We start from the raw sequence: 82825 nt of genomic DNA on the forward strand, positions 1-82825 counted from the left end.
ACCAGCACGTCGACGGTGCCCCACGCCTCGAAGCGCTCCCAGACGCCGGGCACTTCCTGGGGGCCGTGCACGTGCTGCCGCATACGGGCCAGCATGCCCGCCACGGGACCCGGCGGGAACGGCCGTGGCCGAACGGCCGCGTGGCGGTGCTCATTCCGCGATGTCCGTTCCGTGACCACTCCGCACGCAGAACGATCCGATATGCGAACGGTCGTGACCGGATTCATCCCTTGACGGTGAGTCAGACTCGCGTTGAACATTCAGCACGCACATCGCACCAGTAGCTCCAACGCCCCGCGCCGACAACGGCCCGGGGCGTCTCGCACGTTCCGTCCCATCCCCGTACGGAATCCCCGGAGCCCCCACATGAACCTCTCCAGACGCACCGCCGCAGCCGCCGCGGCTCTGACCCTCGCCGCCCTCCTCGCAACCACCGCCCCAGCCGCCACCGCGACGCCCACCGCAGCGCCCACCGCCGCCCCCGACATACCCGTCGCCAACGTCAAGGCGCACCTCACCCAGCTCCAGTCCATAGCCGGCGCCAACGGGGGCAACCGCGCCCACGGCCGCCCCGGCTACAAGGCGTCGGCCGACTACGTGAAGGCCAAGCTGGACGCGGCCGGATTCACCACCACCCTCCAGCAGTTCACGTACAACGGCAGCACCGGCTACAACCTGATCGCCGACTGGCCCGGCGGCGACACCAGCCAGGTCCTCATGGCCGGCGCGCACCTCGACTCGGTCTCCTCCGGTGCCGGCATCAACGACAACGGCTCCGGCTCCGCCGCCGTCCTGGAGACCGCGCTCGCCGTCTCCCGTGCCCAGCTCAAGCCCGCCAAGCACCTCCGCTTCGCGTGGTGGGGCGCCGAGGAGCTCGGCCTGGTCGGCTCCAAGTACTACGTCAACAACCTGCCGACGACCGAGCGTTCCAAGGTCAAGGGCTACCTCAACTTCGACATGATCGGCTCGCCGAACCCCGGCTACTTCGTCTACGACGACGACCCGACCATCGAGAAGACCTTCAAGGACTACTTCGCCGGCCTCGGCGTCCCGACCGAGATCGAGACCGAGGGCGACGGCCGCTCCGACCACGCCTCGTTCAAGAACGCCGGCATCCCGGTCGGCGGCCTGTTCACCGGCGCGAGCCGTACGAAGACCAGCGCCCAGGCGCAGAAGTGGGGCGGTACGGCCGGCCAGGCCTTCGACCGCTGCTACCACTCCTCGTGCGACACCACGTCCAACATCAACGACACCGCGCTCGACCGGAACAGTGACGCGGTCGCGCACGCCATCTGGGCGCTGTCCGCCGGTACGACGGAGCCGCCGACGGGCGACACGTACGAGAACACCGCCGACGTCGCCATCCCCGACAACGGCGCCGCCGTGACGTCGACGGTCACCGTCTCCGGCCGTACCGGCAACGCCCCGGCCGCGCTGAAGGTGGGCGTCGACATCGTCCACACGTGGCGCGGCGACCTGGTCGTCGACCTGCTCGCGCCGGACGGCACGGCGTACCGGCTCAAGAACTCCAGCGGCAACGACTCGGCCGACAACGTCCAGACCACCTACACGGTCGACGCGTCGGGCGAGGCGGCGAACGGCGCGTGGAAGCTGCGCGTCCAGGACGTGGCGGCCCAGGACACGGGCTACATCAACGCCTTCCGCCTCACGTTCTGAAGCAGATGGCGATGCCCTTCCCCGGAGGTCTCCTCCGGGGAAGGGCACCCCCGACCGCTACTTCTTGCCGTTGGCCGCGTCGACCAGGGTCTCGGGGGTCACCGCGCCCACGTAGACCTTGCCGTCGTCGGTCAGCAGGGCGTTGACCAGACGCGTCTTGAAGACGGTGCCGGAGCCGAACTTCCCGGTCACCTTGTCGCCGAGGGCGTCCAGGAACTGCTGCGCCTCCGGCGGGGCGTCGGACGGGAGGTCGGACGGTACGCCGCCGGCCGGACCGGTGAGCTGGGCGACCGACGTCCAGCCCTCGCCGATGACGTTCAGGCCCTCAAAACCCTGGGGGCCTTCCGGCGCGGCCGAACCGCCATGCTCAGGAGCCTCCGCCGGCTCCTCCGTCACCTTCACGCCCTTCGGCGGCGCGAAGTCGAACGTCGACGCGGCCGGCTTGGCGAAGTCCACCTTCGTGAACCCGGCGTCGATCACCGCCTTGCCGCCCCCGCTCGGCGTGAGCGTGAACTTCAGCGGTACGCCGTTGTCCGCGTCCACCGCGACCTTGATCGACCCGATCGTCGAGCCGCTCTGCTTCGGCTTGATCACCAGCTGGTACGCGTCGCGCCCGGCGATCCGCGCCGTACCCTCGACCGTCACCGACGTCGTGCCGTCGACGGCCTTCAGCGCCTGGTCCGCGAGGTCCTTCGGCGTGGCCGGAAGCTCGGGCTCCGGGGCGGTCCCGCTGCCCGCGCCGCCCTCGGTGGAGTGGACCGCCTCCTTCGACGCGCCGTCGTACGCCCATACGTCGTTCCCGTCGCGTATCAGGCTGTATTCGGCGGAGGCGTCGTCCACGATGGTCAGCCGCTGCTTGTCGGGGCCGTCCGCCGCCACCCGCAGGGTGTGTGTGCCGGACGCCAGCTCCATCAGCTTGCCGGCCTCGGCGCCTTCCGCGCCACCCAGCCCCGCCAGGGACGGCAGGCCGAGGTCGGTCGTCACCTTCACCGTGCCGGACAGGTGCTGTACGTCCGACGCGGCGATCTTCTCCACCAGTTGCTGTGCTGTGATCTCCGGCAGTTCGGGGTCCCCGGATGCCGCGAGCGCCGGGACGAGCCCGATCGTCGCCGCCGCCACCCCCGCCACCGCGACCGGGACCGCGTACCGTGCCGTCCTCCGGCGCCCGGCGCTGTCGTTCGGTGCCATGTGTGCCTACCTCCGTGGTCAGCGAGCCGTCTGCCTCAACGTCTGGCATCCATCTGACCAAGGCGGCACCCCCCGGGGCGTCAGCCCGCGGGCCCAACTTCCCTACTGCTACGGGATGACACGAACCCCGACACCCCTACCCCGGGACGCCTAACCCGCGCGGTGCACCACCAGGTCGCACAGCTCCTCCAGCGCGGCCTTCGCGTAGCAGTCCGGCAGCGGTGCCAGCGTCGCCCGCGCCTCCTCGGCGTACCGCACGGTGTCCCGCCGTGCCTGCTCCAGCGCCGGGTGGACGCGCAGCCGCCGCAGCGCGTCCGCGTGCCGCACGTCGTCCGTCAGGTCGCTGTCCAGCAGCTCGACCAGCGCCAGGTCCTCCGCGGCACCGCCCGAAGCCGCCCGCGCGCGCAGGTGCAGCACCGGCAGCGTGGGGATGCCCTCCCGCAGGTCGGTGCCCGGTGTCTTGCCCGACTCGTGGGAGTCGGAGGCGATGTCCAGGACGTCGTCGGCGAGCTGGAAGGCGACGCCGAGCCGCTCGCCGTACTGGGTGAGGATGTCCACCGTCCGCTCGTCGGCGCCCGACATCATCGCGCCGAAGCGCCCCGAGACGGCGATCAGCGAGCCGGTCTTGCCGGCGATGACGTCCAGGTAGTGCTCGACCGGGTCCCGCCCGTCGCGCGGGCCGGCCGTCTCCAGGATCTGCCCGGTGACCAGGCGTTCGAAGGCCTCCGCCTGGATGCGGACGGCCTCCGGGCCGAGGTCCGCCAGGATGTGCGAGGCGCGCGCGAAGAGAAAGTCACCCGTCAGGACCGCCACCGAGTTGCCCCAGCGGGCGTTGGCGCTGTCCACCCCCCGGCGTACGTCGGCCTCGTCCATGACGTCGTCGTGGTAGAGCGTCGCCAGGTGGGTCAGCTCGACGACGACGGCCGAGGGCACGACACCGGGCGCGTGGGGGTCGCCGAACTGGGCGGCGAGCATCACCAGCAGCGGACGGAAACGCTTGCCGCCGGCCCGTACCAGGTGCTGCGCCGCCTCCGTGATGAACGGCACGTCACTCTTGGTGGCATCGAGGAGCCCTGCCTCGACGGCCGCCAATCCGGCCTGGACATCGGCCTCAAGAGCCTGGTCCCGCACGCTCAGCCCGAACGGCCCGACTGCGGTCACGAGGGGGTCTCCTGTCTGCTGACGATCACACGGATTGTCGATGTGTCGCTGGATTCACTCAAGTCAGCGTATCCGGTCCCCTTTCGATCACCGTGGGCGCCTTCCACCCTCCCCCGGTATGTTCAAGAACAGCTTATATGGCCACGAATTACCTATTTACGACGAGACGGGCCCCGAGGTCCCCCATGAAGATCCGCACCTCCTTCCCGTACGAGACGGACCATGAAGACGTCCGCATCCCCCTCGCGGACGGCACGAAGCTCTACGCCCGCGTCTGGCGCCCCCTCACGGACATCCCCGTCCCGGCCCTCCTCGAATACTCACCCCACCGGCTGACCGACTGGACCGCGCCCCGCGACTGGCAGCGCCACCCCTGGTACGCGGGCCACGGCTACGCCTCGGTACGGGTGGACGTGCGCGGCCACGGCAACAGCGAGGGGCTGCCGGGCGACCCGTACGCGCAGGCCGAGCCCGCCGACGGCGCCGAGGTGATCGACTGGCTCGCCGGCCGGCCGTGGTGCGACGGCCGCGTCGGGATGTTCGGGCTCGGCCGGGACGGCTCCACCGCGCTCCGGATCGCCGCCCTCGCCCCCGAGCCGCTCAAGGCGGTCGTCGCCGTCTGCTCCACCGACGACCGGTACGACGGCGACGCCCACTACCTGGGCGGCTCGGTCCTCGCCACCGGTATGCACTCCCGGGCGGCCACCATGCTCGCCTTCGCCGCGCGCCCGCCGGATCCTCTGTACGTCGGTGACGCCTGGCGCGACATGTGGCTGACGCGCCTGGAGGGGGTGGAGCCGCTCGTCCACACCTGGCTCGCCCACCAGACCCGCGACGACTACTGGCGCCGGGGCGGCGTCCGGGAGGACTACGGCGCCATCCGGGCGGCCGTCCTCGCCGTGGGCGGTCGGCACGACCCGTACCGCGACACCGTCCTCCGGCTGGTCGAGCACCTGCCGGGCGACCGGGTCCGGGGCATCATCGGGCCCTGGTCGCACCAGTACCCGGACCGGGGGCTGCCCGGCCCGGCGATCGGCTTCCTCCAGGAGACGCTGCGCTGGTGGGACCACCACCTCAAGGGCGAGCCCACCGGCATCATGTCCGAGCCGCTGCTGCGCTCCTGGATCAGCGCGTCCCACCCGCCCGCCGCCGGCCACCCGGAGTTCCCCGGCCGCTGGGTCGGCGACGGGACCTGGCCCTCCGCGAACGTCACGCCGGTCACGTACGCCCTCCAGGGCCCGCCCGTCCTCGTCCGCTCCCCGCAGCACACGGGCCTGGACGCCGGCCGCCTGGTCCCGTCCGGCGACGACGCCGGCCTGCCGCCCGACCAGCGCGCCGAGGACGCCCACTCGGCGTGCTTCGACTTCCCCGTCCCGCCGGACGGCGCCCCCGTCGAGATCCTCGGCCGCCCCCGCGTCACCCTCGCGCTGCGCACCGACGCCCCCGCCGGCCAGGTCGTCGCCCGCCTCTGCGACGTCGCCCCGGACGGCGCGTCCACCCTGGTCACGCGCGGCGCGCTCACCCTCTCCGGCAAGGAGCACGTCTTCGAACTGAACGGCGCCGGCCACACCTTCCCGCCCGGCCACCGCGTCCGGCTCGCGGTCTCCTCCGCGTACTGGCCCTGGATCTGGCCCCGCCCGCACGCCGCCGGCTTCACGCTCGACCCCGACGGCAGCGCGCTCCTGCTCCCCATCCGGAGCCGCACCGCCGACACCGTCACCTTCGAGGACCCCGAGCAGTCCGAGCCCCTCGGCGTCACCGTCCCCACCACCCTCGACGACACCGACACCCGGCGCCCCGAGCGCCTGATCGTCCGCGATGTCGCCCAGGGCGAATGGCGCCTGGAAACGACCCCCCGCCCCGCCGGCACGCGCCACTACCCGGACGGCCTGGAACTCACCGAGGAGTCCCTGGAGACGTACACCGTCCAGGAGAGCGACCCCCTCTCCCCCCGCACCCGCTCGGTCTGGAAGATCCGCCTGCATCGCCCCGACCTGCCCTGGAACGTCACCATCGACACCCGCTCCGAGATCGCCTGCGACGCCACGCACTTCCTCACCTCCGACGAGGTGATCTGCACGGCAGGCTCCGAGGTCCTCTTCCACCGCACCTGGGAGAAGCGCATTGCCCGTACGGCAGGCTGATCTAACGTGTCCCCCACACACGTGGAAAGCGAGGCAAGCACCGATGCCCGAGCAGTCCGAGCAGAGCCCGCTCGACCTGACCGAAGGCGACCCCTTCGGCCCGCACAACCTTCCGTACGGCGTCTTCAGCACCGCCGACGAGCCCGGCCGCCGCCGGCTCGGTGTCCGCATCGGCGACCACGTCCTGGACGCGGGGGCGGCGGCGCACGCGCTGGGCTCCCCGTACGCGGCGCTGCTGGCACAGCCGAGCCTGAACCCGCTGCTCGCGGCCGGCCGCACCGCCTGGCGCGACGTCCGCCGGGCGCTCACCGCCTGGGTGACCGTTCCCGCCCACCGCCCGGACATAGAGCCGCTGCTGCACCCCCTGTCCGCCGTGACCCTCCACCTGCCGTACGAGGTGGCGGACTACGTCGACTTCTACGCGTCCGAGCACCACGCCACCAACGTCGGCCGGATCTTCCGCCCGGACGGCGAGCCGCTCACGCCGAACTGGAAGCACCTGCCGATCGGCTACCACGGCCGCTCCGGCACGGTCGTGGTCTCCGGCACCGACATCGTGCGCCCCTCGGGCCAGCGCAAGGCCCCCGCCGACCCGGCGCCCGTCTTCGGCCCGTCGGTGAAGCTCGACATCGAGGCCGAGGTCGGCTTCCTGGTCGGCACCCCCTCCGCCCTCGGCCAGCGAGTCCCCCTGACCGCCTTCCCCGACCACGTCTTCGGCCTGACCCTCCTCAACGACTGGTCGGCGCGCGACATCCAGGCGTGGGAGTACGTCCCGCTCGGCCCGTTCCTCGGCAAGTCCTTCGCGACCTCCGTGTCGGCCTGGGTGACGCCGCTGGAGGCCCTGGACGCCGCCCGCGTCTCGCCGCCGGACCGCGACTTCGCCCTCCTGCCGTACCTGGACGACAGCTCCGAGGAGGAGCCGGGCGGCTTCGACCTCCGTATCACCGTACGGATCAACGGGGAGATCGTCTCCGAGCCGCCGTTCTCGACCATGTACTGGACGGCGGCGCAGCAGCTGGCTCATATGACGGTCAACGGCGCCTCGCTGCGTACGGGCGACCTCTTCGGCTCCGGCACGGTCAGCGGCCCGGAGGTCCACCAGCGCGGCTCGCTGCTCGAACTCACCTGGAACGGCCAGGAGCCGCTCGAACTGTCCGACGGCAAGCGGACGTTCCTGGAGGACGGCGACGAGGTCACGCTCACGGCCTGGGCCCCGGGCCCGGACGGCACCAAGGTGGGCCTCGGTGAGGTGACGGGCCGGATCGTTCCCGCCCCCTGACCCGCGGACGGCGTACGGCGCGGACGGGGAACCGTTCCGGCGCCGTACGCCGTACGCCGTACGCCGCGCGCCGCCGCCGCCCCGCGAGCGTCAGCCGAACGGCCCGCCGGACGTGCGCCGCGGCGCACCCCACCCCAAGCTGACCAGTGGGCAGCGGGGGGAGCCCACCCGTACTCCCCCACCCCTGGAGCAGCCGCATGCACCCCCGCCCGCTCATATCCGCGCTCGCCCTCACGGCCCTCGCCTCCCTCGCCCTGGGCATCGCCCCGGCCGCCCCGGCGCCCGGCGCCGGCGACGACACGGTCCGGGCGGACCTGCTGAAGGCGTACCGCGCGACGGTGAAGTACCAGTCCGTGGAGCGTGCCGTCGCCGACGGCTACAAGCCCATGCGCGGCTGCATCTCCCGGCCGGAGGGCGGTATGGGCTACCACTACGTCAACAAGGCCCGTAACAACTCCACCGACCCGGCGAAGCCGTCCGCGCTGATGTACGAGGACACCGAGAACGGCAAGCGGCTGACCGGCATCGAGTTCTTCGTCGAGGACCGCGACCAGAAGGTCGCGACGGACGACGACCGCCCGACCATGTTCGGGCAGCCCTTCCTGGGTCCGTCGCCCGGCGTCGAACCGGGTGTACCGGTCCACTACGACTTGCATGTCTGGCTGTACAAGCACAACCCCAAAGGCATGTTCACGGAGTGGAACCCGACCGTGCGCTGCCCCGAGGGCGAGTAGCCGGCACACACGCGTGCGGCGGGGCGCCCCATGGCACCCCGCCGTACGCTCAGCCGGTTTCCGTCAGCGGACGAAGACCCCCGCCTGCCCCGCGAGATCGAGGAAGTACTGCGGCGCCACTCCCAGCATGAGGGTCACGGCGACGCCGACCCCGATCGTCGTCATCGTCAGCGGCGACGGTACGGCGACCGTCGGCCCCTCCGGCTTCGGTTCGCTGAAGAACATCAGCACGATGACCCGGATGTAGAAGAACGCGGCGATGGCGGACGAGATGACACCGACCACCACCAGCGCCCCGGCGCCGCCCTCCGCCGCCGCCTTGAAGACGGCGAACTTGCCCGAGAACCCGGAGGTCAGCGGGATGCCGGCGAAGGCCAGCAGGAACACCGCGAAGACGGCCGCGACGAGCGGTGAACGCCGCCCGAGCCCGGCCCATTTGGACAGGTGCGTCGCCTCACCGCCCGCGTCCCGCACCAGCGTGACGACCGCGAACGCCCCGATCGTCACGAACGAGTACGCGCCCAGGTAGAAGAGCACCGATGAGACGCCGTCGGGCGTCGCCGCGATGACACCGGCGAGGATGAACCCGGCGTGGGCGATCGACGAGTAGGCGAGCAGCCGCTTGACGTCGGTCTGGGTGATCGCGACGATCGCACCGCCCAGCATGGTGACGATGGCGACGGCCCACAGGACCGGCCTCCAGTCCCAGGTCAGCCCGGGCACCACCACGTACAGCAGCCGCAGCATCGCGCCGAACGCCGCGACCTTCGTGGCGGCCGCCATGAAGCCGGTGACCGGCGTCGGGGCGCCCTGGTAGACGTCCGGGGTCCACATGTGGAACGGCACCGCGCCGACCTTGAACAGCAGCCCCATCAGCACCATCGCGAAGCCGATGAGCAGCAGCACGTCGTTGCCCATGGTCTGGGCGAGCGCCGGGGTGACGCCGGTGACCGACCCGTCGACCACGTCGGCGATCCGCGCGTACGACACGGAGCCGGCGTACCCGTACAGCAGCGCGATGCCGAACAGCAGGAACGCCGACGAGAAGGCGCCCAGCAGGAAGTACTTGACCGCTGCTTCCTGCGACATCAGCCGCTTGCGGCGGGCGACGGCGCACAGCAGGTACAGCGGCAGTGAGAAGACCTCCAGCGCGATGAAGAGCGTCAGCAGGTCGTTGGCCGCCGGGAAGACGAGCATGCCGCCCACGGCGAACAGCACCAGCGGGAAGACCTCGGTCGTGGTGAACCCCGCCTTGGCGGCGGCCTTCTCGTGGTCGCTGCCGGGTACGGCGGCGGCTTCGGCGGCGAACGAGTCGACCCGGTGCCCGTGGTGGGCGGGGTCGAGCCGCCGCTCGGCGAAGGTGAAGACGGCGACGATCGAGGCCAGCAGGATGGTGCCCTGCAGGAACAGCGCGGGCCCGTCGACCGCGATGGCGCCCATCGCGGCGATGCCCGCCTTGGTGGTGGCATGGCCACCGGCCGCGAGGGCGACCACCGCCGCGAAGGCGGCGGCGAGTGCCACGACGGTCAGGAAGACCTGCGCGTAGTAGCGGGCGCGGCGCGGGACGAGGGCCTCCAGCAGGATGCCGACCACGGCGGCGCCCACCACGATCAGCGTGGGTGCCAGCTGGGCGTACTCGATGACCGGCGCCCCGATCTTGTCGACGGCGGCCGGCTCGGCGGCCGTCGTCCACAGGCTGTGGACAGCGGATGTACTCACTTGGCTGCCTCCACCTCGGGCCGGGGGTCCTTCTGCTGTACGTCGGACATGGTGTGCCGCACGGCCGGGTCGACGATCTCGGTCAGCGGCTTGGGGTAGACGCCCAGGAAGAGCAGCAGGGCGATCAGCGGGGCGACCACGGCCAGTTCACGCACCTTGAGGTCGGGCATCGCCCGCACCTCCTCCTTCACCGGCCCGGTCATGGTCCGCTGGTAGAGCACCAGCGTGTAGAGCGCGGCGAGCACGATGCCGAACGTGGCGATGATCCCGGCCACCGGATACCGCGCGAACGTGCCGACCAGGACCAGGAACTCGCTGACGAACGGCGCCAGGCCCGGCAGCGACAGCGTGGCCAGGCCGCCCACCAGGAACGTCCCCGCGAGCACCGGTGCGACTTTCTGCACACCGCCGTAATCGGCGATGAGCCGCGACCCGCGCCGCGAGATCAGGAACCCGGCCACCAGCATCAGCGCGGCCGTCGAGATCCCGTGGTTGACCATGTACAGGGTGGCCCCGGACTGGCCCTGGCTGGTCATCGCGAAGATGCCCATGATGATGAAGCCGAAGTGGGAGATCGACGCATACGCGACCAGCCGCTTGATGTCCCGCTGGCCGACCGCGAGCAGCGCCCCGTACACGATGCTGATCAGCGCCAGCACGATGATCGCGGGCGTGGCCCACTTCGACGCCTCCGGGAAGAGCTGGAGGCAGAAGCGCAGCATCGCGAACGTGCCGACCTTGTCGACGACCGCCGTGATGAGCACGGCGACCGGCGCGGTCGCCTCGCCCATCGCGTTGGGCAGCCAGGTGTGCAGCGGCCACAGCGGGGCCTTCACCGCGAAGGCGAAGAAGAACCCGAGGAACAGCAGCCGTTCCGTGTTGGTCGCCATCTCCAGCTCGCCGCTCGCCCGCGCCGCGGCGATCTCCGTCAAGGAGAAGTTCCCGGCGACGACATACAGCCCGATGACGGCGGCCAGCATGATGAGCCCGCCGACCAGGTTGTAGAGCAGGAACTTGACCGCGGCGTACGACCGCTGGGCCGCCGCGTTCTCGTCGGTGCCCGCGTGGGCCCGGTCCCCGAAGCCGCCGATGAGGAAGTACATCGGGATGAGCATGGCTTCGAAGAGGATGTAGAAGAGGAAGACGTCGGTGGCCTCGAAGGAGAGGATCACCATCGCCTCGACCATCAGGATCAGGGCGAAGAAGCCCTGCGTGGGCCGCCACCTCTTGGACTTGGTCTCCAGGGGGTCGGCGTCGTGCCAGCCGGCCAGGATGATGAACGGGATCAGCAGGGCGGTGAGCGCGATGAGCGCCACCCCGATGCCGTCCACGCCCAGCTCGTACCGCACCCCGAAGTCCTTGATCCAGGCGTGCGATTCGGTGAGCTGGTAGCGGTCGCCGCCGGGCTCGAAGCGGATGGCCACGAGGGCGGCCAGGACCAGCGTGCCCAGGGAGACCAGCAGCGCCAGCCACTTGGCGGCCGTGCGGCGCGCGGCCGGGACGGCGGCGGTGAGGATCGCGCCGACGGCCGGTACGGCAGCCGTCGCGGTCAGGAGGGGAAAGCCCGCGTTCACGACATCGGACATGGTGCTCACACTCCCCTCATCAGCAGGGTCGCGGCGATCAGCACCGCCGTACCTCCGAACATCGAGACCGCGTAGGAGCGGGCGAAGCCGTTCTGCAACAGGCGCAGCCGGCCGGACAGTCCACCGACGGAGGCGGCGGTGCCGTTGACCACCCCGTCGACCAGGGTGTGGTCCATGTAGACCAGCGAGCGGGTGAGGTGCTCTCCGCCGCGGACCAGGACGATGTGGTTGAAGTCGTCCTGGAGCAGGTCGCGCCGGGCGGCGCGGGTGAGCAGTGAGCCGCGCGGGGCGACGACCGGCACGGGCCGGCGGCCGTACTGCGCGTACGCGGTGCCGACGCCGATCAGCAGGACGACGACCGTGGACGCGGTGACCGCGCCCGCGCTGATCGGCGGGTGCCCGTGCTCGAACTCGGTGACGGGCTTCAGCCAGTTGACGAACGCGCTGTTCAGCGAGAAGAGCGCACCCGCGAAGACCGACCCGAAGGCAAGCAGGATCATCGGGATCGTCATGGACTTCGGGGACTCGTGCGGGTGCGGCATCTCGCCGGGGTGGACCTCGATGCCCGGCTCGACGCTGGGGGCGGTGTCCGGGTCGGGGGCGGGCTGCCAGCGCTTCTCGCCGAAGAACGTCATGATCATCACGCGGGTCATGTAGTACGCGGTGATGCCCGCGCCCAGCAGGGCGACCCCGCCGAGGATCCAGCCCTCGGTGCCGCCCTTGGCGAAGGCGGCCTCGATGATCTTGTCCTTGGACCAGAACCCGGAGAGCCCGGGGAAACCGATGATCGCCAGGTACCCGAGCCCGAAGGTCACGAAGGTCACCGGCATGTACTTCCGGAGCCCGCCGTACTTCCTCATGTCGACCTCGTCGTTCATGCCGTGCATGACCGACCCGGCGCCGAGGAACAGCCCGGCCTTGAAGAAGCCGTGCGTCACCAGGTGCATGATCGCGAAGGCGTACCCGATCGGGCCGAGCCCGGCCGCCAGGATCATGTAGCCGATCTGCGACATCGTCGAACCGGCCAGCGCCTTCTTGATGTCGTCCTTGGCACAACCGACGATCGCACCGAAGAGGAGCGTGACCGCGCCGACCACCACGACCGCCAGCTGCGCGTCCGGCGCGGCGTTGAAGATCGCGCCCGAGCGGGTGATCAGGTACACCCCGGCGGTCACCATCGTGGCGGCGTGGATCAGGGCCGAGACCGGGGTCGGGCCCTCCATCGCGTCACCGAGCCAGGACTGCAGCGGCACCTGCGCCGACTTGCCGCACGCGGCGAGCAGCAGCATCAGCCCGATGACCGTCAGCATCCCCTCGGACGTCTCGCCCGTCGCCGAGAGCACCGGCCCGAAGGTGAAGGTCCCGAAGGTGGTGAACATCAGCATGATGGCGATGGACAGGCCCATGTCGCCGACCCGGTTGACCAGGAAGGCCTTCTTCGCGGCGGTGGCCGCGCTGGGCTTGTGCTGCCAGAAACCGATCAGCAGGTAGGACGCCAGGCCGACGCCCTCCCAGCCGAAGTACAACAGCAGGTAGTTGTCGGCCAGGACCAGCAGCAGCATCGCCGCGAGGAACAGGTTCAGGTAGCCGAAGAAACGGCGCCTGCGCTCGTCGTGCGCCATGTACCCGATCGAGTACACATGGATGAGCGTGCCGACACCGGTGATGAGCAGGACGAACGTCATCGACAACTGGTCGAGCTGGAAGGCGATGTCCGCCCGGAAGCTCTCCACCGGCACCCAGCTGAACAGGTGCTGGTGCAGCGCCCGTTCCTCGGTGCCCTTGCCCAGCATGTCGAAGAAGAGCACCGCCCCGATGGCGAAGGAAGCGGCGGCGAGCAGGGTGCCGAGCCAGTGCCCGGCCCGGTCCAGCCGACGGCCGCCGCACAGCAGGACGGCCGCTCCCAGCAGAGGCGCCGCGACGAGCAGCGCGATCAGATTCTCCACGATTCAGCGACCCCTTACAGCTTCATCAGGCTGGCGTCGTCGACCGAGGCCGAGTGGCGGGAACGGAACAGCGACACGATGATCGCGAGCCCGACCACGACCTCCGCGGCGGCGACGACCATCGTGAAGAAGGCGATGATCTGGCCGTCGAGATTGCCGTGCATACGGGAGAAGGCGACGAGCGCGAGGTTGCAGGCGTTGAGCATCAGCTCGACGCACATGAACACCACGATCGCGTTCCGCCGGATCAGCACCCCGGCCGCACCGATCGTGAACAACAGGGCGGCCAGGTACAGGTAGTTGACCGGATTCACTGCGCGTTCTCCTCCTCACGGTCCGAGGCCTCGTGGCCGCGCCCCAGGCGCTCCTCCGCGCGCTGCTCCAGCGCCTTGAGGTCCTCCAGCGCCTGCCGCGACACATCGCGGATCTGGCCGCGCGCCCGCAGCGTCTTGCTGACGGTGAGCTCGGACGGCGTGCCGTCGGGCAGCAGGCCCGCGATGTCCACCGCGTTGTGCCGGGCGTAGACCCCGGGCGCGGGCAGCGGCGGCAGGTGCTTGCCCTCCCGTACGCGCTGCTCGGACAGTTCCCGCTGGGTACGGGCCGGCTCGGTGCGCTCGCGGTGCGTCAGCACCATCGCGCCGACGGCGGCGGTGATCAGCAGCGCGCCGGTGATCTCGAAGGCGAAGACGTACGTGGTGAACAGGAGCGCCGCGATGCCCTCCACATTGCCCCCGGCGTTCGCCGTGCCGAGGCCGTCGAAGGTGTCCAGCGAGGCCCTGCCCAGCCCGGCGACGAGGAGGATGCCGAAGCCGAGCCCGCAGGCGGCGGCCAGCCAGCGCTGCCCCTTGATGGTCTCCTTCAGCGAGTCGGCGGCGGTGACGCCGACGAGCATGACGACGAAGAGGAAGAGCATCATGATGGCGCCGGTGTAGACGATGATCTGCACGACACCCAGGAAGTACGCCCCGTTGGCGAGGTAGAACACCGCCAGGATGATCATCGTCGCGGCCAGGCTCAGCGCACTGTGCACCGCCTTCTTCATCAGGATCGTGCCCAGCGCGCCGACGACGGCGATGGTGCCGAGCACCCAGAACTGCACGGCCTCACCCGTGGACGTGGTGGAGGCGGCCAGCGTGGTGGCGAGTGCGCTCATGCCCCGATCACCTTCTTCGCGGCGGGCTCGCCCTCACCGAAGTCCGAGGCACCCTCCTGCGGCTTCTGGTCCTTGCTCACGTCCGCCTGCTGGACCGTGCCGGGCGCGGCCTCGGTGACCAGACCCCGGTAGTAGTCCTGCTCCGTCATGCCCGGGAAGATGGCGTGGGGCGTGTCGACCATGCCCTCGTCCAGGCCCGCGAGGAGCTGCTCCTTCGTATAGATCAGGTTCTCGCGGGAGCTGTCGGCCAGTTCGAACTCGTTCGTCATCGTCAGCGCCCGGGTCGGGCAGGCCTCGATGCACAGTCCGCACAGGATGCAGCGGGCGTAGTTGATCTGGTAGACGCGGCCGTACCGCTCACCCGGCGAGTAGCGCTCCTCTTCTGTGTTGTCCGCGCCCTCCACGTAGATGGCGTCGGCCGGGCAGGCCCAGGCGCACAGCTCGCAGCCGACGCACTTCTCCAGGCCGTCCGGGTGCCGGTTGAGCTGGTGCCGGCCATGGAAGCGCGGCGCCGTCGTCTTCTGCTGCTCCGGGTACTGCTCGGTCAGCCGCTTCTTGAACATGGCCTTGAAGGTCACGCCGAAGCCGGCCACCGGATTCTGGAAGTTGCTGTCAGACACCGTCGACCTCCTTTCCGTCACTGTCAGTATTGCTTCCACCACTGACAATCAACTCGCGCTCGGAGCGCGGCCGTCGCCGGGGCACCGGCGGCAGGGTCTGACCGGGCAGCGGCGGTACCGGGAACCCGCCGGCCATCGGGTCGAACTCGGCGGGCGGAGCGGCCGCCTCCGCCTCCTGCTTGGCCTTCTTGTCGCGGAAGATGTCGACGACGAAGGAGAGCAGCAGCACCGCGATGACCGCGCCCGCGACGTACAGCACGATCTCCTGGAAGTCGTAGTTCTCGTTCCGCAGCGCCCGCACGGTGGCGACCAGCATCAGCCAGACGACCGAGACGGGAATGAGGACCTTCCAGCCGAGCTTCATCAGCTGGTCGTAGCGGACGCGTGGCAGCGTGCCGCGCAGCCAGATGAAGAAGAACAGCAGCAGCTGGACCTTGACGACGAACCAGAGCATCGGCCACCAGCCGTGGTTCGCGCCCTCCCAGAAGGCGGAGATCGGGTACGGGGCCCGCCAGCCGCCGAGGAAGAGCGTCACCGACACCGCCGAGACGGTCACCATGTTCACGTACTCGGCGAGCATGAACATCGCGAACTTGATGGAGCTGTACTCGGTGTTGAATCCGCCGACCAGGTCGCCCTCGGACTCGGGCATGTCGAACGGGGCGCGGTTGGTCTCTCCGACCATCGTGACGATGTAGATGATGAAGGAGACCGGCAGCAGGATGATGTACCAGCGGTCCGCCTGTGCCTCGACGATCGCCGAGGTCGACATGGACCCGGAGTAGAGGAAGACGGACGCGAAGGCGGCGCCCATCGCGATCTCGTAACTGATCATCTGCGCGCACGACCGCAGGCCGCCGAGGAGCGGGTACGTCGACCCGGACGACCAGCCGGCCAGCACGATGCCGTAGATGCCGACGGAGGCGACCGCGAGGATGTAGAGCATCGCGATCGGCAGGTCCGTCAGCTGCATCGTGGTGCGCTGACCGAAGATCGACACCTCGTTGCCGGCCGGGCCGAAGGGGATCACCGCGATCGCCATGAACGCGGGGATGGCGGCGACGATCGGGGCGAGGATGTAGACGACCTTGTCGGCCCGCTTGACGACCACGTCCTCCTTCAGCATCAGTTTGATGCCGTCCGCGAGGGACTGGAGGAGGCCCCAGGGGCCGTGCCGGTTGGGGCCGATACGCAGCTGCATCCAGGCGACGACCTTGCGCTCCCACACGATGGAGAAGAGCACGGTGATCATCAGGAAGGCGAAGCAGAAGACCGCCTTGATCGCCACGAGCCACCAGGGGTCGCGGCCGAACATGGACAGGTCTTCCGCCGCCAGGGTGTACGGGATCATGCCTCCACCTCCGTGGGGGCCGCGGAGTTCGGGGTCGTCGGGGAAAGGCGGACCAGCCGGCCGGGGGCCGTGCCCATGGCCGACAGGACGCCGCCCGGGGTGGAGTTGAGCGGCAGCCAGACCACCCGGTCGGGCATGTCGGTCACCTTCAGCGGCAGTTCGACGGAGCCCGCCGGGCCGGTCACCGACAGCGGGTCGCCGTCCTTGACGCCCGTCTCCGCGGCCGTGGCCGCCGACAGGCGGGCCACCGAGGCGTGGCGGGTGCCCGCCAGGGCCTCGTCGCCCTCCTGGAGGAGGCCCAGGTCCAGCAGCATCCGGTGGCCGGCCAGCACCGCCTCGCCCTCGCCCGCGCGGGGCAGCGGTACGGCAGTCTCCACCGGGTCGCCCGCCCGTGTCCCGTCCCACGCGCCGAGCCGGTCCATCTCGCGGCGTACGGCCTTCACGTCCGGCAAGGCGAAAGGCACGTCCATGGCATCGGCCAGCATGTGCAGCACCCGCGCGTCCGCCGGGGCGAGCGTTCGCGTCATGTGCTCCGGCTTCAGCGCGGCCTCGAACATCCGCACCCTGCCCTCCCAGTTGAGGAAGGTGCCGGGCTTCTCGGCGACCGCGGCCACCGGCAGGACCACGTCCGCCCGGTCGGTGACCTCGCCGGGCCGCAGCTCCAGCGACACCACGAACGCCGCGTCCAGGGCTTCACGCGCGCGTGCCACATCCGGCAGGTCGGCGACCTCGACGCCCGCGACGAGCAGGGCGCCCAGCTCGCCGGTGGCCGCGGCCTCCACGATCTGGCCCGTGTCGCGCCCGTACCGGTGCGGCAGCTCCCGTACGCCCCAGGCGGCGGCGACCTCGTCACGCGCGCGTGGATCGGTCGCGGGCCGCCCGCCCGGCAGCAGCGAGGGGATCGCGCCCGCCCACACCGCGCCGCGCTCACCGGCCCGGCGCGGGATCCACACCAGCTCCGCCCCCGTCGCCGCCGCGGCGCGCACAGCCGCGGTCAGCGCGCCCGGCACTCCCGCCAGCCGCTCACCGACCACGATGACCGCGCCGGGCTCCCGCAGCGCCTGCGCGGCCACGGACCCGTCCGCGTCCAGCCCCGTCCCGGAGGCCAGCGCGTCCAGCCACTCGGCCTCCGTCCCGGGCGCGGCCGGCAGCAGCGTGCCGCCCGCCTTCTGAAGGCCCCGGGTGGCGAACGCGGTCAGCGCGTACGTCCGCTGGCCCCGCTTGCGCCACGCCTTGCGCAGCCGCAGGAAGACGCCCGGCGCCTCCTCCTCCGCCTCCAGCCCGACGAGCAGCACCGCCGGGGCCTTCTCCAGGGAGGTGTACGTGACCCCGGCACCGTCCAGGTCCCGTCCCCGCCCCGCCACCCGGGCGGCCAGGAAGTCGGCCTCCTCGCTGCTGTGCACCCGGGCCCGGAAGTCGATGTCGTTGGTGTCCAGGGCGACCCGGGCGAACTTGGCGTACGCGTACGCGTCCTCCACCGTCAGCCGCCCGCCGGTCAGGACGCCCGTGCGGCCCTTCACCAGCCCGCGTGCCGCCGCCTCCAGGGCCTCCGGCCAGGACGCCGGCTCCAGCTCGCCCGTCTCGGAGCTGCGCACCAGCGGTGTCGTGAGCCGGTCACGCTGCTGCGCGTACCGGAACGCGAACCGTCCCTTGTCGCACAGCCACTCCTCGTTGACCTCCGGGTCGTTCATCGCGAGCCGCCGCATCACCTTGCCGCGCCGGTGGTCGGTCCGTGTGGCGCAGCCGCCCGCGCAGTGCTCGCACACGCTCGGCGACGACACCAGGTCGAAGGGACGGGAGCGGAACCGGTACGCCGCCGACGTCAGCGCGCCGACCGGGCAGATCTGGATGGTGTTGCCGGAGAAGTACGACTCGAACGGGTCACCCTCCCCCGTACCGACCTGCTGGAGCGCGCCGCGTTCGAGCAGCTCGATCATCGGGTCGCCCGCGACCTGGTTGGAGAACCGGGTGCAGCGGGCGCACAGCACGCACCGCTCACGGTCGAGCAGCACCTGCGTGGAGATCGGCACCGGCTTGGCGAACGTCCGCTTCTTCCCCTCGAAGCGGGACTCGGCCTGGCCGTGCGACATGGCCTGGTTCTGGAGCGGGCACTCGCCGCCCTTGTCGCAGACCGGGCAGTCCAGCGGGTGGTTGATGAGCAGCAGCTCCATCACCCCCACTTGGGCCTTCTCGGCGACGGGCGAGGTGAGCTGCGACTTGACGACCATGCCGTCGGTGCAGGTGATGGTGCAGGACGCCATCGGTTTGCGCTGGCCCTCGACCTCGACGATGCACTGCCGGCAGGCGCCGGCCGGGTCGAGCAGCGGGTGGTCGCAGAACCGGGGGATCTCGATGCCGAGCTGTTCGGCGGCGCGGATGACCAGCGTCCCCTTGGGGACGGAGATCTCGATCCCGTCGATGGTCAGAGTGACCAGGTCCTCGGGTGGGACGGCCGCGCTGCCGCCCCCGGCGGGGCCGGATGCCATGACGGTCACGCCGTCACCTCCACGTGGTTGTCCGCCCAGGCGGTCGACTTGGCCGGGTCGAAGGGACAGCCCTTGCCCGTGATGTGCTGCTCGTACTCCCCGCGGAAGTACGTCAGCGACGAGAAGATCGGCGAGGCGGCGCCGTCACCGAGGGCGCAGAACGACTTGCCGTTGATGTTGTCGGCGATGTCGTTCAGCTTGTCGAGGTCGCTCAGCGTGCCCTTGCCGGCCTCGATGTCACGCAGCAACTGCACCAGCCAGTACGTTCCTTCACGGCAGGGCGTGCACTTGCCGCACGACTCGTGGGCGTAGAACTCGGTCCACCGGGTGACCGCCCGCACCACGCACGTCGTCTCGTCGAAGCACTGCAGCGCCTTGGTGCCGAGCATCGAGCCGGCCGCGCCGACGCCCTCGTAGTCGAGGGGGACGTCGAGGTGCTCGTCGGTGAACATCGGGGTCGACGAGCCGCCGGGCGTCCAGAACTTCAGCCGGTGGCCGGACCGCATGCCGCCGCTCATGTCGAGCAGTTGCCGCAGGGTGATGCCGAGCGGCGCCTCGTACTGGCCGGGCGAGGCGACATGGCCGCTGAGCGAGTAGAGCGTGAAGCCGGGGGACTTCTCACTGCCCATCGACCGGAACCAGTCCTTGCCCCGGTTCAGGATCGCGGGAACCGAGGCGATCGACTCGACGTTGTTCACCACAGTGGGGCACGCGTACAGACCGGCGACCGCGGGGAAGGGGGGACGCAGCCGGGGCTGGCCGCGGCGGCCTTCGAGCGAGTCGAGCAGCGCGGTCTCCTCACCGCAGATGTACGCGCCGGCGCCGGCGTGCACGGTGAGTTCGAGGTCGAGTCCGCTGCCGAGGATGTCCGTGCCGAGGTAGCCCGCCGCGTACGCCTCACGCACGGCCTCGTGCAGCCTGCGCAGTACGGGAACGACTTCGCCGCGCAGATAGATGAAGGCGTGGTTCGACCTGATCGCGTAGCACGCGATCACGATCCCCTCGATGAGGGAATGCGGGTTGGCGAAGAGGAGCGGGATGTCCTTGCAGGTCCCGGGCTCCGACTCGTCGGCGTTGACAACAAGATAGTGCGGCTTGCCGTCGCCCTGGGGGATGAACTGCCACTTCATCCCGGTGGGGAAGCCCGCGCCGCCTCGGCCGCGCAGACCGGAGTCCTTGACGTACGCGATGAGGTCGTCGGGCGTCATGGCGAGGGCCTTCTTCAGCCCCTCGTACCCCTCGTGCCGCTTGTAGGTCTCCAGCGTCCAGGAGTTCGGCTGGTCCCAGAACGCGGACAGGACCGGTGCGAGCAGCTTCTCCGGGCTGGTCATCTCGGGTGCCAACGTCATCACTCCCCCTCCTCGGTGACCGGGCCGGACGGGTGCTCGGGGTCCGAGGCCGACGTCGGCTGCGGCGCGTCGTGCGAGCTGAGATGCCCCGAGCCGGGTGTGGGCTCGTCCTGCGGAGCCTCACCGCGCGGGTGGACCACACGGGCGCCCGGCACGGCCTCGCCCTTGGCGAGCTTCAGGCCGATCAGGGAGGCGGGCCCTGCGCCGCCGGTCGCCTCGACCGCGCCGGGGCGCTCGTCGGGGAAGCCGGCCAGGATGCGGGCGGTCTCCTTGTACGTGCACAGGGGCGCGCCGCGGGTCGGCTCGACAGGGCGGCCCGCGCGCAGGTCGTCGACGAGGCGCTTGGCGGACTCGGGCGTCTGGTTGTCGAAGAACTCCCAGTTGACCATCACCACGGGCGCGAAGTCGCAGGCCGCGTTGCACTCGATGTGTTCGAGGGTGACCTTGCCGTCCGGCGTCGTCTCGTTGTTGCCGACACCGAGGTGCTCCTGGAGCTCCTCGAAGATCGCGTCGCCGCCCATGACCGCGCACAGGGTGTTGGTGCACACCCCGACCTGGTAGTCGCCGCTCGGCTTGCGCCGGTACATGGTGTAGAAGGTCGCGACGGCGGTGACCTCGGCGGTGGTGAGGCCCAGCATGTCGGCGCAGAACCGCATGCCGGTCCGGGTCACGTACCCCTCCTCCGACTGCACCAGGTGGAGCAGCGGCAGCAGCGCGGACCGGCTGTCGGGGTAGCGGGCGATGACCTCCCGGGCGTCGGCTTCGAGCCGGGCGCGCACATCGGCCGGGTAATCGGGGGCGGGGAGCTGCGGCATCCCCAAGCTGACGTCTGTCATTACCGGTCGACGCCTCCCATCACGGGGTCGATGGACGCGACGGCGACGATGACGTCGGCGACCTGGCCGCCCTCGCACATCGCCGCCATGGCCTGGAGGTTGGTGAACGACGGGTCGCGGAAGTGGACCCGGTAGGGGCGGGTGCCGCCGTCGCTCACGACATGGACACCCAGCTCGCCCTTGGGCGACTCGACCGCCGTGTAGGTCTGGCCGGGCGGCACCCGGAAGCCCTCCGTCACCAGCTTGAAGTGGTGGATCAGGGCCTCCATGGAGGTGCCCATGATCTTCTTGATGTGGTCGAGGGAGTTGCCGAGCCCGTCCGGGCCGAGGGCCAGCTGCGCGGGCCAGGCGATCTTCTTGTCGGCGACCATCACCGGGCCCGGTGCCAGCCGCTCCAGGCACTGCTCGACGATCCGCAGCGACTGGCGCATCTCCTCCAGCCGGATGAGGAAGCGGCCGTAGGCGTCGCAGGTGTCGGCGGTCGGGACGTCGAAGTCGTACGTCTCGTAGCCGCAGTACGGGTCGGTCTTGCGCAGGTCGTGCGGGAGGCCGGCGGAGCGCAGGATGGGGCCGGTGGCGCCGAGGGCCATGCAGCCGGCCAGGTCCAGGTAGCCGATGTCCTGCATGCGGGCCTTGAAGATGGGGTTGCCGGTGGCGAGCTTGTCGTACTCCGGCAGGTTCTTCTTCATCGTCTTCACGAACTCGCGAAGCTGGTCGATGGCGCCGGGCGGCAGGTCCTGGGCGAGGCCGCCGGGGCGGATGAACGCGTGGTTCATCCGCAGCCCGGTGATCAGTTCGTACAGGTCCAGGATCATCTCGCGGTCCCGGAAGCCGTAGATCATGATCGTGGTGGCGCCCAGCTCCATGCCGCCGGTGGCGATGCACACCAGGTGGGAGGAGAGCCGGTTGAGCTCCATCAGCAGGACGCGGATGACCGTGGCCCGGTCGGGGATCTGGTCCTCGATGCCGAGGAGCTTCTCCACGCCCAGGCAGTACGCCGCCTCGTTGAAGAACGGCGTCAGGTAATCCATGCGCGTGACGAAGGTGGTGCCCTGCGTCCAGGTCCGGTATTCGAGGTTCTTCTCGATGCCGGTGTGGAGGTAGCCGATGCCGCAGCGGGCCTCGGTGACGGTCTCGCCGTCGATCTCCAGGATGAGCCGGAGCACGCCGTGGGTGGACGGGTGCTGGGGACCCATGTTGACGACGATCCGCTCGTCGTCGGCCTTGGCCGCGGACTGGACGACCTCGTCCCAGTCGCCGCCGGTGACCGTGTAGACGGTGCCCTCGGTGGTCTCGCGGGCGCTGGCAGATGGAGTGGTCACGAGTACGACCTCCGCTGGTCCGGAGCCGGGATCTGGGCGCCCTTGTACTCGACGGGGATGCCGCCGAGGGGGTAGTCCTTGCGCTGCGGGTAGCCCTGCCAGTCGTCCGGCATCATGATCCGGGTCAGGGCGGGGTGGCCGTCGAAGATCAGGCCGAAGAAGTCGTACGTCTCGCGCTCGTGCCAGTCGTTGGTCGGGTAGACCGCGACGAGCGACGGGACGTGCGGGTCGGTGTCCGGGGCGGAGACCTCCAGCCGGATCAGCCGGCCGTGGGTGAGCGAGCGCAGGTGGTACACCGCGTGCAGCTCGCGTCCCTTGTCGCCCAGGTAGTGGACGCCGCTGACGCCCGTACACAGCTCGAAGCGCAGGGCCGGGTCGTCGCGCAGGGTGCGGGCGACGCGCACGAGGTGCTCGCGGGCGATGTGGAAGGTCAGCTCGCCGCGGTCGACGACCGTCTTCTCGATGGCGTTCTCGGGGACGAGCCCCTGCTCCTCCAGGGCGCCTTCGAGCTCGTCGGCGACCTCGTCGAACCAGCCACCGTACGGACGGGTGGCCGGCCCCGGCAGGCGTACGGAGCGGACCAGGCCGCCGTAGCCGGAGGTGTCGCCGCCGTTGTTCGCGCCGAACATGCCGCGCTGGACGCGCACCTCCTCGCCGCTGTCACCGCGCTGCCCGGGCAGGTTCTGCGCGCTGAGGTCCTTCTCGGGATTCGGCTGATCGGTCACCTCAGCAGCCCCTTCATCTCGATCGTGGGCAGCGCCTTGAGCGCGGCCTGTTCCGCCTCGCGGGCCGCTTCCTGGGCGTTGACGCCGAGCTTGGAGCTCTGGATCTTCTGGTGGAGCTTGAGGATCGCGTCCATCAGCATCTCCGGACGCGGCGGGCAGCCCGGCAAATAGATGTCAACGGGAACAATGTGGTCGACGCCCTGCACAATCGCGTAATTGTTGAACATCCCACCCGACGAGGCGCAAACCCCCATCGAGATCACCCACTTGGGGTTGGGCATCTGGTCGTAGACCTGGCGCAGGACGGGCGCCATCTTCTGGCTCACCCGGCCCGCCACGATCATCAGGTCGGCCTGGCGCGGTGAGCCGCGGAAGACCTCCATACCGAAGCGCGCCAGGTCGTACCGCCCGGCGCCGGTCGTCATCATCTCGATGGCGCAGCAGGCGAGGCCGAAGGTCGCGGGGAAGACGGACGCCTTGCGCACCCAGCCCGCGGCCTGTTCGACGGTCGTCAGCAGAAAACCGCTCGGCAGCTTCTCTTCGAGTCCCATTGGTGCCCCTCAGCCCCTCAGTCCCATTCCAGGCCGCCGCGCCGCCATACATACGCGTAGGCGACGAAGACGGTGAGCACGAAGAGCAGCATCTCCACGAGCCCGAAAAGCCCCAGGGCGTCGAAGCTGACGGCCCAGGGGTAGAGGAAGACGATCTCGATGTCGAAGACGATGAAGAGCATCGCCGTCAGGTAGTACTTGATGGGGAAGCGGCCCCCTCCGGCCGGAGTGGGCGTCGGCTCGATACCGCACTCGTATGCCTCAAGCTTCGCCCGGTTGTACCTCTTTGGGCCGATAAGCGTGGCCATGACCACGGAGAAGATCGCAAACCCTGCCCCGAGGGCGCCGAGCACGAGGATGGGCGCGTAGGCATTCACGCTCCTCGCTCCTTCCAGTCGTCCTTGACCGATGGACCGCACCGGGCACCGTCTCGCCGCCTCGCGAAGATCGTGTACATGTGAGGCAGTTCACAAGCCCGACTGCTTCGCATCCTATGCCCGTCGATCTGTGATCTGCGACACGGGGTACAGCAACGCCTTTGTGATCTCCACCACCCGACGAAGGATCACGAATTCCGGGGCGGAGTGATTTTCATACGGCGTGTGGTCGGACACTTACAACCCGTGACATTCCAGGAGGTTGCGGCTGGTCAGACGGGCTGCGCCCTATCAAGGGGTGGTCACTACAGGCAAATTCGCCCCGGACTCACTCGGGTGATAGAGAGCCCCGCTTCACTCGCCCGAGGGGCCCGCCAGGACCGAAGTGGACACGTGCGCGCTTTCACGATCTTCCGGGCATCCGCGACGGTGACCATTCTGTGACCTGCGTCACGCCGCCACCGGGCCGGCGAAAGCGGGCTTGGCCACCGGAGTGAAGGAGTGGTAAGCGCGCGGCAATTCGGGCGTTTCACGGAAAACCCATGATCACGGCCGTGATCACCACAGTCCACAATGTCCGTTACGGCGTCAATAAGGGGCACACGGAAGCGGATTCACCCAATCCGCGCGCAACTGTGGCGCAACACACGTTTCTTGAAGGGAACCGTGAAGCCCTGATAGCGGTTGTACTCATGTCCCACACCGCTCACATACCCAGCCACCGGAAGCCCCGCCGCAGCGCTTCGAAGCTCTCGCTGCGAGCCGGAGTTGCCGGTGGCGTCCTCAGCACCATCGCGGTGGCCGGTGCTGCCGGGCCGGCGAATGCCGAGCCGGTGACCGAGACCATCGAGATGCCCACCCTCAACGCGGACCTGTCCGCGGACCTGTCGAGCGCCGTCGCCGCCTCCGCCGAGGCGACCCAGCAGGTGGCTCTCGACGAGGAGCTGCAGGCTCAGGAGGACGCCGCGGCCGCCAAGGCCGCGAAGGAGGCCAAGAAGGCCAAGGCCGAGGCGGAGCGCAAGGCGGAGGCCGAGGAGGCCCGGCGCAAGGCCGAGGCGAAGGCCGAGGCCGCCGAGCGTGCCTCCCGCTCCTCCGAGCGCACCACGCTGTCCGCGTCCGTCGGCTCCTCCGACGACAACGACGGCGGCGGCTCCTCCTACGACTCCTCCCAGGCGACCGGGTCCGCCGCGGCGATCGTGGCCTTCGCCCGCGCCCAGGTCGGCGACGCGTACGTCATGGGCAGCACCGGCCCCAACTCCTGGGACTGCTCCGGGCTCGTCCAGGCCGCCTACCGCCAGGCCGGCATCGAGCTCCCGCGCGTCTCCGGCGACCAGTCCAGCCGCGGCACCTCCGTCTCGCTGGACAACCTCCAGCCGGGCGACATCCTCTACTGGGGCAGCCGGAGCAACTCGTACCACGTGGCGATCTACGTGGGCGGCGGCATGTTCGTCGGCGCGCAGAACCCCAGCACGGGTGTCGTCGAGCGCTCCCTCGACTACGACATGCCGTCGGGCGCGGTCCGCGTGCTCTGAGGCGTACGCACACGGCTCGAAGGGCCGTCGCTCCCCCGCTCGGGGAGGGAGCGACGGCCCTTCGGCGTCCGCCCGCCCAGCAGGACATGCGCGGCGACGCCCGCGAGCAGGCCCCAGAACGGCGAGCCGATCCCGGCGATCGTCACGCCCGACGCGGTCGCCAGGAACGTGATGACGGAGGCCTCCCGGTCGCGTTCGTCGGCGACCGTACGCGCCAGGCTGCCCGCGATCGAGCCGAGCAGCGCCACCCCGGCGAGCGTGGCGACCAGCGCCTTCGGCAGTCCGGTGAACAGCGCGACCAGCGTGGCGCCGAAGCAGCCGACCACCAGGTACCCCACCCCGCACGCCACCCCGGCGATCCAGCGCTTGGCCGGGTCCCGGTGCGCGTCCGGCCCGGTGCAGATGGCCGCCGTGATGGCCGCCGGGTTGACCGCGTGCGACCCGAACGGCGCCAGCAGCACCGACACCAGACCCGTCGTCCCGCACACCACCCGGCTGTCCGGCCGGTACCCGGCGGCGTTCAGCACCGCGATGCCCGGCGCGTACTGCCCCGCCAGGGTCGCCACCAGCAGCGGTACGCCGATCCCGACGAGCGCCCCGACCGAGAACTGAGGCAGTGTGAAATGGGGGACAGCCAACCCCAATCCGGGCAGATCGACCCGCAGGCCCCCGGTCACCCCCGCCACCGCCAGCCCGGCCACGAGCGCCCACACCACCGCGTACGTCGGTGCCAGGCGCCGCGCCAGCAGATACGCCAGCAGCATCGCGCCGGCCAGCAGCGGAGCGGTACGCAGCGAGGTGAAGACGGCCGTGCCGAAGGAGAACAGCGTCCCGGCGAGCATCGCCGCGACCACGCCCGCCGGGATGCGGGCCATCACCCGCGCGAACACCCCGGTCGCCGTGAGCGCCGTGGCCGCGACGCCCGCCGCCAGGAACGCGCCGACGGCCTCGGCGTAGCCGTGCTGGGGCAGGGCGGTGACCAGGATCGCCGCGCCGGGCGTGGAGAACGCGGTGATGACCGGGGCGCGGCTCCACCAGCTCAAGCCCACGCAGGTGACGCCCGCGCCGATCGACACGGCCCACACCCAGGACGACGCCTGCGCCTCCGACAACCCGGCGGCCGACGCGGCGGCCAGGACGAGGGCGAGCGGCCCCGCGTACGAGACCACCATGGCGACCGTCCCGGCGGTCACCGCCGTCAGGGGCAGGGCTCCACCAGTGCGTATCGGTCCACGGGCTTCTCGGATCATGCGCTCATCGTGCCGTACCCGGATCAGCGCCCACGGAACGCGTCCACCAAGCGGGCGCCCCGTAACCGCCGAACACGCTTGTCGTTACCCCAGCGCCCCCAAGCCTCCAAGCCTCCAGGAGGATCCATGCACCCCACAGCACGCCGCGCCGGCGTCCTGGCCGCACTGACCATCGCCACCTTGGCCACCACCGCGGGAACGGCCACCGCGGGCGGTATCGGAGACTTCCTCTCCCCTGCGTTCGGCACCCTCTGCGCCAACAGCGGCGGCCCCCACGCCCAGGGCGCCGCCACCAACGCGGGAGGCGGCGCCGGAGGCAACATCGCCGGACTCCCCGTCGGAAGCCCGATGAACCAGTGCGGCGGAGCGGATCTGTCCATTCCGGTCGGGCAAGGGTTCAGTCCGTATGTGCCGCTGCAGACGCCACTGAAGTTCCCCCTGGGCTCATAGCCCGGCTCAGATCACGAACGCGGGGCGACCTTCGACAGGCCGTTGATGATGCGGTCCATCGCGTCGCCGCCCGTCGGGTCGGTCAGGTTCGCCAGCATCTTCAGCGTGAACTTCATCAGCAGCGGGTGGGTCAGGCCGCGCTGGGTCGCGATCTTCATGACCTTCGGGTTGCCGATCAGCTTCACGAACGCGCGGCCCAGCGTGTAGTAGCCGCCGTAGGTGTCCTTGAGGATCTTCGGGTAGCGGTGCAGCGCCAGTTCGCGCTGCGCCGGGGTCCGGCGGGCGTGGGCCTGGACGATGACGTCGGCGGCGATCTGCCCGGACTCCATGGCGTACGCGATGCCCTCGCCGTTGAACGGGTTGACCAGGCCGCCCGCGTCACCGACCAGCAGCAGGCCGCGCGTGTAGTGCGGCTGGCGGTTGAAGGCCATGGGCAGGGCGGCGCCGCGGATCGGGCCGGTCATGTTCTCGGGGACGTACCCCCAGTCCTCCGGCATGGAGGCGCACCAGGCCTTCAGCACCTCGCGCCAGTCCAGCTCCTTGAAGGAGTCGGAGGTGTTGAGGACGCCGAGGCCGACGTTGGACGTGCCGTCGCCCATGCCGAAGATCCAGCCGTAGCCGGGCAGCAGCCGGTCCTCGCCCGGTCCGCGCCGGTCCCACAGCTCCAGCCAGGACTCCAGGTAGTCGTCCTCGTGGCGGGGAGAGGTGAAGTACGTGCGGACCGCGACGCCCATCGGCCGATCCTCGCGCCGGTGCAGGCCCATGGCGAGGGACAGGCGCGTGGAGTTGCCGTCGGCGGCGACGACGAGCGGCGCGTGGAAGGTGACCGGCGTCTTGTCCTCGCCCAGCTTGGCGTGCACGCCGGTGATCCGGCCGGTGCGGTCGTCGACGATCGGGGCGCCGACGTTGCACCGCTCGTACAGCCGCGCCCCCGCCTTCTGCGCCTGGCGGGCGAGCTGCTCGTCGAAGTCGTCGCGCTTGCGGACCAGTCCGTAGTCCGGGTACGAGGCGAGCTCCGGCCAGTCGAGCTGGAGGCGGACCCCGCCACCGATGATGCGCAGCCCCTTGTTGCGCAGCCAGCCCGCCTCTTCGGAGATGTCGATGCCCATCGCCACGAGCTGCTTGGTGGCGCGGGGGGTGAGGCCGTCACCGCAGACCTTCTCGCGCGGGAACGCGGTCTTCTCCAGGAGCAGGACGTCCAGGCCGGCCTTGGCGAGGTGGTACGCGGTCGTCGAACCGGCCGGACCGGCCCCGACGACGATCACATCCGCGGTGTGTTCGGAGAGGGGCTGCTGCTCGGTCACGGCGGGGTCTCCCGAATACTCGAAATTGCGTACCGGACGGCACAGGACGTGTGCAGTCTATGGGGACGTACCGATCACCGACCCGAAGGGCCACCCGATGACCGAGCTGCTCCCCGCCGCCGTCCAGCCCGTAGTCCGGCTGCGCGTGCCGACGGACGAGGACGCGTACGCCTGGCACCGGGTCTTCGACGACCCGGAGGTCATGGAGTTCTTCCAGGGCGGCCCGGCGGAGCTGTCGGCGTACCACGAGATCACCGCCCGGCAGCGCCGGCACGACGCCGAACTCGGCTACTGCCTGTGGACGCTGCTGGACGAGGACGGCGAGGTCATCGGCTTCACCGGCGCGCAGCCGTGGCCGCGCACCTGGGGGCCGGTCGGCGAGATAGAGATCGGCTGGCGGCTGGCGCGGTCCGCGTGGGGCAAGGGGTACGCCACGGCCGCCGCCCGCGCCACGCTGGAGCGGCTGCGGGCGGCGGGGGTGGAGCGGGTGGTCGCCATGGTGAACACCCGCAACGAGCGGTCGGTGGCGGTGGCGCGGCGGCTCGGGATGGAGCGGGCGGAGACGTACGCCATTCCTGACAGCGGCGGGCAGGAGGGGTACTGCTTCCGCCTGGAGCTCTAACCGGCCTTGGTGCCCCGGTGCAGGGCCACGATCCCGCCGGTCAGGTTCCGCCACGCCACCTTCGACCAGCCGGCCCTCTGCAGGAGCCCGGCCAGCGTCGGCTGGTCGGGCCAGCTCTGGATGGACTCGGCGAGGTACACGTACGCGTCGGGGTTGGAGGAGACCGCGCGGGCGACCGGCGGCAGCGCGCGCATCAGGTACTCCTCGTACACGGTCCGGAACGGCGCCCAGGTGGGGTGGGAGAACTCGCAGATCACGACCCGCCCGCCGGGCTTGGTCACCCGGTACAGTTCGCGCAGCGCGGCGTCCGTGTCCTGGACGTTGCGCAGCCCGAAGGAGATCGTCACCGCGTCGAAGACCCCGTCCCGGAACGGCAGCTTCGTGGCGTCGCCCGCCGTCAGCGGCAGCCACGGGTGGCGCTTCTTGCCCTCGCGGAGCATGCCCAGCGAGAAGTCGCACGGCACGACGTACGCACCCGCCTCCGCGAACGGCAGCGATGACGTGCCGGTGCCGGCCGCCAGGTCGAGGACCTTCTGGCCGGGCCGCGCGTCGACCGCCCTGGCGACCTCCTTGCGCCACCGCCGGTCCTGGCCGAGCGAGAGCACGTCATTGGTGAGGTCGTAGTTCGCGGCGACGTCGTCGAACATCGAGGCGACTTCGTGCGGCTGCTTGTCCAGAGTTGCTCGCGTCACCCGCCCATTGTGGCAGGCGGGCCGACGCGGGCGGATACGGGCCGCTGCCCGCCCGGCCCGACTCCTCCTCCAAACTCCTCTTCAACCTTTCCGGCCGCCCGGCGCTCAGGGAGGGGTGACGGCCGCGAGAGGCGCGGACGGCGAAGGGGAGGGCGATGCCGGCACCACATGGCTCACGGGACGGGTTCGAGGAGTTCGCCCGTGCCTGCCAGCAACGGTTGTACCGCACGGCGTACCTGCTGTGCGGGAACGCGGAGACCGCCCGCGATCTCACCCAGACGACGCTGGCGAAGCTCTTCCAGCACTGGCGTCGGGTGAGCGCGGCCGAGTACCCCGAGGCATACGCGAAGACGGTCCTCACCCGCACCTTCCTCGCCGAACGGCGGCGCCGGCTGCGCGACCTGGTCGCGTACGCCAAGGCCGCAGGCCCCGGCCCGCACGCCGCCGAACCCTCCGACCTGCGCGTCACGCTGCTCGCCGCACTGGCCGAACTCCCGCCCCGGGCACGGGCGATGGTCGTGCTGCGCTACTGGGAGGACCTGAGCGTGGAGACCGTGGCGTCCCTGCTGCGGTGCAGCGAGTCCACCGTCAAGAGCCAGTGCTCGCGCTCGCTCGCCCGGCTGCGTACCCGCCTGGGCGAGGCCCATGTGTACGCCACCACCCATTACCCCACCGGAAGCTGAGGCCCGAAGTGGACGACGTACAACTGCTCAAAGATGTCATGGACCGTACGACCCAGGAGCTTCCGCCGCTGCCCGACCTGGCACCGGCGGCGGCCGCCCAGGGCCATCGGCGGCGCGCCCGCACCAGGCTGGCGGCCGCGGGGGGCGTCTTCGGGACGGTGACGGCGGCCGCGCTCGGGCTGGCGCTGCTGCCGGGGACGGGCCCCGCGCCCGCCTCACCGGCCGCCGCGCCGCCGGGGGTCACCGCACCGTCCGACGCCCCGCCCGAGGTCGCCGCGTCACCGTCGTACCGCACCCCCGTGACGGCGACGCCCTCTCCCGGCCAGGAGCCCGCCAAGAAGCTGCCGCCCGCCGAGCGCACCCGGCTGGCGGACTTCCAGCAGCAGGCCGCCGCCCTCCTGGACGAGCTGCTGCCCCCGTCCGTGGGTGAGGTACGGCCGGTCGACGGCATGGTGTCGGCCTACCGCATCGAGTCGGGCGGCAGGACCTTCCACCTGCGGTTCTCCGTACGCCCGGCGGGGAAGGAGCCGCTCCCGGAGTGCCGGAACATCCCGGCCAAGAGCATGACGTGCGAGCACCTCACCCTGGGCGGGGGCATGCGCGTCCAGGCGTACACGATGCCGGTCGACGCCCCCGGCACGCTGGAGGCGAGTGTCGTGCTCGGCTACGGCAGGAGCCGTGTCGCCCTGACGGTCTCACCGTCCGGCGTCTCGGCCCCGGTGACCGCACGGCAGCTCGCCGACGTCCTGCGCGACGAGCGCGTCAGGGAGCTGCTGCGGTACGCGGACGAGCATCCGGTGCAGCCGGAGAGCACCAGCGTCCATGGCGGATGAGCACCGCGCCGGCGGCCGGCGGGAGCGGCCGCTATCCGGGCCGGCCGGCCGTACCGTGAGGCCGGCTCAACGCCCCCGGTACACCAGCCGGCCGCCCAGCACGGTGGCCACGCACGTCGAGGCGCCGAGCCGTACGAGGGCGGCGCGGTCGGGTACGCCGAGCACCGCGAACCGCGCCGGTCCGCCGGCGGTCAGCCCCGGCAGCAGCACCAGCGGCACCGGCGAGAAGGACGGGGGTCCCGGCAGGGCGGCCGGGCGGTGAGCGGCGACGGCGAGCCCGGCGCGGCGCACCGCGTCCAGGGCGGCCCGGCCGCGCAGTTCACCGGCGACGGCGACCGTGCCGTGCGCCAGCATCCGCTGCACCCCGCGCCGGGCACTGGCGCCCTGCCGTGCCGGGTCGGCGCGGAAGAGGGCCCGCGCCCGCTCGCCGGTGATCGGCTCGGTGCCGAACCGGTCCGCCTCGCGCGGGTCGGGGTGGTAGGCCTGCTCCAGCAGTTCGGGCCCGTACGGGTTGAGCAACCCGGGGGTGAGGATGCCGGGCCACCGCCGCACCCGGGCCGTGGGATGAGCGGCGGCCAGTTCCTCGTACGGGCCGATCCCGGCGACGTACGCGCCGTCGACGAGCACCGCGGCCTCGGGCGAGGCCTCGGCGACGTGGATCGTGAGCACGACCGGCCGGCTCAGGTGGCGGGGAGCAGCGTGAGCTCCGGGTGGGCCGTACCGCCCTCGATCGCCGTGGAGGAGATGTGGGAGGCGACACGCTCGTCGACCGGGTCGTTCGCCGGGTCGTCGTGGACGACGATGTGCTCGTACGTCGTCGTCCGCTGCGCCGGTACGCGGTCGGCGGTGCGGATCATGTCGATCATCTCGCGCAGGTTGGAGCGGTGCTTCGCGCCCGCCGACGAGACGACGTTCTCCTCCAGCATGATCGACCCCAGGTCGTCGGCGCCGTAGTGCAGGGTCAGCTGCCCGATCTCCTTGCCCGTGGTGAGCCACGAGCCCTGGATGTGGGCGATGTTGTCGAAGAAGAGCCGCGCGATGGCGATCACGCGCAGGTACTCGAAGAGCGTGGCCTGGGTGCGGCCCTTCAGGTGGTTGTTCTCGGGCTGGTACGTGTACGGGATGAAGGCGCGGAAACCGCCGGTGCGGTCCTGGACGTCACGGATCATGCGCATGTGCTCGATGCGCTCGGCGTTCGTCTCGCCCGTGCCCATGAGCATCGTGGACGTGGACTCCACACCCATCCGGTGCGCGATCTCCATGATCTCCAGCCAGCGCTCGCCGGACTCCTTGAGCGGCGCGATCGCCTTGCGCGGCCGCTCGGGCAGCAGCTCGGCGCCGGCGCCCGCGAAGGAGTCGAGACCGGCGGCGTGGATGCGGGAGATCGCCTCCTCGACGGAGACGCCCGAGATGCGGGCCATGTGCTCGACCTCGGAGGCACCGAGGGAGTGGATGACCAGCTGCGGGAAAGCCTGCTTAATGGCGCGGAAGTGCTTCTCGTAGTACTCCACGCCGTAGTCCGGGTGGTGCCCGCCCTGGAACATGATCTGCGTGCCGCCCAGCTCGACGGTCTCGGCGCAGCGCCGCAGGATGTCGTCGAGGTCGCGCGTCCAGCCCTTGGCGGTGTCCTTGGGCGGGGCGTAGAAGGCGCAGAACTTGCACGCCGTGACGCACACGTTGGTGTAGTTGATGTTGCGCTCGATGATGTACGTCGCGATGTGCTCCGTACCCGCGTAGCGCCGCCGCCGTACGGCGTCCGCGGCCGCGCCGAGCGCGTGCAGCGGGGCCGACCGGTACAGGTCGAGCGCCTCCTCGGGGGTGATCCGCCCGCCCTCCGCGGCACGGTCGAGGACGGACTGAAGGTCGGCCTTCTCGGTCACCGGGTGACACCTTTCGGCGGTTTGCAGGGCTTCTGCGCGGACCGAACCAGCCTACGCCAGGGGTTCGCGCCCCCGGCCGGAGCCCTCACCCACCCTGCTTGGTGAGCGTGCCGGAGGGCCGGCCGGCCGCGGCCTCGTCGGACTGGTAGTGGAGGGTGCCGTCCTTGTTGAGGGTGAATGTCAGCGTGGCGGAGCCGGCGGTGCACATGCCGGGCGAACCCGGCCGCTTCGGGTCGGTGCGGTCGGTGACGGTGAGCTTGCCGGGCTCCGCCGAGGTCAGCCGGCCGACGGCATGGCACTCGGCGGTCACGGTCAGGACCGTGAGGGTGGTGGTCAGGCGCATGACGTCGTCGCCCTCACGGCCCCGGGTGATGACCACCGTCAGGTCGCCGTGCGGCACGCCCTTCGCTTCCCTGGTCGGGCCCTTCCAGGTGCCCAGGAACTCCTTCGGTACGGAGGAGGGGACCGCCCCCGCGCCGTCCGGGGCACTTCCGCTCGCGCTCGTCGTGGGCTTGGGCGAGGCCGCGTTGGTGTCGTCGCCGCCCCGGTCGAACAGGCCGAGGAGGAACCCGCCGCCCACGGTCACCGCCGCAAGGGCACCCGCCACCGCGAGGGCGACCGTGCAGCTGAGACGGCGGCCCCGGCCGCCGGCCGTCGGCTCGGAGGTGGTACTGACGGAGAGGGCCACGGGCTTACGGGGCGGTGGCACCGCGTCCACGGTCGGTACGGGATCGCTCGGTACGGGGCCGCTCGGTACGAGGTCGATGGGCGGGCCGAAGACACCGGAAACCACCGGACCGCCCGACGCCCCCACCGCCGGGCTGCTGAACGGCACCGGTCCCGAGCCCGACGGGTCCGCCGCCGCGGGCTCCAGGTCCAGGAGCCGTACCGCTTCGCGGCTGACCCGCTCCACCAGGGGGCCCGGGAGCCAGCCGCCCGACACCAGCGCGGCCGCGCCGCCCGGGGCCAGCCGCCCGGCCAGTTCGGCCGGCGCGGGGCGGGCGGCCGGGTCCTTGGCCAGGCACGCGGCGACCAGGTCCCGCAGCTCACCGGTGAGGGCGCCGCCCAGCTCCGGCTCCTCGTGGACCACCTTGTAGAGGAGGGCGGCCGAAGAGTCGCCGGGGAACGGTGCCGCGCCGGTCGCCGCGTACGCGAGGACCGCGCCCAGCGAGAAAACGTCCGCGGCGCCGCTCACGCCCTTGCCGAGGATCTGCTCGGGCGCCATGTAGCCGGGTGAGCCGACCGAGACGCCGGTGGAGGTGAGCGACGCGGTGCCGTCCGTGGCGCGGGCGATCCCGAAGTCGATGAGGCGCGGCCCGTCCAGGGCCAGCAGTACGTTCGAGGGCTTGACGTCCCGGTGGACGAGCCCGAGCTCGTGCACCGCCGCCAGCGCCTCGGCGAGCCCGGCGCCCAGCACCCGTACCGTGTGCTCCGGCAGCGGTCCGTGCTCGGTGACCGCCCGGGCGAGCGGGGGCCCGCTCACGTACCCGGTGGCGACCCACGGAACCGGTGCGTCCGGGTCCGCGTCGAGCACCGGAGCCGTCCATCCCCAGGCTCCGTCCCCGCCGACCCGCCGCGCCGACTCGACCTCCCGCCGGAACCGTGCCCGGAACTCCTCGTCCAGCGCGAAGTGCGGGTGCACCACCTTCACCGCGACGGTGCGGCCGCCCTCGCTGCGGGCGAGGTAGACCCGGCCCATGCCGCCCGCCCCGAGCCTGCCGAGCAGCCGGAACGGACCGATGACCCCCGGATCGCCAACTTCCAGCGGCTGCATGCCCCTTACCCCCCGTACGTCGACGCGTACAGCAGCGTAGACCGGACGACACGGAACCGGTTGGGGTCCACGGCCATCTACCTGGCCGTAAATGCCCCGAAAGACCCGGAGTCCTCCCATGAAACGACTCGTCGTCGCCGCCGCCCTCGGCTCCCTCGCCCTGCTCACCGGCTGCTCCGGCGAAGGGGCTCCGGTCTCCTTCGACGGCCCGAGCGCGTCGGCCCCCACACCCCGGGCAACGGACGCGAAGGGGAAGGCCCTCCCCAAGACCCTGATGCCGACCGGCCCCAAGGCGGAGTTCACCACCGCCAACACGCTCCCCGACGGCACGAAGATCGGCGTGACGACGCTCCACGGCGCCAAGTCCGGCTTCACGGGCAAGGTCTGGGTCTGGGCGCCCCCGCAGTACTTCGACCCGACGTACGCGAACAGCGGCTTCCCCGTGCTGATCGCCCTGCCCGGCGGCAACGGCTATCCGAACAACTACTGGATGGGCACCGACCTCAAGCTGCAGAGCAGCATCAGCGAGTGGTCCAAGCGGGGCAAGAGCCTGCCCTTCGTCGTGGTGATGCCGGTCCTCAACCCGGACAAGGAGCACTACTACGACGGCAGCGACATCCCGGGGCAGCCCAAGATGGGCACCTGGATGACGGAGGACGTTCCCGATTTCGTCCGGGCGAATTTCCGCACCTTCGCCTCGCGCGACGGCTGGGCGTTCATGGGCTCGTCGTCCGGCGCGTTCGTGGGCCTGAAGTCCGTACTGAAGCACCCGGACAGGTTCAAGGCCGTCATCGCCTCCGGACCGGACACGGTCCCGGACTCGCCCCTGTGGGCCGGGCACGAGAAGGAGCGGCAGGCGAACAACCCGGAGAAGCTGGCGCGACTGCTGGGCGCCGAGCCGGACTCCAAGGACCGCGAGGTGTATCTGGCGTTCCAGATCGGCAGCAAGGAATCCGGCGTGGCCAACGTGCAGTCCTTCATCAGGAGGTACACCAAGGGGCCGGTCAAGAGCCGCCTCCAGGTGATCCCGGACGGCGAGCACAACGCCAAGACCTATGTGAAGGGCATGGGAGACGGCTCGATCCAGTGGATCAGCGAGCACATGCAGGCCCCCATACCCGCTCCCTAAGTCAGCAGTTCGACCGTCACGTCCGCCGGGAACCCGGTCGTCGGCCCCGTCCGGCGAGCGAACTCCCGTACCCCGGCGAGCTGCTCGGTCCCGAAGCGGAAGTCCAGCGTCGTGAAGTACTTCTCCAGCACCACCGCGTCGAACGCCTCCCAGCGCGCGGCCTGCTCGGCGACCTTCGCCACCTCCTCCAGCGACACGTCGCGGGAGGCCAGGAACGCCTCGTGCACCTGGCGCACGACACGGGGCTCGCGCGCCAGGTAGTCCTTGCGGACCGCCCACACCGCGAAGACGAACGGCAGCCCCGTCCACTCCTTCCACATCTGCCCCAGGTCGTGGACCTGGAGGCCCAGCCTCGGGGCATCGTGCAGCGAGGCGCGCAGCGCGGCGTCCCCGATCAGGACCGCCGCCTCCGCCTCCTGCATCATCACGCCGAGGTCGGGCGGGCAGGTGTAGTAGTCGGGGGCCACCCCGTACCGCTCGGCGAGCAGCAGCTGCGCCAGGCGTACGGAGGTGCGCGAGGTGGAGCCTAGTGCGACGCGCGCCCCGTCCAGTCCCTCCAGCGGCTGCTGCGAGACGATCACGCAGGACATGACGGGACCGTCGCAGCCGACCGCCAGGTCGGGGAAGGCGACGAGCCGGTCGGCGTTGCGCAGGTACTCGACGAGGGTGACGGGGGCGATGTCGAGGTCGCCGCGTACGAGCTGCTCGCTGAGCTTGTCCGGGGTGTCCTTCGTGAGCTCGAGGTCGAGGAGCGTTCCGGTGCGGGCCAGGCCCCAGTAGAGGGGGAGGCAGTTCAGGAACTGGATGTGTCCGACGCGGGGCCGGCTCCGCAGCTGGTGGTGGTCGTCGGTTGAATTGTCCACAACGCGAGGCTAGACCCGTCTCGTACGGCGGGCATCGCCGGGTCCGCCGTCAGCACGGATGAACTCTGTCAAACATCCGGGTGACGTGATCTTTCCCTCTACCCATGCGCACACGCTGCGTGCTAGGCTCAACGCAAGTTGCAGTTTGGTTTCCCTTGCAGTACAGAGCCTGCGGAGCATGTGACCCGCAGGCTTTTGTAGTTTTCAGACTTGTTTGGCAGGTTCTGGAGCAGGGCAACCCTTTGGCCCATGGGAGGGCTTATGGCTACCGGAACCGTCAAGTGGTTCAACGCTGAAAAGGGCTTCGGCTTCATCGCCCAGGACGGCGGCGGCCCGGATGTCTTCGTCCACTACTCCGCGATCAACGCGTCTGGTTTCCGCTCCCTCGAGGAGAACCAGGTCGTGAACTTCGACGTCACCCAGGGCCCGAAGGGCCCGCAGGCGGAGAACGTCACCCCGGCCTAAGTTGCCCGGGTCGGCGATCGCGCACGACTTTCAGTACTTTCAGTACCCGAGTAAGTAGTACCCAAGGAGCCTTTTCCGTCCGGCCGCACGGCCGCACGGAAAGGGCTCCTGCCTTTTCCGCTATCGCGCGTACAGCTTGTCGATTTCCGCCGCGTACCGCTCCAGCACCGCTTTCCGCCGCACCTTCAGCGTCGGTGTCAGGACCCCGTCGGCGACGCTGAAATCCTCCTCCAGCACCGTGAACGCCCGGATGCGGGCCGGCCGCGACACCCGTGCGTTCGCCGCGTCGACCGCGTCCTGGACCAGGGCCCGTACGGCGTCGGCGTCCAGGCCCCGGACGGCGTCGGCGTCCACCGTGATCAGCGCGACCGGGTACGGGCGGCGGTCGCCGGCCATGACGGCGTGCGAGACGACCGGCGCCCGCTCGATGAGCAGCTCCACCTCCGCCGGGCTCAGGTTCTTCCCCGACGACGTGATGATCAGGTCCTTCTTGCGGCCCGTGATCGTCAGGAACCCGTCCTCGTCCAGCGCCCCCAGGTCCCCCGTGTGCAGCCACCCGTCGTCCGCGACCTCCCCCGCCGCCACCATCGGGCCCCGCGCCAGCACCTCCCCGTCCCCGGCGATCCGCACCTCGCACCCCGCGACGGGCCGCCCGACCGTCCCGTACCGCACCGCGCCGGGGTGGTTCAGCGAGATCACGCCGCCCGACTCGGTCATGCCGTACCCCTCGAAGACCTGGACCCCGCACTCCGCCAGGAACTCCAGCGTCTCCGGCGCGATGGGCGCCGCCCCCGTCAGCGCCCACCGCAGCCGGCCGCCGAGCGCCTCCCGTACCTGCTCGGGCGTCGCGCCGAACGCCTGCGCCATGGAGTGCACCTTCTCGAAGAGGCGCGGCACGGACGGCAGGTGCGTGGGCTGCGCCTCGGCCAGCTCGGTGACCACGTTCTCGATCCGCCCGCCGAAGTAGCACAGCTCGCCGCCGTACAGCAGGGTAGAGAACTGGATCAGCTGGGCGAGCAGGTGCGCGAGGGGGAGGTAGAGGTACGTGCGGTCGCCGGGGCCGCCCTCGATGAGCGGCAGCGTGGCGTCCTGGACGGCGCCCAGGTTGCCGTGGGTGAGGCGGACGCCCTTGGGCGGGCCCGTGGTGCCGGACGTGTACACGATCGCCGCGCCGTCGGCGGGGCGGACGGCGGCGGCGCGGGCGAGCAGCGCGTCGGGGCTTCCCGTGCCGTGGAGCCCCGTGAGCTCCACCACGTGCCGCAGCGCGGGCAGCCGCCCCCGTACCCCCGCGACCCGAGCCCCCTGCGCCGCGTCCTCCACGAGGACCACCGACGCCCCCGAGTCGCCGAGCACCCAGGCCAGCTCCTCCTCCCCCGCCGTCGGGTAGACCGGCACGACGACCGCGCCGGCCGCGAGCACGGCGAAGTGGGCGTACGTCCACTCCACCCGCGTCTCGGACAGGATCGCCACCCGGTCGCCGGGGGCCACGCCCAGGGCGATGAGGCCCTGGCCCGTCTCCCGTACGGTCGCCCGGAGCCGTTCGTACGAGACCGGGGTCCACGCCCCGTCGTCCCGTTTGTGGCGCAGCGCGGGCAGGTCCCCGTACCGCTCGCCCGCCCATTCGGTGAACACCGCCAGCGTGTCAGGCCGTTTCAGGGTCATGGCGTGACGGTAGGGACCCCGGCGGGCGCGCGGCATGACGGGAAACGTCAGCCCCGCTGACCTCCGCGCTCAATCCCGCTACCGTCCCTGAACATGGCGTCCACGGCCAAGCGGACCATCACCGTGCACCACGTGCGGGCCCTGCTGCGCGGCGCGCGGCGGCACGGGCTCGACACCGTGCCGCTCCTCCAGGCCGCCGGCATCCCGCCGCTGCTGCCGGGGGACGACCGGGCGCGGGTCACCCCGTCGCAGTTCGCGCTGCTGTTCCGGGCGCTGTACCGGGCGACGGGCGACGAGTTCCTGGGCCTGGGACCGGCCCCGAGCCGCCCCGGGACGTTCGCGATGATGTGCTACGCCTCGCTCGGCTGCCGTGACCTGGGGGCGGCTGTCGAGCGCGGCACGGCGTTCTACCGGCTGTTCCCGGGCGGGCCGGACCTGGCGCTGCGGCGCGGGGAGGCGGAGGCCGTCCTGACCGTCCGCGGCGCGCTGCCGGACCCGTTCGTGGACGAGTGCCTGATGATCATCTGGCACCGGCTGTGCAGCTGGCTCGTCGGCCGTCGCATCCCGCTGCTGCGGGCCCACTTCGCCTACCCGCCGCCCCCGCACCGCGACGAGTACGGGCCCCTCTTCGGCTGCCCGGTCCGCTTCGGGGCCGGGGCGACGGAGGCCGCGTTCGCCGCCCACTGGCTGGCCGCCCCGCTCGTACGGGACGAGGACGACCTGGCGGTGATGCTGCGCCGCTCACCCTTCGAGCTGCTCAGCCGCCGGGCGTACGGCACGACCGTGGCCGAGCAGGTGCACAGCGCGCTCGCCCGGGCGCTGCGGGCCTCGCCCCGGCTGCCGACGCTCGTCGAGGTCGCGGCGCGGCTGGCGGTGAGCCCGGCGACGCTGCGGCGGCGGCTCCAGCGGGAGGGCACCTCGTACCAGCGGCTGAAGGACACGGTCCGGCGGGACGCGGCGATCGCGGGGCTGGCGGAGGGGCGGGAGCCGATCGCGGAGCTGGCGGCGCGGCTGGGGTTCTCGGAGGACACGTCGTTCCACCGGGCGTTCCGGCGGTGGACGGGGACGACTCCGGGTGCGTACCGGGGTCAGTGAAGCTGAGCGTTCCGGTCAGCCCCGTACTTACTCGTGAGTCACTACGGTCTCCTCACCCCCCATTGGACGTAGGGAGAGCCGCCCATGCGTGTACGTACCAGGGTGCTGGCCTGTGTGGCCGCACTCGCCCTGTCCTCCGCCACCCCCGCCCTCGCGGAGGAGACCACTTCCCGTCCCGGCGACCTCGTGAGCTCGGAGCCCTCCGCCTTCCACCCCCTCCCCGGCCAGCCGACCGCCACCAAGGCCTGGAAGATCCACTACCGCTCGACCTCGGCGACCGGCGCCCCGAACGTCGTCTCCGGCACGGTCATCGTCCCGCAGGACGGCCGCACCGGGCCGCGCCCGCTGATCACGTACGCCGTCGGCACGGTCGGCCTCGGCGACTCGTGCGCGCCGAGCGCGGGCTTCCCGAAGGGCACCACCATGGAGGCCAACCTGATCCAGCAGCTCACCTGGCGGGGCTGGGCGGTCGTGGTCACCGACTACGAGGGCCTCGGCACGCCCGGCGACCACACGTACACCGCCGGGCCCTCCGCCGGGCACGCCATGCTGGACGCGGCCCGTGCGGCGATCCGCCTCCCGGAGGCGGGCCTCGGTACGGACACCCCGGTCGGCATCATGGGCTACTCGCAGGGCGGCCAGGCATCGAGCTGGGCGGCCGAGCTGCACTCCTCGTACGCCCCCGAGCTGAAGGTGAAGGGCACGGCGACCGGCGGCGTACCGGCGCGGCTGGCGAGCCTCGCGCCCGTGCACGACGGCTCGTACGGCTCGGGCCTGCTGTTCATGGCGGCGGCCGGGCAGGACGCGGCGTACCCGGAGCTGAAGCTCGACTCGTACCTGAACCAGGCCGGCAAGGCGCTGATCGGCTTCTTCCGGAACAACTGCGTGGCCGTCGACACGGTCGTCGGCTCCTTCAAGCGGATCTCCGACCTGACGGTGAAGAACCCGCTGGAGACGCCCGAGTGGCAGGCCCGGCTCGCCGAGTCGGACCTCGGTACGAAGGCGCCCGGCCACCCGGTGTACCTGTACCACGCGCTCGCCGACGAGCTGATCCCGTACTCGCTGGGGTCGGGGCTGCGTAAGGACTGGTGCGCCAAGGGCGCCGACGTGAACTGGCGGACCATCGTGGTCGGCGAGCACATCTCGGGTGTCATCACCGAGTCCCCGAGGGCGGCCGACTGGCTGGCGGACCGGTTCGCCGGGAAGCCCGCGTCCGGCAACTGCTGACCGTCTAGCCTGGATCGTATGACCGAACGCAAACCGCCCGGCGTGGACGTCGAGTCATGGGTCGACAAGCAGATCCGCGAGGCGACCGAACGCGGTGAGTTCCGGAACCTGTCCGGCTTCGGCAAGCCGCTGCCCGACGACACCGCCCCGTACGACGAACTGTGGTGGGTCAAGGGCAAGATGCACCGCGAGGGCATCGCCCCCGTCCTGCCGCCCGCGCTCGCCCTCCGCAAGGAGGCGGAGGACGCGCGGGAGGCGGCGGGGCGGGCGGCGAGCGAGGCGGCGGTGCGGCGGATCGTCGCCGACATCAACGAGAAGATCGCCGAAGCCCTCCGCCGCCCCCCGGCGGGCCCCCCGCTGCGGCTCACGCCGTTCGACGCGGAAGAGCTGGTACGGCAGTGGCGGTCCCGCCGCTAGGCCTCCGGCGCCCCTGGCAGGGCCGGGAGCCGGGGTGGCCAGACCGGCTCGGCGTCGGGGGCGGCCAGGTCCTGGGGGTCCACCAGCGCCAGGTGAGGATCGTGTCGGCGGCGCGCGCGGCGGCCGCGTCGTCGGCCGGGTCCCGGCGCGGGCTGTGGGCCAGGTAGATGTGCTCGTGCTGGCGGACGGGGACACCGGCCCGGGTGAAGTCGTGCTCCCAGGTGCACAGCAGCGGCCCGGGCTCCACGTCGTACCAGCCCGTCTCCTCGCGCAGCTCGCGCAGGGCGCCCTCGCGCGGGGTCTCACCCGGCTCCAGGCCGCCGCCGGGCAAGGCCCAGTGGACGCCCACCTCTTCGTTGTCGTAGCGGAAGAGGAACACCGCCCCGTCGGGGGCGAGGACGGCGACGCGGGCGGCGGGCCGGGGTATGCGCATGGGTCAGGCCTTCCGGGTGGTCCGGGTGGTCCCGGGGCGGAGCAGGTGGCGGGCGAGGGCGAGTGAGGCGAGGGCGGCGATCAGCGTGCACACGCCGGGCCAGCCGAAGCGGGTGTACGCGCGCGTGGCGGCCCATGAACCGAGGCCGCCGCCGAGGAACGCGCACATCATGTACGCGGAGTTGAGGCGGCTGCGTACGCCGGCGCGCAGCGCCCAGATGCGTACCTGGTTGGCGATCATGCCGGCCTGCATGGCCACGTCCAGCAGCAGCGTGCCCAGCACCAGGGCCGTCAGGCCGGCCGCCCCGCCGAGGCCGCCGAGCGCGAGGACGGCGGCGGAGGCGACGACCGCGATGAAGCAGACGAGGTTCACCGCGTCGGGGCCCCGGCGGTCGACCACCCGGCCCACCGCCGGGGTGGCGAGCATGGTGCCGACGTTCACGACCGCGAGGACGCCGACCGCCTGGGCGCCCAGCCCGTACACCGGGCCCGTCAGCAGCAGCGCGGCACCCGTCCAGACGGCGGTGAACGCGCCGAAGACCGTCGCCTGGTAGAAGCACGAGCGGCGCAGCTCGGGCTCGGCGCGCAGCAGCCGCAGCGGGGCGGCGAGCAGCGCCCGGTACGGCTGCGCGTCGCCCGCCGTGGCGGTCGGCGGCGGCAGCGTACGGGCCAGGACGGCCGCCATGAGCAGCGAGGCGGCCGCCGCGAGCACGTACGGCGCCCGCCAGCCGAGCCATTCGCCGAGCGTCCCGCCGACGGCGCGGGACAGCAGCATGCCGCCGATGGACCCGGCCAGCAGCGTGCCGGTGACGGCCCCGCGCCGGTCGTCGGCCACCAGGCCCGCCGCCATGGGCGCGACGAGCGGCGCGACCACGGTCGTCACGCCGACCAGCGCGCTCACCGCGACGAGCGGCGACAGCCCGGGCGCGGCACCCGCGGCGAGCAGGCTCACGCCGGTGACCGACAGGAGCGTGACGATCAGCGGACGGTGCGGGAAGCGGTCCCCGAGCGGTACGAGGAGGAAGATCCCGGCCGCGTACCCGAACTGCGCCGCCGTCACGATCAGCGCGGCAGTGTCCGGCGTGACGTGCAGGCCGGCGGCGACGAGCGGGCTGATCGCCTGGGGGAAGTAGATGTTGCCTACGGCCACGCCGCAGGCCACGGCGAGGAGCAGCACCATGGGGCGGCTCAGCGTCGCCCGTTTCTCGGTCAGCACCGCCCAACGATCGCCGTACGCCGGGCCCCGCACAAACGTTTTACGCGTACCGCACCCGGTAGCGCAGGTGCGTGACGCCCTTGCCCTCGGCGATCGAGACCGGCCCTTCCAGCTCGTACGGCGCGCCCTTCAGGTCCCGGAAGAACGGCGTCCCGCCGCCGAGCAGCACCGGCACCAGGTCGATGCCGACCTCGTCGAGCAGCCCGGCGTCCAGGCACTGCTGGGCGATCGTGCCGGCGTTGACCCCGACGTGCTTGCCGTCCCCCGCGAGTCGCCGGGCAAGCGCGACGGCCTGCTCCACTCCCTCGGTGACGAAGTGGAACGGTGCCCCCTCACGGGGCCAGCCGTCCGGAACGGAGTGGGTGACGACCACGACGGGCACCCCCATCGGGTGGTTGCCGCCCCACCCGCCGGTCAGGTCGAACAGCTTGCGCCCGACGACCAGCGCCCCGGTCTCCTGGACGAGCCGGTGCCAGTGCGTGGCGCTCACCTCGGTGAGGTGGAGGGTGAGCTCCGGATGTGTGGTCTCCACCGTCACCTCACCGCCCTCGTACCACGCGAACAGCTTGTCGAAGCCCGTCTCGTCCGGCCCCGAGATGTAGCCGTCGAGGGACATGCTGGCGCCGGTGTAGACCTTGGTCGTCATGGTGGAACTCCTCGCGTCGGTCGTATGTGCAGGGTGGACCGCGAGCGGCGGGAAAACTCATCGCGACGGGCGTAGCGTGAGTCGTGTCTCGGGGAGGTGTCTCGGGGAGTACGGAGGCACACCATGGTCGCCACCACACGGGCTGCCGCCCTCGACATCCCCCGTACGCACCCGGTGCGGGCGCGGGCGGTGAACGCCGCCGAAGTCCACGCGATGCTCGCCGCGCTGGGCGGGCTCGCCCCCGCCGACTGGCCGCGCGCCACGGCGTGCGAGGGCTGGACCGTGCGGGACCTCACCGCCCATGTGGTGGGGCAGTACGAGGAGCTCGCCCGGCCCTGGCTGCTCGTCGGCCGGACGCTGCGCGGCCGCCGGCGCCACCCGCAGCTGATGCCCCTGGCCGCGCACAACCAGTGCCAGGTCGACGCCCGCCGCTCCGTACCGCCCCACGTCCTGGTCGGGCTGCTGACCCGGTTCGGCCCGCAGGGCGTGCGCGCGGTGGAGCGCATGCCGGTCGCCGTACGGCGGCGGATGCGCCTGAGCCCGCTCTTCCCCGAGTCGAAGGAGCTGCCCGAGGACTCCATGGACTACCTGGCCAGGGTCCTGCTCACCCGCGACACCTGGATGCACCGCGTGGACGTCTGCGACGCCACCGGCCACGAGCTGGTCCTGCGCGAACACGACCGGGAGGTCGTCGGTCAGGTCCTGCTGGACCTCGCCCTCCGCTGGACCGGCCCCCCGACCTTCCTGGACCTCTCCGGCCCGGCCGGCGGCCGCTGGATGCTCGGCCGTGGCACCCCCGCCGTGGCCGTCGAGGCGGACGCCGTGACGATGATGCGCCACCTCTCGGGCCGCCCCCCGCGCGGCACCCTCGAATGCCAGGGCGACCCGGACGCCCAGGCGGTGGTCATGGCGGCGCGGGTGGTCTTCTGAGCCGGTATCTCGGTCACGGCCCACGCCCCGGGGGTGGGCCTTCTGTTCACGGTTGCCGTTCCGGGCCGCCCTCCCTTCCGAGAGTCGCGGGCTCCGGCACCCTGTCAAGGGCGCTTCGCGTCGGCTTCGCCGATGGCCTACGGCCACCCTTGACAGGCCGCCTCCACCCGCGCGTTTTCTCTCGGAGGGCGGCCCCGGGGAGCAGGCATCCGGGGGGCGCACTGCTTTGCCGGCGCTCGTGGCCGAGGCGGCCGGGCCGGGGCAGGCGCGGCAGTGGAATGGGGCGGTGGCTGGTGGGCTAAGCGGCTGCGGCCCGTCTCTGGGTTGCGGTACAAGACCTCGCTCCTGCCGGTGGTGGGTGCGCCCCAGTGGCATGGGGCAACGGGCTCGGCTCGGCGACTGCGGACGGGTGAGGGGTCGGGGTTCCGGCAAGTGGCTCGGGTGGGTGCGGGGCTGGGCCAGGGCGAAGCCCGCCCGGCCGGGGGCACTGCCGGGGCGCCGGGCGGCGGCACGGTGAAGCTCCCGGCCCGATCTGGCCTTCGGCTCGGACCTGGGGCCACGGCCTCCCGGCCAGCGCCCGACCCCAGCCGCCGGGGCACACCCGCTGCTCTCCTGCCCGGGGAAGTCCAGGAAGGGACGGCCCCTCCAGTCACACCCGTATCAGACCACCGGAGTTGTGGGCGGGATAGGACACCCGTGCCCGGATGCTCATCGCCGGGAGGTGTCCTACACCGCCCACAACTCCCCAGCGCTGGTGCCGGTGTGACGGTGGGGGCCGGTGAGGCGCCCTGGTGAGGCAGGCGGGGCCAGGGGGACTTCGAGCCCCCGCACGCCGCGCCCGCATGACACCAGGCGCCGGTCGTCGTGTCGCGTCGGGCGAGTCAGGCATCCGGTGCGGGGCCCAGTCCCCTCGCCTTGAGGAGTCCGGCGGCCTCCGGTCACCGGTGCCCTCGGCCCCGCTGCGGCTCTGCGGGGCCCGCAGGCAGTCCCGGGGCTCCCGGACACCTCATCTGACCCACAGGACAACCCCTCCGCTCCCTCCAGCCACAGCCGTATCGCCTTGCCGGAGTTGTGGGCGGGATGGGACACCCCGACCCCGGACACCACGACGGGAAGGTGTCCCACACCGCCCACAACTCCCCTACTGGTGCGACCAAAGAGACGGGTGGGACCTCCCTGCCGCGCCGACGCTTTCGCCCCGGCCACCGGGCGGCCGGGCTCCCCTTCGTCAGGGCGACACCCAGGCCCAGCCACCACCCCACCCCAGCCACCTGCCTGAACCTCAGCCCCTCACCCGTCCGCAGTCGCCGAGCCGAGCCCAGAAGCCCCACACCACTGCGGCGCACCCACCACCCACCGGAGCGAGGTCCTGTACCGCAACCCAGAGACGGGCCGCAGCCGCTTAGCCCAGCCGCCACCGCCCCATTCCACTGCCGCGCCCCCTCCAGCACCCGCCTCCCGGCCACGAACGGCACGGGCCAAGGGGCGCCCCCCGTGGACCCGTTCCCCTGGGCCGCCCTCCGAGTGTGAAAAGGGCGGGCGGAGGCGGCCGGTCAAGGGTGGGCGAAGCCCATCGGCGAAGCCGACGCGAAGCGCCCTTGAGGGGGCGCCGGAGCCCGCCACACTCGGAGAGAGGGCGGCCCACACGGCCGGCATGACCAGGGCGGGGATTCCCGGGGCCCTGCGGCGGAGGGCGCGCGGGGAGCCCGTGACCGACACCTCGGTGAACGCGCCGGATGCCAGGGCCGCCGGTAGATGCGGTTCCGGTCTGATGCCGTTCTGAGTACTTCCGCTCATGTGGGGCCACGGCCGTCCACCACAGACTGGTGCCGTCCACGACGTACCCGGCAAGAAAGGCCCCCACCCATGCGCACCGCACCGGCTCCCCGGGGAACGACGCCGTCCGTCGTCCTCGCCGCCGTGATCTGGACGGTGACGGTCCTCTCGCTCACCCCTCTGGCGATCACCATGCTGATCGTGGGCCTCTTTGCGCTGTCCGACGGGGAGTTCCCGCCGTTGCTGCTCGGGGCGGCGCTGGTGGCCGTCGTCGCCGGAGGCGCACTCACGCTGCTGTACTACGCCCCCTGCATGCGCCGCCTGTCCCTCCCCGCCCGCTTGGCCGTGCTGGGCGCCCTTGCCTTCCCGGTTTCGTCGGGCCTGTCGCTGTGGGCGCTGAGCGTCTGACCTCACACCCCGCCCAGCTCGGCCCACACCGTCTTGCGGGGCACCGGGCCGGGGGTCACGCCCCACCGATCGGCAAGGACCTCGACGAGCAGCAGGCCACGCCCGGATTCGGCGCCGGACGGCTTCCGTACGACAGGCATACGATCACCCCGCGTATCCGTCACCTCGATACGGAGGGTGCCCTCGGCCACGATGAGCGCCAGCCGGAAGTCCCGCCCGGGCACACGCCCATGGACGACGGCGTTGGCTGCCAGTTCGGCGACGACCTGCGCCGCCGCGTCGAACGGCAGCCCCCAGGAACGAAGTTGCTCGACCGCGAGCAACCGGGCCAGCCGGGCGCCCCGGCGGGTGGACGACAGCTGGACGCTGAAGTGGCGAGTGAGAGTCATTTCGTGATTCACGTCACTCAGAGTGGCGGGGCGTGCCTACCCTGAACAGTGATGAAGCCTGTACCGGCGGTGACTGTCCTGGCGCTGTCCAGCCCGGTCCAGGCGCGTACGCGGACAGGGGAAGCGGGGCGCGGAGGAATGAGCGACGAGGAACTGGGCCTGGAAGACGACGACTCCCGGGCCGTCATCACGGCGGTGGGCCGGCAACTGAAGCTGTGGCGCGAGGCGGCGGGCCTCAAACCGGCCGAGTTCGGCAACGCCATCGGCTACGGCGAGAACCTCGTCTACAAGGTCGAGGCCGGCAAGCGCATCCCAAGGCCCGAGTACCTGGAGCGGGCGGACGAGGTCCTGGACGCGGGCGGCAGGATCGCCGCGATGAAGAAGGACGTTGCGGAGGCGCGGTACCCGAAGAAGGTCCGGGACCTGGCGAAGTTGGAGGCGAACACGGTCGAGATGGGTGCGTACACGAACACCGTGGTGCACGGCCTGTTGCAGACCGAGGACTATGCACGCGCCCTGTACAGGCTGAGGCGACCGGCATACGGAGAGGAGGAGGTCGAACGGCAGGTGGGCGCACGGATGGCGCGGCAGGACATCATTCAGCTGAGCCCGGCGCCACTGCTGACATTCGTCCAGGAAGAGGCGACACTACGACGCCCCATCGGGGGCAGAATGGTTCTGCGACACCAGCTCGAACGCCTGTTGGAACTGGCCACGTTGAGGCACGTCGAGATCCAGGTTATGCCTACGGAGGCGGAGGAGCACGCGGGCCTGGCCGGTTCGCTGCGTGTGCTCAAGCTCAAGGACGGCACCGCAGTGGGACACGACGAGGTGCAGCTCACGAGCCGCCTGATCTCCGACCCGAGGGAAGTCCAGGTTCTTGAGATGCGCTATGGCATGATCCGGGCCCAGGCTCTCACCCCTCGGGAGTCTCTGGCCTTCATCGAGAAGATTCGGGGAGAAACATGAGCCTCATGCCCTCTGCCGGGACCACACCGGAGTGGCACAAGAGCAGTTACAGCACCAACGACGGCCCCGACTGCGTCGAAGTCGCCTGGACCAAGAGCAGCCACAGCACCAACGACGGACCCAACTGCGTCGAAGTCGCCGCCACCCCCGGCACCATCCGCGTTCGCGACTCCAAGAACCCCGCCGGTCCCCAGCTCGCCGTCACACCCGGCGCGTGGTCGGCGTTCCTCGGCGTAGTCTGAGTCGCAGCCCGGATAACAATTGTTTTGTTAAGGTATCGGCGTGGATACCGCACCCGCTCCAGGCGAGGGCCCCGTACGGCCCGTGTCCGTGTCATTGCACGAAGGCACGATCGCGGCGCTCAAGGAACGCACCGGCAAGCGCGGCATGTCCGCGTACGTCGAAGCGCTCATTCAGCGGCAGCTGGAGCGGGAACGCCTCCGCGAGCTGATCGAGGAGGCGGAAGCCGAGCACGGACCGGTCGGTCAGGGAGCCGTTGAGGTGAAGCGGGCAATCCTGCGCGGCAGCAAGGCCGATCCGGCCGACGCCGCATGAGCGGAACGCTCGTCCTGGATTGCGAAGGACTGTCCAAACTCGTACGACGCAACCCTGAGCTCACGGAATGGCTGGTCGCGGCCGACGCCGAGGACGTCCGTGTGATCACCAGCTCCGTCACGCTCGTCGAAGCACGCGACCCGAAGATCCACCAGGCCCAATTCGACCACGCCATCTCACGCGTGAACATCATCCCGCCCACAGAGCCCATCACGCGCCGGGCGAGCAAGCTTCTCGCATCGGCCGGGCTGCACGGCCACGAGTACGCACTGGACGCCATTGTGGCCGCCACCGCACTGGCCTCGCCCGGCCCGGTGACCGTTCTTACCTCCGACCCTGAGGATCTCGGGATGCTCTGTGGCATCGGCGTCACCGTGATCGGGGTTTGATGGTCCCCGGCGCAGCCGTCAGGACGGGGGCCGGACGTCGATCATGACGACCTCGAACTCCTCCACCGACCGGACGGTCGTCCGCGCCTTGCTCGCGGCTTCGCCGCGCAGCGCGGCGACGGGGCCCCGGGAGGCGGCCAGGCTGTCCCGGTCGGCGTAGATCGCGCCGACCGTGCCCCGGCCGGCGGCACGGTCGAGGAAGAGCGTTCCGCCCAGGAAGCCCCGCATGGTCTGGAGCTTGGGCAGGACGCCGTTCTCGAAGGTGTCGATCAGGGCGTCCGCGTCGGTGGGGGCGAACTCCAGCCGGGTCAGCCGGAAGCGGGCGCCCTCGCCGACCGACTCGGGGCGCGAGACGACCGCGGCCTCCCAGTTGTCGACCGTCATGGTCGCGGCGAACCCCGACAGCACCCGGGCGCGCAGCTCGCCCATGCGGTCGGCGCTCGCCCTGAGGGCCTCCTCGTCCTCCCACCACGTGCCGGTCAGCAGCTTGCCGACCTCGCGGTCCACGAACAGGCCCGCGCCCCGGTAGCCGGGCTCCTTGGCCAGTTGCTCGCGGCCTTCCCCGGTCAGGGCCTGCACGGCCTGGTCGAGCTTCGCCGGATCACCTGTCGCATAGGTCGTACGAACGAACATGGCAGCCTTTCGCGCCGGACTCGATGTCTCTGTCCATGCGACGGCCGGTACGGGCGGGCGGCAAGGCGGCCCACGCGTTCGGGTGACGCCACGGCGGCACCAGGCGGCGCCCGGCGGGCGACGGGAGCACGGCACGCGCTTTTCGTATGGTCATATTCATTCGCTGTCATGACGAATGCACCGTGCTGCCCGCATATTGCCGCTTCCTATGCCCGTATGGCGGGGATCGAACGGTTGTTGAGGTGGACACGACCACCTCTGGAGCGAAGGGAAGAGGCATGTTCCCGAACACACTCGACACGTTCGTCTCGTCGGTGCGGCACGGCAAGGAAATGATGATCATCCACCGGGTCACCGGCGGATACCTCACCCACAACGGTGACCTCCAGATCGAGACGGACCCGGTCGAGAACATCGACAACAAGCGCCACCTGTGGGTGGTCCAGCTGGACGGCTACTACAAGAACAACGCCGTCTACACCTTCCAGAACAAGCGGGAGGACAAGTACCTCTCCGTCAACCCGGACAACATCCGCGACGGCATGCGCTTCACCGACCGGGTGGACCCGAAGGACCCCGACGCGGCGAAGAAGGCCAACGCCCAGCGGTTCCTCGTACTGCCCGTGTGCTCCAACGGTGGCTACGCGCTGGTGCCGGTGCTGGGCACGGCGTACGCCCTCATGCCGATGGGCAACCGCGCCGAACCGGGCTGCGACCGGCCGCTGCCGCACTGGGGCGGGCAGTCCTCGGACAACTCCTCGCACGACTTCACCCGGGCGCCCAACCAGCCGGAGCGGGAGGACCCCACGGACCGGGACATCACGGGTTCCGTCGGGGCCCAGGCCCCCGGAGGGGGTTCGCACTGAGCTCGGCGATGGTCACCTCGCGTACAGCACCTCTATGTCCGCCGCGTAGTCCCGCGCTATGGCGGCCCGTTTGAGCTTCAGGGACGGGGTCAGGTGGCCGCTCTGCTCCGTGAAGTCGGTCGTCAGGACGCGGAAGCGGCGGATGGACTCGGCGCGGGAGACCAGGCGGTTGGCCTCGTCGACGGCTCGCTGGAGGGCGGTCAGGAGGTCCTCGTCCGTCACGAGGTCCCGCAGTGGCACGTCGTCCTTCTTCTTCATCCGGCGCCAGTGCGCCAGGCCGTCCGGTTCCAGGGTGATCAGGGCCGTGACGTACGGGCGGTTGTCGCCGACGACCATGCACTGGCCGACCAGGGGGTGGGCGCGGAGCCAGTCCTCCAGTGGGGCGGGGATGACGTTCTTGCCGCCCGAGGTGATGATGACGTCCTTCTTGCGGCCCGTGATGGTGAGGTAGCCGTCCTCGTCCAGCGCGCCCAGGTCGCCCGTGGCGAGCCACCCGTCAGTGACCGCCGGGACCGCCTCGCCGCGTTCCGCGTCCCAGTAGCCGGCGAAGACGTGGCCGCCCCGCAGCAGGACCTCGCCGTCCTCGGCGATCCGTACCGCCGTGCCCGGCAGCGGGCGGCCCACCGTGCCCAGCTTGGGCTTGAGCGGCGGGGTCACGGTGGACGCGGCGGTGGTCTCCGTCAGGCCGTACCCCTCGAACACGTCGATGCCCGCGCCCGCGTAGAACGACGCCAGGCGCCGCCCCAGCGGGGAGCCGCCGCAGATGGCGTACCGTACGCGGCCGCCGAGGGCCGCCCGGATGCGGCGGTAGACCAGCGGGTCGTACAGGGCGCGGGCGGCCCGCAGGCCGAGTGAGGGGCCGGTGCCGGTGCCGTGCTGGGCGGCCTCCATCGCCTCGCCGTACCGCCGTGCGATGGACGCCGCCCGGTCGAAGGAGGAGGCGCGGCCCATCTTCTCGGCGGTGGCGCGGCCGGTGTTGAAGACCTTTTCCAGGACGTACGGGATGGCCAGCAGGAACGTCGGCCGGAACCCGGCCAGGTCCGCGAGCAGGTCCTCGGTCTGGATGGACGGCGCGTGGCCGAGGCGTACCCGGGCGCGGAGGCAGCCGATGGCGACCATCCGGCCGAAGACGTGGGACAGGGGCAGGAAGAGCAGGGTGGAGGCCGGGTCCTTGCTGACGGACTTGAAGACCGGGTGGAGGAGTTCGACCGCGTTGTCGACCTCGGCGAAGAAGTTGGCGTGCGTGAGGACGCAGCCCTTGGGGCGGCCGGTGGTGCCGGAGGTGTAGATGAGGGTGGCGATCGAGTCGGGGGACAGATTGGAGCGGCGGGCGGTGATGACCTCGTCCGGTATGCGGCGGCCCGCCTCCCGTAGCGTGGCGATCGCGCCCGTGTCGAAGGCCCACAGGTGCTCCAGGCCCGGTATCTGCTTGCGTTCGTTGCTGATGAGCCGGGCCTGGTCCGTGTTCTCGACGGCGCACGCCGCCGCGCCGGAGTCCTGGAGGATCCAGCGGGCCTGGAAGGCGGAGGACGTCGGGTAGACGGGGACGGTGATCAGGCCGGCGGCCCACGCGGCGAAGTCGAGGAGCGTCCACTCGTACGTCGTACGGGCCATGATGGCCAGCCGGTCGCCGGGGCGGAGACCCTCGGCGACGAGCCCCTTGGCCACGGCGAGGACGTCGGCGGCGAAGTCGGCGGCCGTCACGTCGGACCAGGTGCCGTCGTCGGCCTTGCGGCTGAGGACCGGGTCCGTGGGCGCCTCACGGGCGTTGTCGAAGGGGATGTCGGCGAGGGAACCGCTCGTCACGGGCGGGACGAGGGGCGGTACGGAGACTTCGTGCGGTGGCTGGGTCGGGGCGAGTGTCACGTGCGGCTCCTTCGTCGGGCGCGAGTTCTCGACCAGGTCCTGACCTCTGAGTAACCTTACTCTGGAGTAAATCTAGGGCCGAGCAGGGAGTCAGGACAATGGCCGACCGCTATCTGCACGTCACCGCCACAGCACCCGGCCGTTTCCTCGCCCGGCGCCTCGGCCTCCCGCAACCGGTCACCCTGCGCCGCCGGTCGCCCGAAAACCCCGGCCTGGACGGGCCGTTGCTGCACCTCGCCGCCGGGGCGTCCGTCCACACGGGCACCCTGGCCGGGGTGCTGGCCCGTATCGGCGCCCAGGGCCCCGGTGGCCCGGCCGCCGTCGTGCTGGACGCCACCGCCGTCGCCTCCCCCGCCGCGCTCGCCGAGGTCCACGGGGCGCTGCACCCGGTCGTACGGTCGGTCAGGACGAGCGGGCGGATCGTGGTGCTGGGCGCGCCGCTGTCGGAGGCGGACCATCACCAGGCGGCGGCGCAGCAGGCGTTGGAGGGGTTCGTACGCTCACTGGCCAAGGAGGTCGGCCGTGGCATCACGGTCAACCTGGTGCGGCTGACGGCCGTTCCGCCCGCCGAGTCGACCCTGCGGTTCCTGCTGTCGCCCGCGTCGGCGTACGTGGACGGCCAGGTGGTCGACGTCGCCGACGTACCGTGTGACGCCCCGGACGACTGGGCGCGGCCCCTCGCCGGCCGTACCGCCCTCGTCACCGGCGCCGCGCGCGGCATCGGCGCGGCCGTCGCGGCGACGCTGGCCCGCGACGGGGCGCGGGTGGTGTGCCTGGACGTACCGGGGGCGGAGGCCGACCTCGTCCGTACCGCCGACCGGATCGGCGGCGCCACCGCCCTCCCCCTCGACATCACCGCCCCCGACGCGGCGGACCGCATCGCGGCGGCCGCACCGGACGGGCTGGACGCCCTGATCCACAACGCGGGCATCACGCGGGACCGGCGCCTGGCGAACATGCCCGCCGAGCGCTGGAGTTCCGTCGTCGCCGTCAACCTCACGGCCGTCCTGGACACGACCGACGCCCTGCTCAAGGCGGGTGCCGTACGCCGGGGCGGGGCGATCGTCGCGACGGCGTCCATCGCGGGGATCGCGGGCAACACCGGCCAGACCAACTACGCGGCGAGCAAGGCCGGGATCATCGGCCTGGTCCGCTCCCTGGCGCCCCGCGCGGCGGCGGACCACGGCGTCACGGTCAACGCGGTGGCGCCCGGTTTCATCGAGACCCGTATGACGGCCGCGGTGCCGTTCCTGATCCGCGAGGCGGGCCGCCGGATGAACTCCCTGTCGCAGGGCGGCCTCCCGGTGGACGTCGCCGAGACCACGGCCTGGCTGGCCAACCCCGCGTCCAGGCCGGTCAACGGCCAGGTGGTCCGGGTGTGCGGCCAGTCGCTGCTGGGCGCGTGAGGGCCATGAACCTTCCCCTCACCCTCGCTCTCGGCGCCCTCCGCTCACCGTTCAAGCGGCCCGGCCCCGGCGCGGTCGCGCCCGGCCGGCGGCTCGTCGAAGCGGACGTACGGATCGACCCGACGCGCCTCGGGGCGTACGCGCGCGTGTGCGGGTTCGCCGAGTCGGGCCCGGTTCCGCTGCCGTACCCGCATGTCCTGGGGTTTCCTCTCGCCATGCGGCTGCTGGCCGCGCGGGACTTCCCGCTGCCGCTCCTGGGGCTGGTCCACACCTGGATCGAGGTCACCCGGCACCGCGCCCTGCTCCCCGCCGAGCGCCTGGACCTCACCGTGCACGTCGCCGCGCTGGCCCCGCACCGGCGCGGAACGGAGGCGACCGTCGTCACGGAGGCGCGGGTGGCGGGCGAGCCGGTCTGGGAGTCCCGCAGCGGCTACCTGGCCCGGCACCGGACGGCCGACACGAGCCGAAAGGAGGCCGCCCCGCCGCGCCCCCTCCCCGCCCGCGCCGAATGGCGCCTCGCCCCCGGCCTGGGCCGCCGGTACGGCGCCGTGTCCGGCGACCGCAACCCGATCCACCTGCACCCGCTCACCGCCCGCGCCTTCGGCTTCCCCCGGGCCATCGCCCACGGCATGTGGACGTTCGCCCGCTGCCTGGCCGAACAGGACCTGCCGCCCACGGTTCACGTCCGTACGGAGTTCAGGGCGCCCGTGCCGCTGCCCACCACCGTCACGTACGCCGCCGAAGGTGCGGCGTTCCAGCTGCGCACCGGCCGGGCGGTCCACCTCACCGGGAGGGTGACCAGCGCTGCCCGTCCATGAGGTGGCCCAGGCCCGTCCAGGCGAAGTTCATCAGGGTCGCGGCCGCCTCCTTGGCGGACACCCCGGGCGTCTCGTTCGCCCACTGCGCCAGTGACTCGGCCGCGCCGACCAGCGCCTGGGCGAGCCCGGACACGTCCCGGTCGCCGAAGGCGGGGTCCTGGTGCGCGTCCCGGGCCGCCTCACCTATCAGGCCGGTGACGAACGCGGCGATCTCGTCCCGCATGGCGGCGGCTTCCGCGGCGAACGGCTCGCCGTGCGTGCGCGCCTGCTGGTGGAGCACCGCCCAGCCGTCGGGGTTCTCGGCGGTGTGCGTGAAGAACGCGGTCAGCCCCGCCCACAGTTGCCGGTCGGCCGGCATGCCGGGACCGGAAGCGTCCCGCTGCACCGCGTCACGTACGGCGGCGATGAGGGCGGCGGCCTCGCGCCGGATGCAGGCGGTGAAGAGCTCCTCCTTGGAGTTCAGGTACAGGTAGACCAACGGCTTGGACACGCCCGCCAGTTCGGCGATCTCGTCCATCGACGCCGCCCGGTACCCGCGCTGCCCGAACGTGCGCACGGCCGCGTCCAGCATCTGCTGCTCGCGCACGGCCCGCGGCATGCGCTTGGCCTTCGCACCCGTCACGACACCCGCCCTCCTACTCCTCGGTGATCGGTAAGCCTACGGCCCGCCGTAAGGGCGCGTGCCGCGCACCGAGCGGGGGGACACATGCGCCGTTCACTACCGAAAGTATTCATGTCACTCCAGTAGGTGATATTCCGGAATGCCGGCGGCCTGCTTCGCTACAGGCGTCGCTCTTTGTCAGAAGCTCCCGAACGGAGTACTGAATGAGGCTGTCCGCCCGCCGCGCGTGCGTCGCGCTGCTGCTGCTGCTCCCCCTCACCGCCGCCCCGACCACCGCCACCGCGGCCGACGACGATCCCGCCCCGCTGCGCACCACCGCGGCGCCCGTCCCGGACCAGTACATCGTCACCCTGAAGCCCGGCACCGCCTCGGCGAAGGTCGCCCAGCGGCTCGGCATCACCCCGCTCCACGAGTACACGAGCGTGCTGCGCGGCTTCGCGGCCAAGCTGGACGCCTCCCAGTTGACGGCCGTACGCGGCCTCCCGGACGTCCAGGCCGTCGAGCAGGACGCGGTCGTCACCGTCGGCCCCGTGGCCGCTCCCCGCGCGGTCGCCGCCAGTTGGGGCCTGGACCGCATCGACCAGCCGTACCTCCCGCTGAACGGGCAGTTCAACGTCTACAGCACCGGCGCGGGAGCCACGGCGTACGTTCTCGACACCGGCATCGACTACGGGCACACCGAGTTCGGCGGCCGCGCGGTGCCCGGCTACGACGCGATGGGCGACGGCAGGAACGGTCAGGACTGCAACGGTCACGGCACGCACGTCGCGGGCACCGTCGGCGGGGCCACCTATGGTGTCGCCCGGGCGGCGAGGCTGGTGAGCGTCCGCGTCCTCGGCTGTGACGGCAAGGGCGCGTACTCCGGGATGATCGCCGGACTCGACTGGGTGGCGAAGAACGCCCAGCAGCCCGCGGTCCTCAACGGCTCCCTCGGCGGCCCGCGGAGCGACGCCGTCAACCAGGCCGCCACCGCGCTGTCGGACAGCGGCGTCCTGCCGGTGATCGCCGCCGGCAACGACGCGATCGACGCGTGCAACGTCTCCCCCGCGAGCGCGCAGCGGGTCCTCACCGTCGGGGCGACCAACCAGCAGGACCTGCAGACCAACTTCTCCAACTACGGCCCCTGCCTGGACATGTACGCCCCCGGCGCCGCCATCGTCTCGGCCAGACTCGGCGGCGGCAGCGTCGCCCTGAACGGCACCTCCATGGCCAGCCCCCACGTGGCGGGCGTGGCCACCCTCCTCAAGTCCCGCTACCCCTCTGCGACCCCCGCGCAGGTCTACGCCTGGCTCACCGACCGGTCGGTCAAGTACATCCTCGCCGTGAGCCCGTCCTCCCCCAACCGCCTCGTCCAGACCGCCGGCCTCTGACACCGGCGAAGCGCCCTCACCGGCCCGTCGGCCGGTGGGGGCGTGTCCGGCGAGTCGACAGTTTGATCGATGGCCCGCCGCCCGCTTTGATGTCGGCAGTCGACGGAGGGTTGTCGCGGGCATGAGTGCGAAGCGGTCGCTGGGGCGGCGGTTCCGGTGGTTATGGGCGGCGTACGCGGTCAGTACGTTCGGTACGTGGCTCGCCTTCGACGCGTTCCCCCTGATCGCGATCCTCGTCCTGCACGCCGGCCCGGCGGAGGTGTCGGCACTGGCCGCCGCGGGGGCGGCGGTGGGTGCGGCGGTGGCGGTGCCGCTCGGGCCATGGGTGGAGTTCCGCCGCAAGCGGTCCGTGATGGTCGCGATGGACCTGATCCGGTTCGCGGCGCTGATGAGTGTCCCCGCCGCGTTCGCGCTCGGCCGGCTGACCTTCGTCCAGCTCCTGGTCGTGTCGGTGGTCGTCGCCGCGGCCGGGATCACCTTCAGCGCGGCCGCCGGCGCCTGCCTGAAGGCCCTCGTACCGCCCGAGGACCTCCTCGTCGCGAACGGGCGGTTCGAGTCCACGACCTGGACGGCCACCGTGCTCGGACCTCCGCTCGGTACGGCCGCGATCGGGCTGTTCGGCCCGGTGATGACGGTGGTGGCCGACGCGGTCAGCTACGCGCTCTCGGCGCTGGGCATCCGCGCCATCGGCGGCAAGGAGCCGCGCCCCGTACGCACCGGTGCACCCCCACGCCTCCGGGCCGGCGACCTGCTCGACGGGTGGCGGTACATCCTCGCCGACCCGGCGCTGCGCCGGCTGTTCTTCAACACGGTCCTGGTGAGCGGCCTGATCATGGCGACCTCTCCGCTGCTCGCCGTCCTCATGCTCGCCGGCCTCGGGTTCCCGCCCTGGCAGTACGGCCTCGCCTTCGCGGTGCCCTGCGTCGGCGGCCTGATCGGGGCACGGCTGGCTCCCGGGCTCGTCGCGCGGGCCGGCCGGCACAGGGTCCTGGTCACCGCCGGGGCGCTGCGGGCGTGCTGGTCGCTGGGGTTGGCCTTCGTCGGCCCCGGCACCGCCGGGCTGGTGCTGGTCATGGCCGTCGAGTTGGGGCTGATCACCTGCATGGGCGTGTTCAACCCGGTGTTCGCCACCTACCGGCTCGATCACACCCCGACGGACCGGGTCGTGCGCACCCTGTCCGCGTGGTCGGTCACCAGCAAGGCCACCACCGCGGCCATGACCGGGCTGTGGGGCCTGCTGGCCGCCCTCACCGGCCCCCGCACCGCGATCGCGGTCGCCGGCGTCCTCCTCCTGGCGACCCCGCTCCTGCTGCCCCGACGGCACGACCACCCGTCGCAGCGGGAATCGTTCAGTGCGACGGCTCGCCCACTGTCGGGGCGGCAGCGCCGGTAGGGACCTTCTCGGCCCCGTTCCGCCGCATCCCGTCAAGCAGCCGGGCTGAGGCCCTCCCGTGCGCAACGGCAGTGCCCCCGGTCCTCGGACCAGGGGCACTGCCGGGTGACGTGGCGTCAGGCGGTGACCGGGACGGTCACCTTCTGCTCGGCCTCACGCACGTCGTGGTCGTCGTCCACCGGGGACGCCGAGGCGGAGTTGTACGCGTCGAGGTCGAGGATCTTCTCGCGGGCGGCGACCACGACCGGGACGAGCGCCTGGCCGGCGACGTTCGTGGCCGTGCGCATCATGTCCAGGATCGGGTCGATCGCCATCAGCAGGCCCACGCCCTCCAGCGGGAGGCCCAGGGCGGAGAGGGTCAGGGTCAGCATGACCGTGGCACCCGTCAGACCGGCCGTGGCGGCGGAGCCGACGACCGAGACGAAGGCGATCATCAGGTAGTCCTGGATGCCCAGCTGGACGTCGAAGATCTGCGCGATGAAGATCGCGGCGAGCGCCGGGTAGATCGCGGCGCAGCCGTCCATCTTGGTCGTGGCGCCGAACGGGACGGCGAAGGAGGTGTACTCCTTCGGCACGCCGAGGCGCTCGGTGACCTTGACCGTGACCGGCATGGTGCCGACGGAGGAGCGGGAGACGAAGGCCAGCTGGATGGCGGGCCAGGCGCCCTTGAAGAACTGGACCGGGTTGACCTTGGCGACGGTCGCCAGGAGCAGCGGGTAGACGCCGAACAGGACCAGCGCGCAGCCGATGTAGACGTCGGCGGTGAAGGTGGCGTACTTGCCGATGAGGTCCCAGCCGTAGTCGGCGATGGCGTAGCCGATGAGGCCGACGGTGCCGATCGGGGCGAGGCGGATGACCCACCACAGGGCCTTCTGGAGCAGCTCCAGGACCGCCTCGCTGAGGGTGAGGATCGGCTGGGCCTTGTCCCCGAGCTTCAGGGCGGCGATACCGGCGACGGCGGCCATGAAGACGATCTGCAGGACGTTCAGCTCGGTGAACGGCGTGATGACGTCCGTCGGGATGATCCCGGTGAGGAAGTCGAGCCAGGAGCCGGCGTTCTCGGGCTTCTGGCCGTCCTTCGGGGTGAGGCCGGTGCCGGCGCCCGGGTCGGTGAGCAGGCCGATCGCCAGGCCGATGGCCACGGCGATCAGCGACGTGATCATGAACCAGAGCAGGGTGCGGGCGGCCAGCCGGGCGGCGTTGTTGACCTTCCGCAGGTTGGTGATGGACACCAGGATCGCGAAGAAGACGAGCGGCGCGACGGCCAGCTTCAGCAGCTGGACGAAGATGTGCCCGACCTGGTCGAGGGTGGTGTGCAGCCACTGCACGTCATAGCTGCGGGTGATCCAGCCGAGGACGACACCGAGGACGAGACCGGCGACGATCTGGGCCCAGAAGGGCACCTTGGGTATGCGGCGGCGGGTGGGCTGGGTATCGGGGTTCGCGGTGCTCGCGGACGCGGACACGGACACACTCCAGTGGTACGTATCGGGGAATACGGGGACGAGGGTGCGGCGCACGCGCCTTCCGGCGGCGCCGCTGCATGATGCCGGGTCAGACTTCGCGGCAACAGACCGCGGACATACAGCGGCAGAGGTCGACGTGCAGGCGCGCGTGCAGGCGCGCCACGAGCGGGGTGCTCATGGCGTCGGTTCGGGGGCGCACTGCTGTCTTCACGCCGAACACGTTAACACTTGAACTTTGAGAACCTCAAAGCTCTTCTTTGGGGTGCGGGGAGTCACCCGGAACGCCAACACCCCCGTGCGAAGCGCGGCTTCGGCACGGGGGTGCGCGATATGGGTGGGAGGCGTGAGCTACCTCACTGGGCGACGCTGTCCTCGCGGGTCCGGTTGGCCTCCAGGCGGGCCTTCGCGCTGTCGACCTTCTCGACGATCTGCGCGGACATCGCGTCACGCTGCTTGCGCAGCAGGACGAAGCTGAGGGGCGCCGAGATCACGATCGACAGGAGCAGCACCCACAGGAGGTTGGAGTCCCCGAGGCCGCGCGGCAGCACACCCACGTACACCAGACCCCACAGGGCGAGGAAGCAGCCGGCGAAGATGCCGAGACGCATCAGGGTGTACCGGATCGTGGCGCTCGTGCGGGCAGCAGCGGACACGGCGTGGCCTTCTTCCTTCGTGTTCCTTGGTACGGCGTTCCTGCCTGACTAGTGAAGCACGTGGCGAATTGATCAGTTCAGGGGGAGCAGCATGATGATGTCGTCGCGGTCGTCGCCGTCCGCGACGCGGATCGCGTCCGGGATGCGCCCGACCTCCTTGTAGCCGCACGAGGCGTAGAACCGGTCGACGCCGGTGCCGCCGCGGCAGGTGAGCCGGATCGCCTCGATGCCGCCGAGGCCGCGTACCGCCGCCTCCGTGGCGGCCATGAGGTCGCGCCCGTACCCCTTGCCCTGGTGGCGGGGGTGGACCATCACGGTGTAGAGCCACACCCAGTGCTTCATCAGGCGGTGCGTGTTGTACGTGAGGAACGCCGTGGCGGCGACGGCACCGTCCTCGTCGCGGCCGACGAGGAGGCGGGTGCGGCCCTCGGTGATGGCGGTGAGGTGCTTGACCCACTCCGGGCGTATGTCGTCGGGGGTGACGGGCGGAACGAAGCCGACGGAACCACCCGCGTTGGAGACGTCCGTCCACAGGGTGAGGACGCCGTCACGGAGGGCGGGGTCGATCCGCGGGTCCAGTTCGAAGTTCAACGGCATGCGTTCGACGATAAACGGCTCAGCGCAGGGCCCGGGCGACTATCCGCAGGTCGGACACCAGCCCCTCGTACACCGCGTCGCGGTCGTCGGCGCGCAGTACGGCGGAGGGGTGGATGGTCGCGAGCAGGCACTCGCCGAGCTCCTCGTGGCCGGGGAACGGCAGGAGCATGCCGCGCTGCTTGGTGACCCGGAAGGAGGAGCCGAGCAGCGCCTTCCCGGCGGTCGCGCCGAGGGCGACGATCAGCTCGGGGTCGACGAGCCGCAGCTCGGCCTCCAGCCACGGTCGGCAGGCGGTCATCTCGCGGAGGCTGGGCGCCTTGTGGATACGGCGCTTGCCGCGTTCGGGGACGACCTCGAACTTGAAGTGCTTGACGGCGTTGGTGACGTACGTGTCACCCGGCTCGATCCCCGCCTCGTCCAGCGCCCGGGTGAGTACCTTGCCCGCCGGCCCGACGAACGGCGCACCCTGCCGGTCCTCCTGGTCGCCCGGCTGCTCACCCACCAGCAGCACGCGCCCGTGGACGTTCCCGGCGCCGAACACGGTCTGGGTCGCGTCCCGGTGCAGCGGACACCCCCGGCACCCCGCGGCCGCCTCGCGCAGCGCCTCGATCCCGGCGCCCTCCGGCACGAAGGGCTCGGCGGTGTACGCGTCCTCGGGGGCGGTCCTGGTACGGCCGGCCATGCGCCCCGGGTACCCCCGGGGCGGCAGGCCAGACCTGTACGGACAGGGGTCACACCCGGGTGCCCACGAAAACCCATCCACACACAGCAACCACCCAGGCTCCGCCTCAGGTGCCCACGACGGGCGGTCACACCCGAGTGCCCACGAAAACCCATCCACACACAGCAACCACCGAGGCTCCGCCTCGGGTGCCCACGACCGGCGGTCACACGCGCATGGGCTGCGGCGACTCGCGGCGGTCCGGGTCCGGGCCCGGGTACTCGCGGATGATCTCGTACCGGGTGTTGCGCTCCACCGGGCGGAAGCCGGCGTCCCGGATCAGCTCGAGCAGGTCCTCACGGCCCAGCTTGTTGGGCGTGCCGTAGTTGTCCGCGTCGTGCGTGATCTTGTACTCGACGACCGAGCCGTCCATGTCGTCCGCGCCGTGCTGGAGCGCGAGCTGGGCCGTCTGGACGCCGTGCATGACCCAGAAGACCTTGACGTGCTGGACGTTGTCGAACAGCAGCCGCGAGACCGCGAAGGTCTTCAGCGCCTCCGCGCCCGTCGCCATGGTCGTCCGCGCCTGGAGCCGGTTGCGGACCTTGCCGTCCTGCATGTCCACGAAGTCGTGCTGGTAGCGCAGCGGGATGAAGACCTGGAAGCCTCCGGTCTCGTCCTGCAGCTCACGCAGCCGCAGCACGTGGTCCACGCGGTGGCGGGGCTCCTCGATGTGCCCGTACAGCATCGTGCAGGGGGTCTTCAGACCCTTCTCGTGCGCGAGGCGGTGGATGCGGGACCAGTCCTCCCAGTGGGTGCGGTGGTCCACGATGTGCTGGCGGACCTCCCAGTCGAAGATCTCCGCGCCGCCGCCGGTCAGCGATTCGAGACCCGCCTCGATCAGCTCGTCGAGGATCTCGGAGGCGGACAGCCCGGAGATCGTCTCGAAGTGGTGGATCTCGGTCGCCGTGAAGGCCTTGAGGGAGACGTTCGGCAGCGCCTTCTTCAGCTCGCTGAGCGACCGGGGGTAGTAGCGCCACGGCAGGTTGGGGTGGAGCCCGTTGACGATGTGCAGCTCGGTGAGGTTCTCGTTCTCCATCGCCTTGGCGAGGCGGACGGCCTCCTCGATGCGCATGGTGTACGCGTCCTTCTCGCCCGGCTTGCGCTGGAACGAGCAGTACGCGCACGACGCCGTGCACACGTTCGTCATGTTGAGGTGCCGGTTGACGTTGAAGTGCACGACGTCGCCGTTCTTGCGCGTACGCACCTCATGGGCGAGGCCGCCGAGCCAGGCCAGGTCGTCCGACTCGTAGAGGGCGATACCGTCCTCGCGGGTCAGCCGCTCCCCGGACCGGACCTTCTCCTCCAGCTCGCGCTTGAGCCCCGCGTCCATAGCAGGCCGCCTCCCATACGTGTGTCAATCGGGCTCCACCACCGTACGCCCCCTACTCTTCCGGCAGATCGCCGACCCGGTTCTCCCACTTCGTGGAGAGCACGATCGTCGTACGCGTACGGGACACGCCCTTCGTCCCCGACAGCCGGCGGATGGTCTTCTCCAGGCCGTCCACGTCGCTCGCCCGCACCTTGAGCATGAACGAGTCGTCACCGGCGATGAACCAGCAGTCCTCGATCTCGGCCAGGTCCCGCAGCCGGCGCGCCACGTCCTCGTGGTCGGCGGCGTCGGAGAGGGAGATGCCGATCAGCGCCGTGACGCCCAGGCCGAGGGAGGCGGAGTCCACCGTGGCGCGGTAGCCGGTGATGACGCCCGCCGCCTCCAGGCGGTTGATGCGGTCGGTGACGGAGGGCCCGGAGAGCCCGACGAGCCGGCCGAGCTCGGCGTACGAGGCCCTGCCGTTCTCACGAAGGGCCTGGATGAGCTGCCTATCCACGGCGTCCATATACCTGAAGCCTTCCATTGTTCAGCAACACAGCACGTTTGATTGTAGAAACAAAGGCGCACAGAGTGGTGATCAAGACGATCGTCAGGAGCTGACCCTCATCGTGTACACGACGCACCGGGTCGGCCGCGTGTCGGCGCCCCGGTCGCGTCGCCTCGCCGGGAAGCGTTAGTCCTCACGGGCGCCACCCAGCTCTCCCTTCCAGCGGCGGTACAGCTGGTGCGGCACCCCCGCCGCGTCCAGCACGCGCCCCGCGACGAAGTCCACCAGGTCCTGGATGTGCGTCGCACCCGCGTAGAACGCCGGAGAGGCGGGCAGCACCACCGCGCCCGCCTCGTCCAGGGCCACCAGGTGCTTGAGCGTCTGGCCGTTCAGCGGGGTCTCCCGCACCGCGACCACCAGCGTGCGCCGCTCCTTCAGCGTCACGCTCGCCACCCGCTGCAACAGGTCCTTGGACAGGCCGAGCGCCACCCCCGCCACACACGCGGTCGACGCGGGCACGATCAGCATCCCCTTGACGGGGTACGAGCCGGACGACGGCCCGGCCGCGAGGTCGCCCGCCACCCAGTGCCGTACGTCCGACACGTCCACGGGGAACGCCCCCGGCTTGCCGTCCGCGCCCCGCGACAGCCACTCCGTCAGGTCCTCGCGCCAGTGCGCGTCCCGGAACGCGATCCCGGTCTCGTCCAGCAGCGTCAGCCGCGACGCCCGGGACACCACCAGGTCGACGCTCTCCCCGGCAGCGAGCAGCCCGCGCAGCACGGCGGCGGCATACGGGGTCCCTGACGCCCCCGACACCCCGACGACCCACGGGCGACGCTGCACTTCTACCGGCTCCACGCCGCTGAGCCTATCCGGCCGGACCGGTACGGAACCGGCCGGTACGGAACCGAGCGGGGTGCCCCGGACGTTTCCGGGGGAGACGCGCTCACCGACGCGCATCACCACAGGGGGCCGCCATGGCAGGTACGACGAGGGGCGAGGTCACCGGCCGGACCGGCGCCGACCGGGTGAAGGCGGCCGCCGTGCTGATGCTCGGGTGGGTGGCCCTGCTGTGGCTGCTGGAAGCCGTCGACCTGGCGAGCGGCCACGCCCTCGACGCGTACGGCATCTCGCCACGCGAGGTCGTCGAGCTGCGCGACCTCGTCCCGGCCGCGTTCCTGCACTTCGGCTTCGGCCACGTGGCGGCGAACAGCGTCCCGCTGCTGGTGTTCGGCTTCCTGGCCGCACTCGGCGGCATCCGGCGCTTCCTGGCGGTCGCCGCGCTCATCGTGATCGTGGACGGCCTGGGCGTCTGGCTGGTGTCCCCCGCGTACAGCGTCACGGCGGGCGCGTCGGGCCTGATCTTCGGCCTCTTCGGCTACCTGCTGGTGCGCGGCTTCGTGGACCGCAAGCCGATGGACATCGTCGTGGGCCTGCTCATCGGCGCCATCTGGGGCAGCACCATCCTGCTGGGCGTATCGCCCACCCAGTCGGGCGTCAGCTGGCAGGGCCACCTGTTCGGCCTGCTGGCGGGCGTGGCGGCGGCCTTCGTGTTCCGCCGCCGCCGTCCGCGCGGTGCGGCGGCCGGGGTCACGGCCGGCTGACGCCGGGGTCCACGGGCAGGTCGGTGGTGTCGACGGTGAGCTTGCCGAGGCCGGATTCCACGGTCACCGTGTCGCCGTACGGGATCACGTCCCGCCCGCGATAGCCGTCGGGACCCGGGTTCCACAGCGTCAGGCAGTGCGCCTTGTACGGGTCGAAGATCAGGTAGTGCGGGATACCGCGCCGCGCGTACGCGCGGTCCTTGACCTCGTAGTCGTTGCGCACGCTGCTCGGCGAGACGACCTCGATGGCCAGTTCGACGAGGTCGGGCGGGTAGGCGCTGAGGTTCTTGTCCCTCTCGGCCTTCGGGATCACGGCGAGGTCGGGGCAGAACTCGTTGTCGTCATCGAAGGGCACTGCGACGTCACTGATGAACCACCACTCCGATGGGAGCTGGGCTTGCAGCCGGTTCCGCACCTCCCAGATCGTCTCGTTGTGGTGCGGCTTGACCGGACTCATCACGATGGCGCCCTCGACAATCTCCGTCCGGTAGCCCGGGAACATGTCCTCGAACCGGCTGAGCTGCGAGTGCAGGCGGTCGCTCTCCGAGATGGTCACGTCGGCCTCCCTTCCTGCACTCGATGGTAGGCCGCACGGTAGCTACGGGGTCAGGCCTCGAACGAGAAGATCGAGCAAAGCGCACACGAACAGGGCAATCCCGATGAAGCCGTTGACCGTGAAGAACGCCCGGTTCAATCGCGACAGGTCGTGCGGGCGCACGATGGTGTGCTCGTAGACGAAGGCGACGGCGACGATCAGCAGGCCCGCCCAGAAGAAGGGGCCCGCGTCGGTGGCCAGGGCGTACCAGAGCAGCAGCGCGGTGGTCACCACATGGGCGCCCCGGGCCCCGTACAGGGCCGCCGGGATGCCGAAGCGGGCGGGGACGGACTTCACGCCGTGGGCACGGTCGGCCTGGACGTCCTGGCAGGCGAAGATCAGGTCGAAGCCGCCGATCCAGACGCCCACGGCGAGGCCCAGGATCACCGCCTCCCACGACCAGGCCCCGGTGACCGCGATCCACGCGCCGACCGGGCCCATGGCCTGGGCGAGGCCCAGGATGGCGTGCGGGAAGTTCGTGAACCGCTTGCCGTACGGGTAGACCACCATCGGGACGACCGCGACCGGCGCCAGCGCCAGGCACAGCGGGTTCAGCAGGGCGGCCGCGCCCAGGAAGACGACCAGCGCCACCAGCGCGCCCGTCCAGGCGGACCGGACGGACACCGCGCCGGTGACCAGCTCCCGCCCGGCGGTGCGCGGGTTACGGGCGTCGATCTCGCGGTCGATGATCCGGTTGCAGGCCATCGCGAAGGTGCGCAGGCCCACCATCGCCACGGTGACCAGCAGCAGCTCCAGCCAGTGGACGGTGCCGTCGGTCCGGAACATCGCGGTGAGCGCGGCGATGTACGCGAAGGGCAGCGCGAAGACCGAGTGCTCGATCATCACCAGCCGCAGGAAGGCCTTGATCCGGCCGGCCGGCTGCGGCGCGGTGGTCGTCGTCATGCGAGGCTCCCGAGGAACGCGTCGAGGTCTGCCAGCAGCGCGGCGACGGGCAGCGGGCCCGTCTCCACGGTCAGCTCCGCCTCGGGGTCGTCGGGCGGGGTGATGCGCGCCGTGAAGGCGTACGCGTCCGCGCCGGCCGGGCGGGCGTCCAGGCGCAGCACGGCGCCGCCGTCGACGGTGAACGGGCCGGACGCCGTGGTGAGCTCGGCGCGCAGCCGCTCGGCGAAACCGGCGGGCTCCGCGTCACGCACACCGGGCAGCTCGAAGCCGTCACCCTCGCCGTCGTTCTCGAAGAGGACCGCCCAGATGTCTCCGGGACCGGCGAACTCCTCCGGCGGGACGCCCGCCTCCTCGGCGGCCAGCCGGACGTCCGGGTCGGCCGGGTCGAGCGCGGGGCGCACCAGGGCCACATAGGCCGTGTCGGTGCCGATGAACAGGGCCGGGCCTTCAAGGGCGGGGCTCACAGGCCGTACTCCTTCCAGCGGCGGTCCACCAGTGCCGCCGTCGCCGGGTCGGACTCGACCATGTCGGGCCAGCCGCCGTCGCGCGTGTAGCCCTCCTCGGGCCACTTCTTCGTGGCGTCGATGCCTGCCTTGCCGCCCCAGAACTGCTGGTATGAGGCGTGGTCCAGGTGGTCGACCGGGCCCTCGACGACCGTGAGGTCGCGGGCGTAGTCGGTGTTGCCGAGGGCCCGCCAGGAGACCTCGTGCATGTTGCGGACGTCGCAGTCGGCGTCGACGATCACGATCAGCTTGGTCAGCGACATCATGTGCGCGCCCCAGATGGCGTGCATGACCTTCTGCGCGTGCTTCGGGTACTTCTTCTCGATCGAGACGATCGCGCAGTTGTGGAAGCCGCCCGACTCCGGCAGGTGGTAGTCCACGATGTCCGGGACGATGATCTTGAGGAGGGGGAGGAAGAAGCGTTCCGTCGCCCGGCCCAGCGGGCCGTCCTCCGTCGGCGGGCGGCCCACCACGATCGACTGGAGCAGCGGACGCTTCCGCATCGTCACACAGTCGATCTTCAGCGCGGGGAACGGCTCCTGCGGGGTGTAGAAGCCCGTGTGGTCGCCGAACGGCCCCTCGGGGAGCATCTCGCCCGGCTCCAGCCAGCCCTCCAGGACGACCTCCGCCTGCGCCGGCACCTGGAGCGGCACCGTCTTGCAGTCGACCATCTCGATTCGCTTGCCCTGCAGGAAGCCCGCGAACAGGTACTCGTCGATGTCCTCCGGCAGCGGAGCCGTCGAGGCGTACGTCACGGCCGGCGGCGCCCCGAACGCGATCGCGACCGGCAGTCGCTCCCCGCGCCGGGCGGCGACCTGGTAGTGGTTGCGGCTGTCCTTGTGGATCTGCCAGTGCATGCCGATGGTGCGCCTGTCGTGGCGCTGGAGCCGGTACAGCCCGAGGTTGCGGATGCCGTTCTCGGGGTGCTTGGTGTGGGTCAGGCCCAGGTTGAAGAACGACCCGCCGTCCTTGGGCCAGGTGAACAGCGCCGGAAGCTGGTCCAGGTCCACCTCGTCGCCCCGCAGCACGACCTCCTGGACCGGCGCGTCCTTGACCTTCTTCGGCGGTACGTGGGTCATCGCGCCCAGCTTGCCGAACGCCTCGCGCACGCCCACGAAGCCGTGCGGCAGCTCCGGCTTCAGCAGCCCGCCGATCTTCGCGCTGATCTCGTCGTACGACGACAGGCCCAGCGCCTTCAGCAGCCGGCGGTCCGTCCCGAACACGTTCATCGCGAGCGGCATCGAGGACCCGCGTACGTTCTCGAAGAGCAGAGCGGGGCCGCCGGACTTCTGGACCCGGTCGACGATCTCCCCGACCTCCAGATACGGGTCGACTTCGGCCTTGATGCGCTTGAGGTCGCCTTCGCGGTCCAGGGCCCTGAGCAGCGAGCGGAGATCGTCGTAAGCCATGGGGCCCAGTATCGGCCACCGGTTACGCTGGCCTTGTCACCGGGGCTGACGAAACGCGGCCCGCCAATGCTTCCAGGGGGCTGTCCCACATGCTCAGGGCACTGCTGTACATCCTGCCGCTGGCGCTGACGATCTACGCGTTCATCGACTGCCTGAACACCCCCGAGGACGAGGCCAAGCACCTCCCCAAGGTGGCCTGGATCTTCATCATCCTGCTCTTCTGGATCGTCGGCCCGATCGTCTGGCTCGCCGCCGGCAAACTGCGCCACGCCCCGGCCGGCGGTCGCACCCCGTCCGAGTGGCACCGCAACCACCGCACGGAGTGGGTGGCGCCGGACGACAACCCGGAGTTCCTGAAGTCCATCCGTGAGGAGAACAAGAAGGACGAGTCGCTCCCGAAGGACTGGGAGGCCGACCTGCGCCGCCGCGAGGACGAGCTCAAGGAGAAGGACGAGGGCGAGGACGGGCAGCAGGACGGCGGCGACACCGGCCCTGGCACCGGCCCCGCCCCCGGCTCCGGCCCCGAGAAGCCCTGACCCCGTGGAGATACGGCTCCTGGTCACGTTCGAGAAGGTCGCCGGCGTCCTCAGCTTCACGCAGGCCGCCGCCGAGCTGAAGTACGCCCAGTCGAGCGTGACCAGCCAGATCCGGTCGCTGGAGTCCTCGCTCGGCACCGAGCTGTTCGACCGGCTCGGCAGCCGTATCCGGCTGACGGAGGCGGGTGAGCGGCTGCTGCCGTACGCCCGGCAGATGATCGAGCTCGCCGACGAGGCGAGGGCGGCGGTCGCCGCGGCGGAGGAGCCGGCCGGGACGGTCAACATCGGCACCATGGAGTCGCTGACGTCCTACCGGCTGCCCGCGCTGCTGGAGCTGTTCCACCACCGCTACCCGAAGGTGCGGCTGTCGCTGCGGCCCACGCTGGGCGACGAGACGCGGCAGGCGCTGCGGCAGGGCACGTACGACATCGGCTTCCTGATGGAGCGCGAGACCGAGCACGCGGGGCTGGAGAGCGAGGTGCTCACGGCCGAGCCGCTGGTCCTGGTCGCCGCGCCCGCGCACCCCCTGTCCGACCGGCCGGCCCTGTCCACCGGCGACCTGGCGGCCGTGCAGCTCGTGGGGACGGAGCCGGGCTGCCCGTACCGCGACCTGTTCGAGGAGGAGCTGCGGGAGCGGACCGGCACGCCGCCGCCCTTCATGGAGTTCGGCACCATCGAGGCGACGAAGAGCGGGGTGGCGGCCGGTCTGGGCGTGGCGCTGCTCCCGCGCGTGACGGTGGCGCGGGAGCTGGCGGCGGGGACGCTGGTGGAGCTGGCCTGGGAGCCGCCGTTCACGCTGTTCACGCAACTCGCGTGGCGGCGCGGGAAACGGCTTCCGGCGCAGGTGCGGCTGTTCGTGGAGCAGGCACGGCGGCTCGTGCGCGAGCAGACGGAAGCGTGACCTTCAGGCTCGCCAGCACGATCAGCGGCAGGCCCAGCGCCTGTACGAGCCCGATGTGGTGGCCGTACACCGCCCAGTCGGCGAGCATCGCGACGGCCGGGTAGGTGAAGGCCAGCACGGCGATCTTGGCCGTGGGCAGCTTCTGGTACGCCGCGTACATCAGGACGTACATCAGGCCGGTGTGGACCAGGCCCAGTCCGGCCAGCCACGCCCAGCCCGCGCCCAGGCCCGAGACCTGGGCGAAGTCCGCGAACGGCAGCAGCAGCGGGATGCCGACCAGGACCTGGACGAGGGCGACCAGGTGCGGCCGAACGCCGGTGACCCGCTTCGTGACGACGGTCGAGATGGCGTAGAACACGGCGGCCAGCAGCGCCAGCCCGAGCCCCTTGAGCGAGCCGGTGTCCCCCGGCCGGATGCCGGAGACCAGGATCAGCCCGGCGAACGCCACCACCAGCCAGCCGAGCCTGGCGGCCGTGAGCCGCTCCCGGAGGATCAGCGCGCCGAGCAGCACCACGTAGAAGGGCTGGGTGTGGTAGACGACGGTCGCGAAGGAGATCGAGGTCGCCTCGTACGCCTCGAAGAGAAACGCCCAGTTGAAGACGATGAACACACCGCCGAGCGCGGCGAGGCCGAGCTTCTTCGCGGTGAACCCGTGGTCGGTGAAGTAGCCGCGGACGAGGGCGTACGCGCCCAGCGCCAGGGCCCCGAAGAGGCAGCGGAAGAAGACCACGTTGAACGGGGACGCCCCCGACTCGACGACGAAGATGCCCAGGGTGCCGGACAGCACCATGGCGAGGGTCAGCTCGACCGTGCCCTTGGTTTCGTTTCTCATGGCAGTGACGCTACGAGCGGGACCGGTGGCCGGTCCACGAGCCAGTGGGGCGTCCCGCCGATGGGGTCATCGGCCCGGCCGATGGGGAAGAGTGGCTGTCATGGACCATCAGCAGCAGGCACGGCGGTGGCTGGAGACGGCCGTCGCCGAGGCTCGCGCCGGGCTCGCGGAGGGCGGGATCCCCATCGGGGCCGCCCTGTACGGGGCGGACGGCACGCTCCTGGGGCGGGGGCGCAACCGCCGCGTACAGGACGGTGATCCGTCCATGCACGCCGAGACGGCCGCGTTCCGGGCGGCCGGGCGGCAGCGGTCGTACCGGGGGACGACCATGGTGACCACGCTGTCGCCCTGCTGGTACTGCAGCGGGCTCGTGCGGCAGTTCGGGATCTCGCGGGTGGTGATCGGCGAGGCGGAGACGTTCCACGGCGGCCACGACTGGCTCGCGGAGCACGGCGTGGAGGTCGTGCTGCTGGACGACCCGGCGTGTGTCGCCATGATGCGCGAATTCATCGAGGAACACCCGGCGCTCTGGAACGAGGACATCGGCGATGAGTGAACAACGACGGATTCCCACCATCGACCTGGCGCCGTGGCTGTCCGGCGACCCCGCCGCCCGTGCCGCGACCGCGCGGACGGTCGACCGGGCGCTGCGCACCGCCGGGTTCCTGCTGGTGACCGGGCACGGGGTGGAGCCGGGGCTGCGGGCGGCGATCCGGGAGGAGGCACGGCGGTTCTTCCACCTGGATACGCGGGTGAAGGAGCCGTACGCCGTGAAGGTCGGCGGGCGCGGCTGGCTCGGGCCGGGCGCGGAGGCCAACGCGTACGCGGAGGGGACGGCGAGCCCGCCGGACCTGAAGGAGTCGCTGTCGTTCGCGTCCCACGAGCCGACCGGCGACCCGGCGGTGGACGCGGAGTGGTTCCTGCCCAACACCTGGCCGGCCGAGGTGCCGGGGCTGAGGCCGCTGGTGGAGGAGTACCTGACGCGGATGCGGGACCTGTCCGACCTGCTCCTGGAGCTGCTGGGCGTGGCGCTCGGCGAGGGCGAGGAGTTCTTCAGGCGGCACACCGCTCACCCCACCTGGGGCTTCAACATCAACTGGTATCCGGGGCGGGACGTGCTCGGGGGTCCGGAGGAGGGCCAGTTCCGGATCGGGCCGCACACCGACTTCGGGACGGTGACCGTGCTGGACCGGCAGGCGGGCAGAGGCGGGCTCCAGGTGTTCACGGACGAGGGCGGCTGGGAGGACGCCCCGTACGACCCGGACGCCTTCACCATCAACATCGGGGACCTGATGGCCCGCTGGACGGACGGCCGCTGGCGCTCGGGCCGCCACCGGGTGCTGCCGCCGCCCGCCGACGTGCCCTCCGAGGAGCTGATGTCGCTGGTGTACTTCTATGAATGCGACCCCGGGACGGACGTACGGGGCACCGACTCGCACACGTACCTGCGCGGGCAACTGGACGCCATCACGACTGAATGACGGTTCGCCCGACCCCTCACGCGGCCAACGGTTCGAAAGTAACCTGAGCCTGACGCTGAGTCACGGGGGGTGGCGGTGGACAGAGAGCTGTACGGCCGCGAGGCGGTCCTGGACGCGTACGGTCTGGCCGCCCGGCTGACCGGACTCACTCCGTACAGCTTCACCCCCGCCGGGTACGAGCACGGCGACGATCCGCCCGTCACGGTCTTCACCGGCGGCCGGGGCATGGGCAAGACCGCGCTGCTCAAGCAGCTCCGCAACGCCTACCGGGGCGGCACCCCGCTCGCGCTGCTGGACTGCGCGCACATCGAGCCGCCCCTCGACCACGGGCCCGGCTGGAACCCGCTGACGGGCGCGCTGGCGGAGCTGGCCGTGCAGTTGTCGCCGAGGGTGCTCACGGCCAAGCCGGTGGAGTTCCCGCGCCTCGCGCTGGGCCTCGCGGCGGTCGCGGTCACCGGCTGGACGCAGGAGGACGACGACCGGGCGCGGCGCGACCTCCAGCGCCTCGGGCCGGTCCTGGCGACCGTCGACGAGGCCAAGGGCGCGGCCGGTACGTGGGTCTCCAAGGTGCTGGCCAAGCTGGCCGCGACGGCCGCCGAGTCGACGGCGCCGCTCGCCGGGCTGCTGGCCGAGGCGACGGTGGAGACCGTCCTTGAGGAGGTGTTCGGCCGCTACCAGCGCAAGTCCAAGGCCTGGTACGGCGCGTACCGCAACGCGGGCAGGCGGGGCGAGCTGGGGCTGCACCAGCTGGCCGTCGATTTCGAGCAGGGCGGTCGGCGCCGGGAGGAGGCCGAGGCCTTCCTGGTCGGGGCGCTCGTGGAGGACGTACGCCGGGCGTACGTGGGCCTCACCCGGCGCGGGACCCGGCGCGGCCGCCCGCTCGTCCTGCTGGACAACGCCCACCTGCCGCTCGGGCGGCGGCTGGTCGAGCCGGTCCTGCGGGACCGCGGCGCCGGGAGCCGCGACCAGCTCGTCGTCGTCGCCGCGTCCCGGGACCGCGACCACGAGGGGCTGCGCCGGGCGACCCGCAAGCGGCTGCCGGAGGTCGCGCACACGTCGGGCTGGGAGCGGGGCGCGGACATCACGTCGGGCATCCTCGCCGTGGAGCTGACGCCGCTGAGCGCGGCGCACACCCGGGCCGTGTTCGACCGGTACGACCCGGCGGGGCGCACCCCTGCCGACCTGTCGCGGGCGGTCCACCGGCTGACGGGCGGCCGGCCGCTGGCGGTGGCGCTGCTCGGGCGGGCGGTGGGCGGGGTGCCGGCGGCCGGGCGCGGCGGGCTCACGCCGGGTGCGCTGCTGGACCTGACGGTGGAGCTGCGCGAGGACACCGCCGCCGTACCGGTCGCGGACACCCTGCTCGCCGGGCTGCTGCCGCCCGGGCTGCGCCCGGACGTGGCCGCCGTGCTGGCCGCCGCCCACGGCGAGGAGTCGGCCCGCGTGCTGGCCCGCACCCGGCTGCGCGGCGCGTCGGTGGAGGGCGACATGGCGCTGCTGGTGCGGGACGCGCTGCGGGCGGACGGCTGGCCCGAGGCGGGCGGGCACTTCGTGGCGGACCCGCTGCTGCGCGCCCTGCTGCTGCACCGGCTGCGGTTCCACGACGCCGACGCACCCGCGTACGCCGCGTGGCGCGCCGTCCACGAGACGCTGCACCGCCACTACGGCCCCGACCCGACCCCGTACCGTCTCCGGCAGGACCTGGCGCTCGGCCGGTCCGAGGAGGCGGTGACCGAGCTGCGGCTGGCGTTCCCCGGTCCGGACGTCCTGGACTGGCTGGACCGGCTGCGGCTCATCGCCACCGCCCCGTACCCCCGCGAGCAGGGCCGCACCGGCCTCGATCCGCGCCGCGCGGTGGCGCTCGGCGAGGACCCGGGCGGCCCGCTGCCCGACGGGCTGGACGCCGACGCGACGGCCCTGCACCTGGGGCTGCGGCGGCTGCTGCACGCGGTGTGGCTGCTGACCGACCCGCTCGCCCTGCCGGACGACGACGTGGTCGACAAGCTGGTGCACGAGCTGCGGCAGCTGTCCGGCCGGCATGTGACGGGCACCAGTCCGCTGTGGGAAGCGGCCACCCACTGGCCGAGGGACATCCGTGCCTGGCGGGGCCCGACGGTGCCGCCGGGACGGGAGGACGGAGTCTGACGTGCCCCATCCCCTCCGCTACCGGGTCTTCTACACCACCCGGCAGAAGATCGTCACGAGTGTGCTGGTGCTGGCGCTGCTGGCCTGGGGCGCGGTGTACGCCGTCGACCGGCTGACCTCCCCGGACGACCGTTCCTGCGCCCCCGGCGTCGCGCGCCCGGCGGGCAGCGACGAGTGCGTCGGGGTCTCCGGTGACGGCCACGACTTCGGGGTCGCGGCGCTGACGGAGGCCGCCGCCGCCATCGACCAGGAGAACGACACGCTGACGGCGGGCCAGTACGTGACGGTCGCCGTGCTCCTGCCCCTGACGTCCACGAGCGCCGAGATGCGGACCAAGGTGGTCCACGAGGTGCGGGGCTCGTTCGCCCGCCAGTACAAGGCCAATCACGACGACAACGGCAGGCTGCCCAGGATCCGGCTGGTCCTGGCCAACACCGGTGACGGCAACGCCCACTGGCGTACGGCGGTCGAGCAGCTCACGGGCATGACCGGCGCCCCGCACCACCTGCGCGCGGTCTCGGGCATAGCCACCAGCAGCGCGCCGGTCAAAGAGGCCGTGACCGAGCTGACGCGCGCGAACATCGCGGTCGTGGGGACCACCATCACCGCCGACGACATAGCCAACGGCCATCCCCGCCCCGGCGACCATCCGTTCCCGGGCCTCGCGCGGGTCGTCCCCACCAACAAGGATCTGGCGGACGCGCTGGCCGGCTTCGCCAAGGTGGACTCGGCGAAGGCGTTCCTCGTCCATGACACCCGCACCGGGGACAACTACACGGACACGCTCAAGGACGCCTTCTCGGAGCTGCTGGGCACGTCCCCGTACCCGCCGCAGCTGTTCACCTCGCCGAAGAACCCGGGGGACGACGACCCCACGCCCAACACCTTCCAGAACATCACGCACATCATCTGCGCCTCCCGCGCCGAGACGGTGTTCTTCGCCGGGCGCCACACCCAGCTGCGCCACTTCGTCAACGCGCTGGGGGAACGCGGCTGCACGCACCGCACCTTCACGGTGCTGACCGGCGACGAGGGCTCGTACCTGGGCGCGGACGAGCGGCTCAAGAAGGAGTCCCTCGACGCCGGCCTGACCGTCCGCTACGCCGCGCTCGCCCACCCCGACGCCTGGCGGGCGGTGAAGGGCAGGACGAATCCGGCGACGGGCGGGACCACGGGCGCGTACGCGGACTTCGAGAAGGCGATGGAGGCCGCGCGCCTGTCCCCGAAGGCGTCGAAGCCCACGCCGCGCCCCCCGTTGCAGCCGGTGGAGCTCACCGACGGGCAGGCGATCATCGCGTACGACGCGATGGCGGCGGCCGTCCAAGCCATCCGGATGGCGACGCCGAAGGGGCGGACGCTGCCCCCGTTCGAGGACGTGGGCAAGCAGTGGCCCCAGGTGCAGGGCCCCCTGCGGGTGAACGGCGCGAGTGGCTGGATCTGCCTGAACAACTCCGGCAACCCGCACAACAAGGCGGTCCCGGTGGTGGAGCTGACCCGCGGGGACCCGCGGTTCGTGGAGATCGCCTGGCCGGAAGGCAAGCCCCCGACGCGCGACTGCCTGCCACCGCGCACACCGTAGGGCGCGACGGGCACGCGGCGTCACGTCGCGCCGAAGTCGCGGGCCTCGTACTGGTCGCGCAGCTCCTGCCAGCGCTCCCGGGACCAGGCCGGCCAGTCCGCCGCGCGGCCGTCGAGGAAGTCGGCGAGGTACGTGAAGTGGTCGTGCCAGCCGGCCAGGCAGTCCAGCCGCAGCTCGTCCGTCCCCCGGAACTCGTTGGTGAACCGCAGCACGGTCGACCCGGGCGGGCCGCCCGGCTCGATGTGGAACCGCATCCGTCCGTGCACCTCGACCGTGTACTCGACGATCCGTTCCACGTCCCACGCGGTGACCGTCCCGGACACGACGGTCGCCGGCTGCGTGGTGAGCCAGCGCAGGGTGACCGCCCCGCCGAGCCGGGCCTGCAGGACCTCGGCCTCGGCGAGCCACCCCCGTAGCCCGCCGGGGGTGGTCAGGGCGAGCCAGACGCGCTCCTCGGGGTGGGCCAGGGGGACCACGAACCGCACGGTGTGGGTGTCGCGGTGACTCGTGCTGGTACCGGGAGGGATCTGATCGGCCATGTATCCAGCGTCGCGCGGACCCCCGCGCCCCGCTACCTCACACGCCCGCGTACGAGTGCAGGCTGTTCACGAACATGTTGACGCCGTAGTAGTTGAACAGCCAGCAGGCGAAGGCGATCAGCGCGACGTACGCCGCCTTGCGGCCCTTCCAGCCGGCCGTGGCCCGCGCGTGCAGGTACGCGGCGTACGCGACCCACGTGATGAACGACCAGACCTCCTTGGCGTCCCAGCCCCAGTAGCGGCCCCACGCGTCACCGGCCCAGATCGCGCCCGCGATGATCGTGAAGGTCCACAGCGGGAAGATCGCCGCGTTGACGCGGTAGGCGAACTTGTCCAGGCTCGCGGCCGCCGGCAGCCGCTCCAGCACCGAACGGGCGAAGCCGCTGGGCGTACCGCCGCCCGCGAGCTTGTTCTCGTAGGAGTCCCGGAAGAGGTACAGCAGCGTGGCGACCGCGCCCAGGTAGAAGACCGCGCCGCAGAAGATCGCCGTGGAGACGTGGATCCACAGCCAGTACGAGTGCAGGGCCGGGACGAGCTGGTCACTCTCGGTGTACAGCCAGGTCGTGGCGATGCCCAGGTCCAGCAGGACGGTGGTGACCAGCGGCAGCCCCATCCAGCGGACGTTCTTCTTGGCGACGAGGAAGCCGAGGTACGCGCCGACCACCACCGTGGAGAAGGTGGTGGAGAACTCGTACATGTTGCCCCAGGGGGCCCGCTGCACGGACAGCGCGCGGGTGACCACGCCGGCCGCCTGGACGAGGAAGGCGAGGGTGGTCAGCGAGACGGCGATACGCCCGTACAGGTCGCCCTTCTCGTCCCCGCCGGCCGCGCCGGGGCCGTCCGGTACGTCACGCGCACCGCCGGCGGAGCGGGTGACGACCGTCGGCTTGTCGAGGACGGCGGTGCCGCCGCCCCGCTGCCCTCCCACCCGCACCTGCACGGCGGCGGGACGGGCGGTCAGGGCCGCCGCCGTACGGCCGACCTTGCTGCGGCTGCCGAGGACCCACTCGGCGATGTGCGCCAGGAAGGCCAGGGTGTAGACGGCCATGGAGGAGTAGATGAGCACATTGCTCATCTCCGCCAGGCTCTCGTTCGTCGCGGCGGCGAGATTCACTTCTCAGCCCCTTCAGCAGCTGCTTCTTCGGCTTCGGCTTCGGGCGCGGTCGGCGCCACGGAATGGAGCGTGACCGCCAGGTCGGCCAGCTCCTCGGGGAGCTTCGCGGACTCGCTCCGCCCCAGCCCCGCCATCTCGACGACGGTCACGCCGTCGTCCCCCCGTACGGCCCGGATCCAGATCCGGCGGCGCTGGATGAACAGCGAGCCGACCAGCCCGGCGATCGCGACGATCGCGCCGGTGAGGGCGAGGCCGTTGCCGGGCTGCTGGGAGATCTGGAAGCTGGCCCACTCCTTGATCTCCTTCTCGAAGGTGATCGAGCCCGCTCCGCCGGGGAGGGTCATCGTCTCGCCCGGTACCAGCGTCTTCTTGAAGATGTCACCGTTCGCGTCCTTGAACGGCGTCATCTTGCTGGTGTTGAGCTGGTACACGTTCTGCGGCAGTCCGCTGTCGACACGCAGGTCGCCGCGGTACGCGCTCAGGTTGAGCACCGGGAAGGCCAGCCCGGGGAACTTGCTGAACATCTGGCCCTGCCCCTTGCCCGCGTACGTCGGCACGAAGAAGGCCGGGAAGCCCAGCTGGTCCTTCTTGCCGTTCTTGTCGCGGTAGCCGTCCATCACCTTGATCACGCCGGTGGAGGTGACGTTGCTGTCGATCGGCAGGAGCGGGACGGCGCCGTGGAAGACGACCTTGCCCTTGCCGTCCTTGACGGTGACGACGGGCGCGTACCCGTGGGAGATCAGGTACACCTTCGAGCCGTCGACCTCCAGCGGCTCGTTGACCCGGATGACGCTCCGCTTCTTCTCACTGCCGGCCTTGGAGTACGTGACGTCCGCCTCGAAGGTGCGGGGGGTGCCGCGCTGCGGGCCGCTCGTCTCGTACGTACCGGTGAACTGGTTCAGGGTGAAGGTGAACGGCGCCAGCTCGTCGGTGGAGAACAGGGAGCCGGACGTGAAGTCGTCGTACTGGGTGAGCGTGTTGGAGAAGCCGTCGCCCTCGACGATCAGCTTGCCGCCCTCGGACTTGAAGAGCTGGCCCACGGCGAACGCCACCAGCATCACGATCAGCGCGAGGTGGAAAAGCAGGTTGCCGACCTCGCGCAGGTACCCCTTCTCGGCCGCGACGGCGTCACCCGCCGTATGGGCCCGGAAGCGGCGCTTCCTGAGCATGGCCAGCGCCGCCTGGCGCACCTCCTCGGGCGCGGCCTCGGTGCGCCAGGTGGTGTACGCGGGCAGGCGGGTCAGGCGCTTGGGGGCGGCCGGCGGGCGGCCTCGCAGCTGGCCCGTGAACTGCCAGGTGCGCGGGACGATGCAGCCGATGAGGGAGACGAACAGCAGGATGTAGATCGCGGAGAACCACACCGAGCTGTAGACGTCGAAGAGCTGCAGCTTCTCGTAGATCGGCGTGAGCGTCTCGTGGGCTTCCTTGAAGGAGCGGACCTTCAGCTCGTCGACGCTGTTCTGCGGGATGAGCGAGCCGGGGATCGCGCCCAGCGACAGCAGGAAGAGCAGGATCAGCGCGACCCGCATGGAGGTCAGCTGGCGCCAGAACCAGCGGATCCAGCCAATGACGCCGAGCGCCGGACCACCGGCCTGGATGAGCTCTTCCTTGGGCGCGGTGGACAGCTGCGCGCCGGCCGCCGCCTCGTCCCGCTCGGTCGTTTCTGTCTTGCTCATGGAACTAGATCCCCACCTGGAAACCGTTGGACCAGCCCTGCATCTGCTGTACGAGGGTGTCCCACGCGCCTGTGAGCAGCAGCAGCCCGGTCAGGATCATCATGCCGCCGCCGATCCGCATCACCCACGCATAGTGCCGCTTCACCCAGGAGAAGGCGCCGAGCGCCTTGCGGAACGCGACCGCGGCGAGCACGAACGGCAGGCCGAGGCCGACGCAGTACGCGAGGGTCAGCAGCGCCCCGCGGCCCGCGCTGGCCTCGTTGGCGGCGAGGGCCTGGACGGACGCGAGCGTCGGGCCGATGCACGGCGTCCAGCCGATGCCGAACAGGGCGCCCAGCAGCGGCGCTCCGGCCAGCCCGGTCACCGGCCGCTTGTGGAAGCGGAACTCCCGCTGGGTGAACCACGGCATGAGTCCCAGGAAGAAGACGCCCATCAGGACCATCAGGACGCCGAGGACGGTGGTGAGCGTCTCGCGGTGTTCCTGGAGGGTCCAGCCGAAGTAGCCGAAGAGGGCGCCGCCGGAGACGAAGACGGCGGAGAAGCCGAGGACGAAGAGGGCCGCGCCGGCGGCCATCCGGCCCCGCCGCGCCTCGGCCAGGTCGGTGCCGGTGACGCCGGTCACGTAACTGAGGTAGCCGGGCACGAGCGGCAGGACGCAGGGCGAGAAGAAGGAGACCAGCCCGCCGAGCACCGCGATGGGCAGGGCGAGCAGGAGGGCCCCGCTGGAGACCGTCTCGTTGTACATCGGCTAGTTCCCCGAGGCCTTCTCGGCCGCGATCGGGTCGATCATCTTGCGCAGCTTGGTTTCGTTGAGCGGCATGAGCGCGCGTGCCGCGATCTTTCCGTCACGGTCGAGGACGACGGTGGAGGGGATGCCCTGCGGGTTGAGCGTGCCCTTGGGGAAGCCGTTGAGGATCAGCTCGCCGGCCGGGTCGTACAGGCTCGGGTAGGGGACCGCGAAGTCCTTCTCGAAGGCGAGGGCGGGCTGCTTGTTGGGGTCGCGGGTGTTGATGCCGACGAACTCCACGCCCTCGGACTTGAGGTCGGTGGCGACCTTGGTGAAGTGCTTCGCCTCGGCACGGCAGGGGCCGCACCAGGAGCCCCAGGCGTTCAGCACGACGACCTTGCCCTTGAGGTCGGCGACGTCGAGGGGCTTGCCGTCGAGCGTCGTGCCCGCGAGCGTGTTGGGAGCCGTGCGCTCGCCCTTGGCGACGGTGTCGATACCGCCGGTGTTGGTGACGAAGTTGGTGTTGCCGCCACCGCCGGACGTGCCGTTGGAGTCGCCGCTGCACGCGGTGAGCGTGAGCGCGGCCGCAAGGGCGGCGCCGGCGGTGAGCAGGAGGCCTCGGGGGGCGCGGCTAAGGCTCATGTGAAAAGTTTCGCATGTACGTTTCGGGGATCTTGCGCGCCCCCCTGCGTGCCCGTAAAGCCCGATGTCAGGCGGGCTTAAGGAAGGTGTTCCAGCCGCCCGCCGGCGATTGGCCGACCTCGAGCGTACGGAGCTTGTCGAGGATCTTGGGGTCCTGGACGTCCAGCCAGTCGACGAACTGCTTGAACGACACCAGCCTTACGTCTTTCTTCCCGGCCATGCCCTTGAGGGCTTCTTCGACGGCGTCCATGTAGATGCCGCCGTTCCACTGCTCGAAGTGGTTGCCGATGTAGAAGGGCGCGCGATTCGATTCGTAGGCGCGGGTGAATCCGGCGAGGTAGGCCTCGGTGGCCTGCTTCTTCCATTCGGGATAGCGCGACGGCATGCCCTTGGTGGTGTTCTGCGACTGGTTGGCGAGCATGTTGTAGTCCATGGACAGGACCTCGAAGGAGCGGCCGGGGAAGGGGATCTGCTGGAGCGGCAGGTCCCAGATGCCCTGGCGCTTGACGGGCCACTTCTGGTGGCCGCCGGGCGAGCTGGCGTCGTAGCGCCAGCCGAGCTTCTTGGCGGTGGGCAGGAGGTTGTCCTGGCCGAGGAGGCAGGGGGTGCGGGCGCCGACGAGTTCCTTGCGGTAGTCGAAGGGCAGTGGGTCGAGGTCGGTCCAGCCGCTGTTGGTCTTCCATTCGGTGACGAATTTCACCGCCTGGTCGATTTCGCTCCGCCAGTCGGCCGGGGTCCACTTCTCGACCGAGCCGGAGCCGGCGCAGAAGTGGCCGTTGAAGTGGGTGCCTATCTCGTGCCCGTCGAGCCAGGCCTGGCGGACGTACTTCAGCGTCTGCTTGATGTGGTCGTCGGTGAGGTAACCGATGTCGGAGGCGCCGGTGCGGTTGTTCGGCGGGCGGTAGAGGGTCTTCTTCGATTCGGGCAGGAGGTAGAGCCCGGAGAGGAAGAAGGTCATGCCCGCGTCGTGGTTCTTGGCGAGTTCGAGAAAGCGCGGGAAGAGGCCGTTGCCGACCTCTCCGGCGCCGTCCCAGGAGAAGATCACGAACTGCGGCGGGGTCTGTCCGGGCTCCAAGGGGACGGGCTTGTCGGGCTGGTTGGGCTGCTTCCCGGTGTCGGACGTGGAACCGTCCCCTATGAGACGCCCCTCCACCTTGCCGGGGGCCGTACCTTCCTGCCCACCCTTACCGGGCCCGCTCCCGGGCTTGTCCGAGCCGCCGCCGAACCCGCAGCCACCGATCCCCATCGCGGCCGCGGCGCCAACTCCGGCTCCCAGCAGGCCCCTTCGACTGATCCCGCGCATATCGTCCCCATCCGCGCTCGCTCGTTGCCGGACATACCTTCCAAACCGGCAATGTGTGAGAGGGCTGAAGGAAGAGGGCGGTTCCCCCGATTACCACACAATCTTCTGCGTGACGGGACAGTTACACGAGGGTGGCCGGCGCGCGGCCGCGCGCGCTCCGGGCGGGCGGGGGCTGCGGGCGGGCGGGGGCTGCGGGCGGGCGGGGGCTGCGGGCGGGCAGGGGCTGCGGGCGGGCGCGCCGGCCGCGCACGGGCGCGAGCGCCGTGGCGGGGCGCGCTGCGGGCGCGGGCGATGCGGGCGGGCGGGGGCTGCGAGCCCG

The 82825-nt window shown here is 71.3% G+C and carries 82 protein-coding genes and 1 pseudogene (1 of these 83 cut by a window edge); 32 read left to right on the top strand and 51 right to left on the bottom strand.

The window, feature by feature from the left end; all coding sequences use genetic code 11:
- Positions 1–83 carry the beginning of a hypothetical protein gene (locus tag BKD26_RS12695; RefSeq protein ID WP_143662642.1) on the bottom strand. It extends 103 nt beyond the left edge of the window, so the window shows 83 of its 186 coding nt (coding positions 1–83); its start codon is at positions 81–83; the stop codon falls past the left edge of the window.
- Between the two features lie 283 nt (positions 84–366).
- Between BKD26_RS12695 and BKD26_RS12700 the strand changes: the two genes are divergently transcribed.
- Positions 367–1677 (top strand): M28 family metallopeptidase, encoded by a 1311-nt coding sequence (locus BKD26_RS12700; protein ID WP_084897924.1) that lies wholly within the window; start codon positions 367–369, stop codon positions 1675–1677.
- Between the two features lie 57 nt (positions 1678–1734).
- On the opposite strand, the gene BKD26_RS12705 is transcribed toward BKD26_RS12700, so the two are convergent.
- Complete coding sequence (locus BKD26_RS12705; RefSeq protein WP_084897925.1) at positions 1735–2865, bottom strand: outer membrane lipoprotein carrier protein LolA; 1131 nt, start codon at positions 2863–2865, stop codon at positions 1735–1737.
- Between the two features lie 150 nt (positions 2866–3015).
- Positions 3016–4026, bottom strand: coding sequence for a polyprenyl synthetase family protein (locus BKD26_RS12710; RefSeq protein ID WP_084897926.1), 1011 nt, complete (start codon positions 4024–4026; stop codon positions 3016–3018).
- A gap of 185 nt (positions 4027–4211) precedes the next feature.
- Here BKD26_RS12710 and BKD26_RS12715 point away from each other — a divergent pair, with 185 nt between their 5' ends.
- The 3 genes from BKD26_RS12715 to BKD26_RS12725 all read left to right on the top strand — a co-directional run bounded on the left by BKD26_RS12715 (position 4212) and on the right by BKD26_RS12725 (position 8183).
- Positions 4212–6170 carry a CocE/NonD family hydrolase gene (locus BKD26_RS12715; protein WP_084897927.1) on the top strand — a complete coding sequence of 653 codons (1959 nt, stop codon included), beginning with the start codon at positions 4212–4214 and terminating at the stop codon, positions 6168–6170.
- Positions 6171–6213: 43 nt separating this feature from the next.
- The gene (gene fahA, locus BKD26_RS12720; RefSeq protein WP_084897928.1) at positions 6214–7449 is read left to right on the top strand and encodes a fumarylacetoacetase; all 1236 of its coding nucleotides are present in this window, start codon (positions 6214–6216) and stop codon (positions 7447–7449) included.
- 197 nt (positions 7450–7646) lie between these two features.
- The gene (locus tag BKD26_RS12725; RefSeq protein WP_084897929.1) at positions 7647–8183 is read left to right on the top strand and encodes a hypothetical protein; all 537 of its coding nucleotides are present in this window, start codon (positions 7647–7649) and stop codon (positions 8181–8183) included.
- A gap of 63 nt (positions 8184–8246) precedes the next feature.
- On the opposite strand, the gene nuoN is transcribed toward BKD26_RS12725, so the two are convergent.
- From nuoN to BKD26_RS12795, 14 genes are read right to left on the bottom strand one after another with little or no spacing between them, the layout of a single operon-like run.
- Positions 8247–9902: an NADH-quinone oxidoreductase subunit NuoN gene (gene nuoN, locus BKD26_RS12730; RefSeq protein WP_084897930.1), complete on the bottom strand. Its 1656-nt coding sequence runs from the start codon at positions 9900–9902 to the stop codon at positions 8247–8249.
- Entirely contained in the window at positions 9899–11488 is a 1590-nt protein-coding gene (locus BKD26_RS12735) for an NADH-quinone oxidoreductase subunit M (protein WP_084898017.1), read from the bottom strand. Before BKD26_RS12735 ends, nuoN begins: the two co-directional genes overlap by 4 nt.
- 5 nt (positions 11489–11493) lie before the next feature.
- Positions 11494–13434 (bottom strand): NADH-quinone oxidoreductase subunit L, encoded by a 1941-nt coding sequence (gene nuoL / locus BKD26_RS12740; protein WP_084897931.1) that lies wholly within the window; start codon positions 13432–13434, stop codon positions 11494–11496.
- Positions 13435–13448: 14 nt separating this feature from the next.
- Positions 13449–13748: an NADH-quinone oxidoreductase subunit NuoK gene (gene nuoK / locus BKD26_RS12745; protein ID WP_064070011.1), complete on the bottom strand. Its 300-nt coding sequence runs from the start codon at positions 13746–13748 to the stop codon at positions 13449–13451.
- A complete protein-coding gene (locus BKD26_RS12750; protein ID WP_084897932.1) occupies positions 13745–14587 on the bottom strand; it encodes an NADH-quinone oxidoreductase subunit J in 843 nt (280 codons plus the stop codon). Before BKD26_RS12750 ends, nuoK begins: the two co-directional genes overlap by 4 nt.
- On the bottom strand, positions 14584–15207 hold the full coding sequence (nuoI, locus tag BKD26_RS12755) for an NADH-quinone oxidoreductase subunit NuoI (RefSeq protein WP_084897933.1): 624 nt from the start codon (positions 15205–15207) through the stop codon (positions 14584–14586). The genes BKD26_RS12750 and nuoI overlap by 4 nt, the downstream gene beginning before the upstream one ends.
- Positions 15200–16558 carry an NADH-quinone oxidoreductase subunit NuoH gene (gene nuoH / locus BKD26_RS12760; RefSeq protein WP_084897934.1) on the bottom strand — a complete coding sequence of 453 codons (1359 nt, stop codon included), beginning with the start codon at positions 16556–16558 and terminating at the stop codon, positions 15200–15202. Before nuoH ends, nuoI begins: the two co-directional genes overlap by 8 nt.
- Entirely contained in the window at positions 16555–19053 is a 2499-nt protein-coding gene (locus BKD26_RS12765; RefSeq protein WP_084897935.1) for an NADH-quinone oxidoreductase subunit G, read from the bottom strand. Before BKD26_RS12765 ends, nuoH begins: the two co-directional genes overlap by 4 nt.
- Complete coding sequence (gene nuoF, locus BKD26_RS12770; RefSeq protein ID WP_084897936.1) at positions 19050–20393, bottom strand: NADH-quinone oxidoreductase subunit NuoF; 1344 nt, start codon at positions 20391–20393, stop codon at positions 19050–19052. Before nuoF ends, BKD26_RS12765 begins: the two co-directional genes overlap by 4 nt.
- Positions 20393–21208, bottom strand: coding sequence for an NADH-quinone oxidoreductase subunit NuoE (nuoE, locus tag BKD26_RS12775; protein WP_107417832.1), 816 nt, complete (start codon positions 21206–21208; stop codon positions 20393–20395). Before nuoE ends, nuoF begins: the two co-directional genes overlap by 1 nt.
- A gap of 20 nt (positions 21209–21228) precedes the next feature.
- On the bottom strand, positions 21229–22551 hold the full coding sequence (locus tag BKD26_RS12780) for an NADH-quinone oxidoreductase subunit D (RefSeq protein WP_084897938.1): 1323 nt from the start codon (positions 22549–22551) through the stop codon (positions 21229–21231).
- Positions 22548–23276, bottom strand: a complete 729-nt coding sequence (locus tag BKD26_RS12785; RefSeq protein WP_084897939.1) for an NADH-quinone oxidoreductase subunit C — start codon at positions 23274–23276, stop codon at positions 22548–22550. The genes BKD26_RS12780 and BKD26_RS12785 overlap by 4 nt, the downstream gene beginning before the upstream one ends.
- Positions 23273–23827 (bottom strand): NADH-quinone oxidoreductase subunit B, encoded by a 555-nt coding sequence (locus tag BKD26_RS12790; RefSeq protein WP_073753330.1) that lies wholly within the window; start codon positions 23825–23827, stop codon positions 23273–23275. Before BKD26_RS12790 ends, BKD26_RS12785 begins: the two co-directional genes overlap by 4 nt.
- Positions 23828–23844: 17 nt before the next feature.
- Positions 23845–24204: an NADH-quinone oxidoreductase subunit A gene (locus BKD26_RS12795; RefSeq protein ID WP_003956195.1), complete on the bottom strand. Its 360-nt coding sequence runs from the start codon at positions 24202–24204 to the stop codon at positions 23845–23847.
- 692 nt (positions 24205–24896) lie between these two features.
- Here BKD26_RS12795 and BKD26_RS12800 point away from each other — a divergent pair.
- On the top strand, positions 24897–25736 hold the full coding sequence (locus tag BKD26_RS12800; RefSeq protein WP_084897940.1) for a C40 family peptidase: 840 nt from the start codon (positions 24897–24899) through the stop codon (positions 25734–25736).
- Here BKD26_RS12800 and BKD26_RS12805 read toward each other — a convergent pair.
- Complete coding sequence (locus BKD26_RS12805; protein ID WP_084897941.1) at positions 25700–26986, bottom strand: benzoate/H(+) symporter BenE family transporter; 1287 nt, start codon at positions 26984–26986, stop codon at positions 25700–25702. The two genes, BKD26_RS12800 and BKD26_RS12805, sit on opposite strands and share 37 nt — an antisense overlap.
- A gap of 126 nt (positions 26987–27112) precedes the next feature.
- Between BKD26_RS12805 and BKD26_RS12810 the strand changes: the two genes are divergently transcribed.
- A complete protein-coding gene (locus tag BKD26_RS12810; RefSeq protein ID WP_084897942.1) occupies positions 27113–27436 on the top strand; it encodes a hypothetical protein in 324 nt (107 codons plus the stop codon).
- Positions 27437–27447: 11 nt separating this feature from the next.
- On the opposite strand, the gene BKD26_RS12815 is transcribed toward BKD26_RS12810, so the two are convergent.
- Positions 27448–28740 carry a geranylgeranyl reductase family protein gene (locus BKD26_RS12815; protein ID WP_084897943.1) on the bottom strand — a complete coding sequence of 431 codons (1293 nt, stop codon included), beginning with the start codon at positions 28738–28740 and terminating at the stop codon, positions 27448–27450.
- Positions 28741–28837: 97 nt separating this feature from the next.
- On the opposite strand from BKD26_RS12815, the gene BKD26_RS12820 reads away from it, so the two are divergent.
- Positions 28838–29362, top strand: coding sequence for a GNAT family N-acetyltransferase (locus tag BKD26_RS12820; protein WP_084897944.1), 525 nt, complete (start codon positions 28838–28840; stop codon positions 29360–29362).
- Here BKD26_RS12820 and BKD26_RS12825 read toward each other — a convergent pair.
- The gene (locus BKD26_RS12825; protein WP_084897945.1) at positions 29359–30054 is read right to left on the bottom strand and encodes a demethylmenaquinone methyltransferase; all 696 of its coding nucleotides are present in this window, start codon (positions 30052–30054) and stop codon (positions 29359–29361) included. The two genes, BKD26_RS12820 and BKD26_RS12825, sit on opposite strands and share 4 nt — an antisense overlap.
- A 155-nt stretch (positions 30055–30209) precedes the next feature.
- Here BKD26_RS12825 and BKD26_RS12830 point away from each other — a divergent pair, with 155 nt between their 5' ends.
- The gene (locus BKD26_RS12830; RefSeq protein WP_084897946.1) at positions 30210–30737 is read left to right on the top strand and encodes a SigE family RNA polymerase sigma factor; all 528 of its coding nucleotides are present in this window, start codon (positions 30210–30212) and stop codon (positions 30735–30737) included.
- A gap of 38 nt (positions 30738–30775) precedes the next feature.
- On the top strand, positions 30776–31570 hold the full coding sequence (locus tag BKD26_RS12835) for a hypothetical protein (RefSeq protein ID WP_143662643.1): 795 nt from the start codon (positions 30776–30778) through the stop codon (positions 31568–31570).
- A gap of 66 nt (positions 31571–31636) precedes the next feature.
- On the opposite strand, the gene BKD26_RS12840 is transcribed toward BKD26_RS12835, so the two are convergent.
- The 3 genes from BKD26_RS12840 to BKD26_RS12850 all read right to left on the bottom strand — a co-directional run bounded on the left by BKD26_RS12840 (position 31637) and on the right by BKD26_RS12850 (position 35224).
- Entirely contained in the window at positions 31637–32239 is a 603-nt protein-coding gene (locus tag BKD26_RS12840; protein WP_084897948.1) for a hypothetical protein, read from the bottom strand.
- 11 nt (positions 32240–32250) lie between these two features.
- The gene (mqnC, locus tag BKD26_RS12845; protein ID WP_084897949.1) at positions 32251–33450 is read right to left on the bottom strand and encodes a cyclic dehypoxanthinyl futalosine synthase; all 1200 of its coding nucleotides are present in this window, start codon (positions 33448–33450) and stop codon (positions 32251–32253) included.
- Between the two features lie 85 nt (positions 33451–33535).
- Positions 33536–35224: a serine/threonine-protein kinase gene (locus tag BKD26_RS12850; protein WP_084897950.1), complete on the bottom strand. Its 1689-nt coding sequence runs from the start codon at positions 35222–35224 to the stop codon at positions 33536–33538.
- A 118-nt stretch (positions 35225–35342) separates the two neighbouring features.
- Between BKD26_RS12850 and BKD26_RS12855 the strand changes: the two genes are divergently transcribed.
- The gene (locus BKD26_RS12855; RefSeq protein WP_107417833.1) at positions 35343–36353 is read left to right on the top strand and encodes an alpha/beta hydrolase-fold protein; all 1011 of its coding nucleotides are present in this window, start codon (positions 35343–35345) and stop codon (positions 36351–36353) included.
- On the opposite strand, the gene BKD26_RS12860 is transcribed toward BKD26_RS12855, so the two are convergent.
- Positions 36350–37216 (bottom strand): menaquinone biosynthesis protein, encoded by an 867-nt coding sequence (locus BKD26_RS12860; protein ID WP_084897952.1) that lies wholly within the window; start codon positions 37214–37216, stop codon positions 36350–36352. The genes BKD26_RS12855 and BKD26_RS12860 overlap by 4 nt on opposite strands.
- A 261-nt stretch (positions 37217–37477) precedes the next feature.
- Between BKD26_RS12860 and BKD26_RS12865 the strand changes: the two genes are divergently transcribed.
- Positions 37478–37681, top strand: coding sequence for a cold-shock protein (locus BKD26_RS12865; RefSeq protein ID WP_003967102.1), 204 nt, complete (start codon positions 37478–37480; stop codon positions 37679–37681).
- Between the two features lie 120 nt (positions 37682–37801).
- Here the strand turns inward: BKD26_RS12865 and BKD26_RS12870 are convergent, their stop codons facing one another.
- Positions 37802–39343 carry an AMP-dependent synthetase/ligase gene (locus BKD26_RS12870; protein ID WP_084898018.1) on the bottom strand — a complete coding sequence of 514 codons (1542 nt, stop codon included), beginning with the start codon at positions 39341–39343 and terminating at the stop codon, positions 37802–37804.
- A 93-nt stretch (positions 39344–39436) separates the two neighbouring features.
- Here BKD26_RS12870 and BKD26_RS12875 point away from each other — a divergent pair, with 93 nt between their 5' ends.
- The 3 genes from BKD26_RS12875 to BKD26_RS12885 all read left to right on the top strand — a co-directional run bounded on the left by BKD26_RS12875 (position 39437) and on the right by BKD26_RS12885 (position 42082).
- Entirely contained in the window at positions 39437–40438 is a 1002-nt protein-coding gene (locus BKD26_RS12875; RefSeq protein ID WP_084897953.1) for an AraC family transcriptional regulator, read from the top strand.
- 84 nt (positions 40439–40522) lie between these two features.
- Positions 40523–41665 carry a lipase family protein gene (locus BKD26_RS12880; RefSeq protein WP_084897954.1) on the top strand — a complete coding sequence of 381 codons (1143 nt, stop codon included), beginning with the start codon at positions 40523–40525 and terminating at the stop codon, positions 41663–41665.
- 18 nt (positions 41666–41683) lie between these two features.
- Positions 41684–42082, top strand: coding sequence for a DUF1992 domain-containing protein (locus BKD26_RS12885; protein ID WP_084897955.1), 399 nt, complete (start codon positions 41684–41686; stop codon positions 42080–42082).
- Here the strand turns inward: BKD26_RS12885 and BKD26_RS39080 are convergent.
- The 3 genes from BKD26_RS39080 to BKD26_RS12895 are packed head-to-tail and all read right to left on the bottom strand — an operon-like array spanning position 42030 to position 44376.
- On the bottom strand, positions 42030–42515 hold the full coding sequence (locus BKD26_RS39080) for an NUDIX domain-containing protein (RefSeq protein WP_107417834.1): 486 nt from the start codon (positions 42513–42515) through the stop codon (positions 42030–42032). The genes BKD26_RS12885 and BKD26_RS39080 overlap by 53 nt on opposite strands.
- A 3-nt stretch (positions 42516–42518) precedes the next feature.
- The gene (locus BKD26_RS12890; RefSeq protein WP_347104768.1) at positions 42519–43730 is read right to left on the bottom strand and encodes an MFS transporter; all 1212 of its coding nucleotides are present in this window, start codon (positions 43728–43730) and stop codon (positions 42519–42521) included.
- A 40-nt stretch (positions 43731–43770) separates the two neighbouring features.
- On the bottom strand, positions 43771–44376 hold the full coding sequence (locus BKD26_RS12895; RefSeq protein WP_084897956.1) for a dihydrofolate reductase family protein: 606 nt from the start codon (positions 44374–44376) through the stop codon (positions 43771–43773).
- Positions 44377–44499: 123 nt separating this feature from the next.
- On the opposite strand from BKD26_RS12895, the gene BKD26_RS12900 reads away from it, so the two are divergent.
- Both BKD26_RS12900 and BKD26_RS12905 read left to right on the top strand, forming a co-directional pair.
- Positions 44500–45306: a maleylpyruvate isomerase family mycothiol-dependent enzyme gene (locus tag BKD26_RS12900; RefSeq protein ID WP_084897957.1), complete on the top strand. Its 807-nt coding sequence runs from the start codon at positions 44500–44502 to the stop codon at positions 45304–45306.
- Between the two features lie 1866 nt (positions 45307–47172).
- Positions 47173–47490 carry a hypothetical protein gene (locus BKD26_RS12905; RefSeq protein WP_084897958.1) on the top strand — a complete coding sequence of 106 codons (318 nt, stop codon included), beginning with the start codon at positions 47173–47175 and terminating at the stop codon, positions 47488–47490.
- 2 nt (positions 47491–47492) lie between these two features.
- On the opposite strand, the gene BKD26_RS12910 is transcribed toward BKD26_RS12905, so the two are convergent.
- Positions 47493–47879 (bottom strand): ATP-binding protein, encoded by a 387-nt coding sequence (locus BKD26_RS12910; protein ID WP_084897959.1) that lies wholly within the window; start codon positions 47877–47879, stop codon positions 47493–47495.
- A gap of 138 nt (positions 47880–48017) precedes the next feature.
- Here BKD26_RS12910 and BKD26_RS12915 point away from each other — a divergent pair, with 138 nt between their 5' ends.
- The 4 genes from BKD26_RS12915 to BKD26_RS12930 are packed head-to-tail and all read left to right on the top strand — an operon-like array spanning position 48018 to position 49792.
- Positions 48018–48848 carry a helix-turn-helix transcriptional regulator gene (locus BKD26_RS12915; protein ID WP_084897960.1) on the top strand — a complete coding sequence of 277 codons (831 nt, stop codon included), beginning with the start codon at positions 48018–48020 and terminating at the stop codon, positions 48846–48848.
- Positions 48845–49090 (top strand): DUF397 domain-containing protein, encoded by a 246-nt coding sequence (locus tag BKD26_RS12920; RefSeq protein ID WP_084897961.1) that lies wholly within the window; start codon positions 48845–48847, stop codon positions 49088–49090. Before BKD26_RS12915 ends, BKD26_RS12920 begins: the two co-directional genes overlap by 4 nt.
- Positions 49091–49130: 40 nt before the next feature.
- Positions 49131–49403: a hypothetical protein gene (locus BKD26_RS12925; RefSeq protein ID WP_084897962.1), complete on the top strand. Its 273-nt coding sequence runs from the start codon at positions 49131–49133 to the stop codon at positions 49401–49403.
- Positions 49400–49792 carry a DNA-binding protein gene (locus tag BKD26_RS12930; RefSeq protein ID WP_084897963.1) on the top strand — a complete coding sequence of 131 codons (393 nt, stop codon included), beginning with the start codon at positions 49400–49402 and terminating at the stop codon, positions 49790–49792. The genes BKD26_RS12925 and BKD26_RS12930 overlap by 4 nt, the downstream gene beginning before the upstream one ends.
- 18 nt (positions 49793–49810) lie before the next feature.
- Here the strand turns inward: BKD26_RS12930 and BKD26_RS12935 are convergent, their stop codons facing one another.
- Positions 49811–50425, bottom strand: coding sequence for an antibiotic biosynthesis monooxygenase (locus BKD26_RS12935; RefSeq protein WP_084897964.1), 615 nt, complete (start codon positions 50423–50425; stop codon positions 49811–49813).
- Positions 50426–50703: 278 nt separating this feature from the next.
- Between BKD26_RS12935 and BKD26_RS12940 the strand changes: the two genes are divergently transcribed.
- The gene (locus BKD26_RS12940; protein WP_084897965.1) at positions 50704–51291 is read left to right on the top strand and encodes a hypothetical protein; all 588 of its coding nucleotides are present in this window, start codon (positions 50704–50706) and stop codon (positions 51289–51291) included.
- Between the two features lie 12 nt (positions 51292–51303).
- Here BKD26_RS12940 and BKD26_RS12945 read toward each other — a convergent pair whose 3' ends face one another.
- A complete protein-coding gene (locus BKD26_RS12945) occupies positions 51304–53157 on the bottom strand; it encodes an AMP-dependent synthetase/ligase (protein ID WP_241518618.1) in 1854 nt (617 codons plus the stop codon).
- Between the two features lie 98 nt (positions 53158–53255).
- Here BKD26_RS12945 and BKD26_RS12950 point away from each other — a divergent pair, with 98 nt between their 5' ends.
- Positions 53256–54563: a 3-oxoacyl-ACP reductase gene (locus BKD26_RS12950; protein WP_084897967.1), complete on the top strand. Its 1308-nt coding sequence runs from the start codon at positions 53256–53258 to the stop codon at positions 54561–54563.
- 5 nt (positions 54564–54568) lie between these two features.
- Positions 54569–55381, top strand: a complete 813-nt coding sequence (locus tag BKD26_RS12955; RefSeq protein ID WP_084897968.1) for a MaoC/PaaZ C-terminal domain-containing protein — start codon at positions 54569–54571, stop codon at positions 55379–55381.
- On the opposite strand, the gene BKD26_RS12960 is transcribed toward BKD26_RS12955, so the two are convergent.
- Positions 55347–56003, bottom strand: coding sequence for a TetR/AcrR family transcriptional regulator (locus tag BKD26_RS12960; protein ID WP_241518619.1), 657 nt, complete (start codon positions 56001–56003; stop codon positions 55347–55349). The two genes, BKD26_RS12955 and BKD26_RS12960, sit on opposite strands and share 35 nt — an antisense overlap.
- Before the next feature lie 203 nt (positions 56004–56206).
- Here BKD26_RS12960 and BKD26_RS12965 point away from each other — a divergent pair, with 203 nt between their 5' ends.
- Positions 56207–57373, top strand: a complete 1167-nt coding sequence (locus tag BKD26_RS12965; protein WP_084897969.1) for a S8 family peptidase — start codon at positions 56207–56209, stop codon at positions 57371–57373.
- A gap of 121 nt (positions 57374–57494) precedes the next feature.
- Positions 57495–58766: an MFS transporter gene (locus BKD26_RS12970; RefSeq protein ID WP_084897970.1), complete on the top strand. Its 1272-nt coding sequence runs from the start codon at positions 57495–57497 to the stop codon at positions 58764–58766.
- Between the two features lie 116 nt (positions 58767–58882).
- On the opposite strand, the gene BKD26_RS12975 is transcribed toward BKD26_RS12970, so the two are convergent.
- From BKD26_RS12975 to BKD26_RS13005, 7 genes are all read right to left on the bottom strand, one after another.
- Positions 58883–60232: a dicarboxylate/amino acid:cation symporter gene (locus BKD26_RS12975; RefSeq protein ID WP_084897971.1), complete on the bottom strand. Its 1350-nt coding sequence runs from the start codon at positions 60230–60232 to the stop codon at positions 58883–58885.
- A gap of 353 nt (positions 60233–60585) precedes the next feature.
- The gene (locus BKD26_RS12980) at positions 60586–60885 is read right to left on the bottom strand and encodes a DUF4229 domain-containing protein (protein ID WP_274536110.1); all 300 of its coding nucleotides are present in this window, start codon (positions 60883–60885) and stop codon (positions 60586–60588) included.
- 72 nt (positions 60886–60957) lie between these two features.
- Complete coding sequence (locus tag BKD26_RS12985) at positions 60958–61482, bottom strand: GNAT family N-acetyltransferase (protein WP_084897972.1); 525 nt, start codon at positions 61480–61482, stop codon at positions 60958–60960.
- 19 nt (positions 61483–61501) lie between these two features.
- A complete protein-coding gene (locus tag BKD26_RS12990) occupies positions 61502–62164 on the bottom strand; it encodes a UdgX family uracil-DNA binding protein (protein WP_084897973.1) in 663 nt (220 codons plus the stop codon).
- A 205-nt stretch (positions 62165–62369) separates the two neighbouring features.
- Positions 62370–63533 (bottom strand): aminofutalosine synthase MqnE, encoded by a 1164-nt coding sequence (mqnE, locus tag BKD26_RS12995; protein WP_084897974.1) that lies wholly within the window; start codon positions 63531–63533, stop codon positions 62370–62372.
- 52 nt (positions 63534–63585) lie between these two features.
- Entirely contained in the window at positions 63586–64038 is a 453-nt protein-coding gene (locus BKD26_RS13000; protein ID WP_084897975.1) for an Lrp/AsnC family transcriptional regulator, read from the bottom strand.
- Positions 64039–64206: 168 nt separating this feature from the next.
- Complete coding sequence (locus BKD26_RS13005) at positions 64207–64878, bottom strand: UbiX family flavin prenyltransferase (RefSeq protein WP_179166518.1); 672 nt, start codon at positions 64876–64878, stop codon at positions 64207–64209.
- 119 nt (positions 64879–64997) lie between these two features.
- On the opposite strand from BKD26_RS13005, the gene BKD26_RS13010 reads away from it, so the two are divergent.
- Positions 64998–65624 (top strand): rhomboid family intramembrane serine protease, encoded by a 627-nt coding sequence (locus BKD26_RS13010; RefSeq protein ID WP_084897977.1) that lies wholly within the window; start codon positions 64998–65000, stop codon positions 65622–65624.
- Here the strand turns inward: BKD26_RS13010 and BKD26_RS13015 are convergent.
- From BKD26_RS13015 to BKD26_RS13030, 4 genes are read right to left on the bottom strand one after another with little or no spacing between them, the layout of a single operon-like run.
- On the bottom strand, positions 65611–66180 hold the full coding sequence (locus BKD26_RS13015) for a Uma2 family endonuclease (RefSeq protein WP_241518620.1): 570 nt from the start codon (positions 66178–66180) through the stop codon (positions 65611–65613). The genes BKD26_RS13010 and BKD26_RS13015 overlap by 14 nt on opposite strands.
- Positions 66181–66222: 42 nt before the next feature.
- Positions 66223–67122: a menaquinone biosynthesis prenyltransferase MqnP gene (gene mqnP, locus BKD26_RS13020; RefSeq protein ID WP_084897978.1), complete on the bottom strand. Its 900-nt coding sequence runs from the start codon at positions 67120–67122 to the stop codon at positions 66223–66225.
- On the bottom strand, positions 67119–67586 hold the full coding sequence (locus BKD26_RS13025) for a hypothetical protein (protein WP_084897979.1): 468 nt from the start codon (positions 67584–67586) through the stop codon (positions 67119–67121). Before BKD26_RS13025 ends, mqnP begins: the two co-directional genes overlap by 4 nt.
- Positions 67583–69034, bottom strand: a complete 1452-nt coding sequence (locus tag BKD26_RS13030) for a menaquinone biosynthesis decarboxylase (RefSeq protein WP_084897980.1) — start codon at positions 69032–69034, stop codon at positions 67583–67585. The genes BKD26_RS13025 and BKD26_RS13030 overlap by 4 nt, the downstream gene beginning before the upstream one ends.
- Positions 69035–69123: 89 nt before the next feature.
- Between BKD26_RS13030 and BKD26_RS13035 the strand changes: the two genes are divergently transcribed.
- Together BKD26_RS13035 and BKD26_RS13040 are read left to right on the top strand one after the other, a co-directional pair.
- The gene (locus BKD26_RS13035; RefSeq protein ID WP_084897981.1) at positions 69124–69570 is read left to right on the top strand and encodes a PLD nuclease N-terminal domain-containing protein; all 447 of its coding nucleotides are present in this window, start codon (positions 69124–69126) and stop codon (positions 69568–69570) included.
- Positions 69571–69574: 4 nt separating this feature from the next.
- Positions 69575–70471 carry a LysR family transcriptional regulator gene (locus BKD26_RS13040; protein WP_084897982.1) on the top strand — a complete coding sequence of 299 codons (897 nt, stop codon included), beginning with the start codon at positions 69575–69577 and terminating at the stop codon, positions 70469–70471.
- On the opposite strand, the gene BKD26_RS13045 is transcribed toward BKD26_RS13040, so the two are convergent.
- Entirely contained in the window at positions 70371–71303 is a 933-nt protein-coding gene (locus BKD26_RS13045; protein WP_084897983.1) for a DMT family transporter, read from the bottom strand. The genes BKD26_RS13040 and BKD26_RS13045 overlap by 101 nt on opposite strands.
- A 100-nt stretch (positions 71304–71403) precedes the next feature.
- On the opposite strand from BKD26_RS13045, the gene BKD26_RS13050 reads away from it, so the two are divergent.
- The 4 genes from BKD26_RS13050 (at position 71404) to BKD26_RS13065 (ending at position 76505) form a co-directional block, all read left to right on the top strand.
- Positions 71404–71859, top strand: a complete 456-nt coding sequence (locus tag BKD26_RS13050; protein ID WP_084897984.1) for a nucleoside deaminase — start codon at positions 71404–71406, stop codon at positions 71857–71859.
- Positions 71852–72784: a 2-oxoglutarate and iron-dependent oxygenase domain-containing protein gene (locus BKD26_RS13055; protein ID WP_084897985.1), complete on the top strand. Its 933-nt coding sequence runs from the start codon at positions 71852–71854 to the stop codon at positions 72782–72784. The genes BKD26_RS13050 and BKD26_RS13055 overlap by 8 nt, the downstream gene beginning before the upstream one ends.
- A gap of 75 nt (positions 72785–72859) precedes the next feature.
- Positions 72860–74926, top strand: a complete 2067-nt coding sequence (locus tag BKD26_RS13060) for a hypothetical protein (protein ID WP_084898021.1) — start codon at positions 72860–72862, stop codon at positions 74924–74926.
- A 1-nt stretch (position 74927) separates the two neighbouring features.
- Complete coding sequence (locus BKD26_RS13065) at positions 74928–76505, top strand: ABC transporter substrate-binding protein (RefSeq protein WP_084897986.1); 1578 nt, start codon at positions 74928–74930, stop codon at positions 76503–76505.
- Positions 76506–76525: 20 nt separating this feature from the next.
- Here BKD26_RS13065 and BKD26_RS13070 read toward each other — a convergent pair whose 3' ends face one another.
- The 7 genes and pseudogenes from BKD26_RS13070 to BKD26_RS40860 form a co-directional block, all read right to left on the bottom strand.
- Complete coding sequence (locus tag BKD26_RS13070) at positions 76526–77044, bottom strand: SRPBCC domain-containing protein (RefSeq protein ID WP_084897987.1); 519 nt, start codon at positions 77042–77044, stop codon at positions 76526–76528.
- A gap of 37 nt (positions 77045–77081) precedes the next feature.
- A complete protein-coding gene (ccsB, locus tag BKD26_RS13075; RefSeq protein ID WP_084897988.1) occupies positions 77082–78158 on the bottom strand; it encodes a c-type cytochrome biogenesis protein CcsB in 1077 nt (358 codons plus the stop codon).
- Complete coding sequence (locus BKD26_RS13080; RefSeq protein ID WP_084897989.1) at positions 78155–79834, bottom strand: cytochrome c biogenesis protein ResB; 1680 nt, start codon at positions 79832–79834, stop codon at positions 78155–78157. Before BKD26_RS13080 ends, ccsB begins: the two co-directional genes overlap by 4 nt.
- A gap of 4 nt (positions 79835–79838) precedes the next feature.
- Positions 79839–80579 carry a cytochrome c biogenesis protein CcdA gene (locus BKD26_RS13085; RefSeq protein ID WP_084897990.1) on the bottom strand — a complete coding sequence of 247 codons (741 nt, stop codon included), beginning with the start codon at positions 80577–80579 and terminating at the stop codon, positions 79839–79841.
- Positions 80580–80582: 3 nt separating this feature from the next.
- Positions 80583–81203 carry a TlpA disulfide reductase family protein gene (locus BKD26_RS13090; protein ID WP_084897991.1) on the bottom strand — a complete coding sequence of 207 codons (621 nt, stop codon included), beginning with the start codon at positions 81201–81203 and terminating at the stop codon, positions 80583–80585.
- 67 nt (positions 81204–81270) lie between these two features.
- On the bottom strand, positions 81271–82506 hold the full coding sequence (locus tag BKD26_RS13095) for a hypothetical protein (protein WP_084897992.1): 1236 nt from the start codon (positions 82504–82506) through the stop codon (positions 81271–81273).
- 121 nt (positions 82507–82627) lie between these two features.
- Positions 82628–82825: pseudogene (locus tag BKD26_RS40860) on the bottom strand (2-oxoglutarate dehydrogenase, E2 component, dihydrolipoamide succinyltransferase); the annotation flags it as partial.

Source organism: Streptomyces sp. CB03238 (assembly GCF_002099185.1).
In the GTDB taxonomy this organism is placed as follows: domain Bacteria; phylum Actinomycetota; class Actinomycetes; order Streptomycetales; family Streptomycetaceae; genus Streptomyces.

Excerpts from the sequence above, each read along its gene's own strand:
- BKD26_RS13035 (WP_084897981.1), top strand. The coding sequence starts at position 69,124 with ATGCTCAGGGCACTGCTGTACATCCTGCCGCTGGCGCTGACGATCTAC.
- BKD26_RS12735 (WP_084898017.1), bottom strand. The coding sequence starts at position 11,488 with ATGTCCGATGTCGTGAACGCGGGCTTTCCCCTCCTGACCGCGACGGCT.
- BKD26_RS12920 (WP_084897961.1), top strand. The coding sequence starts at position 48,845 with ATGAGCCTCATGCCCTCTGCCGGGACCACACCGGAGTGGCACAAGAGC.
- BKD26_RS13090 (WP_084897991.1), bottom strand. The coding sequence starts at position 81,203 with ATGAGCCTTAGCCGCGCCCCCCGAGGCCTCCTGCTCACCGCCGGCGCC.
- BKD26_RS12705 (WP_084897925.1), bottom strand. The coding sequence starts at position 2,865 with ATGGCACCGAACGACAGCGCCGGGCGCCGGAGGACGGCACGGTACGCG.
- BKD26_RS13095 (WP_084897992.1), bottom strand. The coding sequence starts at position 82,506 with ATGCGCGGGATCAGTCGAAGGGGCCTGCTGGGAGCCGGAGTTGGCGCC.
- BKD26_RS12835 (WP_143662643.1), top strand. The coding sequence starts at position 30,776 with ATGGACCGTACGACCCAGGAGCTTCCGCCGCTGCCCGACCTGGCACCG.
- BKD26_RS12725 (WP_084897929.1), top strand. The coding sequence starts at position 7,647 with ATGCACCCCCGCCCGCTCATATCCGCGCTCGCCCTCACGGCCCTCGCC.
- BKD26_RS13085 (WP_084897990.1), bottom strand. The coding sequence starts at position 80,579 with ATGTACAACGAGACGGTCTCCAGCGGGGCCCTCCTGCTCGCCCTGCCC.
- BKD26_RS13045 (WP_084897983.1), bottom strand. The coding sequence starts at position 71,303 with ATGAGAAACGAAACCAAGGGCACGGTCGAGCTGACCCTCGCCATGGTG.
- BKD26_RS12885 (WP_084897955.1), top strand. The coding sequence starts at position 41,684 with ATGACCGAACGCAAACCGCCCGGCGTGGACGTCGAGTCATGGGTCGAC.
- BKD26_RS12990 (WP_084897973.1), bottom strand. The coding sequence starts at position 62,164 with ATGGCCGGCCGTACCAGGACCGCCCCCGAGGACGCGTACACCGCCGAG.
- BKD26_RS13030 (WP_084897980.1), bottom strand. The coding sequence starts at position 69,034 with ATGGCTTACGACGATCTCCGCTCGCTGCTCAGGGCCCTGGACCGCGAA.
- BKD26_RS12895 (WP_084897956.1), bottom strand. The coding sequence starts at position 44,376 with ATGACGACCAAGGTCTACACCGGCGCCAGCATGTCCCTCGACGGCTAC.
- BKD26_RS12880 (WP_084897954.1), top strand. The coding sequence starts at position 40,523 with ATGCGTGTACGTACCAGGGTGCTGGCCTGTGTGGCCGCACTCGCCCTG.
- BKD26_RS12950 (WP_084897967.1), top strand. The coding sequence starts at position 53,256 with ATGGCCGACCGCTATCTGCACGTCACCGCCACAGCACCCGGCCGTTTC.
- BKD26_RS13080 (WP_084897989.1), bottom strand. The coding sequence starts at position 79,834 with ATGAGCAAGACAGAAACGACCGAGCGGGACGAGGCGGCGGCCGGCGCG.
- BKD26_RS12750 (WP_084897932.1), bottom strand. The coding sequence starts at position 14,587 with ATGAGCGCACTCGCCACCACGCTGGCCGCCTCCACCACGTCCACGGGT.
- BKD26_RS12850 (WP_084897950.1), bottom strand. The coding sequence starts at position 35,224 with ATGCAGCCGCTGGAAGTTGGCGATCCGGGGGTCATCGGTCCGTTCCGG.
- BKD26_RS12865 (WP_003967102.1), top strand. The coding sequence starts at position 37,478 with ATGGCTACCGGAACCGTCAAGTGGTTCAACGCTGAAAAGGGCTTCGGC.
- fahA (WP_084897928.1), top strand. The coding sequence starts at position 6,214 with ATGCCCGAGCAGTCCGAGCAGAGCCCGCTCGACCTGACCGAAGGCGAC.
- BKD26_RS12875 (WP_084897953.1), top strand. The coding sequence starts at position 39,437 with ATGGCGTCCACGGCCAAGCGGACCATCACCGTGCACCACGTGCGGGCC.
- BKD26_RS39080 (WP_107417834.1), bottom strand. The coding sequence starts at position 42,515 with ATGCGCATACCCCGGCCCGCCGCCCGCGTCGCCGTCCTCGCCCCCGAC.
- BKD26_RS12985 (WP_084897972.1), bottom strand. The coding sequence starts at position 61,482 with ATGCCGTTGAACTTCGAACTGGACCCGCGGATCGACCCCGCCCTCCGT.
- BKD26_RS12810 (WP_084897942.1), top strand. The coding sequence starts at position 27,113 with ATGCACCCCACAGCACGCCGCGCCGGCGTCCTGGCCGCACTGACCATC.
- nuoF (WP_084897936.1), bottom strand. The coding sequence starts at position 20,393 with ATGACGTTGGCACCCGAGATGACCAGCCCGGAGAAGCTGCTCGCACCG.
- BKD26_RS12940 (WP_084897965.1), top strand. The coding sequence starts at position 50,704 with ATGTTCCCGAACACACTCGACACGTTCGTCTCGTCGGTGCGGCACGGC.
- BKD26_RS12790 (WP_073753330.1), bottom strand. The coding sequence starts at position 23,827 with ATGGGACTCGAAGAGAAGCTGCCGAGCGGTTTTCTGCTGACGACCGTC.
- mqnE (WP_084897974.1), bottom strand. The coding sequence starts at position 63,533 with ATGGACGCGGGGCTCAAGCGCGAGCTGGAGGAGAAGGTCCGGTCCGGG.
- BKD26_RS12900 (WP_084897957.1), top strand. The coding sequence starts at position 44,500 with ATGGTCGCCACCACACGGGCTGCCGCCCTCGACATCCCCCGTACGCAC.
- BKD26_RS12965 (WP_084897969.1), top strand. The coding sequence starts at position 56,207 with ATGAGGCTGTCCGCCCGCCGCGCGTGCGTCGCGCTGCTGCTGCTGCTC.
- BKD26_RS12915 (WP_084897960.1), top strand. The coding sequence starts at position 48,018 with ATGAGCGACGAGGAACTGGGCCTGGAAGACGACGACTCCCGGGCCGTC.
- BKD26_RS12715 (WP_084897927.1), top strand. The coding sequence starts at position 4,212 with ATGAAGATCCGCACCTCCTTCCCGTACGAGACGGACCATGAAGACGTC.
- BKD26_RS12805 (WP_084897941.1), bottom strand. The coding sequence starts at position 26,986 with ATGATCCGAGAAGCCCGTGGACCGATACGCACTGGTGGAGCCCTGCCC.
- BKD26_RS13070 (WP_084897987.1), bottom strand. The coding sequence starts at position 77,044 with ATGGCCGATCAGATCCCTCCCGGTACCAGCACGAGTCACCGCGACACC.
- mqnP (WP_084897978.1), bottom strand. The coding sequence starts at position 67,122 with ATGACGACGACCACCGCGCCGCAGCCGGCCGGCCGGATCAAGGCCTTC.
- BKD26_RS13010 (WP_084897977.1), top strand. The coding sequence starts at position 64,998 with ATGGCAGGTACGACGAGGGGCGAGGTCACCGGCCGGACCGGCGCCGAC.
- BKD26_RS12870 (WP_084898018.1), bottom strand. The coding sequence starts at position 39,343 with ATGACCCTGAAACGGCCTGACACGCTGGCGGTGTTCACCGAATGGGCG.
- BKD26_RS12970 (WP_084897970.1), top strand. The coding sequence starts at position 57,495 with ATGAGTGCGAAGCGGTCGCTGGGGCGGCGGTTCCGGTGGTTATGGGCG.
- BKD26_RS13055 (WP_084897985.1), top strand. The coding sequence starts at position 71,852 with ATGAGTGAACAACGACGGATTCCCACCATCGACCTGGCGCCGTGGCTG.
- BKD26_RS13000 (WP_084897975.1), bottom strand. The coding sequence starts at position 64,038 with ATGGACGCCGTGGATAGGCAGCTCATCCAGGCCCTTCGTGAGAACGGC.
- BKD26_RS12830 (WP_084897946.1), top strand. The coding sequence starts at position 30,210 with ATGCCGGCACCACATGGCTCACGGGACGGGTTCGAGGAGTTCGCCCGT.
- BKD26_RS12905 (WP_084897958.1), top strand. The coding sequence starts at position 47,173 with ATGCGCACCGCACCGGCTCCCCGGGGAACGACGCCGTCCGTCGTCCTC.
- BKD26_RS13050 (WP_084897984.1), top strand. The coding sequence starts at position 71,404 with ATGGACCATCAGCAGCAGGCACGGCGGTGGCTGGAGACGGCCGTCGCC.
- BKD26_RS12955 (WP_084897968.1), top strand. The coding sequence starts at position 54,569 with ATGAACCTTCCCCTCACCCTCGCTCTCGGCGCCCTCCGCTCACCGTTC.
- BKD26_RS12820 (WP_084897944.1), top strand. The coding sequence starts at position 28,838 with ATGACCGAGCTGCTCCCCGCCGCCGTCCAGCCCGTAGTCCGGCTGCGC.
- nuoE (WP_107417832.1), bottom strand. The coding sequence starts at position 21,208 with ATGCCGCAGCTCCCCGCCCCCGATTACCCGGCCGATGTGCGCGCCCGG.
- nuoH (WP_084897934.1), bottom strand. The coding sequence starts at position 16,558 with ATGATCCCGTACACCCTGGCGGCGGAAGACCTGTCCATGTTCGGCCGC.
- BKD26_RS12700 (WP_084897924.1), top strand. The coding sequence starts at position 367 with ATGAACCTCTCCAGACGCACCGCCGCAGCCGCCGCGGCTCTGACCCTC.
- BKD26_RS12855 (WP_107417833.1), top strand. The coding sequence starts at position 35,343 with ATGAAACGACTCGTCGTCGCCGCCGCCCTCGGCTCCCTCGCCCTGCTC.
- BKD26_RS12930 (WP_084897963.1), top strand. The coding sequence starts at position 49,400 with ATGAGCGGAACGCTCGTCCTGGATTGCGAAGGACTGTCCAAACTCGTA.
- BKD26_RS12935 (WP_084897964.1), bottom strand. The coding sequence starts at position 50,425 with ATGTTCGTTCGTACGACCTATGCGACAGGTGATCCGGCGAAGCTCGAC.
- BKD26_RS12910 (WP_084897959.1), bottom strand. The coding sequence starts at position 47,879 with ATGACTCTCACTCGCCACTTCAGCGTCCAGCTGTCGTCCACCCGCCGG.
- BKD26_RS12800 (WP_084897940.1), top strand. The coding sequence starts at position 24,897 with ATGTCCCACACCGCTCACATACCCAGCCACCGGAAGCCCCGCCGCAGC.